This is a genomic window from Rhizobium sp. BK251 (assembly GCF_004345245.1).
GTDB lineage: Bacteria > Pseudomonadota > Alphaproteobacteria > Rhizobiales > Rhizobiaceae > Rhizobium.
The window spans coordinates 228,052-343,394 of sequence record NZ_SLUQ01000003.1 but is presented as its reverse complement, the minus strand read 5'-3'; the positions used below and the strand labels follow the sequence as shown (position 1 = coordinate 343,394).

The 115,343-nt window shown below is 61.5% G+C and carries 99 protein-coding genes, 1 tRNA gene and 3 pseudogenes (1 of these 103 running past the window's edge); 38 read left to right on the top strand and 65 right to left on the bottom strand.

Annotated features, from left to right (window positions below; all coding sequences use genetic code 11):
* Positions 1-197 precede the first annotated feature (197 nt).
* Positions 198-890: a MerR family transcriptional regulator gene (locus EV286_RS08680; RefSeq protein ID WP_132956627.1), complete on the top strand. Its 693-nt coding sequence runs from the start codon at positions 198-200 to the stop codon at positions 888-890.
* An 85-nt stretch (positions 891-975) separates the two neighbouring features.
* Here EV286_RS08680 and EV286_RS08675 read toward each other — a convergent pair whose 3' ends face one another.
* From EV286_RS08675 to EV286_RS08645, 7 genes are all read right to left on the bottom strand, one after another.
* Positions 976-4,095, bottom strand: a complete 3,120-nt coding sequence (locus EV286_RS08675; RefSeq protein WP_132956626.1) for a multidrug efflux RND transporter permease subunit — start codon at positions 4,093-4,095, stop codon at positions 976-978.
* A complete protein-coding gene (locus tag EV286_RS08670) occupies positions 4,096-5,289 on the bottom strand; it encodes an efflux RND transporter periplasmic adaptor subunit (RefSeq protein WP_132956625.1) in 1,194 nt (397 codons plus the stop codon). It abuts the gene before it with no gap.
* 322 nt (positions 5,290-5,611) lie between these two features.
* Positions 5,612-6,739, bottom strand: a complete 1,128-nt coding sequence (locus EV286_RS08665) for an ATP-dependent RecD-like DNA helicase (protein ID WP_132956624.1) — start codon at positions 6,737-6,739, stop codon at positions 5,612-5,614.
* Between the two features lie 67 nt (positions 6,740-6,806).
* Entirely contained in the window at positions 6,807-8,828 is a 2,022-nt protein-coding gene (locus tag EV286_RS08660) for a right-handed parallel beta-helix repeat-containing protein (protein ID WP_132956623.1), read from the bottom strand.
* Between the two features lie 30 nt (positions 8,829-8,858).
* Positions 8,859-9,761 (bottom strand): hypothetical protein, encoded by a 903-nt coding sequence (locus EV286_RS08655; RefSeq protein WP_132956622.1) that lies wholly within the window; start codon positions 9,759-9,761, stop codon positions 8,859-8,861.
* A 34-nt stretch (positions 9,762-9,795) separates the two neighbouring features.
* Positions 9,796-10,926 (bottom strand): glycosyltransferase family 4 protein, encoded by a 1,131-nt coding sequence (locus EV286_RS08650; protein ID WP_132956621.1) that lies wholly within the window; start codon positions 10,924-10,926, stop codon positions 9,796-9,798.
* Between the two features lie 25 nt (positions 10,927-10,951).
* Positions 10,952-12,310, bottom strand: a complete 1,359-nt coding sequence (locus tag EV286_RS08645; RefSeq protein ID WP_132956620.1) for an oligosaccharide flippase family protein — start codon at positions 12,308-12,310, stop codon at positions 10,952-10,954.
* A 439-nt stretch (positions 12,311-12,749) separates the two neighbouring features.
* Between EV286_RS08645 and EV286_RS08640 the strand changes: the two genes are divergently transcribed.
* Genes EV286_RS08640 through EV286_RS08630 form a run of 3 tightly spaced genes read left to right on the top strand, consistent with a single transcriptional unit; the run spans position 12,750 to position 14,453 of the window.
* Positions 12,750-13,130, top strand: a complete 381-nt coding sequence (locus EV286_RS08640) for a hypothetical protein (RefSeq protein WP_132956619.1) — start codon at positions 12,750-12,752, stop codon at positions 13,128-13,130.
* Positions 13,114-13,668: an RNA polymerase sigma factor gene (locus EV286_RS08635; protein ID WP_132956618.1), complete on the top strand. Its 555-nt coding sequence runs from the start codon at positions 13,114-13,116 to the stop codon at positions 13,666-13,668. Before EV286_RS08640 ends, EV286_RS08635 begins: the two co-directional genes overlap by 17 nt.
* Positions 13,665-14,453 (top strand): anti-sigma factor, encoded by a 789-nt coding sequence (locus tag EV286_RS08630; RefSeq protein ID WP_132956617.1) that lies wholly within the window; start codon positions 13,665-13,667, stop codon positions 14,451-14,453. The genes EV286_RS08635 and EV286_RS08630 overlap by 4 nt, the downstream gene beginning before the upstream one ends.
* A gap of 10 nt (positions 14,454-14,463) precedes the next feature.
* Here EV286_RS08630 and EV286_RS08625 read toward each other — a convergent pair whose 3' ends face one another.
* Genes EV286_RS08625 through EV286_RS08610 form a run of 4 tightly spaced genes read right to left on the bottom strand, consistent with a single transcriptional unit; the run spans position 14,464 to position 16,727 of the window.
* The gene (locus tag EV286_RS08625; protein WP_132956616.1) at positions 14,464-14,853 is read right to left on the bottom strand and encodes a nitrile hydratase accessory protein; all 390 of its coding nucleotides are present in this window, start codon (positions 14,851-14,853) and stop codon (positions 14,464-14,466) included.
* Positions 14,822-15,481, bottom strand: a complete 660-nt coding sequence (gene nthB, locus EV286_RS08620; protein WP_132956615.1) for a nitrile hydratase subunit beta — start codon at positions 15,479-15,481, stop codon at positions 14,822-14,824. Before nthB ends, EV286_RS08625 begins: the two co-directional genes overlap by 32 nt.
* On the bottom strand, positions 15,478-16,110 hold the full coding sequence (gene nthA / locus EV286_RS08615; protein ID WP_132956614.1) for a nitrile hydratase subunit alpha: 633 nt from the start codon (positions 16,108-16,110) through the stop codon (positions 15,478-15,480). Before nthA ends, nthB begins: the two co-directional genes overlap by 4 nt.
* A 23-nt stretch (positions 16,111-16,133) precedes the next feature.
* Positions 16,134-16,727 carry a LysE family translocator gene (locus EV286_RS08610; protein ID WP_132956613.1) on the bottom strand — a complete coding sequence of 198 codons (594 nt, stop codon included), beginning with the start codon at positions 16,725-16,727 and terminating at the stop codon, positions 16,134-16,136.
* A 258-nt stretch (positions 16,728-16,985) separates the two neighbouring features.
* On the opposite strand from EV286_RS08610, the gene EV286_RS08605 reads away from it, so the two are divergent.
* On the top strand, positions 16,986-17,831 hold the full coding sequence (locus EV286_RS08605) for an aldo/keto reductase (RefSeq protein WP_132956612.1): 846 nt from the start codon (positions 16,986-16,988) through the stop codon (positions 17,829-17,831).
* A gap of 46 nt (positions 17,832-17,877) precedes the next feature.
* On the opposite strand, the gene ilvN is transcribed toward EV286_RS08605, so the two are convergent.
* Both ilvN and EV286_RS08595 read right to left on the bottom strand, forming a co-directional pair.
* Positions 17,878-18,450 carry an acetolactate synthase small subunit gene (gene ilvN, locus EV286_RS08600; RefSeq protein ID WP_132956611.1) on the bottom strand — a complete coding sequence of 191 codons (573 nt, stop codon included), beginning with the start codon at positions 18,448-18,450 and terminating at the stop codon, positions 17,878-17,880.
* Positions 18,451-18,466: 16 nt separating this feature from the next.
* Positions 18,467-20,245 carry an acetolactate synthase 3 large subunit gene (locus EV286_RS08595; protein ID WP_132956610.1) on the bottom strand — a complete coding sequence of 593 codons (1,779 nt, stop codon included), beginning with the start codon at positions 20,243-20,245 and terminating at the stop codon, positions 18,467-18,469.
* Between the two features lie 350 nt (positions 20,246-20,595).
* Between EV286_RS08595 and EV286_RS08590 the strand changes: the two genes are divergently transcribed.
* Positions 20,596-22,662: an ATP-binding protein gene (locus EV286_RS08590; protein ID WP_132956609.1), complete on the top strand. Its 2,067-nt coding sequence runs from the start codon at positions 20,596-20,598 to the stop codon at positions 22,660-22,662.
* A 106-nt stretch (positions 22,663-22,768) separates the two neighbouring features.
* Here EV286_RS08590 and miaA read toward each other — a convergent pair whose 3' ends face one another.
* The gene (gene miaA / locus EV286_RS08585; protein ID WP_132956608.1) at positions 22,769-23,668 is read right to left on the bottom strand and encodes a tRNA (adenosine(37)-N6)-dimethylallyltransferase MiaA; all 900 of its coding nucleotides are present in this window, start codon (positions 23,666-23,668) and stop codon (positions 22,769-22,771) included.
* Between miaA and serB the strand changes: the two genes are divergently transcribed.
* Positions 23,667-24,560 (top strand): phosphoserine phosphatase SerB, encoded by an 894-nt coding sequence (serB, locus tag EV286_RS08580; protein WP_132956607.1) that lies wholly within the window; start codon positions 23,667-23,669, stop codon positions 24,558-24,560. The two genes, miaA and serB, sit on opposite strands and share 2 nt — an antisense overlap.
* A pseudogene (locus tag EV286_RS08575) lies at positions 24,560-25,095 on the top strand (GNAT family N-acetyltransferase). The gene serB and the pseudogene EV286_RS08575 overlap by 1 nt, the downstream one beginning before the upstream one ends.
* 11 nt (positions 25,096-25,106) lie before the next feature.
* On the opposite strand, the gene EV286_RS08570 reads toward EV286_RS08575, so the two are convergent.
* The 5 genes from EV286_RS08570 to gyrA all read right to left on the bottom strand — a co-directional run bounded on the left by EV286_RS08570 (position 25,107) and on the right by gyrA (position 32,869).
* The gene (locus tag EV286_RS08570) at positions 25,107-26,915 is read right to left on the bottom strand and encodes a DegQ family serine endoprotease (protein WP_132956606.1); all 1,809 of its coding nucleotides are present in this window, start codon (positions 26,913-26,915) and stop codon (positions 25,107-25,109) included.
* 248 nt (positions 26,916-27,163) lie between these two features.
* The gene (locus EV286_RS08565) at positions 27,164-28,126 is read right to left on the bottom strand and encodes a protease modulator HflC (protein ID WP_132956605.1); all 963 of its coding nucleotides are present in this window, start codon (positions 28,124-28,126) and stop codon (positions 27,164-27,166) included.
* A complete protein-coding gene (gene hflK, locus EV286_RS08560) occupies positions 28,123-29,238 on the bottom strand; it encodes an FtsH protease activity modulator HflK (protein WP_132956604.1) in 1,116 nt (371 codons plus the stop codon). Before hflK ends, EV286_RS08565 begins: the two co-directional genes overlap by 4 nt.
* A 129-nt stretch (positions 29,239-29,367) precedes the next feature.
* Positions 29,368-29,907 carry a dihydrofolate reductase gene (locus EV286_RS08555; protein ID WP_132956603.1) on the bottom strand — a complete coding sequence of 180 codons (540 nt, stop codon included), beginning with the start codon at positions 29,905-29,907 and terminating at the stop codon, positions 29,368-29,370.
* Between the two features lie 163 nt (positions 29,908-30,070).
* Positions 30,071-32,869, bottom strand: coding sequence for a DNA gyrase subunit A (gene gyrA / locus EV286_RS08550; protein ID WP_132956602.1), 2,799 nt, complete (start codon positions 32,867-32,869; stop codon positions 30,071-30,073).
* Between the two features lie 226 nt (positions 32,870-33,095).
* Between gyrA and EV286_RS08545 the strand changes: the two genes are divergently transcribed.
* Positions 33,096-33,743, top strand: coding sequence for a MarC family protein (locus EV286_RS08545; protein ID WP_132956601.1), 648 nt, complete (start codon positions 33,096-33,098; stop codon positions 33,741-33,743).
* Between the two features lie 48 nt (positions 33,744-33,791).
* Here the strand turns inward: EV286_RS08545 and EV286_RS08540 are convergent, their stop codons facing one another.
* Complete coding sequence (locus tag EV286_RS08540; protein WP_132956600.1) at positions 33,792-34,319, bottom strand: single-stranded DNA-binding protein; 528 nt, start codon at positions 34,317-34,319, stop codon at positions 33,792-33,794.
* A gap of 247 nt (positions 34,320-34,566) precedes the next feature.
* Here EV286_RS08540 and uvrA point away from each other — a divergent pair, with 247 nt between their 5' ends.
* Positions 34,567-37,488: an excinuclease ABC subunit UvrA gene (gene uvrA, locus EV286_RS08535; protein WP_132956599.1), complete on the top strand. Its 2,922-nt coding sequence runs from the start codon at positions 34,567-34,569 to the stop codon at positions 37,486-37,488.
* Between the two features lie 25 nt (positions 37,489-37,513).
* Complete coding sequence (locus EV286_RS08530) at positions 37,514-38,326, top strand: DUF72 domain-containing protein (protein WP_132956598.1); 813 nt, start codon at positions 37,514-37,516, stop codon at positions 38,324-38,326.
* Here EV286_RS08530 and EV286_RS08525 read toward each other — a convergent pair whose 3' ends face one another.
* Positions 38,327-39,802 (bottom strand): NAD(P)H-hydrate dehydratase, encoded by a 1,476-nt coding sequence (locus EV286_RS08525; RefSeq protein ID WP_132956597.1) that lies wholly within the window; start codon positions 39,800-39,802, stop codon positions 38,327-38,329. It abuts the gene before it with no gap.
* A 343-nt stretch (positions 39,803-40,145) separates the two neighbouring features.
* Between EV286_RS08525 and EV286_RS08520 the strand changes: the two genes are divergently transcribed.
* The 3 genes from EV286_RS08520 to hspQ all read left to right on the top strand — a co-directional run bounded on the left by EV286_RS08520 (position 40,146) and on the right by hspQ (position 42,453).
* Positions 40,146-40,484, top strand: coding sequence for a P-II family nitrogen regulator (locus EV286_RS08520; RefSeq protein ID WP_003539626.1), 339 nt, complete (start codon positions 40,146-40,148; stop codon positions 40,482-40,484).
* Positions 40,485-40,540: 56 nt separating this feature from the next.
* The gene (glnA, locus tag EV286_RS08515) at positions 40,541-41,950 is read left to right on the top strand and encodes a type I glutamate--ammonia ligase (protein ID WP_132956596.1); all 1,410 of its coding nucleotides are present in this window, start codon (positions 40,541-40,543) and stop codon (positions 41,948-41,950) included.
* A 173-nt stretch (positions 41,951-42,123) separates the two neighbouring features.
* Positions 42,124-42,453: a heat shock protein HspQ gene (gene hspQ / locus EV286_RS08510; RefSeq protein ID WP_132956595.1), complete on the top strand. Its 330-nt coding sequence runs from the start codon at positions 42,124-42,126 to the stop codon at positions 42,451-42,453.
* 141 nt (positions 42,454-42,594) lie between these two features.
* Here the strand turns inward: hspQ and EV286_RS08505 are convergent, their stop codons facing one another.
* Positions 42,595-43,260, bottom strand: a complete 666-nt coding sequence (locus tag EV286_RS08505; RefSeq protein WP_132956594.1) for an invasion associated locus B family protein — start codon at positions 43,258-43,260, stop codon at positions 42,595-42,597.
* Between the two features lie 269 nt (positions 43,261-43,529).
* On the opposite strand from EV286_RS08505, the gene EV286_RS08500 reads away from it, so the two are divergent.
* Together EV286_RS08500 and EV286_RS08495 are read left to right on the top strand one after the other, a co-directional pair.
* Complete coding sequence (locus tag EV286_RS08500) at positions 43,530-45,332, top strand: extracellular solute-binding protein (RefSeq protein ID WP_132956593.1); 1,803 nt, start codon at positions 43,530-43,532, stop codon at positions 45,330-45,332.
* Positions 45,333-45,416: 84 nt separating this feature from the next.
* Positions 45,417-46,088, top strand: coding sequence for a DsbA family oxidoreductase (locus EV286_RS08495; RefSeq protein ID WP_132956592.1), 672 nt, complete (start codon positions 45,417-45,419; stop codon positions 46,086-46,088).
* 3 nt (positions 46,089-46,091) lie between these two features.
* Here EV286_RS08495 and EV286_RS08490 read toward each other — a convergent pair whose 3' ends face one another.
* From EV286_RS08490 to EV286_RS08480, 3 genes are read right to left on the bottom strand one after another with little or no spacing between them, the layout of a single operon-like run.
* Positions 46,092-46,559 (bottom strand): OsmC family protein, encoded by a 468-nt coding sequence (locus EV286_RS08490; RefSeq protein ID WP_132956591.1) that lies wholly within the window; start codon positions 46,557-46,559, stop codon positions 46,092-46,094.
* Positions 46,560-46,568: 9 nt separating this feature from the next.
* Positions 46,569-50,072: a transcription-repair coupling factor gene (mfd, locus tag EV286_RS08485; RefSeq protein ID WP_132956590.1), complete on the bottom strand. Its 3,504-nt coding sequence runs from the start codon at positions 50,070-50,072 to the stop codon at positions 46,569-46,571.
* Positions 50,069-50,386: a succinate dehydrogenase assembly factor 2 gene (locus tag EV286_RS08480; protein WP_132956589.1), complete on the bottom strand. Its 318-nt coding sequence runs from the start codon at positions 50,384-50,386 to the stop codon at positions 50,069-50,071. Before EV286_RS08480 ends, mfd begins: the two co-directional genes overlap by 4 nt.
* A gap of 170 nt (positions 50,387-50,556) precedes the next feature.
* Between EV286_RS08480 and recG the strand changes: the two genes are divergently transcribed.
* Complete coding sequence (recG, locus tag EV286_RS08475) at positions 50,557-52,662, top strand: ATP-dependent DNA helicase RecG (protein ID WP_132956885.1); 2,106 nt, start codon at positions 50,557-50,559, stop codon at positions 52,660-52,662.
* A 99-nt stretch (positions 52,663-52,761) separates the two neighbouring features.
* Here the strand turns inward: recG and EV286_RS08470 are convergent, their stop codons facing one another.
* From EV286_RS08470 to pcsA, 10 genes are all read right to left on the bottom strand, one after another.
* The gene (locus EV286_RS08470) at positions 52,762-53,448 is read right to left on the bottom strand and encodes a DUF502 domain-containing protein (protein ID WP_132956588.1); all 687 of its coding nucleotides are present in this window, start codon (positions 53,446-53,448) and stop codon (positions 52,762-52,764) included.
* Between the two features lie 166 nt (positions 53,449-53,614).
* Positions 53,615-55,441 (bottom strand): glutamine--fructose-6-phosphate transaminase (isomerizing), encoded by a 1,827-nt coding sequence (gene glmS / locus EV286_RS08465; RefSeq protein ID WP_132956587.1) that lies wholly within the window; start codon positions 55,439-55,441, stop codon positions 53,615-53,617.
* A 116-nt stretch (positions 55,442-55,557) separates the two neighbouring features.
* Entirely contained in the window at positions 55,558-56,913 is a 1,356-nt protein-coding gene (gene glmU / locus EV286_RS08460) for a bifunctional UDP-N-acetylglucosamine diphosphorylase/glucosamine-1-phosphate N-acetyltransferase GlmU (protein ID WP_132956586.1), read from the bottom strand.
* 96 nt (positions 56,914-57,009) lie between these two features.
* Positions 57,010-57,747, bottom strand: coding sequence for a FadR/GntR family transcriptional regulator (locus EV286_RS08455; protein WP_207909779.1), 738 nt, complete (start codon positions 57,745-57,747; stop codon positions 57,010-57,012).
* A 110-nt stretch (positions 57,748-57,857) separates the two neighbouring features.
* On the bottom strand, positions 57,858-58,931 hold the full coding sequence (locus EV286_RS08450) for a BMP family ABC transporter substrate-binding protein (protein WP_132956584.1): 1,074 nt from the start codon (positions 58,929-58,931) through the stop codon (positions 57,858-57,860).
* A gap of 53 nt (positions 58,932-58,984) precedes the next feature.
* Positions 58,985-59,902: an ABC transporter permease gene (locus EV286_RS08445; protein WP_132956583.1), complete on the bottom strand. Its 918-nt coding sequence runs from the start codon at positions 59,900-59,902 to the stop codon at positions 58,985-58,987.
* Positions 59,899-60,996: an ABC transporter permease gene (locus EV286_RS08440; RefSeq protein WP_132956582.1), complete on the bottom strand. Its 1,098-nt coding sequence runs from the start codon at positions 60,994-60,996 to the stop codon at positions 59,899-59,901. Before EV286_RS08440 ends, EV286_RS08445 begins: the two co-directional genes overlap by 4 nt.
* Positions 60,986-62,560 carry an ABC transporter ATP-binding protein gene (locus EV286_RS08435; protein WP_132956581.1) on the bottom strand — a complete coding sequence of 525 codons (1,575 nt, stop codon included), beginning with the start codon at positions 62,558-62,560 and terminating at the stop codon, positions 60,986-60,988. The genes EV286_RS08440 and EV286_RS08435 overlap by 11 nt, the downstream gene beginning before the upstream one ends.
* Positions 62,561-62,603: 43 nt before the next feature.
* Complete coding sequence (locus EV286_RS08430; protein ID WP_132956580.1) at positions 62,604-63,584, bottom strand: quinone oxidoreductase; 981 nt, start codon at positions 63,582-63,584, stop codon at positions 62,604-62,606.
* Between the two features lie 9 nt (positions 63,585-63,593).
* The gene (gene pcsA, locus EV286_RS08425; RefSeq protein ID WP_132956579.1) at positions 63,594-64,322 is read right to left on the bottom strand and encodes a phosphatidylcholine synthase; all 729 of its coding nucleotides are present in this window, start codon (positions 64,320-64,322) and stop codon (positions 63,594-63,596) included.
* Between the two features lie 200 nt (positions 64,323-64,522).
* Here pcsA and EV286_RS08420 point away from each other — a divergent pair, with 200 nt between their 5' ends.
* On the top strand, positions 64,523-65,725 hold the full coding sequence (locus EV286_RS08420) for a UbiH/UbiF family hydroxylase (RefSeq protein ID WP_132956578.1): 1,203 nt from the start codon (positions 64,523-64,525) through the stop codon (positions 65,723-65,725).
* On the opposite strand, the pseudogene EV286_RS08415 reads toward EV286_RS08420, so the two are convergent.
* Positions 65,714-66,665: pseudogene (locus tag EV286_RS08415) on the bottom strand (AEC family transporter). The gene EV286_RS08420 and the pseudogene EV286_RS08415 overlap by 12 nt on opposite strands.
* A 50-nt stretch (positions 66,666-66,715) precedes the next feature.
* Positions 66,716-67,465: a cytochrome c biogenesis CcdA family protein gene (locus EV286_RS08410; protein WP_132956577.1), complete on the bottom strand. Its 750-nt coding sequence runs from the start codon at positions 67,463-67,465 to the stop codon at positions 66,716-66,718.
* 191 nt (positions 67,466-67,656) lie between these two features.
* Between EV286_RS08410 and EV286_RS08405 the strand changes: the two genes are divergently transcribed.
* The 14 genes and pseudogenes from EV286_RS08405 to EV286_RS08340 all read left to right on the top strand — a co-directional run bounded on the left by EV286_RS08405 (position 67,657) and on the right by EV286_RS08340 (position 80,561).
* Positions 67,657-67,732: transfer RNA gene (locus EV286_RS08405), tRNA-Lys, on the top strand.
* A 332-nt stretch (positions 67,733-68,064) separates the two neighbouring features.
* On the top strand, positions 68,065-68,664 hold the full coding sequence (locus EV286_RS08400) for a hypothetical protein (protein ID WP_132956576.1): 600 nt from the start codon (positions 68,065-68,067) through the stop codon (positions 68,662-68,664).
* Positions 68,665-68,861: 197 nt separating this feature from the next.
* Positions 68,862-69,236 (top strand): helix-turn-helix transcriptional regulator, encoded by a 375-nt coding sequence (locus tag EV286_RS08395; RefSeq protein WP_245500648.1) that lies wholly within the window; start codon positions 68,862-68,864, stop codon positions 69,234-69,236.
* A complete protein-coding gene (locus EV286_RS08390) occupies positions 69,233-69,505 on the top strand; it encodes a hypothetical protein (RefSeq protein WP_207909769.1) in 273 nt (90 codons plus the stop codon). The genes EV286_RS08395 and EV286_RS08390 overlap by 4 nt, the downstream gene beginning before the upstream one ends.
* A 671-nt stretch (positions 69,506-70,176) precedes the next feature.
* Complete coding sequence (locus EV286_RS08385) at positions 70,177-72,126, top strand: PrkA family serine protein kinase (protein WP_132956575.1); 1,950 nt, start codon at positions 70,177-70,179, stop codon at positions 72,124-72,126.
* 26 nt (positions 72,127-72,152) lie between these two features.
* Positions 72,153-73,490, top strand: a complete 1,338-nt coding sequence (locus tag EV286_RS08380; RefSeq protein WP_132956574.1) for a YeaH/YhbH family protein — start codon at positions 72,153-72,155, stop codon at positions 73,488-73,490.
* A gap of 1 nt (position 73,491) precedes the next feature.
* Complete coding sequence (locus EV286_RS08375) at positions 73,492-75,033, top strand: SpoVR family protein (protein ID WP_132956573.1); 1,542 nt, start codon at positions 73,492-73,494, stop codon at positions 75,031-75,033.
* Between the two features lie 95 nt (positions 75,034-75,128).
* Complete coding sequence (locus EV286_RS08370; RefSeq protein ID WP_132956572.1) at positions 75,129-75,380, top strand: GlsB/YeaQ/YmgE family stress response membrane protein; 252 nt, start codon at positions 75,129-75,131, stop codon at positions 75,378-75,380.
* Positions 75,381-75,702: 322 nt separating this feature from the next.
* Entirely contained in the window at positions 75,703-75,909 is a 207-nt protein-coding gene (locus EV286_RS08365; RefSeq protein WP_132956571.1) for a hypothetical protein, read from the top strand.
* Positions 75,910-75,945: 36 nt separating this feature from the next.
* A pseudogene (locus EV286_RS32435) lies at positions 75,946-76,307 on the top strand (GFA family protein).
* A gap of 255 nt (positions 76,308-76,562) precedes the next feature.
* Positions 76,563-77,861 carry an efflux RND transporter periplasmic adaptor subunit gene (locus EV286_RS08355; RefSeq protein WP_132956570.1) on the top strand — a complete coding sequence of 433 codons (1,299 nt, stop codon included), beginning with the start codon at positions 76,563-76,565 and terminating at the stop codon, positions 77,859-77,861.
* 14 nt (positions 77,862-77,875) lie between these two features.
* Positions 77,876-78,589, top strand: coding sequence for an ABC transporter ATP-binding protein (locus EV286_RS08350; protein ID WP_132956569.1), 714 nt, complete (start codon positions 77,876-77,878; stop codon positions 78,587-78,589).
* Positions 78,579-79,784, top strand: a complete 1,206-nt coding sequence (locus EV286_RS08345; RefSeq protein ID WP_132956568.1) for an ABC transporter permease — start codon at positions 78,579-78,581, stop codon at positions 79,782-79,784. The genes EV286_RS08350 and EV286_RS08345 overlap by 11 nt, the downstream gene beginning before the upstream one ends.
* A gap of 162 nt (positions 79,785-79,946) precedes the next feature.
* Positions 79,947-80,561 (top strand): GntR family transcriptional regulator, encoded by a 615-nt coding sequence (locus EV286_RS08340; protein ID WP_132956567.1) that lies wholly within the window; start codon positions 79,947-79,949, stop codon positions 80,559-80,561.
* A 52-nt stretch (positions 80,562-80,613) separates the two neighbouring features.
* Here EV286_RS08340 and EV286_RS08335 read toward each other — a convergent pair whose 3' ends face one another.
* The 5 genes from EV286_RS08335 to cysG form a co-directional block, all read right to left on the bottom strand.
* On the bottom strand, positions 80,614-81,426 hold the full coding sequence (locus EV286_RS08335; protein ID WP_132956566.1) for a ferredoxin--NADP reductase: 813 nt from the start codon (positions 81,424-81,426) through the stop codon (positions 80,614-80,616).
* 211 nt (positions 81,427-81,637) lie between these two features.
* Complete coding sequence (locus EV286_RS08330) at positions 81,638-82,150, bottom strand: DUF934 domain-containing protein (RefSeq protein ID WP_132956565.1); 513 nt, start codon at positions 82,148-82,150, stop codon at positions 81,638-81,640.
* A gap of 10 nt (positions 82,151-82,160) precedes the next feature.
* Positions 82,161-83,831 (bottom strand): nitrite/sulfite reductase, encoded by a 1,671-nt coding sequence (locus tag EV286_RS08325; RefSeq protein ID WP_132956564.1) that lies wholly within the window; start codon positions 83,829-83,831, stop codon positions 82,161-82,163.
* Between the two features lie 8 nt (positions 83,832-83,839).
* The gene (locus EV286_RS08320) at positions 83,840-84,154 is read right to left on the bottom strand and encodes a DUF2849 domain-containing protein (protein WP_132956563.1); all 315 of its coding nucleotides are present in this window, start codon (positions 84,152-84,154) and stop codon (positions 83,840-83,842) included.
* Positions 84,155-84,156: 2 nt separating this feature from the next.
* On the bottom strand, positions 84,157-85,593 hold the full coding sequence (gene cysG, locus EV286_RS08315) for a siroheme synthase CysG (protein ID WP_132956562.1): 1,437 nt from the start codon (positions 85,591-85,593) through the stop codon (positions 84,157-84,159).
* 294 nt (positions 85,594-85,887) lie between these two features.
* Here cysG and EV286_RS08310 point away from each other — a divergent pair, with 294 nt between their 5' ends.
* Entirely contained in the window at positions 85,888-86,475 is a 588-nt protein-coding gene (locus EV286_RS08310; protein WP_132956561.1) for a nucleoside deaminase, read from the top strand.
* Between the two features lie 6 nt (positions 86,476-86,481).
* On the top strand, positions 86,482-87,315 hold the full coding sequence (gene mazG, locus EV286_RS08305) for a nucleoside triphosphate pyrophosphohydrolase (protein WP_132956560.1): 834 nt from the start codon (positions 86,482-86,484) through the stop codon (positions 87,313-87,315).
* 26 nt (positions 87,316-87,341) lie between these two features.
* On the opposite strand, the gene EV286_RS08300 is transcribed toward mazG, so the two are convergent.
* The 9 genes from EV286_RS08300 to dusB all read right to left on the bottom strand — a co-directional run bounded on the left by EV286_RS08300 (position 87,342) and on the right by dusB (position 98,130).
* Positions 87,342-87,926, bottom strand: coding sequence for a hypothetical protein (locus tag EV286_RS08300; protein WP_132956559.1), 585 nt, complete (start codon positions 87,924-87,926; stop codon positions 87,342-87,344).
* Positions 87,914-89,248: a GTPase HflX gene (gene hflX / locus EV286_RS08295; protein ID WP_132956558.1), complete on the bottom strand. Its 1,335-nt coding sequence runs from the start codon at positions 89,246-89,248 to the stop codon at positions 87,914-87,916. Before hflX ends, EV286_RS08300 begins: the two co-directional genes overlap by 13 nt.
* Before the next feature lie 77 nt (positions 89,249-89,325).
* On the bottom strand, positions 89,326-89,568 hold the full coding sequence (gene hfq, locus EV286_RS08290) for an RNA chaperone Hfq (protein WP_003539403.1): 243 nt from the start codon (positions 89,566-89,568) through the stop codon (positions 89,326-89,328).
* A 114-nt stretch (positions 89,569-89,682) separates the two neighbouring features.
* Positions 89,683-90,546 carry a D-amino-acid transaminase gene (locus EV286_RS08285; protein WP_132956557.1) on the bottom strand — a complete coding sequence of 288 codons (864 nt, stop codon included), beginning with the start codon at positions 90,544-90,546 and terminating at the stop codon, positions 89,683-89,685.
* 70 nt (positions 90,547-90,616) lie between these two features.
* Positions 90,617-91,981: a sigma-54 dependent transcriptional regulator gene (locus EV286_RS08280; RefSeq protein WP_132956556.1), complete on the bottom strand. Its 1,365-nt coding sequence runs from the start codon at positions 91,979-91,981 to the stop codon at positions 90,617-90,619.
* A complete protein-coding gene (locus EV286_RS08275) occupies positions 91,971-94,244 on the bottom strand; it encodes a PAS domain-containing sensor histidine kinase (RefSeq protein WP_132956555.1) in 2,274 nt (757 codons plus the stop codon). The genes EV286_RS08280 and EV286_RS08275 overlap by 11 nt, the downstream gene beginning before the upstream one ends.
* A gap of 255 nt (positions 94,245-94,499) precedes the next feature.
* Positions 94,500-95,951: a nitrogen regulation protein NR(I) gene (gene ntrC, locus EV286_RS08270; RefSeq protein ID WP_132956554.1), complete on the bottom strand. Its 1,452-nt coding sequence runs from the start codon at positions 95,949-95,951 to the stop codon at positions 94,500-94,502.
* A complete protein-coding gene (locus tag EV286_RS08265) occupies positions 95,948-97,105 on the bottom strand; it encodes a nitrogen regulation protein NR(II) (protein WP_132956553.1) in 1,158 nt (385 codons plus the stop codon). Before EV286_RS08265 ends, ntrC begins: the two co-directional genes overlap by 4 nt.
* Positions 97,102-98,130: a tRNA dihydrouridine synthase DusB gene (dusB, locus tag EV286_RS08260; RefSeq protein WP_132956552.1), complete on the bottom strand. Its 1,029-nt coding sequence runs from the start codon at positions 98,128-98,130 to the stop codon at positions 97,102-97,104. Before dusB ends, EV286_RS08265 begins: the two co-directional genes overlap by 4 nt.
* Before the next feature lie 148 nt (positions 98,131-98,278).
* Here dusB and EV286_RS08255 point away from each other — a divergent pair, with 148 nt between their 5' ends.
* Together EV286_RS08255 and EV286_RS08250 are read left to right on the top strand one after the other, a co-directional pair.
* Positions 98,279-99,490, top strand: coding sequence for a bifunctional 2-C-methyl-D-erythritol 4-phosphate cytidylyltransferase/2-C-methyl-D-erythritol 2,4-cyclodiphosphate synthase (locus EV286_RS08255; protein WP_132956551.1), 1,212 nt, complete (start codon positions 98,279-98,281; stop codon positions 99,488-99,490).
* On the top strand, positions 99,487-99,990 hold the full coding sequence (locus EV286_RS08250) for a CinA family protein (RefSeq protein ID WP_132956550.1): 504 nt from the start codon (positions 99,487-99,489) through the stop codon (positions 99,988-99,990). The genes EV286_RS08255 and EV286_RS08250 overlap by 4 nt, the downstream gene beginning before the upstream one ends.
* On the opposite strand, the gene EV286_RS08245 is transcribed toward EV286_RS08250, so the two are convergent.
* The 3 genes from EV286_RS08245 to EV286_RS08235 all read right to left on the bottom strand — a co-directional run bounded on the left by EV286_RS08245 (position 99,978) and on the right by EV286_RS08235 (position 102,050).
* Entirely contained in the window at positions 99,978-100,427 is a 450-nt protein-coding gene (locus EV286_RS08245) for a type II toxin-antitoxin system RatA family toxin (protein ID WP_132956549.1), read from the bottom strand. The genes EV286_RS08250 and EV286_RS08245 overlap by 13 nt on opposite strands.
* Positions 100,428-100,436: 9 nt before the next feature.
* Positions 100,437-101,030 carry an AAA family ATPase gene (locus EV286_RS08240; protein ID WP_132956548.1) on the bottom strand — a complete coding sequence of 198 codons (594 nt, stop codon included), beginning with the start codon at positions 101,028-101,030 and terminating at the stop codon, positions 100,437-100,439.
* Between the two features lie 108 nt (positions 101,031-101,138).
* Positions 101,139-102,050: an AraC family transcriptional regulator gene (locus EV286_RS08235; RefSeq protein WP_165932807.1), complete on the bottom strand. Its 912-nt coding sequence runs from the start codon at positions 102,048-102,050 to the stop codon at positions 101,139-101,141.
* Between the two features lie 122 nt (positions 102,051-102,172).
* Between EV286_RS08235 and EV286_RS08230 the strand changes: the two genes are divergently transcribed.
* Complete coding sequence (locus tag EV286_RS08230; RefSeq protein ID WP_132956546.1) at positions 102,173-103,105, top strand: nuclear transport factor 2 family protein; 933 nt, start codon at positions 102,173-102,175, stop codon at positions 103,103-103,105.
* A gap of 114 nt (positions 103,106-103,219) precedes the next feature.
* Here the strand turns inward: EV286_RS08230 and lipA are convergent, their stop codons facing one another.
* The 10 genes from lipA to eno form a co-directional block, all read right to left on the bottom strand.
* Positions 103,220-104,191 carry a lipoyl synthase gene (lipA, locus tag EV286_RS08225; protein ID WP_132956545.1) on the bottom strand — a complete coding sequence of 324 codons (972 nt, stop codon included), beginning with the start codon at positions 104,189-104,191 and terminating at the stop codon, positions 103,220-103,222.
* 35 nt (positions 104,192-104,226) lie between these two features.
* Positions 104,227-104,475: a GlsB/YeaQ/YmgE family stress response membrane protein gene (locus EV286_RS08220; protein WP_132956544.1), complete on the bottom strand. Its 249-nt coding sequence runs from the start codon at positions 104,473-104,475 to the stop codon at positions 104,227-104,229.
* 13 nt (positions 104,476-104,488) lie between these two features.
* A complete protein-coding gene (locus EV286_RS08215; RefSeq protein ID WP_132956543.1) occupies positions 104,489-104,743 on the bottom strand; it encodes a GlsB/YeaQ/YmgE family stress response membrane protein in 255 nt (84 codons plus the stop codon).
* A gap of 55 nt (positions 104,744-104,798) precedes the next feature.
* Positions 104,799-106,244, bottom strand: a complete 1,446-nt coding sequence (gene lpdA / locus EV286_RS08210) for a dihydrolipoyl dehydrogenase (protein ID WP_132956542.1) — start codon at positions 106,242-106,244, stop codon at positions 104,799-104,801.
* Between the two features lie 56 nt (positions 106,245-106,300).
* Positions 106,301-106,942 (bottom strand): SGNH/GDSL hydrolase family protein, encoded by a 642-nt coding sequence (locus EV286_RS08205; RefSeq protein ID WP_132956541.1) that lies wholly within the window; start codon positions 106,940-106,942, stop codon positions 106,301-106,303.
* 19 nt (positions 106,943-106,961) lie between these two features.
* Positions 106,962-108,314, bottom strand: coding sequence for a pyruvate dehydrogenase complex dihydrolipoamide acetyltransferase (locus tag EV286_RS08200; RefSeq protein WP_132956540.1), 1,353 nt, complete (start codon positions 108,312-108,314; stop codon positions 106,962-106,964).
* 14 nt (positions 108,315-108,328) lie between these two features.
* A complete protein-coding gene (locus EV286_RS08195) occupies positions 108,329-109,711 on the bottom strand; it encodes a pyruvate dehydrogenase complex E1 component subunit beta (RefSeq protein WP_132956539.1) in 1,383 nt (460 codons plus the stop codon).
* A gap of 15 nt (positions 109,712-109,726) precedes the next feature.
* The gene (gene pdhA, locus EV286_RS08190) at positions 109,727-110,773 is read right to left on the bottom strand and encodes a pyruvate dehydrogenase (acetyl-transferring) E1 component subunit alpha (protein ID WP_132956538.1); all 1,047 of its coding nucleotides are present in this window, start codon (positions 110,771-110,773) and stop codon (positions 109,727-109,729) included.
* Between the two features lie 147 nt (positions 110,774-110,920).
* Entirely contained in the window at positions 110,921-111,241 is a 321-nt protein-coding gene (locus EV286_RS08185) for a septum formation initiator family protein (protein ID WP_132956537.1), read from the bottom strand.
* 141 nt (positions 111,242-111,382) lie between these two features.
* On the bottom strand, positions 111,383-112,657 hold the full coding sequence (eno, locus tag EV286_RS08180) for a phosphopyruvate hydratase (protein WP_132956536.1): 1,275 nt from the start codon (positions 112,655-112,657) through the stop codon (positions 111,383-111,385).
* A 482-nt stretch (positions 112,658-113,139) separates the two neighbouring features.
* Here eno and EV286_RS08175 point away from each other — a divergent pair, with 482 nt between their 5' ends.
* Entirely contained in the window at positions 113,140-114,987 is a 1,848-nt protein-coding gene (locus EV286_RS08175) for a methyl-accepting chemotaxis protein (RefSeq protein ID WP_132956535.1), read from the top strand.
* Between the two features lie 51 nt (positions 114,988-115,038).
* Here the strand turns inward: EV286_RS08175 and kdsA are convergent, their stop codons facing one another.
* Positions 115,039-115,343, bottom strand: the 3' end of a protein-coding gene (kdsA, locus tag EV286_RS08170) for a 3-deoxy-8-phosphooctulonate synthase (protein WP_132956534.1). 544 nt of this gene lie beyond the right edge of the window; 305 of the gene's 849 nt are visible here — the last part of the coding sequence; its start codon lies off the right edge, out of view; the stop codon is at positions 115,039-115,041.

Sequence of the window (115,343 nt, the reverse complement as noted above, 5' to 3'; positions counted from 1 at the left end):
GGTTATTTTTAGCATCTGCGTTTATACGAGTTCGCGCATAAGGTGAGTACGTTCCCAGTAGCTCCGCCGCGTAGCGTTTCCCATCGACAAGAAAAAGTCGGGTTCGAGGAGAGCCCAACACGCCGACCAGGGTGGCAATTGGCGGGACCTGTACAATATGAGGCGAGGAAGTGCAGATCAGATCATAGGAGGGGTTGATGGCAGATGGTTCCAAGCGCCTGTTTGCTGTGGCGAATACCGGATCCGATGCGCAGTTGAGATATCGTTTCCTGCCAACGACGACGTTGCCACCTGACTTGCCGGATGGACCGGTACCGATTGCAGACATGGCGAATGCCTTTGGGGTTACACACCGGACATTGCACTTCTACGAGGAGAAGCGCCTTCTCTCGGCCGATCGAATCGGCCTGATGCGGGTCTACGGCCAGGAGGACATCCACCGGATGGCCGTCATCAACACCTGCCGCGAAACAGGAATGCCGATCGCCGTCATCCAGGAGTTGATGGAGGAATTGAGCCGGTCCGGCACGCAGGAAGAGTCCGAGCGCACGTTTCGAAATGCCCTGCTGGTCAGAAAGCGCGAGCTCACCGCCGAAATGTCGACTCTCCACCGCCAGATCCAGCAGGTCAATGATCTGCTGGAGGACGAAGAGGAGGCCGATGTCCCACTGTTTGGCGACAGCGAAGAGAAAGCGAGCCTCACCGACGAGGAAAAACAATGCCTCGAACTGATGGCGGAAGGCTATTCGACACAACGGCTGGCCCGAGCTCTCGACCTCAAGCATGAAGAGACCGTCGCTCTCGAGGCCGAGCTCATCCGCAAGTTCAACGCCAACAACCGCTTCCAGGCCGTGGCCAAGGCCGTTCTCCTCGGCATCGTGCAGACCTGACGCGCCGAAAGGCTCTGTAGCAGAACAAGCAGGACCCGCTCTCGCGAGTCCTGCTCTTGCCTGTCTTGAAGGTGTCTTCCACGCACTATTCGGCGGCCGCGGCCGTGTCGGGATCTTCCTTTTTCTCCTTGTCCTTGCGGGTGAAATAGTTCTGGACCCGATCCAGGTAGAGGTAGACGACCGGCGTCGTATAGAGGGTCATCGCCTGGCTGAGGATCAGGCCGCCGACGATCGCGTAACCCAGCGGCTGGCGCAGCTCCGAGCCCGTGCCGTTTCCGAGCATTAGCGGCAGGCCGCTGAGCAGCGCCGCCATCGTCGTCATCATGATCGGACGGAAACGCAGAAGACACGCCTGCCGGATCGATTCCTCCGGCGTGAGCCCCTGCTCTCGCTCGGCAGCGATTGCAAAGTCGACGATCATGATACCGTTCTTCTTCACGATGCCGATAAGCAGGATGATGCCGATAAGCGCGATGAGCGTAAAGTCGAAACCGAACGCGTTCAGCATCACCAGCGCGCCGAGGCCCGCCGACGGTAGCGTCGAAAGGATCGTCAGCGGGTGCACGTAGCTTTCGTAGAGCATGCCGAGAATGATGTAGATTACGACCAGAGCCGCGAGAATCAGGAGAGGCTCGCTGGCAAGGGACTGCTGGAATGCCTGCGCGTTGCCCTGGAACGTGCCAATCAGCGTCGGGGGCGTTCCCAGTTCCTGCTGCACCTGGTGGATCGCAGCGACAGCCTGACTTAGGGCGGCGCCGGGCGCCAGGTTGAAGGACAGCGTAACCGACGGGAATTGGGACTGATGGTTGACCGCAAGAACGCTTGTGGGCTCCGTCGTTTGCTTGACCAGCTGGCTGAGCGGCACCTCCTGGTTGGTGAGCGGCGAGCGGATATAGAGACTGTTCAGCGCCAGCGGCGAATTCTGATCCTCCGGCAGCACCTCGAGAATCACGTGGTAGCTATTGAGGTCGGTGAAATATTGCGTCACCTGTCGCTGACCGAAGGCGTCGTTGAGTGTGTTGTCGATCGTTTCGGGTGTAATGCCGAAACGCGACGCCTGGTCACGATCGATCGTCAGGGTCAGTGTGGCACCATTGTTCTCCTGGTCGCTCGCGACGTCCGTCATCACCGGGATCGTCTTCATCTTCGCGAGCAGCTTCGGCGCCCATTCGTTGAGCTCGTCGGAATTGCCGTCCTGGAGCGTGTATTGGAACTCCGTACGCGAGACACGGCCGCCGACGGTGACGTCCTGGGAAGGCTGCAGAAAGAGTGCCGCACCCTCTACCTTGGCAAGCTTCGGCCGCAGGCGATTGATGACTTGAGTTGCCGAAACGTCGCGCTCGTCGCGCGGCTTCAGGGTGATGAACATTCGCCCGTCGTTCAGAGCCTGACCGCCGATCGAGCCCACGGCCATGCCCACCGTGTCGACGGCGGGATCGCTTGCGACCACCTTGCCGAGCTCGATCTGGTGCTTGGCCATGTCGGCGTAAGACGTGTCCTGCGCACCCTCCGAAACACCGACGATGAGTCCCGTGTCCTGGATCGGGAAAAAGCCCTTGGGGATGATGTAGAACAGGTACCCCGTTACGGCGATCGAGATCAGGAATACGGAAAAAGTGATCCGATGGTGGTGCAGGGCCACGTCGAGTGTCCTGCGGTAGCCGTCCAGCATCATATCGAAGCCATGCTCGAAGAGCAGGTAGAGGCGGCCATGCTTGATCTCACTCTCGTTCTTGAGGAACCGAGCGCACATCATCGGTGTCAGCGTCAACGAGACAAAGGCCGAAACCGCAATCGTCATCGTCACGGTGATTGCGAATTCACGGAAGAGGCGGCCGACGATGCCTCCCATCAGAAGCAGCGGAATGAAGACTGCGACCAGGGAAAGGCTGATGGACAGGATCGTGAAGCCGATCTCGCCCGCACCGTCCATCGCGGCCTGGAGCGGCGTCTTGCCCTGCTCCATGTGCCGGTGGATGTTCTCCAGCATGACGATTGCGTCGTCCACGACGAAGCCGACGGCGATCGCCAATCCCATGAGAGAGAGATTGTCGAGGCTGAAGCCCAGCACGTACATAAGCGCGAAAGTACAGATGATTGCGAGCGGCACGGTGACGCTCGGAATAATCGTCGCCCAAAGGCTCCTCAGAAAGACGAAGATAACCATGACGACCAGGCCGACCGTTATCAGCAGCGTTCTCTCGACATCAGCGACCGAGGCGCGGATGGTGACCGTTCGGTCGCTCAGAATGTCGATGTGAAGTGCCTTGGGCGCCAGGGCGCGCAGCTGTGGCAGAAGCGCCTTGATTTGATCGGCCGTGTCGATGACGTTGGCGCCGGGGAGCTTGAAGATAGGCAGGATGATCGCCGGCTTGCCGTTAGACCAGGCTTGTTCCTGCGTGTTTTCCGGCGCATCGATGGCCCTGCCTATATCGCTGATCCTGACAGGCGCACCGTTATGATAGGCGACGATTGCATCCCCCCACGGCGCAGCCGCCAGGAGCTGATCGTTGTCATAGACCGTATAGGTACGGGTCTCGCCCTGTATGGTGCCCTTTGCATCATCGACCGTATTTGCGGTGATGGCGGTCCGGATATCTTCCAGCGACAGGCCGAGCGATGCGATCTTCGCCGGGTCGATCTGGATGCGCACCGACGGCTTCTGCTCGCCGAAGATCGGCACCTGCCCAACACCGTCCACCTGGCTGATGCGCTGAACGAGAACGTTTTCCGCGAAATCATCGACCTGCGTAAGCGGCAGCGTGTCCGACGTAAGGGAAAGAACAATGATCGGCGGGTCGGCAGGGTTGACCTTGCGGTAGGTCGGCGGCGAGGGAAGATCCGTGGGCAGCTGCCCAGATGCCGCATTGATCGCCGTCTGCACGTCCTCAGCCGCGCCATCGATGTCGCGCGAGAGGTCGAACTGGAGGGTAATCGCACTCGCCCCCTCTGTGCTGACCGAGGTCATCTGCGTCACACCGGGAATTTCACCGAACTGGCGCTCAAGCGGCTGGGTCACCGCTGAGGCGATCGTCTGCGGGCTTGCGCCCGGCAGCTGCGTGCTGACCGAAATCGTCGGGAAGTCGACCTGGGGGAGCGGCGCAACCGGCAGGAAAGGATAAGCCGCGAGACCGACGGCCAGGAAGCCGAACATGAGCAGCGACGTGGCAATCGGCCTTTGGATAAAGTTCGAGGAAATGGACATCTAGCTCACCTTCTTGCTGTCGGTGGCTGGCGTCTGGCTTGAGTTGTCCTCCGGCATGACCTTGATGCCAGGCTCAAGTCGGTATTGCCCCGCCGTGACCACCGTCTCTCCGGCCTTGAGGCCGGTCTCTACGATGGCTACATTGTCCTCGATCTGGCCGACCTTGACTGGACGCGCGTCCACCGTGCTGTCCGGTTTGACGACATAGATGAAGTAGCCGTCGGAACCCCTTTGCACGGCGGCGGACGGAACGGTGACCACTCCCTTCTCGACCCTCTGCTGCACGCGAAGCTGAACGAATTCGCCCGGCCAGAGCGTCTCGTCTTCGTTGGGGAAGGTCGATTTCAGGCGGATCGTACCTGTCGTCTGGTCAATCTCGTTGTCCAGGACGGTGAGTGTCCCGCTGCCAAGGGCGGAGCCGCCGTCCTTTGTCAGGGCGGTCACTGTCACCGCTCCCGCCTTCATGGCTTCCTGTACCGCCGGAAGATCGGTCTCCGGCAAGGTGGATATCACGGAAATCGGCTTGGTTTGGGTGATGACCACCAATCCCGTCGTGTCGGTCGTCGTAATGACGTTGCCCTGGTCGAGCAGGCGGATGCCGGTGCGGCCGTCAAGCGGCGAAATGATCTGGGTGTAGGAAAGCTGGGTCTGCGCATCGGCAATCGCAGCGTTATCCTGGTTCACTTGCGCCTCGAGCTGATGGTAAGTGCTGCGCTGGTTGTCGACCGTCTGTTGTGTAACGCTTTGGTTGTCGAGCTTCAGATCCCGATCCAGTGTGACCTTGGCGTAATCGCGGTCAACTTCATCCTGTTTGAGCTTCGCAACCGCCTCGTCCAGGGTGTCCTGGAACGGCCTTGGGTCGATGACCGCGAGGACATCGCCTTTCTTGACCATCTGCCCTTCCTTGAAGCGGACATCGACGAGCGTGCCGTTGACCTGCGCCGTCACCGTGACGGTATTGAACGCCTGTACCGTCCCGAGGCCCGAAAGGTAGATCGGGACATCACCCTGGACGGACAGCGCGGTGGTCACCGGCACGCCCGGGTCCGGCGGAGTAGCAGCCGAGCTTTCGTCGTCATGACGCAGCCACAGGGTACCGCCGACGCCCACAACCAACACGATGAGAAGGAGGCTGACGCCAGTCCGCCTGACGCCGCGGCGGCGTGGCTTTTCGGAAATTTCTGGCTCGTTCATCGGAGTATCACCTTCACCTTGCACTACGCTACGTTCTGAAATCGAGGTAGGGTGCGCCGAATGCGGGCCGCTGGGTGCCACTGTGTTCCGCTGATCGCTTGAAACGCCTAACATTGCCCGCAAAACGCCAGCCCACAGCCTCAGAACGGCGCACTCTTTACCGTCTACAGGATGCTGCAGATCCGGGGCTTCGTCTTTCTGAAAAGCCGCATGCTTTTTCAATTCATACGGTCATCTTGTCGCGCGCAGGGTTTATCCGAGCGCGCGAGGCCCTAAATGCGACCAGTTGGACATGGGATGAAATTTGCGCGTGGTGCGTCGGCTAGCGAACGATCGTCAGCGTCTCGGCCGCGCGGGTGATCGCAGTATAGAGCCAGCGCTCACGGGTGTCGCGGAACGCCCAGCTCTCATCGAAGAGGACGACATTGTTCCACTGCGAGCCCTGCGCCTTGTGCACCGTCAGCGCATAGCCGTAGTCGAATTCGTCATAACGCTTGCGCGTCGACCACGGGATCTCGCCTTCGACATCCTCGAAGACCTGCTTCAGCAGCTTGATCTTGGCCGCGCCGCGATCCATGTCGTCGTCTTCCGGCCGGACGAGAAGGTTTATGCCGGGCTTCGTCGTCTCTCGCGACGACGTCATCACCTGCCAGAGGGATCCGTTGAGCAGACCCTTGGTGGGATCGTTTCGCAGGCACACGAGCTTGTCGCCCGCCTGCGGATAGTCCTTCGCAAACCCCTTCAATTCGCGCAGGCGCTGGTTGTAGCGCCGGCGGGTCCGGTTGGTCCCGACGAGCACCTGATCTGCCTCCAGCACCAGCGGCTGCGTCACCTCGTTCTTCGAGATCACCTGCGCGGTTCCATAGTCCCCGTGCATGACCTCCTTGCCCTCGCGCACCTGCATGGCGAGCTGGATGATCGGGTTGTCACGCGCCTGTCGGTGGATGTCGGTGAGCAGATAGTCGGGTTCCTCGTTGGTGAAGAACCCACCGCCCGAAACTGGCGGCAGCTGGCCCGGATCGCCGAGCACGAGGATGGGCGTGCCGAAACTCATCAGGTCCTTGCCGAGAGCCTCGTCCACCATGGAGCATTCGTCCACGATGATAAGCGCCGCCTTGGCAACCGGGCTCTGCCGGTTGATCGCAAACATTGGCGCGATCGAAGTCTTTCCAGTCTCCTCGTCCTCCACCGCCTCTTCGCCGCGCGGGCGATAGATGAGGGAATGGATGGTCTTGGCGTTACTGGCGCCACGGGAGCGCAGGACCTGCGCCGCCTTGCCCGTGAAGGCGGCAAACAGCACCTCGCCGTCGACATTTTCGGCGAAGTGGCGCGCAAGCGTCGTCTTCCCCGTTCCGGCATAGCCGAACAGGCGAAACAGGGGCGAGCGCCCTTCCTTCAGCCATCTCGAAACGGCCTTGAGCGCTTCGTCTTGTTGCGGGGCAAATTGCATCGGGCGAATTGGCAGGATTCGTCGCGGATAGGCAAGCTCAATTCCTCGGCCGTCCCGCCCGAAATCGTCAGCATCGAAAGCCTTGATACATCTCGCACCGCCCCGGATATTGTTTCAGGATCTTTGCCGCGTCGACCTGCGCGTCGCCCGAGGCCCATGATACGGGGGACTTTGCCTCTACTTCGACGGAGGTGCCGCTGTCCGGCCAGACGGATGCCTTGAGCGGTTCCTTGATGGACTTGAGCTTGCCGCCGACCACGAGATTGTCCTTCTCGCTGTTGTGAAGAGGCGCGCCGGGGTCGTCGTCGAGAATGTTGCGCAGTGCCGGATATCGCGCCGACCAGAGCTCGTCCTGGTAAGGCATACGCCTCAACCGACCCTCCAGATCGCCTCCGCGCCCCTCGCCGCGGTCGTAGAGCAAGATGCCTACATGGCCGCTGTGGAGGAAGGCATTCCCGCTGAAGACATTGTCCCGCCCGCCATGGACGGCAATCGGCCGGTCGACACGGAAAAACACGTTATCATCGACGCGATATCCGCTTGCCTGATCGTCCAGATAGATCGCGGTCACAAAGTTGCGGCCGACGACTGTCGCCGCGCCGCCGGGGGCTGGACCGCCGATATCGTGGAAGAAATTGCCGTGTATGACGGTGCCGCGCTCGCTCCAGTCGCGCCCCATATAGATGGCACCCGCGTCCTCGCCCTGCTCCACCACCTCGCCGATATCGTTGCCGCGAATGACATGGTCGTTGCCCTGCACGATGATCGCCGCGTGCGGGCCGTGCCGGAATGTGCATCGCTCTATCTTCTGACCGACGCCGGCAAGATGGACCCCGACCCGATAGGTGAATGAGGATTGGCCGAAGTCCGAAATGACGGAGTCGACGATGGAATGCGCGCCTGACGTCAGCGATGGGCGGTCGCCGCCACTTAGATAAACAGCCGTCTCGGCGACACTGTCGATCGTGCAGCGGGAGATGGTGACGCCCTTTCCGCCCTCGACATTGATGCCGCCGGCGCCGCTGTTGCGGACCGTGCAGCGGTCGATCGCCACGTTGTCGGCATCCTTGATGCGGATCGCCGTTCCGCGCGATTCCTCGAAGGAAAGATTCTCTATCCGAATGTTGCGCGCACCCTGGATCTGAAGCAGCGTTCCCGTGACCGACACATCGAACGCCTTCTCGCCGTCGAAGCCGATGGCGAATGCCCGGCGGCGGACTGGATCGAGGACGAACTCACCCGGCCGGGAAAGCGCACTGAAGGCATTGAAGGCAAAGTATGCCACGCCCTCCTGGATCGGTCCCTCCCGCCGTAGCGGCGCCATCCGCACCGCCTTTTCCACCGGCAGCATCTCCTGCACCGGGCTGGTCTCGTAGGCATAGCTCGCCGTCCAATATCCGCCGAGGAAAAGGTTCGGCTCTCCCTTCAGCAACTCAAATGCCTCATTGGGCAGGACAACCGTATCGGCCGCGCCGCTCGGCTTCGCGCGGCGGTCGTAACCATTCTCGGGCCACCGCGCCGGCGCGAAGCGAACCCCCTTCTGGAAGAACTCGAACCCGGATTCGTGAACGCCGACATAGGCGCCGCGCCGGCTGATCTCCGGCTTGCCCGCGCCGGCAATCCTGGCAAGATCGATGACGACGACATTACCCGCCACAGGGCTTCTCGAAACATGGGCCTGATCATCGGCCGTCGGCTCGCCTGCACGCACCTCGACCGACCCAAGGATGCGCGAACTGCCATCTGGCGCGCCCCTCAACACAAGCGGCGCATCCGGATAGGCGGTCGCGCGTTCGTCGAGGATGATCGGGCGCTGAATACGATGAACGCCCGGTGGGATTTCTATGACCACCGCCTCTCCGGGATCTTCCTTGAGACGAGCCTCCGCCTGCCTAAGGAGATCGTTGAACTGCCGGAAGAAAAAGTCGGTCTCGTCTTGCCCGGCGTCCGCAGCGCGCAGGATGATTTCCGCATGCGTCGGCACACCGGAAACGATCAGAGCCAGGAATGCGATGACAAGGCGAACGGTCCGCCGCTGGCATAGACGCATCCAGCGCTTGGTCTCCAAGGCTCGGCTCCCATTCGTCATGGCAAGCTCCTCGTTTGGTCTGCCATCGCACTATTGAACCTGGCCGAGCTTGAGTTTCTCTGCAAGAAACTGCGCAAGCGCCCTGTTCGTCGCAGGAGTCAGGTGAATTCCATCCTTCCGAAGGTCCGTTGGTACTGTGTCGACGGCCGTATCCTTGATACCTTGAGGCGAGAGCGTCAGGGACATCGCCCTCGGCGCCTCGTCTATCAGCCAGCGGCGCACATCGACATATTGGTCGGGATAGCGCTTTTCGATCTCCCCATTCAGGCGGGTGATCGCCTGATAGGCAGCGGTACCCCGCCCCTCGTCGACGCCGTCTATGATCGAGATGATATAGGCGGGCTGCCCTCGCTTCTTCCAAAGATCCATGGTGCGAAAGATGTCGCCGATGATGCCGGCCGTGTCCCTGTAGTTATTGCGTCCCGCCCAGAGCAGGAGCGTGCAGTCCTCGACGTCGGATGCATCGACAACGAAGGCAGACGAAGGACCCGCCGCCATCGCCGCTCCGGGCTTCGAACGCTGGAAGCTGTAGCCCTCTCCGCGCTGCCAGATCATGGTTCCCGATATCCCTGCAATCGCGCCGGAAAGCGTTGCCCGGTTGCCGGCGAAGGCCAGCAGCTCGGGCGCAATCCTGTCCACGGCGACAGTACCGGACGCGGGGATCGCGTTGCCGGCAAGCGTCACGCGGATCGGTCTTGCGCCGGCCCGCGCTGCGATGGATGGCGAAGCCTGACCACCAAGCCCGCCGTCGACGACGCGCCCGGCGCCGACGATCGCGGCAAGCTCCGGCGCATAGGCAGCCGTGAGGCTGTCGCCGAGGGCATAGATGCATGGCAGCTCGGTAGCTGACGCGATGTCATGCCAGCCGAGGAGCGTGAGAAGCACCACGAGTAGCCGGCGAAAGCAGGCGGAGGCGGATTGTGGCAGCAGCATCGCATCTCCCAGCATTGGGGCGTTGAACCGGCGGCTAGACCGCCAGCGCCACTCGCCTTTCGTGAAGGCGCAGGGCCAGCGCCGCATACTGATCCGCTGTCCGCTCGATCGCAAAGCGCGAGAGATCACGATCGAAGCGAGCGTTCAGCCGCAGCAGATCCTCCGCAGCACCGGCAACTCCGGCGACATCGTCACGGCCGACGATGCGGACGCCATCGAACTCGTCTGCAAAGGCGAAGGCCGGAATGTCCGAGGCAAGAACCGGCGCCCCGGCGGCAAGCGCCTCGATGATTGCGATGCTGTGCGCCTCGCGGGTCGAGGGCATCACGTAGAGGTCCGTCGCAGCCAGGAGATTGGGGACGTCGGACCGCGCGCCGAGAAAGTGCACTTTCTCGGCGACACCGAGTTCCAGAGCGATGGCGCGCAGCTGCCGTTCGTATTCCTCGTATTCCGTGAGACCCGCAAGCCAGAGTTCTGCGTCCTGTTCCTTCAAAAGTCTCTCAAGGGCGCGAATCGAGAGATCCTGCTGTTTTGCGGGAGCGAGCCTGCCCACCTGCAGGATCATCTTCCTCTGACCCTCGATCCCGAGCTCCTGCCGAGCGCGCGCCCTGTCGAGCTGTGTGAAGCGCTGGAGATCTATGCCGTTCTTGATGACGTCGACAGACGCACGTGGGCCGAAGCGCTTCGAATAGTTCTGCGCTCCTTCGTCGGAGACCGCCACGACGGAATCAACCAGCCACCTCGTTGCTCCCTCCAGCCGGCGCAGATAGCCGCCGTCAAAATCATCGTTGGATGCAGCGTGGAGAACCGTCACGAAGGCCGGCCGCTCCCGCATCAGTGCAAGCGGCAATCGACCATAGAGCGACGGCAGCACGGAATGGGCGAAGACGACATCGGGCTGGAATGCTCTGTAGACATCGCGGTAGTGGGCGCCACGACCGAACTTGCTGAGCATCGTTGAGGGGAAATACAGCGCGACTCCACTGTCCTGAAGCCGCCGCGCGTCACCTGCGAACTCGTCCAGAGGCGGGCAGAAGGATGCCATAGCGGAGACAATGCCGCTGTCCGTGTGGAGCAGGCACAAATCCCTGATGAGTGATTCCGCGCCCGAATGTCTCGGCGTGTGTGCGAGGTGCAGGATTCGCAGACCAGAATTTCCCTTCATCACATATCCCTCGCCGCTGTAGCGCTCACGTTCCAGCACTCGAAGAACGGAGGATGAAGCGCATGCCGGACCCGAGTTGCTCGGCAAATTTCTGCCAGGGCGGAATGAATGGAAGGCCGAAATGACGGCAGTTCATCAGCCAGGAGAAAAGCGCGCCGCCGCCAAGGCCAATCATGACGACGAGTACCGTGAAGCGCGGACCCAAAAGCGCCGCGAGGCCAAGAGCGATCAATGGGCCGGCAAAACTGGTGATCACATGACCAACGAGGTTCCAGCGCACGAAGCCGTGGCTGACGCCGAGGAGATAGGCGGGAATTGCCGCAAGATTGAGGAACCAGCCGAGGCAGCAGAATGCGGCGAATTCCACAAATGTAAGCTTCACGTCGCCGAGCCAGATCCAGCTGACAAGCGGCGAGACGATCGCAAGAGCCGAGAGCAGTATGCCGCCGGCGAGCACCGCATTCACCACCGCCTTCTGATAAAGGTCGGCAAGCCCGCGGGAATCGACCTCCTCCAGGTGGGCGAAGGCCGGCAGAAGCGTCTGTGTGGGTGCTGCGACGACATTGCGGACCTGCAGCGTCATGCGATAGGTCATCTCGAAAATGCCAAGCGCCTCCAAGCCGGCCGTTCCCGAAATGACGAACTTCATGAACGGCTCGAAGCAGAACGAAAGCAGGTTCGCCGCCTGCAGCTTCAGGCCAAATCCGAAGAGTTCCCGGAACGCTGGCCGCGAAAAGTGACGTGGGACGAGAACGGCGCTCTTCGCCTTGAGAAAGTGCCGGAACAGGACCCGCGCAACGACCGCCGCAAAGATGTACTGGGCAATCTGTCCCCAGGCCATCGCACGAAGACCGAAATGGGGAATGCAGGCGGCGACCACCGCGACCTGGACGAAGACGCTGCCGATCACGACCATGCTCTTCAGGTCGGCTCGCTGCTGGCCGATCAGCGCGGCGAGCATGACAGCATTGAGGTTCAGCAGCACGAATGACAGCATCGCATAGGGAAGGAGACTGCGCGCGTCCTCCAGAGCTTCCGCGGGCACCACCCAGGCAATGCCGTACCAGAGCGGCACGATGAGCACGATGCCAAGCCCGACAAACAGCGCGAGATTGAGAAGGAATGCGGTGTCGACGTAGGCCGACGCCTGCTCCCTGTCGTCACGCGCAAGGGCAATGGCGACAAAGCGGGAAAGAGCCGTTGCGGCCCCGAGATCGCCGAGCCGGGCAAGCGACGTCGTGGCAAGCACGAGTGCCCAGATGCCGAGCCCTTTGGGACCGAGGAAGAGAATGATGTATTTGTAGAGGACAAAAAGTGAAACGCCGGAAACGATGACCTCTGCCGCCGCCCAGAACGAATTTCGCTTCAAGTTCAGGTTTGTCATGACCGATCACACTTTATGCAAGCACGGCGGGCATCGGCTTTGCCTCCACATGTCGAGCCGTGTGACGAAAGCTCGCCCAACAATCACTTCCCGGTCTTTGCAAAGCCAACAGGAACGCTCCAAAATGTAACCCGACAGAAATTCGAATTATCAGTATGATGACAGATCAATATCGAAAGATAAATTCACAGGACAGACTTAGCCGCCCGGAACTTAGATTTGATTGCTTCGCATATCTTCTCGCGTGATGAAGTCTTATCGGCGCGAACTCTGGAGTCAAGAAAAGTTTGTGCATTGCAGCAGACGTGCGCCGGGCGTAAGCGAAGACGAGCTTGCTCGGAAAAAAACAGCCGCGCGCCACGGAATAAAGGGCGCCTTCCTCGTGTCTCATGTTCGGTATCGCAGACTTGCGTGCCAACGACACTCAAGGAGAGATGTTATGAAAACCGTGAAATTCCTGCCCCTCCTCGTCGGGACGGTGCTCGTTTCCACCGCCGCCCTGGCGGCTGAGCCGGTCAAGACCGTGGACACGGCGAAGGGCAAGGTCCTCGCCGGAGAAAACGGCATGACCCTCTACACCTTCAAGAAGGACACCAAGGGCGTATCCAATTGCTATGACAAGTGCGCCGCGAATTGGCCGCCGCTGGTCGTTCCGGCGAGCACCAAGGCCGAGGGCGCATATACGATCGTCGAGCGCAAGGACGGAAGCAAGCAGTTGGCGAAGGACGGCATGCCGCTTTATTTCTGGATCAAGGACAAGAAGATGGGCGATACCACCGGTGACGGCGTAGGCGACGTTTGGGATGTCGCGAAGCCCTGACGGAGGAGAGCGGAGCGCAGGGGCCGCCTCCCCTGCGCCCGGCAGTTTCGAGGCGCAGGTGCTCGCGCTCCTGCCCTCCTTGAGGCGCTATTCCAGAAGCCTGGCGCGTTCGGACGCAGACGGCGAGGACCTCCTTCAGGATTGCGTCGAGAAGGTCCTCAAGAGCCGCTCCCAGTGGCGCGGCCTGAATCTTCGCGGCTGGGTAATGACAATAATGACAAACCTTTATCGCAACGGCCTGCGTCGGCGAGGCCGTCACGCATTGGTCGATCTCGACGAGACCACGGAGATGCCCGCTCCCGAGGCGACTGGGGACCCGCTTGAGCGCACGCGCCTGCAAGGAGCGCTGAACAGCCTGTCGGAGGACAGCCGCGCAGTACTGATGCTCGTCGTCGTCGAAGGCTATAGCTACCAGGAAGTTGCCGTGATGCTGGATGTTCCGATCGGCACGGTCATGTCGCGGCTGTCGCGCGCCAGGCAGCGGCTCAGCGAGCGACTGAACGCGGAAAATGTGATCACGCTTCGGAGGCCGAAATGACAGACCAGAACCAAAGCGTGACCGAGGCGCAGCTCCACGCCTATGTCGATGACCTCCTGGAAATGGAAGAGCGGGCTCGCATCGAGAACTGGCTTGCGGAAAATCCCGAGCAGGCCGCGAAGGTTGCCGAATGGCTGGAACAAAACCGAGGCATCAAGGCCCTCTTTGCCGGATATGACAATCCCCGCGAAGCGGATGTGCTGATGGTCACGCGCCCGCCTCACGGGGCCGGCCGCGTGCAGGCACGCCGTCTGGCGAGCGCCGCCGCCGTTGTCGGCATATTTCTGCTGGGTGCTGCGACAGGTCACTACGGACCGCTCCTCGTCTCCCGGCCCGAGTTGCAGCTTGCCGGTGTCGAGACCTTGCCGCAGGAGGCGAGTACCGCCTTCTTGGTCTATGCGAGCGAGGTTCGTCATCCCGTCGAAGTGGGCGCGGATCAGGAGGCCCATCTAGCCACCTGGCTCGGCAAGCGCCTGAAAGTGCCGGACCTCAAGGTACCCAATCTCCAGTCCCTTGGTTTCCAGCTGGTAGGCGGCAGGCTTCTGCCGGTTGACGGTGCTCCGGGCGCACTCTTCATGTATGAGGACGGTGCCGGAGAGCGGCTGACGGTGATGATAGCGCGCAACCCGCAGAACAAGACGACGAGCTTCCGCTTCGCGACCGCTGGTTCGGTCGATACCTTCTACTGGATAGACGGAGAACTCGGCTATGCAGTCACCGGCGAAATATCGCGCGCGACGCTGCGCCAGGTCGCAGAGGAATGCTACCGGCAGTTCCCTTCCTGAGGCAGTGGCATCATCGTTGCGGGTCGTTCTCAAGCAGTATGGCTTTGCCGTGCGGCGTCGCCTCCGCCGCCCGCTGCCAGCTTTCCTGAAGGCTTGTGATGTCCTCGGCTTCCGCAATGCCGTTGGCAACAAGAAGGTCGCAGAGGGCCGCGACCCAGCAATCGAAGTAATCACTGCCATCGGCCGCCCGGCCCGGCTTATGGATTTCAGCCGAAAGGCTGGTGGCCCATTCGCCCCAGGTAAAGACCCGCTTCTCGTGCAGGTGCACAGTCAGGGCGAAGGCTTCCGCCGCCCAGGGCTCCGGAAAGACCGGAGCACCGTCGTCCGCCCTCGGCAGTTCCGGTGAATCCGTGACCGAACACGGCGTTTCATGCGCGTTCAAGGTAGCTCTCCCATGCATCGATGGAGACCGTCAGGGTGGGATCTGCGCCCTCGCCCCAGATCTCGCTGCCGTCGAAGACGACCGTATACAACCACTGAGGATTTTCGCCCTTGCGATGCGCGTTGTCGTCGGGAAAGACGTAGGAGCCCTGGATTGCTTCCACCCGGCCCGACTTGGCCCGGGCATAACGCGGCAGCCTGGTATGGGTGGTGGGGTTGAAATTCTTCGTCCGCACCCGATCACCCGCCGCAAAGCGCGGTGTGGTCTCAACCGGACGGTCGCAGGGGCCGCCGCCCGCAAGAACGGAAGGCACCATCTCGGCTTTCAGCACGCGTTTCGGCGTCGTACCCTCAACCTGCCTGTGGCCCGTATTTATTTCCTCGTCCGTCACGAAGCCGTGGCGCTTCAACAGCACCTCGAGCGCCCTCGTCCATATCTCGTAATAGCTGGCGGCCAGATAGTCCGCCGGCGGGATGTTTTCGCGGGCGTGGCGGCTCTCATCGATGCTCCAGGCACCGAAGGCGCCGGAAGAAAGCGTCATGCCGAGCACGCGCTTTTCCCATTCCGCATGAAAGCAGGGTTCGTCTTTCTCTGGGGCGACCGGGCCGAAGCCCATCTGCCCGCCAAGGTCATGAGGCCCGTTCATTGCGCTTCCTCCGGACGCTTCGCGATCGAGGTTCCGATCATGGCGTCGCGGCTCACGAGCGCCGCGAGTTCATCCTCGCTCAGGCCTTCGGTGCCATCGGGCCGTTCGGGGATGACGAGATAGCGAAGCTCGGCCGTCGAATCCCATACGCGGATATTCTTGTCCTCCGCCAGCACCACGCCGAACTCGGCGAGCACGCCACGCGGATCGATGACGGCACGCGAGCGATAGGCCGGCGCCTTGTACCAGACCGGCGGCAACCCGAGAACGGACCAAGGATAGCAGGAGCAGAGTGTACAGACGACGAGATTGTGCGTTTCCGGTGTGTTGAAGACCGCGCGCATGTGCTCGCCCTGGCGCCCGGTATAGCCAAGGCTCGCTATTGCCGCCGTCGCATCCCGCTTCAGCCACTCGGCGAATTCAGGCTCGCGCCAGGCCTTCGCGACGACATGGGCCCCGTTGCGCGGACCGATCTTGGTTTCATAGGTCTCCACGATGACATCGATCGCGGCCGGGTCGATGAGCCCCTTCTCCGTCAGCAATGTCTCGAGCGCCCTCACCCGAGCCTGCATGTCGGAATAGTGATTGTCGTGGTGGTGGTCGTCGTCGTGATGATGGTTCGCTGACATTGCTGCTCCTCCACAAGGGAAAGCTATTTTAGCATCGGCCACAGGCTTAAGACCAGCAGCGTGGCCATCGTAATGTTGAACCACTTCAGCCGCGCCGGCACCGACAGCCAGTCCCGGAGCGCCGAGCCGAAACCCGCCCAGGTCGACACGCTCGGCACGTTCACGATCGCGAATGCCAGGCTGACCAGCAGAACGCTCAACAGATACAAATCCGCGTTGGTATAGGTCGCGATCGCTGTGACCGCCATCACCCACGCTTTCGGGTTGACCCACTGGAACGCCGCCGCTCCGAAAAAGGTCATTGGCTCCGCGCCGGCCTTGCCTTCGGAAAGCGACCGCGACGAGGCGATCTTCCAGGCGATCCAGACGAGATAGGCACCGCCGGCAAACTTCAGCGCAATGTAGACGGTCGGCATCGCATGAAGGAGCGCACCGAGGCCGAGGCCGACGCCGAGCAGCAGCGAAAGGAAGCCGACGCCGATGCCGAGCATATGCGGGATGGTTCGGCGGAAGCCGAAGTTCACGCCGGATGCAAAGAGCATCATATTGTTCGGGCCTGGGGTGATCGACGTCGTGAAGGCGAAAAGGATGAGAGCCAGAAAGGTGTCGAACGGCATGCAGCCTCCATTGAACCGCCCCGACGCCGCGGGCCATAGAGCGGCCGGCGCTTCTTTCCGCGGTATAGCGGCGTGCCGCCCGGAAATCCACCAAGGTATTGTCATGGTGACAGGAAGGACGAAGACCGCCGCATTCGCGATGCAACTCATCATTCGGATGAAATGATGGTAGCCTGTCGGCACCGCCGCTCCCGGCGGAACCGGATAGCCTATAATCCTTCGACATTCACTGCAGGCGACCAGGCGCAGGAGCACCAAATGCTGGATTCTATCCCCACCGTTACGCTTCCCGCAGGCAATAGCGTTCCAGCCCTCGGACAGGGTACATGGAACATGGGCGAGATTGCCGCCCGAGCGAAGGACGAGATCGCGAGCCTCCAGGCCGGGATAGACCGTGGTATGACCGTCATCGACACGGCAGAGATGTATGCCGACGGCCGTTCCGAAAAGCTCGTCGGCAAGGCGATCGACGGGCGGCGAGCCGAGGTCTTCGTCGTCAGCAAGGTCTATCCCTGGAACGCCAGCCGCAAGGGCACGATAGAGGCTTGCGAGCGCAGCCTGCAGCGAATGAGGATCGAGCGCATCGATCTCTACCTGTTGCATTGGCGCGGCAACCATCCACTCGCCGAGACCGTGGAGGCGATGGAGAGCCTGCAGCTCTCAGGCATGATCGGCGCCTGGGGTGTGTCCAACTTCGACGTTGACGACATGGAGGAACTGCTGGCGGTCCCCGGCGGCAAGAATGTTGCCGCGAACCAGGTGCTCTACAATCTCGGCCGCCGCGGCATCGAATTCGACCTGCTGCCCTGGTGCCAGGAGCGAAACATCCCGGTGATGGCCTATTCCCCGATCGAGCAAGGGCGGTTGCTGCACCATCCGGAGGTCGTCAGGATCGCCAAGGCTTATCAGGCGACGCCCGCCCAGGTAGCGCTCGCATTCCTGCTCGAACGCACGGGCGTCATCGCAATTCCGAAGAGCGCCAGCGCGCAGAGAGTCGCCGAGAACCGCGATTGCGTCTCGCTGGATATCACCGAGGAGGATTGGAAGGCGCTTGACGCGGCCTTCCCGCCGCCTGACAACAAAAAGCCGCTCGAGATGATCTGATCTCTAGCGGCTTCCGATCTCGAGCGGCCTTGGCCGCAGAACAGCCTTACATCCCCTGGGGTCCGCGGTTCATCGCGGCTATGCCGGTGCGGCAGACCTCGGCGAGCCCAAGCGGCTTCATGATTGCCACGAACTGGTCGATCTTTGACGACTTGCCGGTGATCTCGAAAATGAAGTGCTCGACAGTCGCATCCACCACCTTGGCGTGGAAGGCATCCGCGAGGCGAAGCATCTCGGCTCGTGTCTCTCCGCCCCCGGTAAGCTTCACCAGCGCCACTTCCCGCTCGATCGGCCGCTCCTGGCCGAGTTCGCGGGCGCGCACCGTCAGATCGACGACGCGGTGGACCGGAACGATGCGCTCGAGTTGCGCCTTGATCTGCTCAAGCACCTGAGGCGTGCCGCGCGTCACGATGGTTATGCGCGAAAGATGAGCCTGGTGTTCCGTCTCGGAAACCGTCAGGCTTTCGATGTTATAGCCGCGGCCGGAGAACAGCCCGATGACGCGAGCGAGCACACCCGGCTCGTTGTCGACCAGGATCGAGAGCGTATGGCTCTCGACGGCGGCCGTCTCGGGAGAGATGAAATAGGCCGAACCGGTCGGCTGAAGATGTGCGTTCATTGTCATTCTCTCCTGATCAGACCAGCTGGCGGCCCTTGGCGTCGATGGCATTCGCGACGGCTTCGTCGGTTGCCTCGTCGGGCAGCAGCATTTCGTTGTGTGCCTTGCCCGAAGGAATCATCGGGAAGCAGTTGGCGAGGTTGGCGACGCGGCAGTCGAAGATGACCGGCTTCTTGACGTCGATCATTTCCTGAATGGCGCCATCAAGCTCGTCTGGCTTTTCGCAACGCAGGCCGACCGCACCATAGGCTTCGGCCAGCTTGACGAAGTCCGGCATGGCTTCCGTATAGGAATGGGAGAGTCGGTTGCCATGCAGCAACTGCTGCCATTGGCGAACCATGCCCATGTACTGGTTGTTCATGATGAAGATCTTGATCGGCGCATCGTGCTGGATCGCCGACGACATTTCCTGGATGCACATCTGGATGGAGGCATCGCCGGCGATGTCGATGACGAGGCTCTCCGGGTGCGCGATCTGAACGCCGAGCGCAGCCGGCAGGCCGTAGCCCATCGTGCCGAGGCCGCCCGAAGTCATCCAACGGTTCGGCTGCTCGAAGCCGTAGAACTGCGCAGCCCACATCTGGTGCTGGCCGACTTCCGTCGTGATGTAGGTGTCGCGGTCCTTCGTAAGTTCATAGAGACGCTCAAGCGCATATTGCGGCATGATGACGTCCTTGCTCTTCGTGTAGGCGAAGGAGTTGCGTGCCCGCCAGCGCTCGATGTTCGCCCACCATTCGGCAAGCTGGCCCTTCTCCGGCTTCTTCGGTAACGCGCGCCACAGGCGAACCATGTCTTCCAGAACATTGCCGACGTCGCCTCGGATTCCGATGTCGACATGGACGTTCTTGTTGATCGACGACGGATCGATGTCGATGTGGATCTTCTTGGAGTTGGGCGAAAAGGCGTTCAGGCGCCCGGTGATGCGGTCGTCGAAGCGCGCGCCGATACAGATCATGACGTCACAGTCATGCATCGCCATGTTGGCTTCGTAGGAGCCGTGCATGCCCAGCATCTTCAGCCAGTTCTTGCCCGATGCAGGATAAGCACCGAGGCCCATCAGCGTCGAGGTGATGGGAAAGTTGGTGAGCTCGACGAGCTCGCGCAGCAGATTTGACGCCTCCGGCCCGGAATTGACGACGCCGCCGCCGCTGTAGATGATCGGCCGTTTCGCAGTGGCCATCAGTTCGATCGCTGCATGGATCTGGTTGATGTCGCCCTGGATCTTCGGCTGGTAGCTCTTCTGGACCGCATGGCTTTCCGGCGCCGTGTAGGTGCCCGTCGCGAACTGGACATCCTTCGGAATGTCGACCACGACCGGACCCGGACGGCCGGACTGCGCAATGCGGAAAGCCTCATGGATGACGCGTGCCAGGTCGTTCACGTCCTTGACCAGCCAGTTGTGCTTGGTGCATGGCCGCGTGATGCCGACCGTATCGCATTCCTGGAAAGCGTCGGAGCCGATCAGGCTCGTTGGAACCTGACCCGTGATGCAGACAAGCGGGACGGAATCCATCAGCGCATCCTGCAACGGCGTGACCGCGTTCGTGGCGCCGGGACCGGAGGTTACCAGCATCACGCCGACCTTCCCCGTCGACCGTGCATAACCCTCGGCGGCATGGCCTGCGCCCTGCTCGTGGCGCACGAGAATGTGCTTGATCTCTTCCTGTTGGAAGATCTCGTCGTAGATCGGCAGCACCGCTCCGCCGGGATAGCCGAAGATGTGCTCTACGCCGTTGTCCTTCAGTGCCTGGAGAACGATCTCCGCGCCTGTCATCTTGTTCTCTGTGCCCGTCATGCCTTGGTTCCGTATAGCTCTTGATTTCCGGGAAGTGAGTAAGCCCTATCGGGCATAAAAAAAGGCCCCGTTTGGAGCCTGTTGTCTAGCGCATGGGGTGGCTGTCGCCGGATGGTTACACCATCCTGCCCATGCGCTTTCCCACCACGATAAGAACGATCGAGTTTTTCATGGGCGGAATTGATAGACAGAAAATTTCGTAGCGTCAACGCGTCAAGCAATAAAAAAACGCCACCGCCGACAACTCGCTGAACTCGTGCACGTTTTGTGGGTCATTAGTATGTGTCGTAGCGGAAGGGGTTTATTAATCGATCATTCCTATCCTCACACAAGGAGCAGGGAGTAGCCCTTTGCGAAACAACGACTTGCAGACGTCGAGTAAGGCCGGCGAACAGGATCGTCGTGATAGCCTGGCGCCCGGGAACCGCTTTCTCGGCCGCGTGGTCGCGTGTAGCGGCTCGCAGGCAACGATTGCCGCCACGGCAGAATCGGGCGGTACCGACCTTACCGAGCTCTGGTCGGTGGGGCGCCTTATTTCAATCAGCGTCGGCTCCAACCGCGTCGTCGCCCTAGTCTACTCCATGAATACCGGGAGCCACGCCTGGAGCGAAGGCCAGGACAACTATTTCCGTATCGAGACCGAGCTTCTCGGCGAGGTGCGCGTTCACCCCGATGGCCGCGAGGAGTTCTCGACCGGCATTTCGCGCTATCCTCATCTCGGCGCGATCGCTCACCGCATCCGCTCGTCCGACCTTATGCGCATCTACGATGCCGGCAAGGGCAGCACGTGCGTTATCGGCCGCCTCACCCAGGACGACACCATCGACGCCGCGATCCATATCCCCTCGATGCTTTCGAAGCATTTCGCGGTCGTTGGCTCGACCGGCGTCGGCAAGTCGACAGCCGTCTCGCTTCTCCTGCACAAGGCCATCGAAGCGGATCCGAAGCTCAGGGTTCTCATCCTCGATCCGCACAACGAATTTGCCGCCGCGTTTCCCGATCATGCGGTGGTCATCGATACCGAAACGCTCGACCTGCCTTTCTGGCTGATGCGCCTCGAGGAGTTCGCCGAAGTGATCTTCCGTGGTCGCCCCCCGGTGCCCGACGAACTCGACATGCTTCGCGATCTCCTGCCCGAGGCCAAGCGCGCCTTCCGCGGCACCGACGCGCCGTTGGTGCGCCGGCAGGCGGAAAAGAGCTCGGTAACGGCCGATACCCCGGTGCCTTATCGCATGGCAGATCTTCTGGCGCTGATCGACGAGCGCATCGGACGCCTTGAAGGGCGTGGAGAAAAGCCAGTCCTCCGCTCGCTGAAGATGCGCATCGTCGCAGCGATCAACGACCCGCGCTACCATTTCATGTTCTCCAACAACACGATCAGCGACACGATCATGGAGACAGTCGCGCAGATCTTCCGAATACCTGGCGACGACCGGCCCATCTGTACCTTCCAGCTCGCCGGCATTCCCTCGGAAGTCGTCAACTCAGTCGCATCGGTGCTTTGCCGGATGGCCTTCGAGATCGGCCTGTGGAGCGAAGGCGCCATCCATATGCTTGTCGTTTGCGAGGAAGCCCACCGCTATATCCCGTCCGATACGACCCTCGGCTTCCTGCCGACGCGCCAGGCGATCGCCCGCATCGCCAAGGAAGGGCGCAAATACGGCGTTTCGCTGGGCATCATCACGCAGCGGCCGGGTGAACTCGATCAGACGATCCTGTCGCAGTGCTCGACACTGTTCGCCATGCGTCTCGCCAACGACCGCGACCAGGATATCATCCGCTCGGCGATCCCGAACTCCTCGATTTCCACGACGAGCTTCCTCTCGTCGATCGGCAACGGCGAGGCGATCGCCTTCGGTGAGGCAATCATGGTGCCGATGCGTATGCGCTTCTCTCGTGTCGAGCAGAACCGCCTGCCAAAGGCGAATGGCGTGACGGTGCGTACATCCGAGGAAGATCCCGATACCGTCGACCTGCGCACCATCGTCACGCGCATGCGCTCCGTCAGCGGTCCCGACATCTCGTCGTTCCAGCAGAGCTACCTCAGTGCATCACACAACACCCGCCCGGGCATCCTTGACGAGATCGATGAGGCGCACCCCGCCACAATGCGCGAGGAAGCCCACGTACCCCATCATGCCCCGACCCAGCCTTCGGTAGAGCCTTACCGACCGGAGATGCTGCCCGGCGCTGCGGCCACGCCTGCACCGCTGTCTCACGCGCCTCGGAACAGCACCGACGACCGCTTCGAGTCGGTGCGGCGCGAGCTCTATGGCGATGACCGATCGTTTCACCGCACACCCACGGCCCCGCAGCCGGCCCCTGCGCCGACTCCGCCAACGCGCCGCGAACCGGGCATGTCTCTCAGGGAAAGCATCCTGAAGAAGCCGCTGAGCAGCCTTTATAACAAGGATTGATGCCGCGCATCGGTGCTACGGGCTTCTATAAGCCAGTGGATCGGCAACGAGGCCAAGTGGCTAGAGCGCATGGCGAGGAGGTCAATCCACGCAGGACGGCTACCCCCTAGATTGCCGCGTACCTCTCCCAGCTTTCGTCCATCTGGTTGCGGAACCACGTCATCTGGCGCTTGGCATACTGCCGGGTCGCCGCAGCACCGTTCTCGACCACCTCTTCTCGAGCCATCCGGCCATCGAGCATGGCCGCGATCTGCGAAACGCCGATCGCCTTCATGACGGGCATCTCGGGCGAAAGGCGCAGCTCGAGCAACGCCTTCACCTCTTCCTCCGCGCCGTGGTCCAGCATCTGCTCGAAGCGCCGGTTGATGCGGTCGTGAAGCACGGTACGGTCCGGCAGGACGACGATCTTGCGTGCGCGCTCCGGATCAACGATCACTGGGCCTGCCCTGCCCTGGAAGCTCGCGATGGATTGGCCGGTCGCCTCGATCACCTCGAGGGCGCGCAGGATCCGCTGGCCGTCCTGCGGACGGAGGACGGTCGCCACCGCCGGATCGCGCTCGCCGAGCTCCGCGTGCAACCGCGCCGGTCCTTCCTCCTCCAGCCGCCGGCGAAGCCTTGCCCGGACATCGGCGGGAATCGCGGGCATATCCGAAAGTCCGCCTGTCAGCGCCGTGAAATAAAGCCCTGTTCCCCCGACGAAAACGGGAATCCGCCCTTCGGCTCGCAGCCGCTCCATCAGCGCCGAAACGTCGCGGAGCCACGCTCCGGTCGAGTAAAGCTGGGAGGCCGGCACATGACCGTAGAGATGATGAGGAATGCCGTGCATTTCCTGCTCGGATGGCCGTGCCGTCAACACACGCAGCGTGTCGTAGACCTGCATGCTATCGGCATTGACCACCACGCCGCCGGTCTCCTTCGCCAGCCTCACGGCGAGTGCGGACTTGCCGCTTGCCGTTGGCCCGGTTATCAGGATCGCATCCGTACTTTCTGCAAGGTTCTTCGCCATGGCTCTCGTTGCCACGCTTGTTGCCAATCCGTCAAATCCTGTTCTTGTCCCTGCGATAGCCGAACGGGCGGCGGAGGCTGTCAACGCGTCCGGTCTCTATTGGCTTGCCGATGGCGTCGCCTGCGATATCGCGCTGCGCGACGGCGCGGGCCTGCAGGCTGCTGAGGCCGCGATCCTCGGCGTGATCGGTCCGAGCCCCATCGATCTCGTCGTCCAGGAGCAGGAGACGCGGCGCAAGAGGCTGCTGATCGCCGACATGGACTCCACGATGATCGGTCAGGAATGCATCGATGAGCTCGCGGCGGAAGTCGGTCTCAAGGAGAAGGTCGCCGCAATCACCGCCCGCGCCATGAACGGCGAGATCGCCTTCGAACCCGCACTGCGCGAGCGCGTGGCGCTTCTGAAGGGCTTGCCTGTCTCCGTTGTCGATGAGGTCATCGCGAAGCGTATCACGCTCACGCCGGGCGGACCGGAACTGATCGCGACGATGAAGGCGAAGGGTTTCCATACCGCGCTTGTCTCGGGCGGCTTCACGGTCTTTACCAATCCGATCGGCGCCAAGCTCGGCTTTCACGAAAACCGCGCGAACATTTTGCTGGAAGAAGGTGGACTGTTGAGCGGCTTCGTCGCCGAGCCGATTCTCGGGAAGCAGGCGAAGGTCGATGCTCTCAACGACATTTCCAGACGGCTCGGCATATCGGTGGAAGAGGCCATTGCAGTCGGGGATGGAGCCAACGACCTCGGCATGTTGCACCTGGCGGGATCTGGAGTCGCTCTCCACGCCAAGCCAGCCGTCGCGGCAGAGGCCAAGATGCGCGTGAACCATGGCGACCTTACCGCCCTTCTCTACATTCAGGGATACCGCAAGACCGATTTCGTAACGGAGAGCTGATGGTCATCCTCGAAACGGATCGCCTCGTCGTTCGAAACTGGCGCACGAGCGCGTCATGGAGTTCTTTCCCATGCGCCGCAGCCGCGAGGAAGCGGATGAACTCCTCGACCGCAACCGCGGCATCATCGACGAGACCGGCCTCGGCTTGTATGCGCTCGAATTGAAGACGACTGAAGAGGCGATCGGCTTCTGCGGGCTTACCCGCACCGATCTCGAACCGCATCTGCCGGATGGCACGGTCGAGATAGGCTGGCGGCTCGCCGAGCGCTTCTGGGGACAGGGCCACGTCACCGAGGCGGCGAAAGCTCTCCTCATCCACGCCTTCGACACGCTCGGCCTCGATGAGGTTGTCTCCTTTGCCGTGACCACCAATGTTCGCTCGACCTCCGTCATGCGGCGGATTGGCATGCGGCACGACCCGGTCCGAGATTTCAATCATCCGCGCGTACCGGACAGTCACCTCGCCCTTAAGCGACACGTGCTCTACAGCATTTCGCGTTCCGAATGGCAGGCGCTTGCGTCCCGTAATAGCTGAGGGAGGCCTACCTATTCCATTGGCACCGCGACGATCCGAAGGTCGCCATTCCCCGAGGCAATCATGAGCTGCGCGTTGCGGCGCCCCTGCTGCTTCAGCTTGGCGATCCTGGACTCTACCGCGTCGGGATTCTGCATGAACTCCTGACCAACCTGCACGATAACATCGCCGGCCTTCAGGCCCCTTTCAGCCGCCGTCGAATTGGGCGTCACCTCGGTGATGACGACGCCGTCAACGCTGTCGGCAATACCGAAAGTCTTCCGCGTTTCCGCGCTCAGGAGCGACAGCGAGAGGCCGAGCACATTCTTGGCGGATTTGGCATCGGGTGCCGGCGACTGCTGGGTCTGATCCTGCTGATCCGCGCCCGGGGCCTGGTCCTGTTCGCCGGTATCCGGGGAGTCCATATCGTTGTTCTCACCGTCGTCCGGGACGATGACATCGCCGCCGTCGCCCGAGCCGCCATCAGGCGCGGAGCTGTCGAGTGCTGCCTGGTCGCTGTCCTCGAGACGTCCGAGCGTCGCCTTGACGGTCTGCTCCTTGCCGTCGCGCAGGATCACGACATCCACTTCCTTGCCGACCGGGCTTTCGGCCACGACACGCGGCAGATCGCGCATCTCGTTGACCGGCTTGCCGTCGAACCTCAGAATGACGTCGCCCGCCTTGATGGCACCGTTGTCCACCGGGCCACCCTTGATGACGCCCGCGACGAGCGCGCCGCGCGCCGTATCGAGGCCAAGGCTGTCGGCAACATCGTCGGTCACCGGCTGGATCCGGACACCGAGCCAGCCGCGCCTGGTCTCCCCATATTCCATCAGCTGCTTCACGACGTTTTCAGCAAGCTCGGACGGAACCGAGAAGCCGATGCCGATGGAGCCGCCGCTCGGCGAAATGATCGCCGTGTTGATGCCTATGACCTCGCCCTTCATGTTGAAGAGCGGACCGCCGGAATTGCCCTTGTTGATGGCCGCATCCGTCTGGATGAAATTATCGTAGGGACCGGCATTGATGTTGCGGCCGCGCGCCGAGATGATGCCGACCGTCACGGAGCCGCCGAGGCCGAAGGGATTGCCGATCGCCATCACCCAGTCGCCGATACGCATGTTGCTCGAATCGCCGAACTTCACGGCCTTGAGCGGCTGCTTGGGCTCGACCTTCAGGACCGAAAGGTCCGTCTTCGTGTCCGTCCCGATCAGCTTGGCCTTCAACTTGGTGCCGTTCGGAAAGATGGCCTCGATATCGTCGGCGCCTTCGATGACGTGGTTATTGGTGACGATGTAGCCTGCCGGATCGATGACGAAGCCCGAGCCCAGCGAATTGACGTTGTGATCGGTGCGACCGCCACCCTGCCCCTTGAAGAAGTCATTGAAGAACTCCTGGAACGGCGAACCATCGGGTATGCGCGGCGCCGGTCCCGTGTCGTCGTCCTTCACCTTCTGCGAAGTGGAGATGTTGACGACTGCGTCGAGGAGCCCGCTCGCGAGATCTGCGACAGATGCGGGCCCGCCTGCTTGCGGCACGGCAATTTGGGGAGCAGCTGGCGCCACGCTTTCGCCGATCGACGGAGCTGGACCGCTGGCCGCGGGGGGCATGGCGGCCTGGGGGGCTGCTGGCGGTACACTTCCGTCGGTCGAAGGGGCTGGCGCGCTGACTGCGGGCGGAACCGCGGCGATGCTGCCCTCAGTGCCGCTCACAGCACCATTGTTGCCGGGTTCCTGCGACTGGGCGAAGGCGGGGCCGTTCGCCGAAATGCATGCTAGAAATGCCGCGCCTGCCATCAAGGCGACTGGTCGTCTAAAAGGCGATCGTATGCTGGTGGCCATCAGGCATCCCCGTTCTTCTGAGCTTTTTGAATACAGACGGTGAGCACAAGCATACGGCGGAATGATGGAGGGCGAAATCACCTTTTCGCGAATGGGCCGTCAGTTGCTAGGCGTCCATATTTGTCCGGTGCACGCACGCCGGCTGCGTACTTCGAGCACGATCCCGAAGCCGAAAAGCGTCGGGATCGTGAGAAGGCAAGCGACGTCTAATGCCATGCCGACAATGAGGTCGGCATGGCGTCAGAATGTCAGTTTGACGGTGCAGGTGCGGGTGAAGGCGTTGCCGGGGGCACCGCGGCCGGGACGGCTGGAGCCGCGGCAGTCGGCCCGCTGCCATTCGCATTGTCGAAGTACCGGAAGAACTCCGAATTCGGCGAAAGCACCATTGTCGTGCCAGAGGTGGCCAGCGCCTGGCCGTAGGCGGCCATCGAGCGATAGAACTCGAAGAAGCTCGGGTCACGCGTAAAGGCGTCGGCAAACACGCGGTTGCGTTCCGCATCACCCTGACCACGCAGGATTTCCGATTCGCGCTGCGCGTCGGCAACGATCTCGACGACCTGACGGTCGGCAATTGCCCGCCGCCGCTGGCCTTCCTCGGTACCCTCGGCGCGAAGCAGTTCGGCCTCGGCGAGGCGCTCGGCCCGCATGCGGTTATAAGTCTGCTGCGAAACGTCCTGCGTCAGATCCGTCCGGCGAATGCGAACGTCTTCGATATCGATACCGAGATTTTCGGCGTCGCGATGGAGGTCGTCACGAACCTCCGTCATCATCGACGCGCGCTCGTTGGAAAGAGCGGCATCGAAGCCCCTCAGACCGTAGACGCGACGCAAGGATGAATCGAGACGGGTACGAAGCCGAGACTCGGCCGCCTCGCGGTCGCCGGACACGGTTTCGCGGAAGCGCCGCGCGTCGCTGATCTTGTAGATGACGAAGGCATCCACGTCATAGAACGCACCGCCGGAAACCTGCACTCGGATATTGTCGAGGTCGAAGCGCAGTTCCTGCTTTTCGACATATTGGACGCGGTCGGCATCCATGAAGGCGAAGGGCAGCTTGAAGTATATGCCGGGCTCGGTTTTGACTGACTGAATCTGACCGAAGCGTACGACGACTGCCTGCTCGCGCGCGTTCACCACGAAGACCGACGAATAGACGATCAGCAGTACGACTGCCAGACCGATGAGAATTGCGGGAAGCCTGTTGGTCATCACTTGGCCTCCTGCTGCTGGGTTGCAGGCGTCTGGCTTGACGGCCGCGCGAGCTCGTTGAGCGGTAGGTAGGGAACGACTCCCTGGCCCTGCTTCTCATCGATGATTACCTTGTTGGATCCCTTCAGAACCGACTCCATAGTCTCCAGGAACAGACGCTTACGCGTCACATCCGGCGCCTTCTTGTATTCGTCGTAGACGGAAACGAAGCGCTGTGCCTCACCTTCCGCTTCCTTGACGACGCGGTCCTTATACGCAGCAGCCGCTTCGCGGATCTGCGCGGCATCGCCTCGTGCGCCACCGAGCTTCTGGTTGGCATATTGGTTCGCTTCTTCGACAAGACGCTGCTTGTCCTGGTCAGCGCGCTGTACTTCCTCGAAGGCGTCGGCCACTTCGCGCGGCGGTGCGACATCCTCGATGGTCAGTGCATTAATGGAAATGCCGGCGCCATAACGATCCATGGTGCCCTGGATGATGGCGCGAACCTCGGTGCCGATCTGCGCGCGCGCATCACGGAAAATATCCTGTGCCGGACGACGCCCGACCACTTCGCGCATCGCGCTTTCAGAGACCTGTTGCAGCGTCTCAGCCGGATTTTCGAGATTAAAGAGGAACGCCCTTGGATCGGTGACGGTGTAGAGCACCGAGAACTGCACGTTGACGATGTTCTGGTCACCGGAAAGCATGAGACCCGTGGACGAGTTCGCAGACGCGCGCCCGCCGATGTTCTGCTGTTGCTCCGTAACCTTCACGACTTCGACCGTGTCCATGGGCCAGAAATGGAAATGCAGGCCCGGCAGCGAAACTTCCTCGCGCGGCCTGCCGAAGCGCAGTTCGACACCACGTTCGTCCGGCTGGATCGTGTAGATGCACTGGATGAGCCAGAAGATCAGGACAACGGCGCCGAGAATAAGGAAAACGCCCCCGTTGAAGCCGCCCGGTACGACACTTCGCAACCGATCCTGTCCCCGCCGGATGATTTCTTCCAGATCGGGCGGCCCCCCTTTGCCACCGCTTCCGCGCGGCCTGTTCGGTCCCTGACCCCAGGGACCCTGATTACCACCACCGCCGCCGCCCCAAGGGCCGCCGCCGCCGTTTTGATTGCTCCAAGGCATCAAGACCTCATAAACTGTTGCTATTCCCGATGCCGCACAATTCCATGGGGGCAATGGCCTAGTGCGACTGTCACCGTTATAGGTATCGGCGCTGATGCTTTCAACGCAGCGTCAAGAGCTTCGCTCGATTTATTGAAAAATAGTTGATTTTTGGCCGTCTCGGCGTCTGTAAGTGGAAAAGCGGGTCGCGTAGCTGTCCTTCTCGCCAGCAGGAACGTGCGTTTCCTCGACGGCTTCCCACGTGGCAGGATCGATGGCCGGGAAGAAAGCGTCTCCTTCGACATCCGCCTCGACGTGGGTCACCTGCAACTGATCCACCTCGTCGAGTGCCTGGCGATAGATATCGCCTCCGCCGATGATACAGATCTCATCGCTGCCATTCGCCACCGCGAGCGCCGATGCCATCTCGATGGCCTCCGCGAGCGAGGAAGCGGCGCTTACGCCTTCGGCCGAGAAATCCTTGTTGCGCGTGACGACGACATTCGGCCTTCCAGGCAATGGACGACCAATCGATTCGAAGGTCTTTCGGCCCATCACGACGGGTTTGCCGAGAGTGAGTGCCTTGAACCGCTTCAGGTCCGTCGAAAGCCGCCAGGGCAAGCCTCCCTCGCGGCCGATCACGCCATTGCGGGCAATTGCAACGACAATGGTCTTGATGATCCCCGACATGATTGTCCTTCCTCCCCGCGCCACCGTTGCAGCATTGCGCCTGCCGGCGGCGCATATCTAGTCACACCACAACCAGGGACACACCTGGGACCGCTCGATGGCCGGCATCAAAAAAGGGCAGACATCTTATCGTCCGCCCTATCTTTCAGAACCGGCGCAGCGGCTACTCTCCGGAGCTTTCCGGCGTGTCGCCCGCTCCGGCTTCGCCCTCGGCAACACCTGCCTCGGGAGTTTCTCCCTCGTCCTCATCCTCGCCGTCCGGCTCGCTAATGCGCTCGACGGAAACGACCTTTTCGTCCTTTGCCGTGGAGAAGATCGTCACGCCCTTCGTCGCACGGCTCGCGATGCGAATGCCACCGACGGGCACGCGGATAAGCTGGCCGCCATCCGAGACCAGCATGATCTGGTCGCCATCTTCGACCGGGAAGGCAGCAACCAAGAGGCCGATCTCGGCCGTCTTCGACGTATCCGTCGCACGGATGCCCTTGCCGCCGCGTCCGGAGATACGGAAGTCGTAGGAAGAAGACCGCTTGCCGAAGCCCTTTTCGGAAACCGTCAGAACGAACTGTTCCTGCGTCTTGAGCTCCTCATAGCGCTCGTCCGTCAGCTGTCCCTCCTCGGTGACCTCCTCGCCGACAAGGGCGATATCGTCCTCGTCGATGCCCGTGGCGCGGCGTTCAGCAGCCGACCGCTTGAGATAGGCGGCGCGCTCCCACGGAGCGGCATCCACATGCCCGACGATCGTCATCGAGATGATGCTGTCGCCCTCGCCCAGATTGATGCCGCGCACCCCGATCGAGTTGCGGCCGGCAAAAACACGGACGTCATCGACCGGGAAGCGGATGCACTGGCCGAGTGCAGTCGTCAGAAGCACGTCGTCGTGCTCCGTACAGGTCTCGACCGAGAGGATTTCGTCGCCCTCTTCGTCGAGCTTCATCGCAATCTTGCCGTTACGGTTGACCTGGACGAAGTCCGACAGCTTGTTGCGGCGCACCGTGCCGCGCGTCGTCGAGAACATGACGTCGAGGTTGTCCCAGCTGTCCTCGTCCTCGGGCAGCGGAAGAATGGTGGTGATGCGCTCACCAGACTCCAGCGGAAGCATGTTGATCAGCGCCTTGCCGCGCGAGGTCGGGGTGCCGATCGGCAACCGCCAGACCTTCTCCTTGTAGACGATGCCGCGCGAGGAGAAGAACAGAACCGGCGTATGGGTATTGACTACGAATAGCCGACTAACGAAATCCTCGTCGCGGGTGGTCATGCCGGAGCGGCCCTTGCCGCCGCGGCGCTGCGCGCGGTACGTCGTCAGCGGCACGCGCTTGATGTAGCCGAGATGCGACACTGTGACGACCATGTCCTCGCGCGCGATAAGGTCCTCGTCGTCCATCTCGAGGCCGCCGTCGATGATCTCCGTACGACGCGGCGTCCCGAACTCGTCTCTGACTGCCGTAAGCTCGTCCTTGACGATGGTCTGGATACGAACGCGCGAAGAAAGGATCTCAAGGTAATCCTTAATTTCCTCGCCTATCTTATTGAGTTCGTCGCCTATTTCGTCGCGACCCAGTGCGGTCAGACGCGCCAGGCGCAGTTCGAGGATGGCGCGAGCCTGTTCCTCGGAAAGATTGTAGGTCTCGTCGTCATTAATCCGGTGACGCGGATCGTCGATCAGCCGGATCAGGCTCTCGACGTCCTCCGCCGGCCACCGGCGCGTCATCAATTCCTCGCGCGCCGACTGCGGATCGGGCGCCTGGCGGATGACGCGGATGACCTCGTCGATATTCGCTACAGCAATCGCCAGACCGACGAGGACGTGAGCGCGTTCGCGCGCCTTGCGGAGCAGGAATTTTGTTCGCCGGCTAACAACTTCTTCTCTGAACGAGACAAAGGCGCGCAGCATATCGAGGAGCGTCAGCTGTTCCGGCTTGCCGCCGTTGAGCGCCACCATGTTGCAGCCGAAGGACGTCTGCAGCGGCGTGTAGCGGTAGAGCTGATTCAGGATGACTTCTGCATTGGCGTCGCGCTTCAACTCGACGACGACGCGATAGCCCTGGCGATCGGACTCGTCGCGCAGATCGGAGATGCCCTCGATGCGCTTCTCGCGCACCAGCTCGGCCATCTTTTCGATCATCGTGGCCTTGTTCACCTGGTAGGGGATCTCGGTGATGATGATCTGCTCGCGATCGCCGCGCATCGGCTCGATCGTCGCCACGCCGCGCATCATGACCGAACCGCGGCCAGTCTCGTAGGCTGCCCTGATGCCGGAACGGCCGAGGATCATCGCCCCCGTCGGAAAGTCCGGTCCGGGAATGATCTTCATCAGTTCCGGCAGCTCGATCGCGGGATCATTGATAAGCGCGATGCAGGCGTCGATGACTTCGGAGAGATTGTGCGGCGGAATGTTGGTCGCCATGCCGACCGCGATGCCGCCGGCGCCATTGACCAGGAGGTTCGGGAATTTCGCGGGAACGACGACGGGCTCCGAGAGCGTGCCGTCATAGTTGTCGCGGAAATCGACAGTTTCCTTGTCGAGATCGTCGAGCAGCGAGTGCGCGGCCTTCTGCAGGCGGCACTCCGTGTAACGTTCCGCCGCCGGCGGATCGCCGTCGACCGAGCCGAAGTTGCCCTGCCCGTCGATCAGCGGCAGGCGCAGCGACCAGTCCTGCGCCATGCGCGCCAGTGCATCGTAAATCGCGGCATTGCCGTGCGGATGGAATTTACCCATCACGTCACCGGTCACGCGGGCGCACTTCACGTATTTCTTGTTCCAGTCGATGCCGAGCTCCGACATGCCGTAGAGGATACGCCGGTGCACCGGCTTCAGCCCGTCACGCACGTCAGGGAGGGCGCGGCTCACGATCACGCTCATGGCGTAGTCGAGATACGACCGCTGCATTTCCTCCATGATGGAAATTGGCTCAATGCCTGGCGGATACTTGCCGCCGCCGGTAGGTAGTTGCTCAGTCAAGACGGATCACGATCTCTTCTAGAATCACTGCGGAATTTATAGCCCAAAGGCCCGCGCCACGCCAATTTTGGTGGGTGCTTTTAAACAGACTTTTGCGTTCTAAAGACGGCAAACGAGGCGATTCCGGGGCAGGTCCGACAACAGGCCGACTAGTTGGCCTTTGCTAAACGCGAATCCTCGCATAACAATCATCTACACGGGAATTTTCCCGTCGCCGGGAGCGATCATGGCCACATCCGACGTGTTGATCAATGCCTTCACGACCCTGCTTGTCACCATCGATCCTCCGGGCCTCGCTCCGATATTCCTCGGGCTCACTGTCGGCATGAACCGGCCGGAGCGCAGGCAGGTGGCGATCCGCGGCACGATCATCGCCTTCTTCATTCTGGCCGTCTTTGCCCTTTTCGGAGCGAGCGTGCTCGGCGTGCTCGGGATTTCGATCGGCGCCTTCCGCATCGCGGGCGGCCTGCTTCTGTTCTGGATCGCCTTCGAGATGATTTTCGAGAAGCGGCAGGACAGGAAGGAAAAGACCACCGAGGTGGCCATTACCAAGGATCACATTCAGAATATCGCGGTCTTCCCGCTGGCGCTGCCGCTCATCGCGGGTCCCGGCGCGATCTCGGCAACGATCCTGCTTTCCGGCGCGCTCTCCTCCACCCTCGAGCGGGCGCAGCTCATCGGAGTCATCGCCGTCAACCTGCTGTTGATGCTCTTTGCGCTGCTTGTCGCCGATCGCATCGACCGCTTCCTCGGCGCTACGGGCCGGGCGATCCTGACGCGCCTTCTCGGCGTCATCCTTGCGGCGCTGGCCGCGCAGTTCGTCGTAGACGGCACCAAGTCAGCGCTGAACCTGATCAGCGCGACGCCGCACTAACGCAAAACGGCGCCCGAAGGCGCCGTCTACCACAGTCTCAATAGTCGATCAGAACGGAATATCGTCGTCGAGATCGCGCGAAAAGTTACCGCCGCCGCCACCTGCGGGCGCGCCGCCACCACGGCTCGACGACGGAGCCGATGAGCCGTAGTCGTCGCCGTAACCGCCGCCGCCGAAGTCGTTGTTGCCGCGACCACCGCCGGAGCTCGCACCGCCGCCCTCGCCACGCCCATCGAGCATGGTGAGCGTCGAGTTGAAGCCCTGCAGCACGATTTCCGTCGAATAGCGGTCCTGACCCTGCTGGTCCTGCCACTTGCGGGTCTGCAGCGCGCCTTCGATGTAGAGCTTGGCGCCCTTCTTCACATATTGCTCGACGACCTTGCACAGGCCCTCGTTGAAGACGACCACAGTGTGCCACTCGGTCTTCTCGCGGCGTTCACCGGAATTGCGGTCGCGCCAGGTTTCCGAAGTGGCTATGCGCAGATTTGCGATCGGCCGGCCGTCCTGCGTGCGACGGATTTCCGGGTCCGCGCCCACGTTTCCGATCAGAATTACCTTGTTTACGCTACCAGCCATGCGAATATCCTAACTGCCGCCCTGTCCGGCGGCGCTTGCCATTTCCTGCATCTTAAACGATCGCGGCCGCCATTACCGACCTGCGGCATTTAATCCACAAGGAATTTTGTTCTTTATTTGTTCTAGTTTATCGCTATGATCGTGTCAACAGAATCGAAAACCTTACTTGACCTGAAATTTTCCGCCTCGACTCGCTGGCCCGCATCACTAAATAAGGGCTGACATCACCGGACAGAAGCTAGACAAGATGAGCGAACTGAAGACGATCTCCATTCGTGGCGCGCGTGAACACAATCTCAAGGGCATTGATCTCGACCTGCCGCGCAACAAGCTTATCGTCATGACGGGGCTTTCTGGCTCGGGCAAATCGTCGCTCGCCTTCGATACGATCTATGCCGAGGGACAGCGACGTTATGTCGAGAGCCTGTCGGCCTATGCCCGCCAGTTTCTCGAGATGATGCAGAAGCCCGATGTCGACCAGATCGACGGGCTCTCGCCGGCGATTTCCATCGAGCAGAAGACCACCTCCCGCAACCCTCGCTCGACGGTCGGTACGGTCACGGAAATCTACGACTACATGCGCCTGCTCTTCGCGCGCGTCGGCGTTCCCTATTCGCCGGCGACGGGCCTGCCGATCGAGAGCCAGACGGTGAGCCAGATGGTCGACCGCATCCTCGACTTCGAGGAAGGCACGCGGCTTTATATCCTTGCGCCGCTCGTCCGGGGCCGCAAGGGCGAATACAAGAAGGAACTGGCGGAGCTGATGAAGAAGGGCTTCCAGCGCGTCAAGGTGGACGGCCAATTCTACGAGATCGCCGACGCGCCGGCGCTGGACAAGAAGTACAAGCACGACATCGACGTGGTCGTGGACCGCATCGTCGTGCGATCCGACGTATCGGCGCGTCTGGCCGACAGCCTCGAGACCTCCCTCAAGCTTGCCGATGGGCTGGCCGTCGCGGAATTCGCCGACAAGCCGCTACCGCCGGAGGAGACTGCCGCCGGAGGTTCCGCAAACAAATCGCTCAACGAGACGCATGAGCGCGTGCTCTTCTCGGAAAAATTCGCCTGCCCTGTTTCCGGCTTCACGATCCCGGAAATCGAGCCGCGGCTTTTCTCGTTCAACAATCCCTCCGGCGCCTGCCCTTCTTGCGATGGGCTGGGATCGCTGCAGAAGATCGATGCGGACCTCATCGTGCCGGAGCCGGAGCGCACCTTGCGAGATGGTGCCGTCGCACCCTGGGCGAAGTCGACCTCCCCGTACTATAACCAGACGCTCGAGGCGCTCGGCAAGCACCACGGCTTCAAGCTCGGCAGCCGCTGGAGCGATCTTTCGGAAAAGGCGAAGGACGTCATCCTCAACGGCACAGAGGAAAAGATCGAATTCCACTATGCCGATGGCGCGCGCTCCTACACGACGCACAAGAACTTCGAAGGCATCATTCCAAATCTCGAGCGGCGTTGGAAGGAAACGGATTCTGCCTGGGCGCGCGAGGAAATCGAACGCTTCATGTCGGCAGCACCCTGCCCGGCCTGCAATGGCTTCCGCTTGAAGCCCGAGGCGCTGGCCGTGAAGATCAACAAGCTCCATATCGGCGAAGTCACCAATATGTCGATCCGCGTCGCCCGCGACTGGTTCGAGGTACTGCCGGCCAACCTCAACGCCAAGCAGAACGAAATCGCGGTGCGCATTCTCAAGGAGATCCGTGACCGCCTTCGCTTCCTGAACGACGTTGGCCTCGAGTATCTGAGCCTCTCCCGCAATTCGGGGACGCTCTCCGGCGGCGAAAGCCAGCGCATCCGGCTCGCCTCGCAGATCGGCTCGGGTCTCACCGGTGTCCTCTATGTCTTGGACGAGCCGTCGATCGGCCTGCATCAGCGGGACAATGCCCGCCTGCTTGAAACGCTGAAACATCTTCGGGACATCGGCAACACTGTGATTGTCGTGGAGCATGACGAGGACGCGATCCTGTCGGCGGACGACGTTGTCGATATCGGCCCTGCTGCCGGCGTTCACGGCGGCCAGGTCGTCGCCCACGGCACGCCGCAGGACATCATGGCCAACCCGAAATCGCTGACCGGGAAATATCTTTCGGGCGAGCTCGGTGTTCCCGTGCCCACACAACGCCGCAAGGTAAAGAAGGGCAAGGAGATCCGGGTCGTCGGCGCCCGCGGCAACAATCTCAAGAATGTTACAGCAGCCATCCCGCTCGGGGTTTTCACCGCAGTGACCGGGGTTTCAGGCGGAGGGAAATCCACCTTCCTGATCGAGACCCTCTATAAGTCCGCCGCCCGCCGCGTCATGGGCGCGCGCGAAATACCGGCAGATCACGACCGTATCGACGGCTTCGAACATATCGACAAGGTCATCGACATCGACCAGTCGCCGATCGGCCGCACTCCGCGCTCGAACCCCGCCACCTATACCGGTGCCTTCACGCCGATCCGCGACTGGTTCGCCGGCCTGCCGGAGGCGAAGGCGCGGGGCTATCAGCCTGGCCGCTTCTCGTTCAACGTCAAGGGCGGGCGCTGCGAAGCCTGCCAGGGCGACGGCGTCATCAAGATCGAGATGCACTTCCTGCCTGACGTCTATGTCACTTGCGACGTCTGCCACGGCAAACGCTACAATCGCGAGACGCTGGATGTCACCTTCAAGGGCAAGTCGATTGCCGACGTGCTCGACATGACGGTCGAGGAAGGCGTGGAGTTCTTCACTGCCGTGCCGGCCGTGCGCGACAAGCTGCAGTCGCTCTTCGATGTCGGCCTCGGCTATATCAAGGTCGGCCAGCAGGCCAACACGCTTTCGGGCGGCGAGGCGCAGCGCGTCAAGCTCGCCAAGGAACTGTCGAAGCGCTCGACGGGCCGCACTCTATACATTCTGGACGAGCCGACGACAGGCCTGCATTTTCATGACGTCGCCAAGCTTCTCGAGATGCTTCACGAACTGGTCAATCAGGGCAATTCGGTCGTCGTCATCGAGCACAATCTGGAGGTCATCAAGACGGCCGACTGGGTCCTTGATTTCGGTCCCGAGGGCGGTGACGGTGGCGGCGAGATCGTTGCGACAGGCACGCCGGAAGACGTTGTCCGCGAGCCTCGTTCCTATACCGGCCACTTTCTCAAGGAGTTGCTGGAACGGCGTCCGATGAAGCGAGTGGTGGCGGCAGAATAAGCAGGGAAATAAAACGGGAGGGGAGATGACGAAATCTGGTGAGATTCGGATCGGCGTTGGCGGCTGGACCTTCGAGCCCTGGCGCGGCCATTTCTATCCGGCCGAGCTGAAGCAGAAGGACGAGCTGCATTATGCCAGCCGCAAGCTGAAGGTCATCGAAATCAACGGGACCTACTACAGTTCGCAGAAGCCCGAGACCTTTGCCAAGTGGGGTGCGGACGTGCCGGAAGGCTTCGTCTTCTCCCTCAAGGCCAGCCGCTTCGTCACCAACCGGCGCGTATTGGCTGAAGCAGGCGAATCCATGGAGAGGTTCCTGACACAGGGCCTGACGGAGCTCGGTCCGCACCTCGGACCGATCCTCTGGCAATTCGCGCCGACGAAGAAATTCGATCCCGATGATTTCGAGGCATTCCTGAGGCTCTTGCCGGACAAGCAGGATGGCCTGCCGCTCCGGCATGTCGTCGAGGTGCGCCACGACTCGTTCAAGGTACCGGAATTCGTGGAGCTTCTTGCCAAGTACGGTGTTGCGCCGGTTTGTGCCGAGCACTTCGACTATCCGATGATAGCCGATGTTACGGCCGATTTCGTCTATGCGCGGCTGCAGAAGGGTTCGGACGACATCAAGACCTGCTATCCGCCGGACGACCTCAAATCTTGGGCGAAGCGCCTGCACACTTGGTCCGAGGGCAAGGTTCCGGACGATCTCGAGCTGGTCGATCCAAAGCGCAAGGTCACGGCCGTTCCTCGCGAGGTCTTCGCTTTCATCATCCACGAGGGCAAGGTCAACGCGCCGCACGGCGCAATCGCCCTGCAGGAGAAGGTCGACCTGCCCGGCTGATCAGAGCGCCCTGACCTCGGCCACGAGATCCTCTGCCGTCAGCCCATGCCCTGCCCGCTGCCCGGCTTCGCCATGCAGGAACACGGCCGCCGCCGCGGCTTCGAAGGCCGGCATTCCCTGTGCGAGCAGGCCGCCGGTGATGCCGGCCAGCACGTCGCCTGACCCTGCTGTCGCAAGCCAAGGCGGCGCATTGGTATTGATCAATGCTCTGCCGTCCGGCGCTGCAATAACGGTGTCTGCTCCCTTGTAGATGACGACGGCATTGGATCGGGCGGCCGCGTCCCGTGCCTTTTCCACTTTGCTCGTCCCCTCGTTGGAGGCGATATCGGGGAAGAGCCGTGCAAACTCTCCCTCATGCGGGGTAAGGACAAGCCGGCACGCACCTCCGGCAAAGGCCCCGAAAAGCTCTTCACGTGCCTCCACGAAGGAACTGATGCCATCCGCGTCGAGCACCAGGCGGCGACCGCTCAGCGACCTTACATATTGCCGCGCCGTCTCGCCGATGCCAAAACCCGGCCCGAGCACGAAGGTCTGCAGTCGATCGTCGGCAAGCCATCGCGCCAGGGCCGCCTCGTCGGCGACAGCCCGAAGCATGATCGCGGTCAGGTGGGCGGCATTAGCGGAAAGTGCGGCCTCCGGCGAAGCGATCGTCACGAGCCCAGCCCCCGCCTTCAAACCCGCTCCGGCCGCGAGCCGCGCCGCCCCAGTAGCGGTGGCACCGCCGGAGAAGACGACAAGGTGGCCGCGCTTGTATTTGTGCGTATCCATCTGCGCGGAGGGTGACGCATCACGCCATTGAAGTGGCATGTTTGCAGCTATTCCACTGCGGGCCTCGGCGCGGACAATCCTCTGCGGAATGCCGATATCCACCACCTCGATTGTGCCGCAGAGTTCGCGCCCCGGCATCAGCAGGTGGCCAGGTTTGCGGGTCATGAACGTAACGGTATGAGCTGATCGGAATGCGGCTCCAAGGGGCACGCCCGCCCTGCCGTCGAGGCCCGATGGAAGATCGACCGCCAGTACGGGCACATTCGCACTTGCAACGCGGTGGATCACTTCCGCAAGGACTGGTGGCACGGTGCGGTCGAGCCCCGCGCCGAAGATCGCATCGATAACGACATCGCCTTCGTGCGGCGCGTATTCCTCGATGGGCAGCCCCGCGATCGGGCAAAGCCCATATGCCTTCGCAGCATCGCCCTTGAGCTTTTGGGTCTCGCCGAGCCGGAAGATGGCGACCTCGGCTCCGGCGTCATCCAATGCGCGGGCAGCCACGTATCCGTCGCCGCCGTTGTTGCCGGGTCCGCAAAGTACGACAAAGCGCAACGCCTCGGGAAAGTGGCGCAGGGCCGCGGCTGCGACCGCCCATCCCGCCTTCTGCATCAGGCCGAAGGAATCGATTCCGGACGCGGCGGCGGCCGCATCGACCTTGGCCATCTCGGATGGCAGGAGAAGCAAGTCTGAAAGTGCAATTTCCATGACGCCATTGAATTCAAAAACTGCGCGAAAAACAACCACGCTCTATCCGGCAAAAAGTGCGGTGAACTTATGCAGATGAATAAATAGTAGGCATATTGAGGTGAAATTAGGCGTTCCATTCGAACGGGGAGGCCTTCAGGTCTCCGCCACTTTTTGCGCCCTCTGGCGGTTTTTGGGTCAAATTGCATTCATTTTCATGTCGGAATCCCCACGAATTGGCGCTCTATCAGCAAAATCCGAAAGATTTTCGTGAAAGTTCTGTGTCGATTGGCACGATAACTGCATTGGCTAGGGCGAGCGGGTATATTCCTGCTTTAACGGGAGAAGCGGAGAGCATTTTCTCATGAAAAAGATCGAAGCGATCATAAAGCCTTTCAAGCTTGACGAGGTGAAGGAAGCCCTTCAAGAAGTCGGCCTGCAAGGCATCACAGTTACGGAAGCAAAAGGCTTCGGTCGTCAGAAAGGTCACACGGAGCTCTACCGTGGCGCCGAATACGTCGTCGATTTCCTGCCAAAGGTGAAAGTCGAAGTCGTCCTGGCGGACGAAAATGCGGAAGCCGTCATCGACGCTATCCGCAAGGCCGCACAGACCGGGCGCATTGGCGATGGAAAGATTTTCGTCTCCAATGTGGAAGAGGTCATTCGCATCCGCACCGGTGAAACAGGCATAGACGCCATCTAACCCGCCTCGCCGCTCCGGCGAAATTCGAAATCGTCATCCAAGTCAAGGGAAGCATTATGACGACCGCTAACGAAATTTTGAAGCAAATCAAGGACAACGAGGTCAAGTTCGTCGACCTGCGCTTTACGGACCCCAAGGGCAAGCTGCAGCACGTCACGATGGATGTTGGTTGCGTTGACGAAGACATGTTCGCCGATGGCGTCATGTTCGACGGCTCCTCGATTGTGGGCTGGAAGGCCATCAACGAGTCCGACATGGTGCTGATGCCCGATCCGGACACCGTTCACATGGACCCCTTCTTCGCCCAGTCGACGATGGTCATCCTCTGCGACATTCTTGATCCGGTTTCGGGCGAAGCCTACAACCGCGACCCGCGTGGCACCGCCAAGAAGGCCGAAGCCTACCTGAAGGCCTCAGGCATCGGCGACACCGTTTTCGTCGGCCCGGAAGCCGAATTCTTCGTCTTCGACGACGTGAAGTACAAGGCTGACCCCTATAACACTGGTTTCAAGCTCGATTCGTCCGAACTGCCGTCCAACGACGACACGGACTACGAGACGGGCAACCTCGGCCATCGCCCGCGCGTCAAGGGCGGCTACTTCCCGGTTCCTCCGATCGATTCCGTGCAGGACATGCGTTCGGAAATGCTGACCGTCCTGTCGGAGATGGGCGTCACCGTCGAAAAGCATCACCACGAAGTTGCTGCCGCTCAGCATGAGCTCGGCATCAAGTTCGACACGCTCGTGCGCAACGCCGACAAGATGCAGCTCTACAAGTATGTCGTCCACCAGGTCGCCAATGCTTACGGCAAGACGGCCACCTTCATGCCGAAGCCGATCTTCGGCGACAACGGCTCGGGCATGCACGTACACCAGTCGATCTGGAAGGGTGGCAAGCCGACCTTCGCCGGCGACGAATATGCAGGCCTTTCCGAAAGCTGCCTCTACTATATCGGCGGTATCATCAAGCACGCAAAGGCGATCAACGCCTTCACCAACCCGTCGACGAACTCCTACAAGCGTCTTGTCCCGGGCTATGAAGCACCGGTTCTGCTTGCCTATTCGGCACGTAATCGCTCGGCTTCCTGCCGCATTCCGTTCGGCTCGAACCCGAAGGCAAAGCGCGTCGAAGTCCGCTTCCCTGATCCGACGGCAAACCCGTACCTCGCGTTCGCTGCCATGCTGATGGCCGGCCTCGATGGTATCAAGAACAAGATCCATCCCGGCAAGGCGATGGACAAGGATCTCTACGATCTGCCGCCGAAGGAACTGAAGAAGATCCCGACGGTTTGCGGCTCGCTGCGCGAAGCGCTGGAAAGCCTCGACAAGGATCGCAAGTTCCTCACGGCCGGTGGCGTCTTCGACGACGACCAGATCGATGCCTTCATCGAGATCAAGATGGCGGAAGTCATGCGCTTCGAAATGACCCCGCATCCGGTCGAATTCGACATGTACTACTCGGCATAATGAAAAGAAAAGCCCCGGTTCGCCGGGGCTTTTTCGCAAAAGGGGGGTTCCGGGGTCCGAATCGGAGCCAGTTGGTGGCAAGGCTAATGTGACGGTTTCATGAACAATGGGGCCAGAAAGCCTTGATAAGCCCGGCTCCAATCACCAAATCTGGTGAGAAAGGAAGTCGTACCATGAAACAGCGTAATGCAAAGTTCAGTATTGGCGAGGTCGTCCGACATAGGGTCTTCCCGTTCCGCGGCGTGGTCTTTGACGTGGACCCGGAATTTGCCAATACCGAGGAGTGGTGGAACTCCATCCCTGCCGAGGTCCGCCCGAGCAAGGACCAGCCCTTCTATCACCTGCTCGCTGAAAACGACGAGAGCGAATACGTTGCCTACGTCTCCGAGCAGAACCTCATAACCGATGAAAGTGGTGAGCCGCTGCGCAATCCGCAAGTGGACCAGATTTTCGATCGCGCCCCGTCCGGCCAGTTCAGACCCAAGATGAGCTTCGCCCACTAAGCGCGATCCAACATTGAAGTTTCCAGGGATCCCGCCTCGCGCGGGATCTTTTGTTTAGGCGGGCGCGCAACGAGCAGCCGCACTATCAAACAAAAAGCCCGGCACGAGGGCCGGGCTTCGTCATTGCTAAAGGCGGAGTTTTTACTGAGCCTTGGCGGCCTTCTGGGCGTCCTCAAGCTTCTTGCGTGCTTCCTCGGCCTTCTTCTGCATGCCTTCCTGGAGGCTGCGCTGCGTCTCGGCGAGCTTCGATTCGGAAACCGGAGCGCCATCAAAGGCGCCCGTGAAGCCTTCGAGCGAGACCTTGATCGGGTTCGGAGCGCGGCGGAAGTTGATCGAGGTGAAGATGACTTCGCTGCCCTTCTTCAGGCTCGCGACCATTGCGTCCGTCAGCGGGATTTCAGCCGTGCACTTGTCCGGCAGGCAGATCGCGTAGTCGATCTTCTGGGGCTTGCCGCCATCGATCTGCATGCCGATGCCCGGTGCGATGAGACGCGCCGTGGGTACGGAAACCTGCAGAAGCTTGCGGTTCACCTTGCCCTCGACCGTGATCAGGCCGACGGCGGTAACGAGCTGTCCGCCATTGGCGACAACGAGGTTCTGAACGACGCAGATGTCGCTGTCTTCCTGCTTGCTGCAGGTCTTGTACCAACCCAGACGAGGCGCGGCCGGCGCAGCCGGCTGTGCACTGTCGGTCGGAGCCGCAGCGGCATCCTGTGCAAACGTAACGGCCGGAGCCGACGCAGCGCCGATCACCACGGCCAGTGCGGACAGAGCTGTCCGTATTTTCTTGTCTGACTTGAACATCATAACGAGATCCGTCTCCTGAAAGTCGCCCGGGGCAACGACCTGCTGCCCCTTTTCAAACGGTCGATTGGCCTCCACCTCACGGAAAATTAAGGCAAATGCGTGACCCGATGTCTTCCGACCACCTGTTACATCGCGTTGCAAACGATATCCAGCACTTCTTTGGCTTTTTCGCGGTCATCGCCAAGAAATCATGAGCAATTGTTGGATTCGACGGTCCCCATGATAAGCTTTTTGCGAATCAAGCCCTTTTGCCGGAAAGGATTTCCGTCGTGCTCCGGATCGCTCTTCCCTTTGTCTTCGCGCTTGTCGCCAGCGCCGCGATCGCCCAGCCGCTTCACGGCATTGCCATGCACGGGGACCCCGCGCTGCCGCCGGACTACACGCATTTCAGCTATGTCAATCCGGACGTGAAAAAAGGCGGAAAGATCACCTATGGAGTGGTCGGCACCTTCGACAACCTCAATCCCTTCATCCTCAAGAGCATGCGCACGACCGCGCGCGGCATGTGGGACCCGGAGTTCGGCAATCTCGTCTACGAATCCCTGATGCAGCGCTCGAGGGACGAGCCCTTCACCATGTACGGCCTGCTCGCCGAGAGCGTGGAGTGGGACGACGATCGCACCTTCATCCAGTTCAACATCAATCCGAAGGCGAAATGGCAGGACGGCCAGCCCGTTACGCCCGAAGACGTGATGTTCAGCTTCGAACTCCTGCGCGACAAGGGGCGCGTTCCCTTCGCCAGCCGCCTCAGCGTGGTGTCGAAGATGGAAAAGATCGGCGAGCACGGCGTACGATTCACCTTCAACGACAAGGCTGACAGGGAGACGCCGCTGATCTTTGCGCTCGCGCCGGTCCTGCCGAAACATGCCATTGATCCGGAAACCTTCGACCGCACCTCGCTCACGCCGCCAATGGGCTCCGGCCCCTACAAGGTAAAGTCGGTCAAGCCGGGAGAGAGCATCACTTACGAGCGGGACCCAAACTACTGGGGCAAGGACATTCCCGCCAAGGTGGGCTTCGACAACTACGACCAGCTTACCGTCCAGTATTTCCTGCAGGATACGACACTCTTCGAGGCCTTCAAGAAGGGCGATGTCGATGTATATCCGGACGGCAGCCCAGGGCATTGGGCGACGGCCTATAATTTTCCGGCGATCGCATCCGGCACGATCGTGAAGGACACGTTCAAGCCGAAGCTGCCGAGCGGGATGCTGGGCTTCGTCTTCAATACGCGCCGGCCGATGTTCGAGGACGCTAAGCTTCGCGAAGGGCTCTCCCTGGTTTTCGACTTCGAGTGGGCGAACAAGAATCTGTTCTCCAATGCCTACAAGCGCACGGAAAGCTTCTGGCAGAATTCCGATCTTTCCAGTTTCGGGGTCCCCGCGGACGAGCGGGAGTTGACGCTCCTCGGCCCGATCAAGCAGCGCATCCAGCCCGACATCCTGAACGGGACCTACAAGCTTCCGGTCACGGACGGCTCCGGCCGAGACCGCAACGTGCTGCGCCAGGCGGTTCAGCTGCTGAAGGAAGCCGGCTATTCGATCCAAGGCGGGAAAATGGTCGATGCCACTGGCAAGCACCTCGCATTCGAGATCATGACCCAGAACACGGATCAGGAAAAGCTCGCGGTGGTCTACCAGCGCTCGCTGCAGACGCTCGGAATATCCGCCTCGATACGCACTGTCGACGATTCGCAATATCAAAGCCGTACCAATAGCTTCGACTACGACGTTATCATCAAGTCTTACCCGTCTTCGTTGTCTCCGGGCAGCGAGCAGCTCTCGTTCTGGTCGTCCGCATCGCGCGACCGCGAAGGGAGTTCGAACTTCGCCGGCGTCGCCGATCCGGACGTCGATACGCTGATCGATCATATACTGGCGGCGCGCTCGGCAGAGGATTTCACCGCGGCGGTACGGTCGCATGACCGGATGCTTCTTTCCGGCCATTATGTCCTGCCGCTCTATCATACCGACCAGCAATGGATTGCCCGCAACAAGCGGATCGGCCATCCTGATAGCGTGCCCCTCTACGGATATCAGCTGCCAACCTGGTGGGATGCCAGCGCTCAATAAGGTGGTTCCCTTTTTCTGCCTGGTTGCACTCCCGCCGGCAACGGCCTAGATGGCAGCCATTGCCGCAACCTTGAAGGAGAGCCCATGGAACGCATAACGATCGACGTCGTCTCGGATGTGGTCTGCCCCTGGTGCTACCTTGGCAAGGCGCGGCTCGAACTAGCCATCGCCGCCGTGCAGGACGAAATCGGCGTCGACATCAACTGGCGGCCCTATAGGCTCAATCCCGACTATCCGCCGGAAGGCGTCGATCAGAAGAAGGCGTTGGAGCAGAAGCTGGGCGGCGCTGAACGTGTTGCCCAGGGGCACAAGATGCTTAGCGATCTCGGCCGCGAAGTCGGCATCAACTTTGATTTCGAGGCGATCAAGATCGGTCCGAATACGATGGATGCGCACCGCCTTATCCATTGGGCGATGACCGAGAGCCGTGAGAAGCAGGACCGCGTCGTCGCCGCGCTGTTCAGGGCCAATTTCGAGGAAGGGCGCAATGTCGGCGACCACGCCGTCCTCCTCGACATTGCCGAGGCCGCCGGCCTCGATCGTGCCGTTACTACGTCGCTGCTCGCATCCGATGCCGATCGCGAGCTGATAGTCACGGAAATAGATGCCGCGCAGCAGATGGGCGTCAACGGCGTGCCCTTTTTCATCTTCGACCAGCAGTATGCCGTGAGCGGCGCGCAAACGCCTGAGGTGCTGGCCAACGCTCTGCGCGAGATCGCGGCGCTGAAGGCCGAAGCACGCGCCTCGCTGAACTAGGGTTCAGGCGAAGACCGGTTCACAGCGCACGTCGGTGGTAACCGAATTGGCGATGAAGCACGCGTCATGCGCTTCATGGTGCATGGCGCCGATCTCGGTCTTGGTTGGCAACTTGTCGCCACTGAAAACCACGCTGGGACGCAGCGTCACGACCGTCATCGCGAGCTTGCCTTCGGCATTCCTGGCGAGGATTCCCTCAGCAACGTCTTCATAGCTGTCGATGCAATGACCACGCTTGGCGGCAATCGACAGGAACCAGAGCATGTGGCAGCTCGAAAGCGAGGCGACGAACGCCTCCTCCGGATCAACAGCGTCCTCCACCGAATAGGGCAGCGGTACGACATGCGGTGAAGAAGAGGCGCGCAGCTCGATTCCACCGTCGAAGCGCCAGGTATGGGCGCGGCTGTAGCGATTGTCGGAAAAGCCCTCGTCCTTCTGCTCCCACGCGATCGTTGCCTTGTAGCTCGCCATTTTCCCCTCCTATTTCGCGAGTTCCGCGAGCTGCGTCATGACGACCGCTGCCCCCTGCAGCCGCTTTTCCGGCGTTGGCAGATCGCGTGTCAGGAACACGCTGTGATCAGGGCGAATCTTCGCCGTTGTCCCCTGCTTGGCGATATAGCCGACGAGTGCAGCTGGGTTCGGGAACTCCTTGTTGCGAAACTGTACCACGACGCCCTTGGGTCCGGCATCGAGCTTCTCGACATTAGCGATGCGGCAGAGGAGCTTGATGTAGACGATCTTCAGCAGATGCTGCACCTCGATCGGCAGCGGACCAAAGCGGTCGATCATCTCGGCACCGAACGAGTCAATCTCCTTGATATCGGCGAGTTCGCCGAGCCGGCGGTAGAGCGCCATGCGCAGGTGCAGGTCCGGCACGTAGTTGTCGGGAATCATGACCGGCGTCCCGACCGAGATCTGCGGCGACCAGCCGGTATCATGGATCTCGTCTTCGCCCTTCACCTCGGCCACCGCCTCTTCCAGCATCTGCTGGTAAAGCTCGAAGCCGACCTCCTTGATGTGGCCGGACTGCTCCTCGCCAAGCAGGTTGCCGGCGCCGCGAATGTCGAGATCGTGGCTTGCGAGCTGGAAGCCGGCGCCAAGCGTATCGAGGGACTGAAGCACCTTGAGCCGCCGCTCGGCAGTCGCGGTCAGCATCTTGTTCACCGGCAGGGTGAAAAGCGCGAAGGCCCGGACCTTCGAGCGGCCGACACGCCCGCGCAGCTGGTAGAGCTGCGCAAGCCCGAACATGTCGGCGCGATGAACGATCAACGTGTTGGCAGTCGGTACGTCGAGACCGGATTCCACGATCGTGGTCGACAGGAGCACATCATAGCGGCCCTCGTAGAAGGCGTTCATGATGTCCTCGAGCTCGCCCGCAGGCATCTGACCGTGCGCGACCGCGACCTTCAGTTCCGGCACGTCCGACTGCAGGAAGGCGTGGATATCGGCGAGGTCGGAAAGGCGCGGGCAGACGTAGAAGCTTTGGCCGCCGCGGTAGTGCTCGCGCATCAGCGTCTCGCGGATGACGAGTGAATCGAAAGGCGAGATGAAGGTCCGCACCGCCATGCGGTCGACCGGTGGCGTGGTGATCAGCGAGAGCTCCCGCACGCCGGTCATGGCGAGCTGTAGGGTCCGCGGGATCGGCGTCGCCGAAAGCGTCAACACGTGCACGTCGCTCTTCAGCTCCTTCAGCCGCTCCTTGTGCTTCACCCCGAAGTGCTGCTCCTCGTCGATAACAAGCAGGCCGAGATTCGCGAACTTGATGCCCGCGCCGAGCAGCGCATGCGTGCCGACGACGATGTCGGTCTTCCCGTCCGCGACCTCCTTCTTCGTCAGTGCGAGGTCCTTGGAGCCGACAAGCCGCGAGGCCTGCTGGATGCGGATCGGAAGTCCGCGGAAACGCTCCGAGAAGGTCTTGAAATGCTGGCGGGAGAGCAGGGTCGTTGGCACGACGACAGCGACCTGAACGCCATTCATCGCCGCGACGAACGCGGCCCGCAACGCCACCTCCGTCTTGCCGAAGCCGACATCGCCGCAGACCAGGCGATCCATCGGCCGCCCGGCCCCGAGATCCTCCCGAACGGCCTCGATGGCGGTCATCTGGTCCTCGGTTTCGTCATAGGGAAAGCGCGCGGAAAACTCGTCATAGAGCCCGTCCGGCGCGGTGAGGACTGGCGCATGCCGCGTCAGGCGCGCAGCCGCGATGCGGATGAGCCCGTCGGCCATGTCGAGCAGCCGCTTCTTGAGCTTGGCCTTGCGGGCCTGCCAGGCGCCGCCACCGAGCCGGTCAAGCTGTGCATCGCTCGCCTCCGAGCCGTAGCGCGACAGCAGCTCGATATTCTCCACTGGCAGGAAGAGCTTGGCCTCGTCGGCATATTGCAGTTCCAGGCAGGCATGGGGCGCGCCTGCCGCCTCGATGGTCCGAAGTCCGATAAAGCGGCCGATGCCATGTTCGGCGTGGACCACGATCGAGCCTTCGTCGAGGCCACCAACTTCGGATATGAAATCAGCCGCACGCTTGCGCCTCTTGGAGCGGCGCACCATGCGGTCGCCAAGGATGTCCTGCTCGCCGATGACGACGAAGTCGCCGCTTTCGAAACCCGCTTCGAGGCTGAGCACGGCCGCAGCCGCCTCGCCCCTTGCAAGGGAATCGATGTCCTTCAGCGCCTCGATCGGCTTGACGCGCTCCAGACCGTGTTCGTTGAGGACCTGCAGCAGCCGGTCCAGCGAACCCTCGGTCCAGGCCGTGATGAGGACCTTTCCGCCGCTCGCCCTGCGATCCGCCACGTATTTGACCGCGAGATCGAAGACATTGACGCGTTGTTCCGCCTCGATGCCTTCGCCGGCCGGCCGCGCCCAGCGCGGTCCCGGCCTTGCATCGAGATTGATGACACGGCGCGCTTCGCCTTCATGCTCGTTGAACGGCGAGATGCGGATGGTGTTCAATGCGTCGAGGATCTTCCCGAAGCCGCTGCCGTCGAGGTAGAGCTGGCCGGGCGAGACGGGTTTGTAGGGTGTGCCCTGGGCCATCTGCCCCTTCCGTTGCTCGCCGGAGCTGCGCCGTGCCTCATAGTAGTCGAGGACGAGCTTCGAACGCTCCTCCGCCGCCTCGCGCACTGTGTGGTCGGTAACGATGCGAAAGCCGCTCAGATAGTCGAATACGGTATCCAGCTTTTCGTAGAAGAGAGGCAGCCAATGCTCCATGCCTGCATAGCGGCGCCCTTCCGAAACCGCGACGTAGAGCGCGTCGTCGCGTGTCGCCGCGCCGAAGAGCGAGAGATAGTTCTTCCTGAACCGGCTGATCGTGTCGGGCGTCAGCGTCACTTCGCTCATGGGGTTGAGATCGAGCGAGCGCACCTGCCCGATCGTCCGCTGGCTTGCCGGATCGAAGCTGCGGATGCTTTCCAGCGTGTCGCCGAAGAAGTCGAGCCGCACCGGCTCCTCCGTGCCGGGCACGAAGACATCGAGAATGCCGCCACGTACGGCATATTCACCGACCTCGCGGACCGTTGCGACGCGATCGAATCCGTTTCGTTCTAGCCGGCCCACTAGATCGTCCATCCGCAGCTGGTTGCCGGGCCGGGCCGAGAAAGCGAGGCTCTCGATCACCTCCTGCGGGGCGACCTTCTGCAGCATCGCATTGACCGTTACCAGCGCGATCGCGGGATGCGGCTTCTTGTGATGCGCGATCAGCCCGCCCAGCGCCGCAAGACGGCGAGCCGAGGTATCGGCGCTCGGCGAGACGCGGTCGTAAGGCAGACAGTCCCAGGCAGGCAGCGTCAGAACGGGAATATCCGGCGCAACGAAACCGATCATCTGTTCGAGGTCGGCCATCCGCTGACCGTCGGAAAGGACATAGGCCACGGGCTGCCCGTTGCGGGCGAGTTCAGCGAGCAGGATGGCCTCGATGCCGGAGGGCGCGTTGCCAATCGTCAGCGGCTCCGCCGTGGCGGCGAGCCTCTTCGCATCAAAGCCCGAGATCATTCCGGCGTCCCGAAATATTCGCTGAACTTGCGGTCGAAATCAGGCTTGTAGGCCACGATCCTTTCAAACATCGGCGTGCGGAAGCGATCCGGCAGCGGCCAGGTCCCCATGACCCAGCGCAGCAGGTCATTGTCTTCTTCGGCCATGATGGCCTCCAGCTCGTCGAGCTCGACCTCCGAAAGGGTCGCAAGCTCGGCTTCGGCGAACTGCCCCAGGACCAGGTCCATTTCGCGAATGCCGCGATGCCAACAGCGAAACAAGATCCGCCTGCGGCGCGGATCGAGGTCGGCACTGCTGAGGGTTATGCCTGTCATCGAAGATACCTTCCTGTTGATGCGCCTCTATAAAACATTGGCGGAACAAGTGGGAACCGGTTTTTGCGAAAAAAGCGGCGAAGGCGGTCAAATACTCCGCTCAGGAAATCCTTGGATTTCACTGGTCGCGAGTCTTGCCAACGGACCGCCTCTCGTCGCATTTTGCCCGTATGCGCCCCGCCATCCTCGATCCGCTTTTCTCCTCCGTCGCGACGCTTCCAGGTGTCGGCCCGAAGGTCGCGGAATTTCTGGTCAAGCTGCTCGGGCGAGAAGGTCCGGAAGACTGCCGCGTCATCGACCTCCTGTTTCACGCGCCCCATTCTCTCATCGACCGGAGCCAGCAGCCTGGCATAGCACGCGCGCCACAGGGCGCGATCGTCACCATTACGGCGCGTGTCGACCGCCACCAGCCGCCACCGCGCGGCCGCAGCAACGTGCCCTACCGTGTGTTCCTCCATGACGACACCGGCGAACTGACGCTGGTCTTCTTCCGTGGGCAGGCGCAATGGCTGGAGAAGCAACTCCCCATCGACGAGACGGTAACCATCAGCGGCAAGATCGACTGGTTCAACGGTCGCGCCTCCATGGTTCACCCGGACTATATCGTCCGTCTTGAGGAAGGCGAGAACCTGCCTCTGATCGAACCGGTCTATCCGATGACCGCCGGCCTCTCGCCGAAATCGCTTCGCAAGATCATCGAGGCCGCACTCGCCCGCCTGCCGCAGCTTCCGGAATGGCTGGAGCCCTCGCTGCTGCAGCGGCATGGCTTTTCCTCGATCACGGAGAGCTTTCGCGCACTCCACGAGCCGCAAGAAGCGAGCGACATAGACCCGAATGCACCGGCCCGCAGACGCATCGCCTATGACGAATTCCTCGCCGGCCAGCTCTCATTGTCTCTGGTTCGCCAACGCCTGCGCAAGGTGCCGGGCCAGCCCGTCCACCCGACCGGCGCGGTGAGCCGCAGGATTCTCGAGGCGCTGCCGTTCTCGCCTACCGGAAGCCAAAACGAAGCGGTCGCCGATATCCTCCGGGACATGGCGGGTACGGAGCGGATGCTGCGCCTCCTGCAGGGCGATGTCGGCTCCGGCAAGACACTCGTCGCACTGATGGCCATTGCCGCCGTCATCGAAAGCGGCGGACAGGCGGTGCTGATGGCACCAACCGAAATCCTCGCCCGACAGCATTACGCAACGATATCGAAATATGCTGCGGATGCAGGTATTTCCGTGGAAGTGCTCACAGGCCGCGCGAAGGGCCGCGAGCGCGAGACGATTCTCGAGAGGATCGCATCCGGCGAAGCCCAGCTGGTCATCGGCACCCATGCACTATTCCAGGAGAGCGTCAGCTACGCCAACTTGATGCTCGCGGTCGTAGATGAGCAGCATCGCTTCGGCGTCCACCAGCGGCTGCGGCTGACAGCCAAGGGCATCTCGCCGCATATGCTCGTGATGACCGCGACACCGATCCCCCGCACCCTGGTCCTCGCCGCCTTCGGGGACATGGATGTCTCCAAGCTCACCGAGAAGCCCGCGGGCCGCAAGCCGATCCAGACGATCACCGTTCCCCAGGAGCGGACCGACGAGATCGTGACGCGGCTGAAGGGCGCGCTTGCCGAGGGCCGGAAGGCCTACTGGATCTGCCCGCTTGTCGAGGAGTCCGAGGAATCCGACCTGATGTCGGCGGAAGAACGCCACGCAACGCTCACACAGGCCCTCGGTCCTGGCGTCGGCCTCGTGCATGGCCGCATGGCCGGCCCCGAGAAGGACGCTGTCATGATGGCGTTCAAGAACGGAGAGCTGCGCCTTCTCGTCGCGACGACCGTCGTAGAGGTGGGCGTCGATGTACCGGATGCCACCATCATGGTCATCGAACATGCCGAGCGTTTCGGGCTCGCGCAGCTGCACCAGCTGCGCGGTCGCGTCGGGCGGGGCGACGAGGCTTCGAGCTGCATCCTGCTTTATCGCGGGCCATTGAGCGAGACTGGACATGCGCGCCTCTCGATCATGCGCGAGACCGAGGATGGGTTCCGCATCGCCGAGGAGGACCTGAGACTGCGCGGCGAAGGCGAATTGCTCGGTACACGGCAGTCCGGCACGCCGGGTTTCCGCATCGCGAGTCTCGAGGCCCATGCCGACCTGCTGGAGATCGCCCGCAAGGACGCGGCCTATGTCATTGACAGGGATCCGGAACTGACCGGGGAGCGCGGGGTGGCCCTGCGCACCCTCCTCTACCTCTTTCGCCGGGACGAAGCGATCCGCTTTCTCAGGGCAGGCTAGATCAATTCCAGCAAAAGTGCGAAGCGGTTTTGCGTACGGAATTGCGTAAAAACAAAGAGATAGAGCATTTCTGTGATTCGGAGAAAAAACGAAAATGCTCTAGTCGACGTTCGAGCCGACAAGCGTCTTCCTGATGATTTTTTCCTTGTGGTCGGGCACCACGAGGCCGCCGGAAATCAGCAGTTTTGCTGCGTCTTCCGGGGTCATGTCGAGCATGACGATCTTGTCGCGGGGAACGAAGATCAGGAATCCGGCCGTCGGTACGGGTGTTGGCGGCAGGAAGACGGTCACCATCTCCTTGCCCATGGCGTTGAACTTGGACGCCACCTCGCCTTTCGCATCCGTGGAAATGAAGACGAGGGACCATAGGCCAGCGCTCGGATACTCGATCAGTCCGACCTTCTTGAAGGAATTGGATTGCTCCTTCAGGACCGACTCGAAGATCTGCTTCAGGCTCTTGTAGATTGTCCGAACGAGCGGCATCCGGTGTACGATCGATTCCCCGAAGCGCACGATGCTCTGGCCGATGAGGTTCTTGCCGAGGAAGCCGACGAGCGTGATGAACACAACCGCAATCAGCAGGCCAAATCCGGGGATCGCGAAGTTCAGATACTGCTCGGGATTGTAGCGCGCAGGGATGTAGGGTCTGACCCAGCTGTCAGCCCAGTGAACGAACGTCCAGGTCAGCCATATGGTGATTGCCAGCGGGGCGCAGATGATGAGACCCGTTAGGAAATTGTTCCTGATCCGCGTCGCAAAGGACATTCGGTTCGGATTGTCCGTCATCGCTATTCGTCAACTCCACTGAGCCCTTCGGCCGGCCGATCTTGCGGCCTCCCCGAGCCAGCAGAGTTGACGTTGCCAGAAAACAAGGGCCCAGACAACCCGGACCTTTCGCAAGGTCAGGCTAGGCCAACGCACTGCCAATCAGGCGGTGGCAAACCAACGACAATCACTCGACCGTTACGGACTTTGCCAGGTTCCGCGGCTGGTCGACGTCGGTGCCCATGAAGACGGCGGTGTGGTAGGCAAGCAGCTGTATCGGCAGCGAGAAAATCATCGGCGCGATGATTTCATCGACATGCGGCAGGGCGATCGTCGCCATCGTCGGCAGCTTCGAGGCCGCGGCTCCCTTCTCGTCGGTGATGAAGATGATGCGACCGCCGCGCGCAGCGACTTCCTGCATGTTCGAGATCGTCTTCTCGAAAAACCGGTCATGCGGCGCGATGACGATGACCGGCATCTCTTCGTCGATCAGCGCGATCGGCCCATGCTTCAATTCTCCGGCCGCATAGCCTTCGGCGTGGATATAGGAAATCTCCTTAAGCTTGAGCGCGCCTTCCATCGCCAGCGGGAAACTCGTACCGCGCCCGAGGTAGAGCACGTCCTTGCACTTGGAGAGCTCGCGGGAAAGACTTTCCATCTGCGGCTGGACCGCGTTCAGTACCTGGCTCATCACCCGCGGCATCTCGGCGAGGTGGCGCACCAGCGCCTTCTCCTCCTCGACGCTCACCATGTCGCGGGCACGCCCTGCCCCGATCGCGAGTGCGGCAAGCACTGCGAGCTGGCAGGTAAAGGCCTTGGTGGATGCGACCCCGATTTCGGGACCGGCCATGATCGGATACACGGCGTCCGACTCGCGGGCTATCGTCGATTCCCTGACATTCACGACGGCGCCAATCTTCAGTCCCTGTTCGCGGCAGTAGCGCAGCGAGGCGAGCGTATCGGCAGTCTCGCCTGACTGCGAGATGAAAAGCGCTGCCTGCGATGGCGAGAGCGGCATTTCGCGGTAGCGGAATTCGGAAGCCACGTCGATCTCGACAGGGAGCCGCGCATAGCGCTCGAACCAGTATTTGCCGATCAGCCCCGCAAGATAGGCGGTGCCGCAGGCGGAGATCGCAAGGCTGGAGACCGATGCGAAGTCGATCTGCGACGCCATGCCGTTGACCCGATCGGTGGCAAAATCGACATACTGGCTAAGCGCGTGGGAGATGACCTCCGGCTGCTCATAGATTTCCTTCTCCATGAAGTGCCTGTGATTGCCCTTGTCGACCATGAAGGCCGTCGCCTGCGAGAGCTGCCGGGGCCGATCCACCCGGTTGCCCGAGAAATCGACGATCGTAGCGCCCTCCCGCGTGATCAGCGCGCAGTCGCCGTCGACGAGGTAGGTGATTTCATTCGTAAACGGCGCCAGCGCGATCGCATCGGAGCCGAGGAAGGTCTCGCCCTTGCCGAACCCGACGGCAAGCGGCGGGCCGGACCGCGCGGCGATGATGGTGCCGGGGTCGTCACGGAACATGACTGCCATCGCATAGGCGCCGGTCACGCGGTTCAGCATCTTGAGCATGGCTTCGGCGGGATCGAGGCCTTCGCGCAGATGGCGCGCCACGAGATGCGCGATGACCTCGGTGTCGGTCTGCGAATTGAAGACCGCGCCGTCGGCAACAAGCTCGTCACGCAACTCGGAGAAGTTTTCAATGATGCCGTTATGGACGACGGCGACGCCATCGACGAAATGCGGATGGGCATTGGCCTCGTTGGGCACGCCATGCGTCGCCCAGCGTGTGTGCGCGATACCGGTCGCTCCGGAAAGAGGCTCGGCGTCGAGCCGCTTCTCGAGGTTGAAGAGCTTCCCCTCGGCACGCCGCCGTTCCAGCCGCCCGTCATAGATCGTCGCTACGCCAGCCGAATCATAGCCGCGATACTCAAGACGCTTGAGCGCGTCGACCAGCCGGCCTGCAACGGGCTTGTTTCCGACAATACCTACGATACCGCACATGAACACCCCTCCGTCGGCCCCGAATTCGGGTCAGTCCTAGAGATTCTATCAGCTTTCGCAATTGCAGCGACGGTCACTTTCGGTTTCCTGCGGTAATGCAACCTCAACCTTTAGGCTTAGGACTTCTTCGCCGCCTTAATCGCAAGGCTACGTTCGCGAATGAGCTTTGCGCGTCCGGGCTTCACCTCCTGGCGCGCGCGGCCGAGAGCCAGCGCATCGTCGGGAACGTCTGATGTGATTACGCTGCCCGACGCGATGAAGGCATCATTTCCGATGCTGACAGGCGCCACGAGCACGGTGTTCGAACCGATGAAGGCCCGCTCGCCAATGTGGGTTTCGTGTTTGTTGACGCCGTCATAGTTGCCGGTGATCGTGCCTGCGCCGATATTGCTGCGCGCGCCGACGAAGGCGTCACCGATATAGGTCAGGTGGTTGACCTTGGCGCCCTCGCCGATCTCCGCCTTCTTGACCTCGCAGAAGTTGCCGACCTTCGACTTCGAACCAAGATTTGCGCCGGGCCGCAGGCGGGCAAACGGCCCGACTTCGGCGTGCGGTCCGATGCGGGCGCCCTCGAAATGCGAGAAGGAGTGGATGGTGGCGCCGCTCTCGATCGTCACACCCGGGCCGATGACGACATTAGGCTCGATCACCACATCCTGATCAATCACGGTATCGTAGGAAAGGAACACTGTCTCGGGCGCGATCATCGTGACGCCGGAGAGCATCAGTTCGTTGCGCCGCCGCTCCTGCCACATGCGTTCGATGACGGCGAGTTCTGCGCGGTTGTTGCAGCCGGTCAGTTCCGCCTCCGGCGCGTCGACCGCCGTGACCCTGCCGCCAAGCGACCGGGCGATCTCGACGACATCGGTCAGATAATACTCACCCTTGGCATTGCCATTCCCGATCCGCCGAAGGAAATCCAACGCCTTGCGGCCGTTGATTGCCATGAGCCCGCTGTTGCACCAGGTGACGGCCTTCTCTGCGTCGGAGGCATCCTTCTCCTCGCGGATCGCGACAAGCTCGCCGTTCTTGACGAGGAGGCGGCCATAGCCGGTCGGCCGGTCGGTATGGAAGCCGATGACCACGACGTCGCTGCCCTCGGCCAGTCCCTGCCGCGCTGCCCGCAAAGGCGCCTCGGTGATGAGGGGTACGTCGCCATAGGCCACAAGGACGTCGTCATAACCGCGCGCTATCGCCTCCTGCGCGGCAAGCACCGCGTGGCCGGTGCCGAGGCGCTCCTTCTGGATGAAGGCTTCGACCTCGATGCCGGGGACGCGCGCGGCTGCAGCAACCTCTTCCGCGTCCCGGCCGACGACCAGCGCTGCAGCAGAAACGCCGGCGCTTGCGACGGCCTGCATTACATGCGCGATCATGGGACGGTTTGCAACGCGATGAAGCACCTTCGAGACGTTGGACTTCATGCGGGTGCTGTCACCAGCCGCGAGAACGACAGCAAGGCAGGTGCGTTCCATTGTGTGCTCCGAGATAAGAATTGTTGCGTGGCCCTAGCCGCTTGCAGCCTCAATAACAGCAAGACGATATCGGAACCAAGTCCAAAATAAGGTGAGCTATCCGGCGTCGGCCATCGCCAAAAAGGCCCGGTGGACATGCCTGCGGCCATCCAGGATCACGAATTCCATCGCCCGGCGGGCGGCATCGGCATCACCGGCGCCCATCGCGTCGACGATACGCATATGGGTCTCGGAAATATCCCCGAACTCGCTTTTGGCTGTCGGCGTGCTCATCCGGAACATGCCGACAAGGGCAGCCTCTATCAAGCTGCTTAGCGTGCGCATGAAGGGATTGTGCGACACCTCTGCCACTGCAAGGTGGAAACGCAGATCGGCGCGGGCGAGACTTTCGACGCTGTGGTCCGGATCGCCCATCTCGCTGGCGAGCCGCCGCAGCAGCTCGATGTCGCGTGATGCGGCGCGCTCTGCGACAAGCGCAGCTGCGAAGGGCTCGAACGCCAGGCGGATGTCGTAGAGATGAAGGAGAAACTCTTCAGTAGGCCCGCATTCGAAATGCCACGTGATGATCTCCCGGTCGAACATGTTCCAGAGATCCTTGTCGGTCACCCGGGTGCCCACACGCGCCCTCGGGACGATCAGCCCCTTGGCGGCGAGCGTCTTCATCGCCTCGCGCAGGACTGTCCGCGAAACCTTGAAGCGCTGCGCGAGTTCGGCATCTCCCGGAAGGATGCTGCCGACCGGAAAAGCGCCCGCGACAATGGCCTTGCCGAGTTCGTGCACGACCTGGGCATGGCTCGTCCGCAGTTTTCCGGCGCCCACGGGCGCGTCCAGCATTCCACTAGGCAATCCGAATCTCCTCCTTGCCTGGATCGCAGGCGGCATCTTCCGATGCAGCAAGAAGGGCGCCGCAGGGGGCGCCCTCCCATATTCTAATACGGTTCAGCTCACTTCGGCAGCGTGTCGTCAACGCCTTCGATGTAGAAGTTCATGCCGAGAAGCGTCGCGTCGTCAGCCTTTTCGCCGGCCTTGAGCCAGGGCGTGCCGTCCTGCTTGTTGATCGGACCGGTGAACGGGTGCACCTCACCCGACTTGATCTTGGCCTCGGTGTCTTCGGCCATCTTCTTCACGTCGTCTGGCATGTTCGTATAGGGCGCCATGGTCAGGATACCATCCTTCAGGCCATCCCAGCTCTGCTCCGACTTCCAGGTACCGTCAAGCAAAGCCTTGACGCGCTTGACGTAGTAGTTGCCCCAGGTGTCGACGATCGCCGTCAGCTGCGTGTTCGGGCCGGCCTTGATCATGTCCGATGCCTGGCCGAAAGCCTTGATTCCGCGTTCTGCCGCAACCTGCATCGGCGCCGTCGTGTCGGTGTGCTGCGTCAGAATGTCGACGCCCTGGTCGATCATCGCCTTGGCGGCATCAGCTTCCTTGCCTGGGTCGAACCAGGTGTTGACCCAGATGACCTTGAGCTTGAAGTCAGGGTTGACCGAGCGCGCGCCCTGTTCGAAGGCGTTGATGCCCATGACCACTTCCGGGATCGGGAAGGAGGCGAGATAGCCTGCCGTACCCGTCTTCGACATCTTCGCCGCGATCTGGCCGGAGATATAGCGACCTTCATAGAAGCGCGAATTGTAGGTCGCGACGTTCGGGGCGGCCTTGAAACCGGTCGCATGCTCGAACTTCACGTTCGGGAACTTCTGCGCGACCTTCATCGTGGCATCCATGAAACCGAATGACGTCGTGAAGATCAGCGAGCAGCCCGAACGAGCCATGCGCTCGATCGCGCGCTCCGCATCAGGGCCTTCCGGAACGTTTTCGAGGAACGGCGCCTCGATCTTGTCGCCGAATTCCTTTTCGATTTGCTGGCGTCCGTTTTCGTGAGCCTGGGTCCAGCCGCCGTCCGTGCGCGATCCGACGTAGATGAAGCAGACCTTTGTCTTGTCCTGAGCCTCAGCTGCCGAACCGACGCTCAGGATCATGGCGGCGGTGGCGGCAAGTGCGAGTGCAAGTTTTTTCATTTTAGCCCCTGTTGGTTGGAAAGTCTTCGTGAACCCGTCGTTTTGTTATTGTGTCACCGGTCCGGCACGAAAGCCTTGCCGAGCGACGCCGGCGTATTGATCAACGTCGTGCGCCGATTATGAGAAATGATGATGAGAACGACAATAGTCGCCGCATAGGGAAGCATCGAGAGGAACTGCGAGGGAATGCCGATGCCAAAGGCCTGGGCGTGCAACTGCCCGATGGTGACCGCTCCGAAAAGATAGCCGCCGGCGAGCACCCGCCATGGCCGCCATGAAGCAAAGACGACGAGCGCAAGCGCAATCCAGCCGCGGCCCGCCGACATGTTCTCCACCCATTGCGGCGTGTAGACGAGCGACAGCTGCGCTCCCGCAAGACCGGCGCAGGCACCACCGAACATGACGGCGAGATAGCGCGTGCGAATAACCTCGACGCCGAGCGCGTGCGCGGAATCATGGCTGTCGCCGATCGCGCGTAACTTCAGGCCGGAGCGGCTGCGGAAAAGAAACCAGTTCACGCCAACGATGAGCGCGATCGACAGGTAGAAGACGAGGTCCTGGCGGAAAAGAACCGGTCCCAGGAAAGGAATCTCCGAGAGAAACGGAAAGACGATCGCCGGAAGCTTGATGCCCGGCGCGCCGACATGGCTCTCGCCCAGCATCCCCGATGCGCCGAGACCGAGAATGGTGAGCGCAAGACCGGTGGCCACCTGGTTGGCGACGAGCGTCAACGTCAGGAAGCCGAACAGAAGCGAGAACAGCGCGCCGACGAAGATTCCGGCAAGCAGCCCGATATAAGGAGATCCTGTCGCCTGTGCGGCGGCGAAGGCCCCCACGGCGCCCATGATCATCATACCCTCGACGCCAAGGTTCAGGACGCCCGAGCGCTCCGTCACCAGCTCGCCGACCGCGGCTATGACGAGTGGCGTCGCAGCAGTAATGATCGTCAGCAGAATGGCCTCGAAGATCATTGCGCCGCCCTTTCCACCAGATGCTTGGCGCGCGTCCAAACCACGCGGATGCGGTAGTAGATCAGCGTATCGCAGGAAAGCACGAAGAACAGCAGCAGCCCCTGGAAGACCCTTGTCACCTTGTCGGAAACGCCGATCGAAAGCTGCGCCGCCTCGCCTCCGAGATAGGTGAGTGCCAGCACGAAACCCGAGGCGATGATGCCGAGCGGATTGAGCCGTCCGAGGAATGCGACGATGATGGCCGTGAACCCGTAACCGGGAGAAATGGCCGGCTGCAGGTGTCCGATCGAGCCCGACACTTCGGAAATACCGGCAAGCCCGGCAAGGGCGCCGGAGAAGAGGAACGCAAACCACACCATCTTGCGCGACGAGAAGCCGCCGAAGCGCCCTGCCCGCTCAGACTGGCCGAGAACGACGATCTCGAACCCCCGCAGCGTGTAGCGCATCATGAACCAGACCAGGACTGCAGCAACGATGGCGAAGATGATGGCCCAGTGCGCCCGACCGGAGGCCTCCGCGATGGCCGGCAGCACCGCCTCAGGCGCGAAACTGCGGGTCTCCGGAAAATTGAAACCCTCTGGGTTGCGCCACGAGCCGCGCACCAGCCAGTCGAGGAAGAGCTGTGCGATGTAGACGAGCATCAGGCTGGTCAGGATCTCGTTGGTGTTGAAATGGGCCTTGAGCAGCGCCGGTATGGCAGCAAACAGAGCACCGCCGATTGCTCCCATGATCAGCATCAGCGGCAATACGAGCGGCGAATGCCATTCGTAGAACACGACCGGCAGGATCGAACCGGCGATCGCTCCCATGGTGAACTGGCCCTCGGCGCCGATATTCCAGTTGTTGGAGCGATAGCAGACGGAAAGTCCGACGGCGATGAGGATGAGCGGTGCGGCCTTGATCGCCAGCTCGTGCAGCGACCAGACCTCCAGGAGCGGCTCGATGAAGAAGCTGTAGAGTGCCGACGACGGGTCCTTGCCCAGAAGCGTAAACATCACGCCGCCAAGAACAAGGGTGAGCACCAGGGCGAGAAGCGGTGACACGAAGGCGAAGAGCCGAGAGACCTGCGGCCGCCTTTCGAGTTCAATGCGCATAAGCTGCTCCTGCCTGGGCCTTCGTCTCGTGCAGACCGCCCATCAGCAGACCGATCTTCTCGCGTGTCAGCTCGCCAGCCGGAAATGCGGAAGACAGGCGTCCCTCGGAGATCACTGCTATGTCGGTTGCGACTTCAAAGATCTCGTCGAGATCCTGGCTGATGACGAGAACTGCCGAACCGCTTCGTGCAAGATCGACAAGCGCCTGGCGGATGCGGCTTGCGGCCCCTGCATCGACGCCCCAGGTCGGCTGGTTGACGACGAGAATCTCCGGCTGGCGATCGAGCTCGCGCCCGACGATGAACTTCTGGAGGTTACCGCCCGAGAGCGATCCAGCCGCAGGATCGTCTCCGCTCTTGCGCACGTCCATTGCCTCGCAGATGCGCCTCGCAGCCTGCATCACCGCGCCCTTGCGGATGACATTGAAGAAACCGCCGCCGAGAAACGCCTTCCGGTCCGATTGGCTGCGCGCCAGAACGAGGTTGTCGGAGAGCTTCATCGCGCTCACGGCCGCATGGCCATGGCGTTCTTCCGGGACGAACCCGGCGCCCAGCAGCCGGCGCGCGGAGATGCCCTTGCGCCCCACGGAACGCCCGCGGATCTTGATCGTTTCATCGGCCGCGACCGGATATTCGCCCGACACCGCATCGAAGAGTTCGCTCTGGCCGTTGCCGGCGACACCAGCGATCGCCAGCACCTGTCCGGCACGGACCGTCAGCGAAACATTCTTGAGCGACATGGCAAAGGGCGTGCGCGGCGGGACCGACAGATCCGACACCTCGAATTGTACGCCTCCCGGCTCGCCGCGACCGATATGCGTGACGGTCGCTACGTCGCTTCCGACCATCATGCGCGCCAGCGAGGCGGCCGTCTCGCGGCGCGGATCGCACGAACCCGTCACCTTGCCGTGGCGCAGCACCGTCGCACGCTGACAGATGCGCTGCACCTCTTCGAGGCGGTGGCTGATATAGAGGACAGATCGCCCCTCGCTGCGGAGCTTGAACAGCGTCTCGAACAGGCGGTCGGCTTCCTGCGGCGTCAGGACGGAAGTCGGCTCGTCGAGGATGATGAGCTTCGGATTCTGGAGGAGTGCGCGCACGATCTCGATGCGCTGGCGCTCGCCGACGGAAAGGTCGGCCACGTGCGCGTTCGGATCAAGCGGCAGGCCATAGGCACGCGACAGGGACGCTGCCTCCTCCGCAATCCTGCCGATTGGAATGCTGTCGTCGAGGGAAAGCGCGATGTTTTCGGCGACCGTCAATGCCTCGAACAGCGAAAAATGCTGGAAGACCATGCCGATGCCGAGCTTGCGGGCCTCTCCCGGCGAGCCGATCGAGACCGGATTGCCCTGCCATAGGATATCGCCGTCGGAAGGTTCGAGGACGCCGAACAGCATTTTGACCAGAGTGGATTTTCCGGCGCCGTTTTCGCCCAGCAGGGCGTGTATCTCTCCCGGCTTCACGTCGAGATCGATGTCCCGGCAAGCAGCAAAGCTGCCGAAGAGCTTCGTCAGCTTTCGGACCGACAATAACGCGCCGGTTTCCGGCACATCCGATGACGACACGTTCCCCTCGTTTCTGCCCGCCGTCCTGTCCGTTCCGGATCTGTTACGGGATCAGCAGTGTAGTTCCTGTTGTTTTTCTTGTCTCCAGATCCGTGTGCGCGCGGCCTGCCTCACGCAACGGATAGGTCTGGTTGATATTGATACGCACTTTGTTGCTTCGTACAACATCAAATAGCGCATTTGCACAAGCGCGCAGTTCCGGCGGCGTGGCGATATAGGTGAAAAGCGACGGTCTCGTTGCGAAGAGTGAACCGCGCTGGGCAAGCATTCCCAGGCTGAAATTCTCGATTGCCCCGGACGATTGTCCAAATGCAACGAACATGCCGCGCGGCTTCAGACAGTCGAGCGACTGCGGAAAGGTGTCGCGCCCGATGGAGTCATAGACGACGTCGACACCGCGCCCGCCAGTGATCTCGCGCACACCCTCCAGGAAATTCTCGGTGCTGTAGTTGATAACGTGGTCGTAGCCGTGCTGCAGGGCGAGCCTAACCTTCTCGTCGGACCCGGCGGTCCCGATCACGGTTGCGCCCAGCGCCTTGGCCCATTGCCCCGCGATCAGCCCGACGCCACCTGCCGCCGCATGAAATAACAGAACGGTTTGCGGCCCGACCTTGAAAGTCTGGTTGAGGAGATATTGCGCAGTCATTCCCTTCAGCATCATGGCAGCGGCCGTCTCGAGCGATATCTCGTCAGGAACCTTTACCAGCACGCTCGGATCGATGTTCCGCTCGGCGCTGTAAGCGCCATCCGAGTTCGCATAGGCCACTCGGTCGCCGATCGCAAAATCCGTCACGGCCGAACCGACCGCAGTCACCGTTCCTGCTGCCTCCCTGCCGGTAATGAAGGGCAGATGCGGTGCCTTGTAGGCACCTGTGCGATAGTAGACGTCGAGAAAATTGAGGCCGACGGCGGCATGCCGGATCTGGACTTCGCCAGGGCCAGGCGGCGCAAGTTCCACGTCTTCGAACTTCAAGACCTCCGGTCCACCGATTTCGTGAAAGACCATCGCCTTTGTCGTCGTCATGATCGTCTCCTATTCCTTCCGTCCGAGCGCCGGGAAAAGCTGAAGCACGGCGCCGATGCAATATAGATAGAGACCGCAGACCGCGAAGACGATCTGTGCCCAGTGCGGCGTGCTGAAATGCATCAGAAGTGCGTACATTCCGAGTGCCGACCAAGCCAGGAACACGAGAAGATTGAGGCTTCTCAATCGCTTGACACGCACCGGATGGAGGAAGTTGATCGGCAGGAAGGTCAACACGACTGAGACGCCCACCACGATCATGGCGGTGGTCGCGCTCGCATCGATCACGAAGAGCGTGAAGACAATCATGTTCCAGACGACCGGGAATCCGGAGAAGAAATATTCCTCCGTCTTCATGCCCATGTCTGCGTAGTAGATGGCGCTCGACACGACGATCATGCCGGCCGCGGCGAAGGACCAGGGCTCGCCGATCATCCCGCTTTGATAAAGCGCAAAGGCAGGCAGCAGGACGTATGTTACGTAGTCGATGATATTGTCCAAGGTGTCGCCGGACCAGTTCGGCAGCACTTCCTTGACCTGCACCTGGCGGGCGATAGGCCCGTCTATGCCATCGACGAGGAGTGCCAGCCCCAGCCACCAGAACATATCGACAAAGCGATGCTCGGCGGCGGCGACGACACCGAGGAAGGCGAGGAAGGATCCGGATGCGGTCAGTATATGCACCGAGAACGCGCGCATTTCCGCGTACGGAACCCGTTTGTAATTGAAGATCTTCATGCTCCCCGCACCCGTGCTCGGACTGGTCCCGATGACGCCAATATGCATCCTTTGCAAGCGGTTGCCAGCATGAATGCACCCCGTGAACCCGGCAGACTAGCCATGGTCATTGTCATTTTCATCCTAGAGAGTGATTGATGCCATGGATTTCAACAGGCGAAGTGGCTAGATTCGACAAATCGAATAGCGAGACAGCAGAAATGAAGAAGTTCGACGTCGCAGTTGTGGGTGGAGGCCTTGCGGGCATGGTGGCGGCACTGGCGCTGGCGCGCGGTGGTCGGTCCGTAGCGCTTGTTTCTCCCGCCGCGGCGAATGCGGACAACAGGACGACCGCATTGATGGACCAGTCGATTCGTTTCCTGGAGCGCCTCGCGCTTTGGGAAAAGATCGCCCCGTCCGCAGCGCCCCTCGCCGTCATGCAGATCATCGACGGGACTAACCGGTTGCTCAGGGCCCCGCCCGTCACCTTCCGCTCTGCCGATGTCGGCCTGGATGCGTTCGGTTACAACATTCCAAATGCGGAACTCATCCGCGTCCTTCTCGCCGCAGTAGAGGCCGAAGGTAACATCACGGTCCTTGCCGCCGCCGCCAACAACATCGAAACCGACACGGACGGCGCAACGGTGTCGTTAGGCGATGGCAACGACGTCACTGCCTCCTTCGTGGTGGGTGCTGACGGCCGCAAATCCCGGATACGCGAAAGCGCCGGCATAGGCGCCAAGACCTGGTCCTACCCGCAGTCGGCCATGGTCCTGAACTTTACCCATTCCCTGCCTCATCGCGGCACGTCGACGGAATTCCACACCGGGAGTGGCCCTTTCACGCAGGTTCCCCTGCCCGGCAATCGCTCCAGCCTCGTCTGGGTGCAGAAGCCGACGGAAGCAGCCGCGAATGCCGAAAGGTCGCTTGCCGATCTCAGCCGCCTCGTAGAGGAACGCATGCAGTCGATGCTCGGCAAGGTCGCCGTCGAGGAGGGCGTGCAGGTCTGGCCACTGTCCGGCATGATGGCACACCGCTTCGGCAAGGGGCGTCTCGCTCTCATCGGCGAGGCAGCGCACGTCTTTCCGCCCATCGGCGCGCAAGGCCTGAACCTCGGTCTTCGCGACATCATGGCCCTCACGGATGTCCTCTGCGCGCGTCCTGATAGTCCGATCGGCGCCGATGCCGGCGATGCATACGACCGCAAGCGCCGTGCCGACATCTATACCCGCACGGCGAGCGTCGACCTGCTCAACCGCTCGCTGCTTTCCGATTTCCTGCCCGTCCAGATGCTGCGAGCCGTCGGCCTGCACCTGCTTTCCGCCATTCCGCCGCTGCGGAACGTCGCGATGCGCGAGGGCATAGAGCCCGGTCGCGGCTTCCGGGCGATGCCGTCCGTCCTCAAGGAAGCGCTACGACGCTAGATAGCCGGCGCGGATCAGCACGAGAACGACTGAAACGCTGAGAATAGAGAAAAGCGTCGTGATCAGGATAGTGGCCGAAGCCCGCTCCTGCCACACGTGATATTGCTGCGCGATGACGAAGACGTTCGTCGCCGTCGGCAGCGCCGCAAGCAGGACTGCGGCCTCGATCCAGATCGGATCGAAGCTCCCAAAGGTCGTCAGCGCGACAAAGACGACGAGTGGGTGCAGGATCAATTTTACGGGCACGATGTAGCCGATCTCGGCCGGAATGCGCTTGAGCGGCCTGAGCGCCAGGGTCACGCCCATGGCAAATAGCGCGCAGGGTGCCGCGGCCTGCGCCAGATAATCGATGAAGCGCTGGAACGCAACCGGCTGGTCGATCTGCATCGCCGCCACGGCAAACCCAAGCGCCGTCGATATGATGAAGGGATGGAACACCACCCTCCGGATGATGTCACCCGCGAGACGGCCGACACTACGCTTTTCATCGCCGGCGACCGCCATCAATGCTGGCGCCACGATGAAATGCAGCGCGTTCTCGAAGCAGACGATCAACGCAACCGGAGCAGCAGCCCTCTCCCCGAGCGCAAGCAGCGCAAGGCCGGGACCCATGTAGCCGATATTGCCATAGGCGCCTGCGAAGGACTGAATGGTGCAGTCGGCAAGCGAATTGCGGCGCAACAGCCAGCCGACGGCGAAAAGCAGGATAAAGATCGAATAGGTCGCGGCGACATCGATTGCGATGAAGTCGATCCGCGTCAGCTGCTCGATTGGCGTCTGCGAGACCAGCTTGAAGAAGAGAGCCGGAAGCGCCGCATAGATGATGAAGATGTTGAGCCAGCCGAGCGCCCCGACCGGCTGCCTGCCTTACCCGGCCCGCCGTATCGCCGATGAGGATGAGGCCGAAGAACGGCAGCAGCAGACCAATGATGTCGGACATGGCGCTTGTCCAGTTGGGCGGAGACGGCGGATCGGGCGAGACGTTCCGCCTTAGCCGATTTGCATCAGGATTGGAAAGGTCTGCTGGAACCAGATCGCCGTGTCGCTGATGAAGCCCATCATGAAAGCAAGACCTGTCAGGACAAGCAGCGCGCCCATCACCTTCTCGACCAGGCCGAGATGCCGACGGAAGCGCGCGACGAAATTCATGAATGCGCCGGAAAATCCGGCTGCGATCCAGAAGGGCACGGCAAGCCCGAGCGAATAGACCGCAAGCAGACCTGCCCCAGAGCCCACGGTCTCCCTCGAGGCAGCGACGCCGAGGATGGCGCCGAGCACGGGCCCGATGCAGGGTGTCCAGCCGAAAGCGAAGGCAAGGCCCATGATATACGCGCCGGTCACGGTGGCGGGCCTGCCGCCGCCCTGGAAGCGCGCCTCGCGGAACAGCAGGCCAAAGCGCAGGATCCCGAGAAAATTCAGGCCCATGACGATGATGATGAGGCCGCCGACCTTGGCAAGGACATCAAGATGCTGGCGCAGAAGCATGCCGACGCTCGAGGCGCCCGCACCAAGCGCAACGAAGATCGTCGCGAAACCGAGGGTGAAGAAGAGCGCCGAAAGCAGCACGCCCTTGCGGACGTCGGGTGCGACCGCAACCGCGGTCTCCCCACGAAACTGCTCGACGGAAATTCCGGCCATGTAACAGAGATAGGGAGGCACGAGCGGCAGTACGCAGGGCGACAGGAACGACAACGCCCCCGCGAGCAACGCGCTCCACAGCGAGATATCGGCAATCGACACAAGGCTCTCCGGTTATATGTTCTCGAAGCCGTCCTACTGGCATCAAGGTCTCCATGCCAATCACCTTTTCGCGTCCGATCAAGAAAAGTTGTAAGTGAATGGAATTCGGTTATTTTGTGGGTTGACCGCCCCGGGTCGCCTGCATATGTTCCGCGCACTTCCAGCCGGGGTGCGCATCACCCGCGGACGGGGAGAGCGTAGCTCAGCCGGTAGAGCAACTGACTTTTAATCAGTAGGTCTCGGGTTCGAACCCCGACGCTCTCACCATAAAATCGATTATTCGCGATAAACCCGGCCGCAACGTCTTGTCTTGGCATGGCTAGCGATGGATACCACTTACGTCAGGCGCATATAGTTGGCCCATGCCGCACAGTTGCCATAGCTGAAGCCGCTGACCAGCGGGCAGTAATACGAAAGCGACAGGGAGCGGCAATGCCGCTCTAAGCGTCGGTAGGATTATCTGTCGCCAGTAGTCGAAACGCCATGTGCGGCGTGCAACGCGCAGCTTGTCGATCACGATATAGAGACTCTGAATTCTGAGCAATATTCATCGTTGCAAAGAACTGCACGACTGCCACCTTTGATGGCGGCAACAGTCTGTGGAATATCAGGGTAATGCGACTTCGGGATCGCGGACACTGCCCACGGCTGCGGGGCCTCGAAAGCTGCCGCTCAACCCGAAGGGAGCGACCGCCGATCGCCCGATGCGGCGGCGGAGACGCGCAAAGGGCAATTTGAAATGGTTGAACACATCAATCGCACAGGTTGCATTTTATAAAGCTGCTTTACACTTGCTTATCGGCGATCGTTTATTTTGCGATCGCGTCGGCAGGAGCGAGGGTAAAGTGGCGAGACTTGCATTCATTTCTTTTCTGGTCGCCTATCTCGCGGATATTGCGATGAATGTCGTGCTGGCGGCGAACAACCTGCCCACAGTCATGACCGCTGCGAACGGATCGCTTATAGCTTTACTCGCCTGTTCTCTCGGGGAGGCGTTCATTCTTTGGGTTCATGGATTCATCGTTGGGGTCATATTTTTCTGGTTACGACGAAAATCAAAGAGCCAGTTCAGGGGTCTTGTCGCGTCGACGGTCTCGATTGCTCTTGTCGCGGCCGCTGCTACGGGTGGAGCCTTCCTTCAATCCGATCACAAATCTAACCCGCCGCCAGCACCCGTTCTCCGCAGTTCAATAGGTTGAAGCGCCCTTACTGCCAGGCAATGCAGTGGCGTGAGCGGCACGCCTTTCGATACGCCATGCGTTGATCCTTCAGGCGCCGCCGAGGCCACGATATGTGGTGCTGGCTGCAATGAAGGAAACCGCCCCAAAGCTTTGCAACTGGATCCTGGCCTTGTAGCTTCGAAGGTATCGATGTGATACGAATGGATCACATGCGTATGGGCGAATCTGTTGAGATCAGGAATATGCCTTCAGATCAATCCGTTACCGGACATCAGATCGCTGCGGCTCGCGCGCTGGCAGATCTCACTCAAAGGGACCTGGCGGAGAGGGCGAATATCTCGGTTCCCACAGTCAAGCGCATGGAAGGAACAAAAACAGCGGCAGCCGGTTCGACGAACAACGTGCGGGCCGTAGTTGCGGCCCTTGAATCTGCCGGGATTATTTTCCTGGACGGTGACTATTCCGGATCAGGCGGTCCTGGCGTTCGATTGACACGTCCTTCCGGATCGTCGATCGACGTCAACGAAGATGAGGTTATCCAGTACAAGGACGTCTACGAAAATGACGCGCCTGGGGGAGCGGGTGGATGATGGTCAAGAGCACAAAGAAGCCAAAGCTTGAGCACTCGGAATTTTCGGGCGAATTCGAGAACGACGGCGTGACGGTTCTCGTCGATATTTTCAGACCTGCGGGCAGCCAGGACGACTGGCAGATGGAGGTCATCAGCCAGGCCGAGATTGTGACATCCTGGGAAGAGCCTTTCGCCACGGACAAGGACGCTTGGGAAGAATTTTTGGCAACCATCGAACGCGACGGCATTCATTCCTTCCTCGACGACGAAAAGCCGGCAGTACATTGACCGAGGTCTCCGTGACGCTGTGCCGCGGCATGGCAGGGCTATGGCCACTTTTCGAGATTGACTAGCGCCGCCGGCATTTGGCCGCGCTGACCCGGCTCTGCCCGCCCTTCAACTCGCGTTCCCTCGGAAACTATTCTCGATCTTCCAGGTTCGGCGCCCTCGCCCGCCGCTTTCGTTCCCGCAGCCGATTAGCCGGTCGGCGATCCCGCTATCCGGCTAAGGCATTGCCCAACTTCCCCGTTCGGCAACCGACGTCCACCAAAAGGCGCAGAGCCCGGCGAAGCTCCACCAATCCGCGCATGAATTAGCTGGGACAAAATCAATCTATTGACATTACGTAACGTGACTTCTGCCGTAGTTTTGGCAGAATAGGCTGTTGGTGTCGAAATCGATCACAAAGATAGGAGCGAGGATTTACTCTTCATCGAAACCCATACCCAATGCGGCGTTAGTACCTATATTATAAAGAGAAGGGAAGTCGGCAATGATAAGGTGTGCTACGATGAGTCCAGCGACGCTTGAGGGCCTTGATTCGCCAGAAAGCGCTTCCGTCCCGGCAGTCAGGTCCGGAAGTGTCGACACGATCAGGCTCCGATCGTTTCGCGTACGGTTGCCGGTGAGCGTGCCAGAGAGCCGGTATCCGTCCGAATATCGCACCACGGGAGAACGCTATGCAGCCGCGTGAGTCCGACGTATTCAATCTGTTCGCAGAAATCTATACGAACGAAAAGCAGGAGGAGATGAGCCTCCAGCAATACCTGTTAGCATGCAGAGATAACCGTTTCATGTACGCCACGGCGGCCGAGCGCATGATGGATGCCATCGGCGAGCCGACACTGATCGATACCAGCAAGGACGAGCGGCTCGGCCGGATCTTTGCGAACAGGACCGTGAAGATCTATCCCGCTTTTGCCGATTTCTACGGGATGGAAGACACGATCGAACGGATCGTCAGCTATTTCCGCCACGCCGCGCAGGGGCTCGAGGAGCGCAAGCAGATCCTCTACCTTCTAGGCCCGGTCGGTGGCGGTAAGTCGTCGCTTGCCGAGCGGCTGAAGAAGCTGATGGAGCAGCGACCTATCTACACGCTGAAGGTCGGCGGCCAGGTCAGCCCCATATTCGAATCCCCTCTCGGTCTCTTCCATCCGGAGCGAATGGCCAATCTCCTCGAAGAGAAATACGGCATCGCACGCCGGCGGCTGACCGGCCTCATCTCACCGTGGGCGGCCAAGCGGCTCGACGAGTTGGGCGGCGACATCTCCAAGTTCAGCGTTGTCAAGCTGATGCCGTCGCGGTTGCGCCAGATCGGCATCGCCAAGACTGAGCCGGGCGACGAAAACAATCAGGACGTCTCGTCGCTGGTCGGCAAGGTGGATATCCGCCAGCTGGAGAATTTCAACCAGGCCGATCCTGACGCCTACTCCTACAGCGGCGGCCTGAACCGCACGACCCAGGGCCTTCTCGAATTCGTCGAGATGTTCAAGGCGCCGATCAAGGTGCTGCATCCGTTGCTGACGGCAACGCAGGAAGGCAACTACAACGGTACCGAGAACTTCGGCGCTTTCCCCTATCAGGGCATCGTGCTTGCGCACTCCAATGAGTCCGAGTGGCTGCAGTTCAAGAACAACCGCAACAATGAGGCCTTCCTCGACCGCATGCTGGTCGTGAAAGTTCCCTACTGCGTGCGCGTGACCGAGGAAAAGCGGATCTACGACAAGCTCCTGCGCGAAAGCGAGCTTTCGGAGAACCCATGCGCGCCGGAAGTGCTCGAGATCCTCAGCCGCTTTACGGTTTCCACGCGACTTGCCGAGCATGAGAACTCGCCTCTCTATACGAAGATGCGCGTCTATGACGGCGAGAACCTGAAGGACGTGGATCCCAAGGCCAAGTCCGTGCAGGAATATCGCGATGCGGCCGGCGTCGATGAAGGCATGAACGGGGTCAGCACGCGTTTCGCCTTCAAAGTGCTCTCGGAGACCTTCAACTACGATACCAACGAGATCGCCGCCGATCCCGTGCATCTCATGTATATCCTCGAGCAGGCGATCCGCCGCCAGCAGTTCCTGCCGGAGCTCGAAGCCAGCTATCTCGATTTCATCAAGTCCGAGCTTGCCCCGCGCTATGCGGAGTTCATCGGCCATGAAATCCAGAAGGCCTATCTCGAATCCTATAGCGAGTACGGCCAGAACCTCTTCGATCGCTACATCGCCTATGCCGATGCCTGGATCGAGGACCAGGACTACAAGGATCCGGATACCGGGCAGATCTTCAACCGCAGCATCCTCGATGCGGAACTCTCGCAGGTCGAAAAGCCCGCCGGTATCGCCAACCCGAAGGACTTTCGCAACGAAGTCGTCAAGTTTACGCTTCGGGCAAGGGCGAAGAACGACGGGCGCAATCCGTCGTGGACGAGCTATGAAAAACTGCGTAGGGTTATCGAAAAGCGCATGTTTGGCCAGGTGGAAGACCTCCTGCCGGTGATCAGCTTCGGATCAAAGAAGGACAGCGCGACGGAAAAGCAGCACAGCGAGTTTGTCCAGCGGATGGTCGAACGTGGCTATACCGAACGGCAGGTGCGCCGGCTTGTAGACTGGTACATGCGTGTCAACAAGGCTGGATAAAAAGCCTTGCTAGGAGAGGAAGCCGCATGCCGAACTTCATCGATCGGCGTCTCAATCCCAAGGACAAGAGCCTCGGGAATCGTCAGCGATTTCTAAAAAGAGTACGAGAAGAGCTTAAGCGCACCATCAATGAACAGATAATGAGCGGCAAGATCAGCGATGCTGATGGTGATCGGGCCGTTCCCATCCCCGCAAAGGGTACCAGCGAACCCAGTTTCCGGCACGCGCACGCAAGCGGTCGCCGGGAACAGGTTCTGCCTGGCAATAAGGAGTTCCGGTCGGGAGACAGGATCGCCAAGCCCCCGAGCGGTGGTGAGGGATCCGGCAAAGGCGCCTCAACGGGCGGCGGCGACGATTCCCAGGACGATTTCCGTTTCGTGCTCACGCGTGAAGAGGTTCTCGATCTCTTCTTCGAGGATCTCCAGCTGCCGGATCTGGTGAAACTCAATCTCAAGGAAGTGATTTCGTTCAAGTCCCGCAGGGCCGGCTACGCAATCACCGGCTCGCCGACAAATATCAATGTCGGGCAGACGATGCGCAACAGTTTCGGTCGCCGCATTGCGCTGCGTCGACCAAAACAGGGGCAGATCGATGCGATCCAGGAGGAGATATCCGCGCTGGAAGGAGCCGCGGAAATGACTGCCGCGAAACGCCGGCACCTGGAGGATCTGCGCGCGCAGCTCGATCTTCTGGAGCGGCGGCGCAAGCGCGTGCCCTATGTCGATCCCGTCGATATCCGCTTCAACCGGTTCGAGCCGCAGCCGCTGCCAAGCACCAACGCCGTGATGTTCTGCCTGATGGACGTCTCCGGCTCCATGGGCGAACGGGAAAAGGATCTCGCCAAGCGCTTTTTCGTGCTTCTCCACCTCTTCCTGAAGCGGCGCTACGAGCGGACCGAGATCGTCTTCATCCGTCACACGCACGAGGCACAGGAGGTCGACGAGGAGACCTTCTTCTATAGCACGCAGAGCGGCGGGACCGTCGTCTCCACCGCGCTCGAGGAAATGCGCCGCGTCATTCAGGAACGCTACCCGAGCCACGAGTGGAACATCTATGCGGCCCAGGCCTCCGACGGTGACAACGGTGCGGACGATTCGCAGAACTGCGTCCACTTGCTCGACAGGGAGGTAATGAAGCTCTGCCAGTACTATGCCTACGTCGAGATCATCGACGAGCGCGAGCGCGACATCTTCCGCACGACGGACAATGGAACGTCGCTGTGGAAGGCCTATCGCGAGGTCAGTGACAGATGGGCGAACTTCCAGATGACCCGCATTGCGCGCCCGGCCGACATCTATCCAGTGTTCCACAAGCTCTTCGCAAAGCAGCCGGAATTGGCGAAGAACAGCTCAGCAGCAGGCTAAGATGGATAATCGCACCGTTACTTCGGGCCTCCTGTTCGAGAGCTCCGACTGGAACTTCGACACCCTGTCGCGCACCTACGATGCGATCGAAGAGGTTGCGCTCAACGATCTCGGTCTCGACGTCTATCCGAACCAGATGGAGATAATCTCGTCCGAGCAGATGCTGGATGCCTATTCGTCGATCGGCATGCCGCTGATGTATCGCCACTGGTCCTTCGGCAAGCACTTCGTCCATGAGGAACAAGCCTACCGTACGGGCCGCCGCGGTCTCGCCTATGAGTTGGTCATCAACTCCAATCCCTGCATCAGCTATCTGATGGAAGAGAACACCATGGCGATGCAGGCCTTGGTGACTGCCCATGCCGCCTTTGGCCACAACCACTTCTTCAAGAACAATTACCTCTTCCAGCAATGGACGGATGCCGCCGCGATCCTGAACTACATGGAATTCGCCAAGGGCTACATCACCCGCTGCGAGGAGATGCATGGCTTGACCGCGGTAGAGGCCATTCTCGATTCCGCCCATGCGATCATGGACCAGAGCGTTTTCCGCTACAGGCGCCCTCCCCGCCTTTCGCTTGCCCGGGAGCGCGAACGCATCCGCGAGCGGCTCGAATATGAAGAGCGCACCTTCAATGACCTGTGGCGTACGCTTCCGCAGCGCAACGAGGCGAATTCCAGCGAGGTCGACCGCGAGCTTCTGGAGCGCAAGAAATCGCTTAATCTGCCCGAAGAGAACCTGCTCTACTTCCTCGAGAAGAACAGCCTGATCCTCGAACCATGGCAACGGGAGATCCTGCGCATCGTGCGCATCGTAGCTCAGTATTTCTACCCGCAGCGCCAGACGAAGGTGATGAACGAGGGATGCGCGACCTTCGTCCACTACACGATCATGAACACGCTCTTCGATCGCGGCCAGCTCAGTGAAGGCGCCATGCTGGAGATGCTGGCGAGCCATTCGAACGTCGTCTTCCAGCCGTCCTTCGACGATCCGCGTTTCTCGTCGATCAATCCTTATGCGCTCGGCTTTGCGATGATGCAGGATATCCAGCGCATCTGCACAGAGCCAACGTCCGAAGATCGCGACTGGTTTCCTGATATGGCGGGTAACGGCGATTGGCGCGGCACGCTGAAGGAAGCCTGGGCCAACCACCGCGACGAATCCTTTATCCTGCAGTATCTAAGCCCCGCTCTGATGCGCAAGATGCGCATGTTCGTGCTAGACGACGAGTCGAGCTCGAAGCACTATCAAGTCTCGGCGATCCACGATGAACGCGGTTATGAGAATGTTCGCGCCGTGCTTGCGGCAAACCTGGATGTCGGCGCCAACCAGCCGGACATTCAGGTCGCAGACGTCGACCTGCTCGGCGACCGGCATCTGCGGCTGCAGCACACCATTCACGATGGCGTCGTTCTATCCGAGGGCAGCCGCGATGCGACCATGCGCCATATCCGCCGGCTCTGGGGCTACGACGTCAGTCTCGCCGGCGTCGACGGCAGAAGCGGCCGGGTCGTCTACGAAGCGTCTATAGGTGAGCTGTAGGGTTGCGGGAACTCCTGCAGGTCGCCGTCTAACGCCGAACAGCCGGCCCTATCCGCCGTTTGTTCTCATGCATTCTGTGGGGTGGAGGGTTAATCATGGAAAATGGGGAAGTTGGCTGGATTGCCGCGATCATTATCGGCGGTCTGGCGGGATGGCTCGCTGAAAAGTTCATGAACAGCAATATGGGCGTGCTCATGAACATCCTTCTCGGGATCGTCGGGGCGGTTGTTGCGAACGCCATATTGTCGGTGTTGGGAGTGGCACTTGGCGGATGGCTTGGCTACCTGATTGCCGGTTTCGTGGGCGCCTGCCTTCTTATTGCGGTAGGCCGGGTGATACGGCGGTAGCTCCGGTTACTCCGGTCAAAAAGAGCAAGCGCCGCATGGGCGCTTGGTAAGTACGGGGGATGAGGAAGCGAGCCGGACGGGTCGAAAGCTCGGCTGCCATTTCGTTGCCCACCGGAAAGAAACGGCAAAATTCCCGCGTCCTTCCTTCCGCCGCGTCGGCTTTCCACGGCGCGCAACCGCGTTGCGCGAACGCGCCTTCGGCCCATTAGTTCCAATGATTTTTCGTGTTTTTTTCTCGCCTGTGGATTGGCGCGCCCGGACACGGGCCCTTCCCAAATGCCTGGTCCGCCCTAGCTTCCTGATCAGAAGCAGGAGGATAAAAATGACTGAGATCTCAACTCGGGGCCCCGCTCGGAAAATCATTCGCGGCCGGCCGTACAGCATTGCCGAATTTGCGCGAAAGTACCGTCTTGACGACCAGGAGGCCAAGCGCCTCTTTGAGAAATTCGGTCCCTCGGCCACAGAACTCGACCTGCTCATGGCGGCCAAGCGCCGGCCACCCACCATGCCGACAGGCATCGGCTATTGAGACGCCGGTGGGGTAGCCCCGACGAATGTTGAGGCTATCCGCGCGGGCGGTTGTCTCTGCGGGACGGTCGGATACGCAGTAGCGGGTAAGCCTCTTCGTGTCGGTCTCTGCCATTGTGCGGACGGCCGCAAGTCCAGCGGCTCCGCAGTTGTCTAGTTTGTGACCTGGTCGCGTGACACCTTCTCATCGGACGGCCAGACCGCGAATTTCGCGGGCAGTGGCTTCTGCCCCACTGCGGCTCGCAGCCTTTCTGCCTTCGGGAGAGTGAGGCCGAGGTCAGGCTCGGTACTGATGAGCCAGCAGGACTTGGCCCCAACCATGAAATATGGGTAAAGCGACGCGCGTATTGTCTCGCTCCACTTCTCGAAATCCCGCAGTTTCCGGAGGACGACTTCTGAAGGCGCAGGCAGGTGCGCGCGGAAGTCTTTTTGAGCGCGGCCGGGGTATCTGCGGCGATTGGCGCCCGCAATTGTAACAAAGATTTGCATTACCAATCTTTCATTACACAGGACGGCGCAAATCTGTCACCTCATGCTGACGGTCATCGCTGGTTCAGCTTCCGCGTGATTTTCTGAGCGGAGATTTCGCATCGCCTCCGCCGCGAATGGGACGGGCTGGCGGCGGCGCTACGCAAGGGAATACCGAGGAGATCGATGAACATTCTGAGTGATCCGCGCAAGACAGCACCGGCGACGGACGAATCCGCACAACTCGCTTCCATCCTGGCTGCCGCCGGGGTGCAGAAGAAGAGCCGCCATCGACGCAGCTGGGCGGTTGCCACTCTTGTCATCCTCGCCGTCGCCGGCGCGGGATCGTACTACTATCTTGGCAGAAGCGGAGCGGGATACGACTACACGACCCAGACCATCAAGCATGGCGACCTCACGGTGCTCGTGACAGCCACCGGCACGGTGCAGCCGACGGAACAGGTCGATATTTCGAGCGAGCTTTCCGGCACTGTGCGCGACGTCAACGTCGACTACAACAGCATCGTCAAGACGGGTGACGTCCTCGCAGTTCTCGATACCGACAAGCTGGAAGCCGACGTGAAGAGTTCGCGGGCAAAGGTGAATTCCGCGAAGGCAAATGTTGCAAAGGCAACGGCCGAGCTCGCTTCAGCCGAATCCTCGCTGACGCGACTGCGCAGCCTGGTCAAGAGCAACGTCTCCACGCTGCAGAGCCTGGAGGATTCGCAATACAAGTATGACTCCGCTCTTGCAGCCAAGGAGATAAACGAGGCGGAGGTGCTCGCCGCCGAAGCTGATCAGCGCCTTGCGGAAGTCAATCTCGACAAGGCTCGGATTATCTCCCCGATCGAAGGCGTCATCCTAACGCGCGCGGTCAATCCCGGCGCGACAGTCGCCGCTTCGCTTTCGGCTCCTGTTCTCTTTACCATCGCCGGCGATCTGAAGAAGATGGAGCTTCAGGTCGATGTCGACGAGGCTGACGTCGGCGGGATCGCCGTAGGGCAGAAGGCGACCTTCACCGTCGACGCCTATCCGGAGCGGACATTCCCGGCCGAGATCGAGCAGATCCGCTTCGCCCCGGAGACGACGAACAACGTCGTCACATACAAGGCCGTGCTTTCCGTCGACAACGCCGATCTTCTGCTGCGCCCCGGCATGACCGCGACTTCGGACATCGTCGTCAAGTCGATTGCTGATACGATCCTCGTTCCGAACGCAGCCTTGCGCTATACGCCGCAGGCGGCCGAGTCGCGTGGCAGCCGCAACATCTTCAGCCTCTTCCGCCCGCCGCGCATGGGCCCGCGCAATACGACCGCCCCGGCGCCGACTGGCCCGAACCGGACCATCTGGATTCTGAAGAGCGGCACCCCCTCCCCGGTTAACGTCCAGATCGGCTCGTCGGACGGACGTTTCACGCAGGTCCTCTCCGGTGAGTTAGAGGGCGGCGACGAAGTGATTACGGATGCGACGGCACGGGCACGCTAGCGATGGCCGATGTCATGACGAATCGACTGATCGAGTTCCGCAAAGTCTCCAGGGTCTACGGCTCCGGTGAAGCGGCCATCCTCGCGCTCGATTCCGTCGATCTTGCCATTCAACGGCATGAGTTCGTTGCGATCATGGGCCCCTCCGGTTCTGGCAAATCGACGGCGATGAACATCCTCGGCTGCCTCGACGTGCCGACATCAGGCGAATACCTGTTCCAGGGCGTGCCGACGAGCGGCCTCGACCGCTCCCACCACACGCTCCTGCGCCGCCACATGCTTGGTTTCGTCTTCCAGGGCTTCAACCTCCTGCCGAGGACGTCGGCGGTTGAGAATGTCGAACTGCCCCTCATCTACCGCGGCATGGCCAGCGTAGAGCGGCGTGAGCGCGCGATCGAAGCGCTCGCCCTCGTCGGCCTTTCCGGCCGCGAACACCACACGGCCCAGGAACTCTCCGGCGGGCAGCAGCAGCGCGTGGCGATAGCGAGGGCAATCGTTACCCATCCGGCCGTTCTGCTCGCCGACGAGCCGACCGGCAATCTCGATACCAAGACCAGCAACGAGATCATGGATCTGGTGACGCGCCTCAACCGCGAGCAGGGCATCACCGTCATCATGGTGACGCATGAAAACGACATCGCAGCCTATGCCGGGCGCGTATTGAGATTTGTCGACGGGAAGCTCGAGTCCGACGCCAAACGCGACATGGAGGCGGTCCATGCTCTATGAAACCGCAAAACTCGCCCTGCGGGCGATCAGCCGCAACATGCTGCGCTCCTTCCTCACCGTCCTCGGTGTCGTCATCGGGGTTGCCGCCGTCATCGCCCTCGTCACGATCGGCAACGGCACCACCGCGCAGGTCTCCTCGGAACTCTCGCGGCTCGGCACCAACATGCTCTTTGCCCGGCCCGGCCAGTTCGGCCCCGGGCGGCCAAGTTCGGAGGCCAAGCGCTTCAGCCTGAAGGACGTGGACGCCGTGCGCGATCAGATCAACGGCCTTCGCGCCGTCGCGCCGCTCAATCAGTCGACGGCGACCGTCATCTTCGGCGGCTTCAACCACTCGACCACGCTCTACGGCACGACGAACGACTACCTCGTCGCTCAGGACTGGCCGCTGGCCTTCGGCCGCAATTTTCTGCCCGCGGAAGAACGCGGCGGTCAGGCAAAATGCATCATCGGCGAGACGGTGCGCTCCGAGCTCTTTGGCACTGCCGACCCGACCGGCCAGCAGATCCGCGCCGGCAAGGTTGCCTGCGGCGTCATCGGCGTGCTCGCCAAGCGGGGTCAATCGGGAATGGGCAACGACCAGGATGACGTAGTCATCCTGCCGGTCAAGGTGTTCCAGCGCCGCATCGGCGGCAATGCCAACGTCTCGATGATCGTCATCTCCGCCCGCGACGGCGTGTCCACCACGAAGGTCCAGTCGGATGTGGCGAGCCTGCTGAGAGAGCGCCGGAAGATCGCGATCGGCCGGGAGGACGACTTCAATGTCAACGACATGACACAGATCGCCCAGGCCATGACGGGAACCACGACCCTGCTCACCGGCCTCCTGGGCGCCGTCGCCGCAGTGAGCCTGCTCGTCGGCGGTATCGGCATCATGAACATCATGCTCGTCTCGGTGACCGAGAGGACTCGCGAGATCGGCACGCGGCTTGCCATCGGCGCGTTGGAAAGTCAGGTGCTCATGCAATTCCTGGTCGAGGCCGTGGCGCTCTCCCTCTTCGGCGGCATAGCCGGAATCCTCCTCGGGCTCGGCCTCGCCTTCGGCACCGTCCAATTCCTCGGCGTGCCATTCGTTACCAGCCCATCCATGATCGTGATCGCCTTTCTATTTTCCGCCGCGATCGGAATGGTCTTCGGTTATTTTCCCGCGCGCCGGGCGGCCCAGCTCAATCCGATCGATGCGCTGCGCCATGAGTAGGTAGCCAGAACGGTTCGGGCCCAAAGGTACGCCTGCGCCGCCTCCAATAGCACGCCACAACACTCCCATATTTTTCTTCCCGCGCTAAGCATTGATATATCACGTATCCTTGCCATCTCCCGAACGGCGTGCGAATGATATATCAGGGGGAGATCACTCGGGATGCAGACGTCGCAAAGCCATCTGGCTTATCTCGCGCTGGAACATCTGATCGTCACACTGGCGCTCAAGCCGGGGACGCTCATCACCGAGAAGCAGCTCATAGAGCTCGCCGGCAGCGGCCGTACGCCCGTCCGCGAAGCAATCCAGAAGCTCTCATGGCAGGGCCTGATCAATGTAAGGCCGCGTGTCGGCTTACAGATCGCGCAGATCGGCGCCAATGACCACGCCAATGTCATGCAGGTTCGGCGTGAGCTCGAGCCAATAGCCGCCTCCCTAGCCGCCCTCCACGCCTCAGATTTGCAGCGCTCGCGCCTCAGCGAATGCGCCCGCCTGATGGCGGCCTGCGCCGTCAGCGGAGATCTTGCCGGCTTCTTTGCCGCCGACAAGGCCTTCGACGAGATACTGGAGGATTCCTGCCCGAACAGCTTCATCACTGTGGCGCTCGGACCGGTTCAGACCCACTCCCGCCGCCTCTGGTATTCGACGGCAACGCCGGAGCGCATGGACCGCTCGATTGCGCTGCATGTCGCCGTCATCCGCGCAATCCAGCAGGGCAATGCCGAGGAGGCGCGCGCGACAATGATATCCCTGATCGACTACCTCAGCAGCCAATGAAAAACGGCCCCGTTTCCGGAGCCGTTCCAATTCATCCAAGCTTTGAAGGCGCTCAGCCGACGAAGGCGCGTTCGATCACGAACTCTGCGGGCTTGCTGTTGGCGCCCTCTTCGAGGCCTGCCTTCTCCAGCAGTTCCTTCGTATCCTTCAGCATGGCCGAGGAACCGCAGATCATGCCGCGGTCGATGGCGGGATCGATGGGCGGCAGTCCGAGGTCGCTGAAGAGCTTGCCCGAGGAGATGAGGTCTGTGATGCGCCCCTGGTACTCGAAGTCCTCGCGAGTTACGGTCGCGTAGTGTCGCAGCTTTTCGCCGACGACCTCGCTCAGGATCTCGTCGTTACGGATCTCGTCGACCAGATCGAAGCCGTATTTCAGCTCTGCGACCTCGCGCGTCGTGTGGGTGAGGATCACTTCCTCGTACTTCTCGTAGGTCTCCGGATCGCGGATCAGGCTGGCGAAAGGCGCAATCCCTGTACCTGTCGAGAACATGTACAGCCGCTTGCCAGGCGTCAGCGCGTCGAGCACCAGCGTACCCGTCGGCTTCTTGCGCATCAGCACCTGGTCGCCCGGCTTGATGAGCTGCAGGTGGGAGGTCAGCGGACCATCCGGAACCTTGATCGAGAAGAACTCGAGCTCATCGGCCCAGGCCGGGCTGGCGATCGAATAGGCCCGGAAAACCGGCTTTCCCTCGACCATCAGGCCGATCATCGCAAATTCGCCCGAACGGAACCGGAAGCCCTGCGGCCGGGTCATCGTGAAGCGGAACAGGTGGTCGGTATAGTGCGTCACGCTCAACACGGTCTCGGCGAAAACACCGGCCGGTATGGAAGCGGCGAAATCCTCTGTCTTTGCTGGGGCGTTCATGCGGTATTCGATCCCGTCGTGCGTCTCTACTCGGTTCTGTCGCAGAGGCTGATATTACAAAACAGCCTCGATTTAAAGGCATTCCGTTCCATGCGACGCCGAGGCAGGGAAATATGCATGCCTTACTCAACATTCGACATCATCTGCCTGCATAGCGCCGGAAGCAAGGCAGAGCTTTCTGCCCCGCTCAACTTGTCGCGACCGGCTCCGCTCAAGCCGCCGGCTTCGACTGCCGACGCCAGCTATAACCCTTGCCACCCTCGGCGGCCCGAGCCGCCGGCTGATAGTGATGCGGGATAGAAGGAAGACGCCTCTCGGAAAGGCGCTTCAATGCCGTCTCGTTGGTGACGGCGAAACTGTCGATTCCGACGCGCTGCATCAGCGGAATCTGGTCGATCAGCACGTCGCCTACCGCGCGCAACTCATTGGTATAGCCGAGCCGCTGGCGCAGCAGCGAAGCATGGCTGAAGGCGCGACCGTCATTGAAGGCCGGGAAAGCCACCGCGACGATTTCCAGTCGATAGAGATAGGGCTCGAGCTTGCGTACGTCGTCGGCCGGCTTGATGAGCACGCCAAGGCCGACGTCGTTGCTCTCCTCGGCCTTGACGATCAGCTCGTCGAGGCTGAGCAGCGGCTTCTGCTCCTCCGTCGCCTTCACCTCGTCGGTCTCGATCACCCAGGGATCGCTGTCGACAAAACCGGTCTCTCTCCAAATCTGCGTCATCGTCCCCTCCTTATGCCGCTTCCGCTGCCGAGCCGTAGAGCGCATCCTTGAAGGGTTGCGGTCCGACGCGGCGATAGGCGGCCAGGAACGTTTCCGAGTGATCGAGCCGAAGGCCGAGATAGGTGTCGACAATCATCTCCACCGCATCCGTCACCTTATCAGGTTCGAAGCCGCGGCCAATGATTTCACCGATCGAGGTATGCTCGTCACCGGAACCTCCGAGCGTGATCTGATAGAGTTCCGCACCCTTCTTTTCCACGCCCAGAAGGCCGATATGGCCGACATGGTGATGGCCGCAAGCATTGATGCAGCCGGAAATCTTGATCTTGAGTTCGCCGATCTCGGCCTGGCGTGTCGGATCGCCAAAGCGCCTCGAGATCTCCTGCGCCAGCGGAATCGAGCGCGCATTGGCAAGCGCGCAGTAGTCCAGGCCGGGACAGGCAATGATGTCGGTGATGAGGCCGGCATTGGCTTCCGCCAGGTTGATGGCGACGAGGCCGCGATAGACGGCTTCGAGATCGGCAAGCGCCACATGCGGCAAGATCAGGTTCTGCTCATGGCTGACGCGGATCTCGTCGAAGGCATATTCCTCGGCGATGTCGGCGATTGCATCCATCTGGCTATCCGACGCATCGCCCGGAATGCCGCCGATTGGCTTCAGGGAGATCGTCACCATGCCATAGTCGGGATTCTTGTGGGGCTGGACATTCTGCTGCACCCAGCGGGCAAAGGCCGGATCAGCCTTCTTCCAGCGGGCGAGATTTTCCCAGCCTTCGGCACGCTCTGGCAGCGCGGGCGGCGCGAAATAGGCGGTGATCGCCTGCACGTCCTGCTCCGGCAGCTTCAGCTCGGTATCCTTGAGCTGGGCGAACTCGACCTCGACCTGGCGGGCGAGTTCTTCGGCACCCGTCTCATGGACGAGGATCTTGATGCGGGCCTTGTACTTGTTGTCGCGGCGGCCGTGCAGGTTGTACACGCGCATGATCGCGGTCGTGTAGGAGAGCAAGTCCTGTTCCGGCAGGAAGTCGCGGATCAACTTGGCGATCATCGGCGTGCGGCCCTGGCCACCGCCGACATAGACGGCAAAGCCGATCTCGCCCTTCTCGTTCTTCTTCAGGTGCAGGCCGATATCGTGGACCTGGATCGCGGCGCGGTCGCGCTCGGCGCCCGTCACGGCAATCTTGAACTTGCGCGGCAGGAACGAGAACTCCGGGTGGACGGAGGACCACTGACGCAGGATTTCCGCGTAGGGGCGCGGATCGGCGACTTCATCCGCGGCAGCGCCGGCGAAGTGGTCGGCCGTCACGTTGCGGATACAGTTACCCGACGTCTGCATGGCATGCATTTCGACGGTCGCGAGCTCAGCCAGCACATCCGGCATGTCGGAGAGCTTCGGCCAGTTGAACTGCAGGTTCTGGCGCGTCGTGAAGTGACCATAGCCGCGGTCGTAGGTGCGCGCGATGTGGGCAAGCTTGCGCAACTGCCGCGAGGAAAGCGTGCCGTAGGGGATCGCGATACGCAGCATGTATGCGTGAAGCTGGAGATAGACGCCGTTCATCAGGCGCAACGGCTTGAACGCATCCTCAGCCAACTCGCCGGAGAGGCGGCGCTGTACTTGGTCGCGGAACTGCTCGACGCGCTCGGCGACAAAGGCGTGGTCAAATTCGTCGTAACGGTACATCGTCTTCCTCAGACTGCAATGAATTCGGGATCGGCCGGCTTGTAGCCAGGCGCATATTCCATGGTCGGGCCCTGGGCGCGAATACGCTCACGCAGGCGCAGCGGCCAGAGCTGGCCGTTCGTTTCCTGCACATCGATAACCGTGACGTCCACGACCTCGTTGTTGGCGTAGGATCTCTTGCCGATCTCCTCGAGGGCAGTCACGGCCTCAGCATGTCGGGCGACAAGCGCATCCTGCAGCGAGGTCACCCACTGGCCATTGGCATCGAGCCAGACGGCGATGCCATCGGCCAGCCGGTTGGCGGTCAAAACCTTGTCGACCATGTTCAACTCCTTGCAAATTCCGGCGCGGTCGCCTCGCGGCGCACCAGCGGCTCGGATAGTTCAAAATTCGCGCCCGCGACAGCATCGCCGATAATGACCATCACCGGTCCCGTCAACTCGTCGCGATGCTGCAGATCCGGAAGATCGCGCAAGATGCCATGCAGGAGCCGTCGATCGGCGCGGCTCGCATTCTCGATCACGGCAACCGTGGTCTCGGGCGGCAGCCCTGCCTGCATCAGCCGCTCGGCGACGGACGCAGCCACCGTGCGGCCCATATAGACGGCGATGGTCGCACCCGAGACCGCAAGGCTCGCCCAGTCGGGCAGCACGTCGCCGGTCAGGTCATGGCCGGTCGTGAAGACCAGCGACGAGGCGACGCCGCGCAGCGTCAGCGGCAGCTCGAAATCGGCGGCCGCCGCGAAAGCGGAGGTGATGCCGGGCACGATCTCATAGGAAATACCGGCGGCACGCAAAGCTGCCATCTCTTCTCCCGCACGGCCATAGACCAGCGGATCGCCGCTCTTCAGCCGAACGACGCGCTTACCCTGGCGGCCAAGCTCGACCAGCAGATCGTTGATCTCTTCCTGCGATTTCGAATGGCAGCCCTTGCGCTTGCCGACCGAAAGCCGCTCCGCATCGCGGCGGCCCATATCGACGATCGCCTGGGGTACCAGGGCGTCATAGACGACAACATCGGCTTCCATCATAACGCGCTGCGCGCGCAGCGTAAGAAGGTCTTCCGCGCCCGGGCCTGCGCCGACAAGCCAGACACGACCCTCGACGCGATCCATCGAGCGCAGCAGGCCGTTGGCAGCGCGACGCGCCTGCGGCAGGTTGCCGTTGGCGACCGCATCCGAAACCGGACCGGAGAAGAAACGGCGCCAGAAGATTCGGCGTGCGACACCGCGTGACACCAGATGCTCGACGGCCTTGCGATAGCTCGTTGCAAGCTCGGCAAGACGGCCAAGCGATGGCGAAAGCAGTTGATCGATCTGCGCCCGGATCATCTGAGCGAGCACCGGTCCAGCGCCTTCCGTTCCGATTGCAACGGCAACCGGGGCGCGGTTCACGAGCGCAGGCGTGAAGAAATCGCAATAGTCGGGCTGGTCGACGGCATTGGCCGGGATCTTCGCGGCACGGGCGGCATCGACGATGCGACGGTCCTGCTCTGTGTCACCCGTCGCGGCGAAGACGAGCGTGGCGCCTTCCACTTGCTGCGGCACGAACACATTGCGGACAGTCTCGATACGATTGGCGATGAGAAAGGCGTGGTAATCCGCTTCCGGGCGATCGGCATAGGCGACCACGCGGGCTCGCGTGTTCAAAAGCAGCCGCACCTTCGCAAAGGCCTCGTCGCCATTGCCGAAGACGGCTGCGATCCGACCTTCCACGCGAAAGAAGGCTGGAAATACCGTAAGCTGTTCAGTCCTGGGAGGCATTCTCAATCCACTTCGAAGTAGCCGGAATATGCCCTTTTCCGCCAGCAGATTGAAGAAACAGGAATCCGAAAGCCCTCAGGCAAGCGTATTCTTTTGCTCGACACTTCCGTCATTTGAGCAAAACTCTCCGGTCACCGCCGTGTGATCTAAGTAGTAGAAATCTATAAATATTATCGACTTTTTTAGTCGAGACGCCGGATTCTTGGCTGTGGCAAACAGGCTAACCGCCGCATTTGCCCATTCTGCAGCCACGCAATTCCGGATAGAGTGGGCGCGAATTCCAGGAGCCTCCTCATGCCTTCCCAATCCATCGCCGCCCGCCTTCTCGACGTCATGGAAAAGGACATCCTTCCCCTGACGGAGCGCGGCGTTACCGCCGGCAACAAGGTTTTCGGCGCGGCAATCCTGCGCAAGTCAGACCACTCGCTCGTCATTGCCGAGACCAACAACGAGCTGGAAAATCCGCTCTGGCATGGCGAAGTGCATACACTTAAGCGCTTCTATGAGATGGGCGACAGGCCGGCGACCAGGGATCTCATCTTCCTTTCCACGCACGAACCCTGCACCATGTGCATGTCCGCCATCACCTGGGCGGGCTTTGACAATTTCTACTATTTCTTCAGCCACGAGGACTCCCGCGACAGCTTTGCCATTCCGCATGACCTGAAAATCCTCAAGGAAGTCTTCGATCTGGAACCCGGCGGTTACAGGCGGCAGAATGCCTTCTGGAACAGCTTTGCGATTGCAGATCTGGTGGCGACGGAGGACGATCCGCTGAGAGCCCAACTCAAGGCGCAGACCGCGCGCATCAAGTCGCGCTACGACACGCTATCCGAGACCTACCAGACCTCAAAGAGCGCCAACGACATCCCGCTGAACTGAGTGACCATGGAAGCCTCCAAAGACATTTCGCGCCTGATCGAGATCATGGCCGCACTGCGCAATCCCGAAACCGGCTGCCCCTGGGACATCGAGCAGGACTTCGAGACGATCAAGCCCTACACGATCGAGGAGGCCTATGAGGTCGCCGACGCGATCGAGCGCAAGGACATGGACGATCTTTGCGACGAACTGGGAGACCTGCTCCTCCAGGTCGTCTTCCACGCGCGGATGGCGGAGGAAGCCGGCGAGTTCTCCTTCGGCGATGTCGTCGAGGCCATTACTCGCAAGATGATCCGTCGGCATCCGCATGTCTTTGCCCGGTCCGATGCCGACACGCCGGAACGCGTCAAGAAACAGTGGGACGAGATCAAGCAGGCCGAAAAGCGCGAGCGCGCCGAGCGCCGCGCCAGGCATGGGAACAGCGAGGATTTCAAGGCCGGTTTCCTGGGTTCCGTACAGCGCAGCTTCCCTGCGCTGACCGAAGCGCTGAAGCTTCAGGAGCGCGGCGCCAAGGTCGGCTTCGACTGGTCGGCACCGGAGCCGATCCTCGACAAGATCGAGGAAGAAATCGGCGAGCTGCGCGTGGCGCTTGAGGAAGGCCAGCACGCGAAGGTCGTCGATGAACTTGGCGACCTGATCTTCGCCGTCGTCAATATCGGACGGCACGTGAAGGCCGATCCGGAGCAGGCCCTACGCGGGACGAACACAAAGTTCCGCCGCCGTTTCAATCACATCGAGCAGGTTCTTGAAGCTGAAGGCGAGACGCTGCAAGACGCGACGCTGGAGCGGATGGAGGAAATCTGGCAGGCCGCAAAGGCCATAGAACGCCAACTGGGCTAAGGAAATCAACGCCCGGCCGATCTCCGTCATCCGTCCTCAAGCCCAGTCCATGATGCAGAAGTAAATATCGCGGCGCCGTCCTCGGCTTCCGCCGTCACCGGTATCCCGAACCGGGCGCGATAATCATGAACCAGTTCCAACAGACTGGTGCTGCTGACCCGACGGCCGCTCACTTCCTCGCGCAGGCCCCATGTGGTGATCCGTAGATACCCGCCATTGTACGCACCGGATTGAATTTTCTCGAGAGAGGCTCGTGCTTGACCATTCAAGTCATCCCGGAAAGTTATCAGAACCTCTTGGCTGTATTTTCCGCCGATAAACGAGCGCTCGATCCAGGTCCATGGAACGGGCGCCGACGCATGGCTCGAGCAGATTATACCTTTCGGCGAAATAATGAGTTCGGTCGGCGAAGCAGCGGCGTGCCGGGCCAGCCAAAGCGTTGGCGCCAGGCATGCGATCAGCGCAAGCCCGCCCGCTACCCATCCCATACTTTGCGCCGCGGATATGGCAATGACAGTCGAGGCTAAAAACGCGGCAGCGAGATACGCCAGTCTCCCGTCGGCATAACGAAGCCGAATTTCGTCATCAGGCAGCGGAACTACCGTTCCCATCCTTCACGCTGCGGCTTGGGGCCATTGCCCATGCGCCGCTCCAGCTCGACGGCCTCGGTTTCCGTCAGGCGCACGTCGAGCGTGACTGACCCGTCTTCATTGTCCTCGCGGCTGTCGACGATTGCGTGGTCGTAAAGCCATGGCAGAAGCGCGAGTTTGTCGACCGCAAGCGTGATGGTGGTCTCGGTCAGCACGCCCGAGAGCCTGCGGTTGATCTCGCCCATCAGCCGGTCGACGCCCTCGCCGCTGATCGCGGAGACGGCAATGATGTTCTCGGCACCGGCAGTCTTCTGCAGCATCGCATCATGCGCCTCCGGCTCCAGCCGGTCGATCTTGTTCCAGACCTCGATGATGCGCTTGGCGCCCTCGGCCTCGTCGATGCCGAGATCGTTCAGGATGCGCATCACATCGGCGCTCTGCGCCTGGTTGTCAGGATCGGCCATGTCGCGGACATGCAGGATGAGGTCCGCCTCAAGCACCTCTTCCAGCGTCGCCCGGAAGGCGGCGACGAGATGCGTCGGCAGGTCTGAAATGAAGCCGACCGTATCGGAAAGGATGACCGTGCGCCCGTGCGGCAGTTTCATGCGCCGCAGCGTCGGATCCAGCGTCGCGAAAAGCATGTCCTCGGCAAGCACGCCCGCGCCGGTAAGGCGATTGAAGAGCGTGGACTTTCCGGCGTTCGTATAGCCGACCAGGGCGACGATCGGGTGCGGCACCTTGCGGCGCTTGGCCCGGTGCAGCTGGCGTGTGCGCACGACCTGCTCCAGCTCGCGCTCGAGCTTCACAATACGGTCCTGCAGCAGGCGCCGGTCCGCTTCGATCTGGGTTTCGCCCGGGCCACCCATGAAGCCGCCACCGCCGCGCTGGCGCTCAAGGTGGGTCCAGCTCCGTACCAGACGGCCTTTCTGGTAGTTCAGGTGCGCCAGATCGACCTGCAGCGTGCCCTCCTTCGTGGAGGCACGGCGGCCGAAGATCTCGAGGATCAGGCCCGTGCGGTCGATGACCTTGGCGTTCCACTCCTTCTCAAGATTTCGCTGCTGCACCGGGGTCAACGGATGGTCAACGATCACGAGGCCAGCGTCGAACTCGTCAAGCAGCGCCCGGATCTCCTGGATCTTGCCGGTGCCGAGCAGGGTGGCGGGCCGTGGATCGTTGATCGTAACGATCTGCCCGCTGACCACCTCCAGGTCGATTGCACGCGCAAGACCGATCGCCTCGTCGAGACGGCTTTCGGGCGAGCGGGAGGATGTCGTGCCTGCCTCTGGCTGGGCGCCGCGTCCGCGGGCCTGCTTGAGGACGGGAACGACCACGACGGCGCGCATATCATCCCGAAGCTTGTGCGTGTCCGGGATGATGGAGTCGCTCTTGGTATCGCGTGTTGTGATAGTCTCTGGCCTTGTTAGGACGCGGCTTCTTCGCTCTCGAACATCTGCATGGGCTGGCCCGGCATGATCGTCGAGATTGCGTGCTTATACACAAGTTGCGAATGGCCGTCACGGCGCAAGAGGACGCAGAAGTTATCGAAGGACGTGACGACGCCCGTCAGCTTCACGCCATTGATAAGGAAGATTGTGAGTGAGATCTTTTGCTTGCGAACAGTATTGAGAAACAGGTCCTGCAGGTTCTGAGAACGTTCCGCCATCGCGCCGATTCTTTCTTTATTGCCGGCCCTGAGAAAGCCGGTGGAAATATTGATCTAGCCTTTCGGCTTCCCAGGAGAGACCCCTCATCTCCCCCGCCTCCGCTGAACTTGGTATCAAATCGCAGTCTTTTCCGCAACGTCGAAAAAAGCTTCGCGAATATTCTGGGAGACGGTTCCCGGGTGGCCGTTGGCGATCGTCCGCCCATCGATGGAAACCACGGGAAAACAAATACTTGTGGCCGCGGTGATAAACACCTCGCGCGCGTTCATCATCTCCTCGACGGAGAAAAATCGCTCCGTCACAGGCAGCCCCAGCGTGCCGGCTACGTCGATTAGCGTAGTACGTGTAATGCCCCTCAGAATGCCGTGCTCGGACGGCCGTGTTACCAGCGTCCCCTGGGTGTCGACGATCCAGACGTTGGTGGCAGCTCCCTCTTTCACCATGCCGTCCGTATCGATGAAGATCGCCTCCTGGGCGCCCTCCTCCTTCGCCTTCTGGCGCGCAAGCGCATTCGGGAGCAGACCGACCGTCTTGATGTCGACGCGGTCCCAGCGATTGTCCGGAACCGTGATCGCCTTGATGCCCTTGGCGTTCTTGGCGGCAATGACCGATGGATCGGTGCTCTTGGCCGTCACGACGATCGACGGGCGCGTCCCTGCCGCCGGAAAGACGTGGTCGCGCCTTGCCACGCCGCGGGTCACCTGCAGATAGAAGAGGCCGTTGTGGACGTGGTTGCGGCGCAAGGTCTCTCGAATCACGTTCGTCAGCGCGCCTCTGCTCATCGGCCAGGCAATCTGCAGCTCCCCTAGCGACCGGCCAAGCCGGTCGAGATGGCGCGTCAAGTCGACGATGAAGCCATGGCGAACCTCGCAGACCTCGTAGACACCATCCGCGAACTGAAAGCCGCGATCCTCCACATGGACCATGGCATCGGAATGCTTCACGTAGCGACCATTCACATAGGCTATTCTTGGCATGGAAAACCTGATTTCGGGGAAATGAACAAAGGAAGGGAAGCCAGCGCGGCCCATGCCGCGCCGGGCAAATTCAGACGCCCAGCGACTTCAGCTTGCGGTGTAGCGCAGAGCGCTCCATGCCGACGAATTCGGCCGTGCGCGAGATATTGCCGCCGAAACGGTTGATCTGCGCAATCAGATAGTCTCGCTCGAACATCTCGCGAGCTTCGCGCAGCGGCAAGGTCATGATGTGGTAGTCGTTCTTGGCCGAAACCTTCGGCAGCATGTCGCCAAGGTCCGTTGGCAGCATGTCGGCCGTGATCGGTGCATCCGGACCGTCCGAGCGAGCAAGGATCATCAGCCGCTCGATATTGTTGCGCAGCTGGCGGATATTGCCCGGCCAGTCATGCGCCTGCAGGACAGCCATGGCGTCGTCGCCGATCTTGCGGGTGCGGATGCCGGCCTGCTCCGAGATTTGCCGCATCAGCTGGTCAACGAGAAAAGGAATGTCTTCGCGTCGCTCGGACAGTGCCGGCACCTTCACAGGGACAACGGCCAGGCGATGATAGAGGTCCTCGCGGAACCAGCCTTCGGCGATGCGATTTTCGAGATTGTAGGCCGTCGAGGAGATGATACGGACATCGACCTTGACCCGCTTCGAGCCGCCGACGCGCTCGAACTGCTGGTCGACCAGCACACGCAGGATCTTGTTTTGCGTCTCGCGGGGCATCTCGCCGACCTCATCGAGGTAGAGAATGCCGCGATGCGCCTCCTCCAGCGCCCCGATCTTCCTTGCCTGGCCGGGAGAGCCCTCGGTGCCGAAAAGCGCGATCTCCATCCGATCGGGCGTAATGTTTGCCGCGTTGAGGGCCACGAAGGGGCCGCCCGCCCGCGCCGACTTCTTGTGCATCATGCGCGCGACAAGTTCCTTGCCGGCGCCGGAGGGGCCAAGGATCATGACACGGCTGTTCGTCGGCGCCACCTTCTCGATCGTCTGACGCAACTGCGAAACAGCAACGGACGTGCCGATCAGTTCGACGGCGTCGCCTGCGCGCTTCTTCAGCTCGGATACTTCCCGCCTCAGCTTGAGGTTCTCAAGCGCCCGCTCGGCAATGAGAATAAGGCGATCGGCCTTGAAAGGCTTCTCGATGAAGTCGAATGCACCGCGCTTGATGGCAGAAACTGCAGTCTCGATGTTACCGTGGCCCGAAATCATCACGATCGGCAGTTCCGGGTGCCGCGTCTTGATCTCGTCGAGGAGCGACAGGCCGTCCAGCTTACTGCCCTGCATCCAGATGTCGAGAAAGATGAGCTTCGGCACGCGATCAGAAATGGCAGCCAGCGCGCTGTCGCTGTCGTGCGCGGTGCGCGTTTCATGCCCTTCGTCGGACAGGATGCCGGAAACGATTTCGCGGATGTCGTGCTCGTCATCCACCACCAGAATATCAGAGGCCATAGGCACTTTCCTTGTCGCTTCCTGCATGGGAGGGCGTGGCCGATTCACGGCGTGGCAGATGCACGCGGATCATTGCTCCCCTGCCCTGGTCAAAATCGGCGGGCGCGTCGTGCAGCTCGATCTGTCCGCCATGTTCCTCGATGATCTTCTTGACGATGGCGAGCCCGAGGCCCGTGCCCTTCTCGCGCATGGTCATGTAGGGCTCCAGTACGCTGTGACGGTTCTCGACCGGCAGCCCGCGCCCGTTGTCGATGACGTCGACCGTGAACCGGTCGCGGTCCGCTTCGAGATGCGCGCGTACCAAAATCCGTCGGTCGTCGCGCTTCTGGTCATTCGGCACCGCCTCGATAGCCTCGACGGCGTTCTTGATCAGGTTGCCGAAAGCCTGGCCGAGCATGCGGCTGTCGAACAGCCCCTGGAGCGGCTCGTCGCCGAACTCCTGGAGGAACTGCACATGGGTATTGCCCATCTCGCGCAGGAACATCGCGTCGCGCAGGATGGTGCGCAGGTCCGTCGGTTCCATGGTCGGCTTCGGCATGCGCGCGAAGGCGGAAAACTCGTCCACCATGCGGCCGATATCGCCGACCTGCCGCACGATCGTATCGGTGCACTGGTCGAAGATCGCGCGGTCCGACTCGTCGATCTGCTTGCCGTAGCGCCGCCGGATGCGCTCGGCGGAAAGCTGGATGGGCGTCAACGGGTTCTTGATCTCGTGCGCGATGCGCCGGGCGACGTCCGCCCAGGCAGTGGAGCGCTGCGCAATGACCAGATCTGTAATGTCATCGAGCGTGATGACGTAGGATTCCTTCGGGTCGCGTGCCTCCTCCCGCGTCACCTGCACGCTGAGCGTCCGTACCGTCCCGCCCCGAACAAGGCTGATCTGCTTGCGGAAATCGTTTCTGTACCGCGCAGTCGCCTCCGTGAGCACATGGTCCACTTCGGGCGCAATCTCGGTCAGCCGCTTGCCGATCAGCTGCTCGGCCGGAAGGCCGAGCAAGGTCTCGGCGGAGGTGTTGACGATGGTGATCCTCTGGTCGTGCTCGACGCCGATGACGGCCGCCGTCACGCCCGAAAGGACAGCCTCGATGAAGCGGCGGCGGTCGTCCACCTCGTCCTTCGCCTCCAGGATTTCGTCGCGCTGCGTCCGGATCTCGGAGATCATCTTGTTGAAGGTTCGCGACAGACTGCCGACGTCACCGTCCACGGCACGCACCGGAACGACGACGTCCATATTCCCCGATGCGACGTTGTCCGCTGCCGTGATCAGCAGCCGGATCGGGCGAACGATCCGATCGGCAACCGCAATTGCCGTCCAGATCGCGGCGAGCAGCACGATCAGGGCAAAGCCGATGTAGAGCACCGCAAAGGCGATCTGCAGCGATATCCGGCCGGCTTCCATCGCCTTGTACTCGGCCGTGTTTTCGTCCATGAGGCGCATCGCCGTCATGACCTTCGGATCGACGGCCCTCACCGTATAGAGGAAGGCGCTCGGAAGTGCGTCCAGCTTGATGATGGCGCCGACAAGGTTGGTGACGCCCGGCGGAATGAGCGTCGGCTGTCCGGCCGCTGAGCTTTCAAGCGCGTCCTTGGGGATCGCGGGCAGCGGCCTCTCGGTCTTGATGTCGGCCTGCACGATGACGGAGCCGTCGCTGCGCACCAGAAAAGCCCCAAGCAGCCCGCGACCGCGAGCCTGGCGCGTCATGAGGTTGCCAAAACCGGTCCTGTCGAGATTGAAGAGCGCGCGGTTGCGCTCCAGGTCGTTCGCCATGGAGACGGTCTGACCCTGAAGGTAGCTCGCGTTTTCCAGCATGTAGGCCTGCGCGACATTCCGCGAGGAACTGACGATCGATTGCGTCCTGATCGAGAACCAGCGGTCGAGGCCGACGTTGAGCGTGATGCTGGCGAATATCGCGACAAGGATCGCCGGCGTTATCGCCACGATCGAGAAGAGCACGACGATGCGTATATGCAGGCGCGCGGCGGCGCGTCCGCGGCTGCGCGCCTTCAGGAGTCGCGCAACCTCCCGCCCGATGAGGGCGATAAGGCCGAGCACGAAGAACGAATTGATGACGACGGACGTGATGACGACATGCGACGTCGGCTCAATCGGCGTGAGGCCGAGCAGGATGAACAACGTCAGCGTGGCGCACAGGAGCGCGCCGCCGGCGAGTATGAGTCCCGGAAACGCAAATGAGGCACGCCGGTCGGTTATGGTCGTCGCAGCCCCGTCGTTCGCCGTTGGCGACACCGCATCCTGCTTCATCCGGACTTGTCTCCCGCGACGGAAAGGCAAAGCCGCCCCGTCGAACTTCAAATCACGCCGCCATTGGACGAAACCGGTCTGCCGGATGAGGCGCCAAGAGCGCGGGTACATGCCCGCGAAGCGACCTCGTATTTGACCTGATCATGTCCTCACAGCGGGCCAATACCCTCGCTATGAACGGCTCGCATGCGAACCGCCCTGCGTGACCTTTAAGCAACGCATTGTGGCGAAAATGCAACGCGGCGCGTCACATTGTCAAGCGCTACGGGAGCTGCGGTAAACCGACACACCGAGTTCGCGGATCTTCTTGCGGAGCGTGTTGCGGTTGAGGCCGAGAAGGTCCGCAGCCTTGATCTGGTTGCCGCGTGTCGCTGTCAGGGCGGCCAGTATGAGAGGATACTCCATTTCCGTCAAAACGCGGTCGTAGAGACCCGGCGGCGGCAGATTTTCGCCGAAACTCGAGAAATAGCTGCGCATGTTCTCTTCCACAGCCTGCGCAATCGTCATGTTGCCGCTGCGCACCGGGCCCTTTTCGATCGGGCTATCCGGCACGTCGGAACGGAGCTCCGCGTCGATGATCTCTCGGGTGATGACGTCCTGTGGATAAAGTGCCATCAGGCGCCGGATGAGGTTCTCCAGCTCCCGTACATTGCCCGGCCAGGGATAGGCTTTCATCAGCTCCAGCGCTTCCTGGTCGAATCGCTTGGAGCCGAGGCCCTCTTTTTCCGCTTGCTGAATGAAATGGCGAACGAGGTCCGGAATGTCTTCCGCCCGATCGCGCAGCGGCGGCAGACGCAGCGGAACGACGTTGAGACGGTAGTAGAGATCCTCGCGGAAAAGGCCCTGATTGATTGCCTGCTTCAGGTCCTTGTTTGTCGCCGCGACGATGCGGACATCGGTGCGGATCGGGGTGCGTCCGCCGACGGTCGTGTATTCGCCCTGCTGGAGCACGCGCAACAGCCGTGTCTGCGCATCCATCGGCATGTCGCCGATTTCGTCGAGAAACAGCGTGCCTCCCTCTGCCTGCTCGAAGCGGCCGGTGGAGCGGGTCTGCGCGCCGGTAAAAGCACCCTTCTCATGGCCGAAAAGCTCGGACTCGATCAGGTCGCGCGGGATTGCGGCCATGTTGATGGCGACGAACGGCCCGTTGCGGCGCTTGCCGTAGTCGTGCAGAGCGCGGGCGACCAGTTCCTTGCCCGTGCCCGATTCGCCGGTGATCATCAGCGTCAGATCCGTCTGCATCAGACGCGCGAGCACGCGGTAGATTTCCTGCATGGCCGCCGAACGGCCGACCAGCGGCATCCCGTCCTGCATGTCCTCGTCCAGCTTGGCAGGCTTGCGCTTCGGCTCCGAGAGCGCCCGCCCGATGATCGCGATCAGCTCGGTCAGGTCGAAGGGCTTCGGCAGATAGTCATATGCCCCCTTCTCCGAGGCCTTGATTGCGGTCATGAACGTGTTCTGGGCGCTCATGACAAGGACGGGCAGTTCGGGCCGCGCCTTCTTGATCCGCGGCAGCAGGTCGAACGCATTCTCGTCGGGCATGACTACATCGGTCACGACCAGATCGCCCTCTCCGGCCGAAATCCACCGCCAGAGGGTGGCGGCGTTGGAGGTGATCCGGACGTCGTAGCCTGCGCGGCTCAGGGCCTGATTGAGTACGGTACGAATGGCCGCATCATCATCGGCGACGAGAATCGTGGCTGTCATCGAGAGGTTCCTGTGGTGTTCGGAGAAGCACTATCGTCGAGCGTGACGCCCTTGGACGCGGGCATCAGCACACGGAAAGTCGTACGATTGTTCTGGCTGTCGCATTCGACGATACCGCCGTGATCGCCGATAATCTTTGCGACGAGGGCAAGGCCGAGGCCCGTGCCGTTGGTCTTCGTCGTGATGAAGGGATCGAAAAGATGCGGCAACAGGTCCGTCGGGACGCCGGGTCCGTTGTCATGGACGCAGAACTCCAGCGGCAGGGAAATCTTCTCCCTGGTACCGGCGACCGAAAGACGGATACCGGGCCGATAGGCGGTCGTCAGGACGATTTCGCCATCCGGCCTGTCTGCGACCGCCTCGGCCGCGTTCTTCACGAGATTGAGGAACACCTGCACCAGCTGGTCGCGGTTCGCATAGACGGCCGGCAGCGACGGATCGTAATTCTCGGTAATGCGGATGTTCCGGGCAAAACCGGCCCTCGCCACGGCCTTCACATGGTCGAGCACCGAATGGATGTTGATCGGCATGCGATCCACCGGCCGCTCATCCGAAAAGACCTCCATCCGGTCGACAAGCGATACGATGCGGTCGGTCTCGTCGCAGATGAGACGCGTCAGCGCCCTGTCATCATCGATTACTGATTGTTCGAGAAGCTGTGCGGCGCCGCGTATGCCGGAAAGCGGATTCTTGATCTCGTGGGCCAGCATCGATGCCAGGCCCGTGACCGAGCGCGCGGCGGCGCGATGGGTCAGCTGGCGGTCGATCTTGTCGGCCATCGAGCGTTCCTGGAAGACCACCACCACCGAGCCTGGCTCGCTGATAACAGGCGCGACGTAGATGTCGACAAGCTTGTCCTGCCCGAGGCGAGGAGAACTCAGGTCCACGCGATATTCGTTGACGGGAGCCCTGCGCTCGCGCACCTGCTCGATCAGCGCCAGCAGCGGGCTCCCGAAGGGTATGAAGGTCGAAAGCCGATAGCGCGCGAGGTGCGAGGCGCTTGCTCCGAAGAATGCTTCCGCCTCCCAGTTCGCAAAGGCGATCAAGCCCGCATCGTTGACCATCACCACCGGGTTCTGGATGGCGTTCAGCACCGACATTGCCACCGTGCTTCCGGTGTGGTCGGCGGGGATCGACGTGATTTCGGAACTCATGCTGCCTCCTGCACGCGCGGCAGTGCCGAAGCATTTTCGCCAAGCGCCCCATGAAAGAGCGCAGCGACCTGCCGAGGATCCTTTGACGTCATGATCGTTGCCTTCTCCGCCCCTTCAATCGACGGGGCATAGCGCTCGAGATACCAGTTGAGGTGCTTGCGCGCGTGCCGGATGCCGGCAGCTTCGCCATAGAATTCCAGCATCATCTCGTAGTGCTCCAGGGCGATGTCGGCGATCTCGCCCGGCTTCGGGCCTGGATGCCCTGCCAGGACGCCGGCATGCCAGGGACGCCCTTGGCAGCCCCTGCCAACCATCACGGCATCGGCGCAGGAGCGGGCGAGAATCTCTTGCGCATCCTCCGGAGTGTCGACGTCGCCGTTGGCGACGAGCGGTACCTTGACGAGGTCGCGGACCGCCCGGATGGCGTCCCAATCAGCCCTGCCCTCGTAGAACTGCATGCGGGTGCGGCCATGGATGGTCACCAGCTGGATGCCCGCCTCCTCGGCACGCCGCGCGATGTCGGGCGCATTGATGGAATTTTCGTCCCAGCCGAGCCTCATTTTGAGCGTGACGGGAATGTCGACCGCCTTGACCGTTGCCTCGATCAGTTCGAGCGCATGATCAGGCTCACGCATGAGAGCCGAGCCGGAATAGCCGCCCGTCACCTTCTTTGCCGGACACCCCATGTTGATGTCGATGATATCGGCACCGTTCGCGGCCGCGATCTTCGCCGCCTCCGCCATCCAGTGGGCCTCTCGGCCGGCAAGCTGCACCATGTGCGGCCCGAGCCCCGCGCTCTTCAGCCGAGCCCAGGATTCCGCCCGGTCCAAAACCAATTCGCGGCTGGCAACCATCTCGGTCACGACAAGGCCCGCGCCGTACCGCCATGCAAGCTGCCTGAACGGCAGGTCGGTCACCCCCGACATCGGCGCCAGCACAACGCGGTTTCGCACCGAGACAGGCCCGATGTGAAATGGCGTCGCAAGGTCTTTCGGAATCAAATGATTATCTTTCGGGCAAGGCATGAAACTGCACGATTTTTAGCCAGTCTTTCGCCGCTTGCCAAGGGGGCTCAAGAGCCGCCTGATATTTTTTGGGCAAATGCTGGAAAATGATCTTCTGAGGCGATAGACGAGACTACCGAATTCGTTTCCCCCGGGATTTAGGTAACAAATGCATCCAGTGCAACCGATATCGGCCGGAATTGTCATCGTCGCGGCCGGCCGCGGCGAACGCGCAGGATCGCCGGAAGAAGGGCCGAAACAGTATCGGCCGATTGGCGGGAAGCCCGTCATAGCCCACACCATCGAGAAATTCACCGGATGGGAGCCCACAAAGCGGATCGTTGTCGTCATCCATCGCGACGACGGTGATCTCTTCACAGCCGCGCTGCATCATGTGAGCGACAGCAGCGCGGTCACCACTGTCGAAGGTGGTCCTACCCGCCAGCAATCGGTCCTTGCGGGCCTGCGGGCGCTCGAGGGTGCCGGCATCACGCATGTACTTATCCACGATGCCGTCCGTCCCTTCTTTGACCACGCCCTCCTCGATCGCATCGCAGGTAGGCTTGCGGAAGGCGCCGCGGCCGTGCTTCCGGCCACTCCGGTCGCCGACACGCTGAAGCGAGCCGATACCGCCGGCAGGGTTGCCGAAACCGTTCCGCGCGCCCATCTCCATGCAGCACAGACCCCGCAGGCTTTCGACTTTGCCGCAATTCTCGCCGCGCATGAAAAGGCCGCAGGCGAAGAGCGGACGGATTTCACGGACGATGCGGCTATCGCCGAGTGGGCCGGCATTCCGGTCATGCTCGTCGAGGGGCTGGTGGACAACGTAAAACTGACGGTGAAGCGGGATATCGCAATGGCCGATGAACGACTTTCTGCAATGCATCTGCCTGACGTGCGGACCGGCAACGGCTATGACGTCCACCAGCTCGAACCCGGCGACGGCGTAACGCTCTGCGGTGTCTTCATTCCCCATGACCAGAAGCTCAAGGGGCACTCCGATGCCGATGTCGCGTTGCATGCCCTGACGGACGCACTGCTTGCCACCTGTGGCGAGGGAGATATCGGCGATCATTTTCCGCCGTCCGACCCGCAATGGAAGGGCGCGCCGTCCAGGATATTCATCGAGCACGCGGCCAAGATCGTCCGCGAACGTGGCGGCACGATCATGAATGCGGACGTCTCGCTGATCGCCGAGGCGCCGAAGGTCGGCCCGCACCGCGAGGCCATGCGCAGGAACCTCTCCGAATTCCTCGGCATTGCCACGGAGCGCTGCTCGGTCAAGGCGACGACAAACGAGAGGATCGGCTTCGTCGGTCGACGCGAAGGGATCGCGGCAATCGCGACGGCAACGGTCGTCTACGGCGGAAGGAAGCCATGAGCAATTTTCCGGACGATATCCTCGCCCTCGCGCAGGCGATCATCACTGACTTCACCTCGCGGAAGCAGATGGTAGCGACCGCCGAATCCTGCACCGGCGGGCTGATTGCCGGAGCGTTGACCGAGATTTCCGGCTCGTCCGCAGTCGTCGACCGCGGCTTCGTGACCTACACGAACACCGCCAAGATCGAGATGCTCGGCGTGCAGGAAGGGACGCTCGATCTCGTCGGCGCCGTCTCGAAGGAGACCGCGCTGCAGATGGTGCATGGCGCCCTCTTCCGCTCGAGAGCGGACGTCGCGGTGGCCGTCACCGGCATCGCGGGCCCCTCAGGCGGTTCGCCCGACAAGCCGGTTGGCCTCGTGCATCTTGCCGCGAAGTCACGCTTGGGAGAGCTCATTCACCGCGAAATGCGCTATGGCGATATCGGCCGCGACAAGGTGCGGCTTGCCACGGTGAAGACGGCACTGGAAATGCTGCTGGACGTGGCTCACACGGCGTAGATCTTGTCGGCCCGCGTTTCGAAGGCCGATGTGAACATGCGGAACGCCCTGTCGAACATCGAGCCCATGACCGCGCCGAGGATGCGGCTCTTGAATTCGTAGTCGATGAAGAAATGGATAGCGCAGCCGCCATCCGCCGCTTCCTCGAAACTCCAGCGATTGGCCAGATACTTGAACGGTCCGTCGATATATTTGACGTCGATTATCCGCTCTGCCTTGTTGAGGAGCACCTGCGTCGTGAAGGTCTCGCGGATCGCCTTGTAGCCCACCGTCATGTCGGCAACGAGCAGAACCTTGCCATCGCGCTCCTTCCTGGTGCGCACGGTAAGTGCCTCGCAGAGCGGCAGGAATTCCGGATAGCGTTCGACATCGGCGACGAGGTCGAACATCTGTTCGGGTGTGTGATGGACGGAACGCTGCGTTTCGAATTGTGGCATGCAGCGCAGTTAAGCGGGAGCGCCGAGAAGATCAAGAAGAGCGCGCATGGAGCTGCGTGTTTTTATTTCGGCGACGGGAACATCGGGAGCGTATTCTGCAATCCGGTTCAGGATAAGAGCCGGAACCCGGCTCTCGAAGGTCCAGACATAATGCAGGAACTCCCAGTCGAGCTTTTCCGGGCAACCAGGTGCCATCTCGGGCCTCGGCCGTCCGCGCCACTTGAGCCACCGGCTGGTGATGCCCCACATGCAAGCGAGCCGCCGCATCCGGACCCAGATCACGAGTTCCGTTCTCGGCAGCCTTATGTCGAAGCTGGAAGTATTCGTCCCGTCCATGATCCAGCCCTCCTCGGCAACGAGACGCCCGATAATTGCCCGCTGCTCGCTCTTCGGCCGCTGCACCCAACCCGGCAGCCAGAAGACCTCGCGGTCCATCGAGATGTGGCGAAGCCCGAACCGGTCCGAAAGCGCATGGGAAAGCGTCGACTTGCCACCACCGGAGCAGCCGATGACCAGGATGCGCCTTGCGCTCTTCAGGACGGCTGTCGCCTCCTCGATCGTCACGGCATTGAACGGCGCAGTCGGTCTTACGATCTGTTCCACGGTCAACCTCGTTTTCGGATGCTCCTGGCAGGGAGGAATGCTTTTGGCGAAGGCGAGTTGCCTAATGGCTTTGCGTGATCTTCTGATGACAGGAATAGCCGGAGCCTCTCAGGCGGCCTGTACGGGCTCCGCGGGGCTCGAATCCTCGTCCATCTTGCTGCGATTGCGATAGCGTGTCGGCGGCATGCCATGATGCCTGCTGAAGGCGCGGCTGAAGGCGAACTCGGAGACATAGCCCACCTTTTCGCAGATCTGCCGGATATCCATGGCCTGATCCAGCATCTGCGCCGCGATGTTCATCCTCCAGCGTGTCAGATAGCCGAGCGGCGTGTCGCCAAGGCTGTTCTTGAAACGCCGCGCGAAAGCGGCGCGCGACAGCCCTGCGATCGATGCAAGCTGCTCGAGGTTCCAATGCCGGCCGGGCTGGTGGTGCATGCGATCGATTGCGCGCGCGAGGTAGGGATCGCCGAACGCCTTGATGAGGCAGGAGGTCTCAGGGAAGCGGCGATACCAATAGCGAATGATGTAGAGGAACAGTGCTTCGAAGAGATGGTTCGAGAGCAGTTCCCTGCCGCAGGTCTCGTTGCGGATCTCGCTGTCGAGCAGGGCCAGCGTGGCACTGATCTGCGGTTCCGCGCTGGCCTCAGACGCAGTGATGTGCAGGGTTGCGGGAAGAGCCCGGACGGTCGCGTGCAATGCCGTCGCACTGGTACTGAACGCCGCGCAAAGCATGGCGGCCGATGGCGATCCGGCTATGATGACCGGATCGTCGTCCGCACTGCAATTCCGATCGCCCTCGCCCGCACGCCCCTGCCGCTGAACAAAGTAAATGTCGCCCGGACCGAGAAACGTGCTACCGCGGTCGTCTGTCACCTCATAGGCGCCTTCGAGCACGCAATTGACGACGATGCTACCGCCGCAGGCAAATTCCAGTTGCTCGCCCGCTACCTGCCGCAACCTCGCTATGCCGGCGAGACTGGCCTCCGGCACGACGACCCAGTTCGATACTACCTCCGCCATCTCTCTCCCCTCGCTATGCGACGATCGGATATGCATTCAATCCGGCCTGTCATGGTGCGCGCCCTGCGCGCTGTCGTAGCCTTCTGCCGATCGAAAGGCTTCACCATGCACGAGAGGTTCCCATGAAAACCATGATCGCGGCACTTGCCGCCGCTACCCTGTTGGCATTCTCGCCGGCAGTCGCCGCCGACGAAACGCTCTTTCCGCGCATAGCCGACACATCCAAGGCAGCACCGGAAACCGCAAAATTCTTCGACGCATTCTTCACCGCGAAAAGCCGTCACGACGTCGATGCCACGATGTCGTTCTTCTCGCCTGATCTCGTAACCTATACCGACGCAATCCTCGGATGGCCACTCGACAACTACGAAACCCTCAAGGGCGTCTTCGCGTCCTATATGCCGAACTGGGGGAACGGCAGGTCCTACCCGTTCCGCATCATCGGCGGCCCCGACAGCGCAGTCGTGGCGTTCATCGACACGCCGGAACTCTTCGGTGGAGAAATCCGTCTCCTCGGCGCCATCGATTTCAAGGATGGCAAGATCGTGCGCTGGGTGGACTATTGGGACAGCACCGGCTTTCCGGCTGATGTCTACAACAAGGTCCGGACTCCAGCCGACAAATTTCCGACCGGCTTCAAGGAAAGTGCCATCCGCGACAACGCAGCCCCGGCGATCGTCAAGGTGGCAACGGACGTTCAAAAGGCGCTCGCAAACGGCGATGCCGAAGCCGTCGGCACGCACCTTTCCTACGATGTCGTCTACGAAGACCTCACCCTGCGCACGCAGATCCTCGGCGAGGCGGCGACACGACGCTATCTGAACAGGATCCTGCCGGCCGTGCCTTTCGGCAGGGGCGCCGAACTCATGCATGTCGTCGGTGGCGAAAAGGGCGGCGGTTTCGAATGGCGGAGCGCCGACGGGAAAATTCGTGGCGTCACGGCAATCGAACTCGATGGAAATGGCCTGGTCTCCCGCATCACGACGACCTATGACGGCCGTCTAGTGCCTGCCGATGCGCGCAAACAACTCGTTGCACTCTCCTCCGAGCCCTGAGCGCAGGATCATCGACTGGCCGCAGAAGACGCGGCCGAGCCCCTGCCTGGCCCACATTGCAAAATCGGCCGGATTTCTCCGGCCGATTTTGTTTGGAAAAGTATCTGGATCTAGCTATTCCGCTGCGATCAGCAGCTTCTTCTCGCGCGCTGCCCTCAGGCGGGCGAAGTCGTCGCCGGCATGGTGCGAAGAGCGTGTCAGTGGGCTCGACGCCACCATCAGGAAGCCCTTGGTATAGGCGACTGTCTCGTAGGACTTGAATTCCTCCGGCGTGACGAAGCTCATCACCTGGTGGTGCTTGCGGGTCGGCTGCAGGTACTGGCCGATCGTCAGGAAGTCGACGTCTGCGGTGCGCAGGTCGTCCATCAACTGCAGCACTTCGTTGCGCTCCTCGCCGAGGCCGACCATGATGCCGGACTTCGTGAACATGGTCGGGTCCAGTTCCTTCACCCGCTGGAGGAGGCGGATGGAGTGGAAGTAGCGGGCGCCGGGGCGAACCGTCAGGTAGTTGCCGGCCACGGTTTCCATGTTGTGGTTGAAGACGTCGGGCTTGGCCGCCACCACGCGCTCCAGCGCACCCGGCTTCTTCAGGAAGTCCGGTGTCAGGATCTCGATGGTCGTCATCGGCGATGCGGCGCGGATCGCCCAGATCACCTTCTCGAAGTGCTCGGCGCCGCCATCAGCCAGATCGTCGCGGTCGACGGAGGTGATGACGACGTGGCTGAGGCCCATTTCCTTGACGGCCTTGGCGACATTCTCGGGCTCCGCCATGTCGAGTGCGTTCGGCTTGCCTGTGGAGACATTGCAGAAGGCGCAGGCGCGGGTACAGATCTCGCCCATGATCATGAAGGTGGCGTGCTTCTTGTCCCAGCACTCGCCGATGTTCGGGCAGCCAGCCTCTTCGCAGACCGTGACGAGCTTGTGCTCCTTCACAATCGAGCGCGTCTCGGCGTAACCCTTGGATGTCGGCGCCTTGACCCGGATCCAGTCCGGCTTGCGCAAGACTTCCGTGTCCGGCTTATGCGCCTTCTCCGGGTGCCGCACCCGCTTTGCGTCGGGATTGATCGTGTCGAGTATAGTGACCATCAGTCTTAACCTTCCACCGCCCCGCGGGCGGCAACTCAGCGGCGTACGAGCCGCGCGAGGAATATCAGCAGGCAGGCGCCAAGGAAACCCGTGATGAAGTAGCCGAGCCGTCCGCCCGCCACCTCCAGGTGGAACTGAGCGAGGACAGCGGTCGCGACCACCGATCCGACGATGCCGAGAACGATGTTCAGCAGGAGGCCGTAGCGTGCCTCCATCAGCTTGCCTGCAAGCCAGCCCGCAAATCCGCCGATGATGATTGCCGCAATCCAGCCAACGCCTTCCATATTTGCCCTCGCCCTACGCTATTGCCCTTGCAACCAGCACCACGATGATGGCGCCGACCGTCGCATGTATGATCTGAACCACAAGCGCGTTCTCGATTCCCAGCGAAATCCCCAGCGCGCTGAACAGATACCCGCCAACGAATGCGCCGATGATGCCGCTCAGCAGGCACCGTATCAATCCGCCACCACCGACCACGAGGCTCGCGAGGAAACCCGCCACGAGCCCGATCAGCAGAAACACGACCCATGCCTGCGTGCTTAAAGACATGATGATTTCCTTTCGCTTTTTCCACCCCCGAGATAGAGGGCGAGCGGGGGAATTATCAAGCGTTCAAGACCCGGCCGTAGGCGTCCAGCACGGCTTCCTTCATCGTCTCCGAAACGGTCGGATGCGGGAAGATCGTATGCATCAGTTCTTCCTCGGTCGTCTCCAGGTTCATCGCCACGACGAAGCCCTGGATGAGTTCCGTGACCTCGGCGCCGACCATGTGTGCCCCGAGCAATTCGCCCGTCTTCTTGTCGAAGATCACCTTGCAGAGACCCTGGTCTTCGCCGAGAGCGATCGCCTTGCCGTTGGCAGAGAACGGGAAACGCCCGACGCGGATGTCGCGGCCCAGTTCCTTCGCCTTGGCTTCCGTGAGGCCCACCGAGGCGACCTGCGGCTGGCAATAGGTGCAGCCGGGAACCTTGCTCTTGTCGGTCGGATGCACGTTCGGCAGGCCTGCGATCTTCTCGATGCAGACGACACCTTCATGCTCGGCCTTGTGCGCGAGCATCGGCGGGCCAGCGACGTCGCCGATCGCATAGATGCCCGCAACGTTCGTCTTGCCATAGCCGTCGATGACGACGCAGCCGCGATCGGTCTTCACGCCGACCGCCTCGAGGCCGAGGTTCTCGATATTGCCCTGCACGCCGACGGCCGAGATCATGCGGTCTGCCGTGATCTGCTGCACCTTGCCGTCTGCTGTCTCGACATGCGCGGTAATGCTGTCGGCAGCCTTCTCGACCTTGGTCACCTTGGCGCTGGTGAAGATCTTCAGACCACGCTTCTCAAGCTGCTTGCGGGCGATCGCCGTCACTTCGGCGTCCTCGACCGGCATGATCGTCGGCATGACCTCGACGACGGTCACGTCGACGCCCATGGAGCGGTAGAAGCTGGCGAATTCGATGCCGATCGCGCCGGACCCCATTACGATCAGGGACTTCGGCAACGCTTCGGGCTTCAGCGCCTCGAAATAGGTCCAGATAAGCTTACCGTCCGGCTCGATCCCCGGCAGCGCGCGCGGGCGGGCGCCCGTCGCGATGATGATGTGCTTGGCCGCATAGGTGCCCTCGCCCTTGACGTTCTTCGGCACGGGATGCTGCGGCTCGACGACCGGCTTCGTGGACTTGCCGACGACGATCTCGCCGGGTTTGGTGATCTTTGCCTCGCCCCAGATGACGTCGACCTTGTTCTTCTTCATCAGGAAGCCGACGCCGGCATTGAGGCGTGCCGAAACGGCGCGCGAGCGGCCGACGACCGCCTTCGTATCCGCTGTCACCTTGCCCTCGAGCACCAGGCCGTAGTCCTTCAGGTGGTTGGAATGGTCGAGCACTTCGGCCGATCGCAGCAGTGCCTTGGTCGGAATGCAGCCCCAGTTGAGGCAGATGCCGCCGAGATGCTCGCGCTCAACGATCGCCGTCTTCAGGCCAAGCTGCCCGGCGCGCACAGCCGCAACATAGCCGCCGGGACCCGAACCGATGATGATGACGTCGTAATTCTCAGCCATGTGTTTCCTGCCCTTTCATTGGTGGCCGGGTGAAGCAGAATGCCGGCCTTTTTCCTTTAGACCCCGAGCATCATGCGCACGATCGGCTCGAGGCCGCGACCGAGCGCCCGGGTGTTTTCCGCATCGAGATGCACGCCGTCGAGAGGCGTTGTCCTGGCAACCGAATTGCCATCGAAGAAGCCGCAGCCGAGCTCGTCGGCAAGGTCGCGGTAAAGCGTCGGCAGCTTTGCCGATTCGGCAACGCCGCCAGCGAAGGAGGCTGCAAACGGTGCGTTCGCCGTCTCGGAGAGCGCCGGCGGAGCAACGATCAAAATGTCCGGCTCGTCGAGTTCGAACGGCCAGGCATGATTGCGGATCAGTCGGACAAGCCGACCGATCCCCTGGCAGGCAGCGAAGGCCGAGCCTGCGACCACCGGCTTCATGTCGTTCGTGCCGAGCAGAAGAATGACGAGGTCCAGCGGCGCATGCGTCTGCAGTATGGTCGGCAGCACGCGGGCGCCATTGCGATCGCAATCGGCGAGATGATCGTCGAAGGCGGTCGTGCGACCATTCAACCCTTCGGCGATCACCAGAGCCTCGCTGCCGAGCCCGTTTTGAAGGACGGTCGACCACCGGTCTTCATAGGCATGACGACCGATCGTCTCGGCGTCATAGCCCCAGGTCAGCGAGTCGCCGTAGCAAAGAACGGTCTTCGTCATTTCCGCCCCCGCCTCAAGTTCAAACAAGCATGCCCATCGGGTTCTCGATATAGCCCTTGAAGGCAGCGAGCAGTTCTGCGCCGAGCGCCCCGTCCACGCAGCGATGGTCGGTCGAAAGCGTGACGCTCATCACGGTCGCGACAGCCAGTGCCCCGTTCTTGACGACCGGGCGCTGCTCACCGGCGCCGACCGCAAGGATCGTCGCATGCGGCGGATTGATGACCGCGGAGAACGACTTGACGCCCATCATGCCCATGTTCGAGACCGAGCTGGTACCGCCCTGGTATTCCTCGGGCTTCAGCTTGCGCTCCTTGGCACGCTTGCCGAGGTCGCGCATTTCGTTAGAGATGACGGAGAGCGTCTTTTCCTCGGCCTTGCGGATGATCGGGGTGATCAGTCCGCCGGGGATCGAGACAGCAACGCCAACATCGGCATGCTTGTGCTTGACGGTGGCGCTCTCGGTCCAGGAGACATTCGCGTCCGGCACGTCACGCAGTGCAAGCGCCATGGCCTTGATGACCATGTCGTTGACCGAGAGCTTGTAGGCCGGTGCGCCGTCCTTGCGCCGAGCCGCATCGTTCAGCTGCGTGCGAAGGGCAAGCAGCGCATCGAGCTCGCAATCGACCGTCACATAGAAGTGGGGGATCGTCTGCTTGGATTCAACGAGGCGCTTTGCGATCGTCTTGCGCATGCCGTCATGCGGCACGAGTTCGTAGGAGCCGGGCTCGAAGAGCTTGAGAACGGCGTCATCCGATGCGCCCTTCGCGGCAACCGCCGGAGCAGGTGCAGCAGCCTGCGGTGCTGGAGCAGCGGCCGCAGCAGGAGCGGCCTTGGCGCCGCCTCCGGCCACAGCTGCCTCGATGTCGCTCTTGACGACGCGTCCATGCGGACCAGAACCGACGAGACCGGAGAGATTGATGCCGGCTTCCTTCGCCAGACGCCGCGCGAGCGGCGACGAGAAGACACGATCACCGCCCGAGGAAACGGCTGCCGGAGCGGCCGGCACGGGTGCAGCCGCAGGCGCCGATTGGGCAGGCTGTGCAGCAGGTGCGGCCTCGGCCTTTGGCGCCGGCGCCGCAGCAGGTGCAGCCGCGCCGTTCCCGGAGGAAGCGGCCGCCTTTACGTCCTCGCCATCGGCGGCAAGGATCGCGATCAGCGCGTTAACCTTGACCCCTTCGGTGCCGGCCGGCACGACGAGCTTGGCAACCGTGCCTTCATCGACGGCTTCGACTTCCATCGTCGCCTTGTCGGTCTCGATCTCGGCGATGACGTCACCGGACTTTACAGTATCGCCTTCCTTGACCAGCCATTTGGAGAGGTTGCCCTCCTCCATCGTCGGGGAAAGGGCGGGCATCGTGATATTGATCGGCATCGAAAGGCCCTCCCTTACTTATAGCAAACGGCTTTCACCGCATCGACCACTTCGGCGACGTTCGGCAGTGCGAGCTTCTCCAGGTTGGCCGCATAGGGCATGGGCACGTCCTTGCCTGCGATCGTCAGAACCGGGGCATCGAGATAATCAAAGGCCTGCTGCATAACGCGTGTGGCAATTTCCGCACCGACCGAGTTCTGAGGATAGCCCTCCTCGACGGTGACCAGACGACCGGTCTTCTTCACCGATTCGATAACGGTCGGAAGGTCCATCGGGCGGAGCGTGCGCAGATCGATCAGTTCGACGTCGATGCCGAGCTTTTCGAGTTCGGCAACTGCCTTCGTCGCATAGGTCATGCCGATGCCGAAGGAGACGACGGTAGCGTCCTTGCCTGTGCGATGAATGCGCGCCTTGCCGATCGGCAGCACGAAGTTGTCGAGCTTCGGCACATCGAAATGCTGGCCGTAGAGGATTTCGTTCTCGAGGAAGACAACCGGGTTCGGATCGCGGATGGCAGCCTTGAGCAGACCCTTGGCGTCGGCCGCCGTGTAGGGCATGACGACCTTGAGGCCCGGGATCTGGCTGTACCAGGACGCGTAGTCCTGGCTGTGCTGGGCGCCAACGCGCGCAGCCGCGCCGTTCGGGCCGCGGAAGACGATCGGAGCACCCATCTGTCCGCCGGACATATAGAGCGTCTTGGCAGCGGAGTTGATGATCTGGTCGATCGCCTGCATGGCGAAGTTGAAGGTCATGAACTCGACGATCGGCTTCAGGCCGGCCATCGCGGCACCAACGCCGACGCCGGCGAAGCCGTGCTCGGTGATCGGGGTATCGATGACGCGGCGCGCACCGAATTCCTGCAGCAGACCCTGGGTCACCTTGTACGCGCCCTGATACTCGGCAACTTCTTCGCCCATGACGAAAACGCTGTCGTCGGCGCGCATTTCTTCGGCCATGGCGTCACGCAGGGCTTCGCGAACGGTCATCGACACCATTTCGGTGCCCGCCGGAATTTCCGGATCGCTCGGAGCTGCCGCCTTTGGCGCGGCCGGAACCGGAGCTGCTGCCGGCTTCTCTTCCGCAACGACCTGCGGTGCCGCAGCCGGCGCCGGCTGGGCTGCCGGGGCAGACGTCGAAATGGCATCCGCGGATTCGCCGTCCTGCAGCAGGATTGCGATCTTGGCGTTGACCTTGACGCCTTCGGTTCCGGCATCGACCAGCAGCTTGCCGATCGTGCCTTCGTCGACGGCTTCGACTTCCATCGTCGCCTTGTCCGTTTCGATCTCTGCGATCACGTCGCCGGAGGTGACCTTGTCACCTTCCTTCTTGAGCCACTTGGAAAGCGTGCCTTCTTCCATCGTCGGAGAAAGGGCGGGCATGAGGATATCGATAGGCATGGGTTCCCTCCCCGATTAGAGCAGAATATCGGTATAGAGCTCGGATGCATCCGGCTCGGGATCGGCCTGGGCGAAGTCGGCGCTGTCGGCGACGATGTCGCGGACGTCCTTGTCGATCGCCTTGAGGTCGTCTTCCGAAGCCCAGCCCTTCTCGATCAGGCGATTGCGAACCTGCTCGATCGGGTCGGACTCGGAGCGCATCTTCTGCACTTCGTCCTTGGAGCGATACTTCGCCGGGTCGGACATGGAATGGCCGCGGTAGCGGTAAGTCAGCATCTCGAGGATGATCGGGCCCTTGCCGGAGCGGCAATATTCGAGCGCCTCATCGGCCGCAGCCTTGACGGCGCGCACGTCCATGCCGTCGACCTGGATGCCGGGAATGCCGAAACCGGAGCCGCGCAGCGAATAGTTCGACTGAGCCGTCGCGCGCGCCGTGGAGGTACCCATGGCGTAACGGTTGTTTTCGACGATATAGATGATCGGCAGCTTCCAGAGAGCAGCCATGTTGAAGCTCTCGTATACCTGGCCCTGGTTGGCAGCGCCGTCACCGAAATAGGCGACGCTTACCGAGTCATTGCCACGGTACTTGTTGGCGAATGCCAGGCCGGTGCCGAGCGAAACCTGGGCGCCGACGATGCCGTGACCACCATAGAAATGCTTCTCCTTGGAGAACATGTGCATGGAGCCGCCCTTCCCGTGGGAATAGCCATTGCGGCGTCCGGTCAGTTCGGCCATGACGCCACGCGCTTCCATGCCGGTGGCGAGCATGTGTCCGTGATCGCGATAGGCGGTGATGACCTGATCACCTTCCTTCTGCGCCATCTGCATGCCGACGACGACGGCCTCCTGGCCGATATAAAGGTGACAGAAACCGCCGATGAAGCCCATGCCGTAGAGCTGGCCGGCCTTCTCCTCGAAACGGCGGATAAGCAGCATCTCGCGATAGGCCTTCACCTCCTCATCGCGGGTGAAATCGGCCACCGGGCCGCCGTTCGATGCTTTCCCTGCAGTTTTTGCGCTGGTTTTGCGGCTGGAAACGGTCGCGGTTTTTCGCGGCGCCATTCAACCCTCCCTATGGGTTTGTCGGTTTGGTGGTTGGCGCGTACCATAGGGAAGAAATTTAGCCACAGCAATGCCATAAATGCATGGCACGTATTCTGGCCTAACTATATGATATTGCTAGATTAAATAGGATTAACCTGTTTCCGGTTAATTGAAGTAGGAATTGAAGATCACAACTTCATCGGCCCGCGATTCATTGAGTTGATAGCGAGCTCTTTCATCCAGCATGTCTTTTTCCATGGAGCCGTCGCTCATCAAGGCGACCTGCCGCTCCAGATGCTCACGCTTTGCTGTCAGGACAGCCAACTCCCTCTCGCGCTCCACGCGCTGGCGCTCGAAGACGTCCGTCGCCTTCAAGCCGTAATCTCCGTGGATGCAATGATAACCGAAATAGGAAAGGAAGGCGACGGTCATCGCCGGCAGTACGAAACGGCCCAGCTTTCTCTTCTTGTGATACTTTGTCCACATGCTCACACGCTCACGACGCTACACCCTGTGAAGGCGAGACTAGGATCGAGATGTTAACCGACCGTTGACTATGATCGTGTGCGAACAAAAAAGGCCCGCGCCTGAAAAGACGCGGGCCTCAATTCTTCTGAAATCAGCCTCTTAGGCGCGAAGGACCGAGCGGCCGGCGTACTGCGCCTGCGGGCCGAGACCTTCTTCGATGCGGATCAGCTGGTTGTACTTGGCCAGGCGGTCCGAGCGCGACAGCGAGCCGGTCTTGATCTGACCGCAGTTCGTCGCGACTGCCAGATCGGCAATCGTCGAATCTTCGGTTTCGCCCGAACGGTGCGACATGACCGCGGTGTAGGCCGCCTTGTGCGCGGTGTTGACGGCGTCCAGCGTCTCCGTCAGCGAGCCGATCTGGTTGACCTTGACGAGGATGGAGTTGGCAACACCCATACGGATGCCATCGCGCAGGCGGGCGGAGTTGGTGACGAACAGGTCGTCGCCGACGAGCTGCGTCTTGGCGCCGATCAGGTCGGTGAGCGCCTTCCAGCCGTCCCAGTCATCTTCCGCCATACCGTCCTCGATCGAGATGATCGGATACTTGCCGGCGAGCTCGGCGAGATATTCCGCCATTGCGCCCGGCTCCAGCGTGCGGCCTTCGCCTTCGAGCACGTACTTGCCGTTCTTGAAGAACTCCGTCGAAGCGCAGTCGAGACCGAGATACATGTCCTCGCCAGGCTTGTAGCCTGCCTTCTCGATCGACTTCATGATGAAATCGAGCGCTTCCGGCGCGCTCTTCAGGCCCGGCGCGAAGCCACCTTCGTCGCCGACATTGGTGTTGTGACCCTGTGCCGCCAATTCCTTCTTCAGGACGTGGAAGACTTCCGAACCCATGCGCACCGCATCGCGCAGCGTGTCGGCGCCAACAGGCATGATCATGAATTCCTGGAAGTCGATCGGGTTGTCCGCATGCGCGCCGCCGTTGATGATGTTCATCATCGGCACCGGCAGCAGGTGCGCGCTGGCGCCGCCGACATAGCGATAGAGCGGCAGGCCGGAAGCCTGCGCAGCAGCCTTCGCCACAGCAAGCGAAACGCCGAGGATGGCGTTGGCGCCGAGCCGCGACTTGTTGGGCGTGCCGTCAAGCTCGATCATGATCCTGTCGATCTGGATCTGGTTCTCCGCATCGAGACCGCCGATTGCGTCGAAGATCTCGGTGTTGGCCGCCTCGACCGCCTTCTCGACACCCTTGCCGAGATAGCGTGCACCGCCATCGCGCAGCTCGACCGCCTCATGGGCGCCAGTGGACGCGCCCGACGGTACCGCTGCGCGGCCCATGCTGCCATCTTCGAGATAGACATCGACTTCGACGGTGGGATTGCCACGGCTGTCGAGGATTTCACGGGCGATAATGTCGGTAATTGCAGTCATGATTGTTTCCTGCTCGCTGGGTGTAGAAACCTTTGATGGCCTGTCATAGTCGAAGGTGCGGAAATTACAATGCCGACACCGAATCCGCCCCAAGGCCCGTCCGCTGGCCTATAACAGAAAGGTGTCAGACTTTTGAAGCCGTCTCTGCGAGGGAGCAAATGACTACCTTCTCTTGGTAGGTCGCACCGTGCGCCGCAGGATGGTAGGCGGCGTCGCAAAGACCGCGGGCTTTACCCAATTTTGGTCCACGAGCGCGGACCGTGATTCACCACCCGGTAACCAGTTTCTTCTAATTTAATCAACTGAAACAAGGAGGCGCCGCGTAGGCAGCGAGGCATGATGCCGACCTCCTCTGCGGTTCAAGCCCGCCTGAGGAAGACCGGGCGCCGTCGAATGACCGCCCCATTCAGCGTCAAAGAGTGAACGCACAATTTTCGCAGCCGCCGGCGAAGGCATGCAGCTGGAATTCTGATGAGGGTCAGATGAAACTCAATATCGCACGTAGCCTGGCATTGTTCGGGGCGGTCGTCATTCTCGGCCTGGTCACTTCGATCGGCATTCAGAACTACGCATTCAACAAGCTCCGCGTGAACGGGCTCATGTACAAGCAGATCATCTACGGCAAGGATCTTGTCGCAGACATCCTGCCTCCGCCGCTCTATGTCATAGAGCCCTACATGCTGGCGCTCGAAGCAGTGCGGAACCCGGCGGTCGCGGAAGCCAACATGGAGCGGATCGCCACTGTTCTGAAGCCAGCCTACGAAGATCGGCGCAAATACTGGCATGAGACGGCACTCAGCGGAGACCTCAAGCAGAAGCTGCTGGAAGATGTCCTCGTCAAAGGCGACGAATTCTGGGACGTGATGAACGGTGAAGTCGCACCGGCCCTCCTTGCCGGCAACAGCGCCGCCATCCCTCCGGCCTTTGACAAGCTTGCCCGCGCCTTCCACAGCCACGAGAAAGCGGTGAACGAGCTGGTCCAGATGGCAAACAAATTCCAGGCAACTGCCGAGGGCAATGCTGCCGCGGAAACGGAATTCCTTTCGACGATCACGCTTTCCTCGGCCGCAGTCTCCTTCGTCCTCCTGGTGGGCGGTCTCTATATGTTGCGCCGGCGGGCTATCGTGCCGCTTTCGGCCATGCGGGATTACATGGCCGTCCTCGCCAGCGGCGATTATTCGCGAGAAGTCCCCTATGTGCGCCGATCGGACGAAATCGGCGAAATGGCGCAGGCGGTCACCGTATTCCGCGAATCGGCCGAGGAGCGAAACGAGATCCGGCGCAGGCAGGACAACACCCGCGAGGCGCAGGTTCGCGACGATGCGGCACGCGCCGCCGCCAAGGCCGAAGAAGACGAAGAACGCCAAAATGTCATCGCAAGTCTCGGCAAGGGACTGGAACGCCTGTCCGCCGGCGATCTCACCGTTCGTCTCGACGAACCTTTCACCGCTGCATACGAGATGCTGCGCGAGGAATTCAACACGAGCGTCGACATGCTCGCCGAAGCGATGACGGAAATCTCGGCTGCGACCGACACGGTTCGCACCGGCTCGAAGGAGATCGCGTCAGGTACCGACGACCTCGCCCAGAGAACCGAGCAGCAAGCCGCCTCGCTCGAGCAGGCGGCATCCGCCCTCGACGAGATCACCGTTACCGTCAAGACCTCCTCGGAACGCGCCCGCGAGGCGAGTGCGATGATGGCGCAGACCAAGGACAGCGCCGGCCGCTCCGCCGCCGTCGTCCGGGATGCAGTGATCGCGATGGAAAAAATCGAGGAATCCTCGACGCAGATCCGCAGCATCACCAACGTCATCGACGAGATCGCCTTCCAGACGAACCTGCTGGCCCTCAACGCAGGCGTCGAAGCTGCGCGCGCCGGCGAGGCTGGCAAGGGCTTCGCCGTCGTCGCCCAGGAAGTGCGGGATCTTGCCGGCCGTTCGGCGAACCTCGCCAAGGAGATCAACCACCTGATCGAGACGTCGTCGACCCAGGTCGCAGCCGGCGTGTCCCTCGTCAATCGCACGGGCGAGGCCCTCAACGAAATCGACGAGCAGGTGCGCAAGGTGACCGGGCTGGTCGAGGCGATCGTCAGGACATCCTCAGAACAGTCGACAGCGCTCAGCGAAGTCAACGCCGCCGTCAACCGCATGGATCAGGTAACGCAGCGCAACGCCGCGATGGTGCAGGAGACAAATGGCGCCTGCCGCGAACTGGGCGACGAGGCACTGTTGCTGAACAGGTTGCTTGCCCGCTTCCGCCTCGCAGAGGATGCTGCGAGGCGCTCGCTGCCGGCCGTCGCGGCACAGCGGAAAGCAGTTCGAGCCGCCTGATAGCCCATTCTCCGGAAGTCCCCAATCGGTGACTTCCGGATCTGGCAGCAATCAGTTCGCCTTGGCGATCGCGTCGAAGGCGAGCAGCTTTTCCAGCAGGCGCGGCATATCCTTCAGGTGAACCATGTTCGGCCCATCGGACGGCGCATGATCGGGATCCTCATGGGTCTCGATGAACACGCCGGCAACGCCGACTGCCACGGCTGCGCGCGCAAGGGTTTCGACGAACTCCCGCTGGCCGCCGGTCGATCCGCCCTGCCCGCCAGGCTGCTGGACCGAATGCGTGGCGTCGAAGATCACCGGTGCTCCCATGGCCGCCATGATCGGCAGCGAGCGCATGTCGGAGACGAGCGTGT

What these genes read in the sequence shown, in the direction of transcription:
- EV286_RS08340 (WP_132956567.1), top strand. Translation starts at nt 79,947, where the DNA reads ATGCAGACGTCGCAAAGCCATCTGGCTTATCTCGCGCTGGAACATCTG.
- EV286_RS08610 (WP_132956613.1), bottom strand. Translation starts at nt 16,727, where the DNA reads ATGCCGTTCGACACCTTTCTGGCTCTCATCCTTTTCGCCTTCACGACG.
- EV286_RS08665 (WP_132956624.1), bottom strand. Translation starts at nt 6,739, where the DNA reads ATGCAATTTGCCCCGCAACAAGACGAAGCGCTCAAGGCCGTTTCGAGA.
- EV286_RS08350 (WP_132956569.1), top strand. Translation starts at nt 77,876, where the DNA reads ATGACGAATCGACTGATCGAGTTCCGCAAAGTCTCCAGGGTCTACGGC.
- EV286_RS08385 (WP_132956575.1), top strand. Translation starts at nt 70,177, where the DNA reads ATGCAGCCGCGTGAGTCCGACGTATTCAATCTGTTCGCAGAAATCTAT.
- EV286_RS08470 (WP_132956588.1), bottom strand. Translation starts at nt 53,448, where the DNA reads ATGACGGACAATCCGAACCGAATGTCCTTTGCGACGCGGATCAGGAAC.
- hflK (WP_132956604.1), bottom strand. Translation starts at nt 29,238, where the DNA reads ATGCCTTGGAGCAATCAAAACGGCGGCGGCGGCCCTTGGGGCGGCGGC.
- serB (WP_132956607.1), top strand. Translation starts at nt 23,667, where the DNA reads ATGGCTCTCGTTGCCACGCTTGTTGCCAATCCGTCAAATCCTGTTCTT.
- EV286_RS08175 (WP_132956535.1), top strand. Translation starts at nt 113,140, where the DNA reads ATGAAACTCAATATCGCACGTAGCCTGGCATTGTTCGGGGCGGTCGTC.
- EV286_RS08675 (WP_132956626.1), bottom strand. Translation starts at nt 4,095, where the DNA reads ATGTCCATTTCCTCGAACTTTATCCAAAGGCCGATTGCCACGTCGCTG.
- glmS (WP_132956587.1), bottom strand. Translation starts at nt 55,441, where the DNA reads ATGTGCGGTATCGTAGGTATTGTCGGAAACAAGCCCGTTGCAGGCCGG.
- EV286_RS08545 (WP_132956601.1), top strand. Translation starts at nt 33,096, where the DNA reads ATGGCCACATCCGACGTGTTGATCAATGCCTTCACGACCCTGCTTGTC.
- EV286_RS08630 (WP_132956617.1), top strand. Translation starts at nt 13,665, where the DNA reads ATGACAGACCAGAACCAAAGCGTGACCGAGGCGCAGCTCCACGCCTAT.
- glnA (WP_132956596.1), top strand. Translation starts at nt 40,541, where the DNA reads ATGACGACCGCTAACGAAATTTTGAAGCAAATCAAGGACAACGAGGTC.
- hspQ (WP_132956595.1), top strand. Translation starts at nt 42,124, where the DNA reads ATGAAACAGCGTAATGCAAAGTTCAGTATTGGCGAGGTCGTCCGACAT.
- EV286_RS08445 (WP_132956583.1), bottom strand. Translation starts at nt 59,902, where the DNA reads ATGATCTTCGAGGCCATTCTGCTGACGATCATTACTGCTGCGACGCCA.
- EV286_RS08280 (WP_132956556.1), bottom strand. Translation starts at nt 91,981, where the DNA reads ATGGCCTCTGATATTCTGGTGGTGGATGACGAGCACGACATCCGCGAA.
- EV286_RS08380 (WP_132956574.1), top strand. Translation starts at nt 72,153, where the DNA reads ATGCCGAACTTCATCGATCGGCGTCTCAATCCCAAGGACAAGAGCCTC.
- EV286_RS08555 (WP_132956603.1), bottom strand. Translation starts at nt 29,907, where the DNA reads ATGTCGGGGATCATCAAGACCATTGTCGTTGCAATTGCCCGCAATGGC.
- EV286_RS08645 (WP_132956620.1), bottom strand. Translation starts at nt 12,310, where the DNA reads ATGACAAACCTGAACTTGAAGCGAAATTCGTTCTGGGCGGCGGCAGAG.
- nthA (WP_132956614.1), bottom strand. Translation starts at nt 16,110, where the DNA reads ATGTCAGCGAACCATCATCACGACGACGACCACCACCACGACAATCAC.
- EV286_RS08525 (WP_132956597.1), bottom strand. Translation starts at nt 39,802, where the DNA reads ATGGAAATTGCACTTTCAGACTTGCTTCTCCTGCCATCCGAGATGGCC.
- EV286_RS08285 (WP_132956557.1), bottom strand. Translation starts at nt 90,546, where the DNA reads ATGCCAAGAATAGCCTATGTGAATGGTCGCTACGTGAAGCATTCCGAT.
- ntrC (WP_132956554.1), bottom strand. Translation starts at nt 95,951, where the DNA reads ATGACAGCCACGATTCTCGTCGCCGATGATGATGCGGCCATTCGTACC.
- pdhA (WP_132956538.1), bottom strand. Translation starts at nt 110,773, where the DNA reads ATGGCGCCGCGAAAAACCGCGACCGTTTCCAGCCGCAAAACCAGCGCA.
- lpdA (WP_132956542.1), bottom strand. Translation starts at nt 106,244, where the DNA reads ATGGCTGAGAATTACGACGTCATCATCATCGGTTCGGGTCCCGGCGGC.
- EV286_RS08320 (WP_132956563.1), bottom strand. Translation starts at nt 84,154, where the DNA reads ATGGTCGACAAGGTTTTGACCGCCAACCGGCTGGCCGATGGCATCGCC.
- EV286_RS08195 (WP_132956539.1), bottom strand. Translation starts at nt 109,711, where the DNA reads ATGCCTATCGATATCCTCATGCCCGCCCTTTCTCCGACGATGGAAGAA.
- EV286_RS08230 (WP_132956546.1), top strand. Translation starts at nt 102,173, where the DNA reads ATGAAAACCATGATCGCGGCACTTGCCGCCGCTACCCTGTTGGCATTC.
- mfd (WP_132956590.1), bottom strand. Translation starts at nt 50,072, where the DNA reads ATGATCTCGGGCTTTGATGCGAAGAGGCTCGCCGCCACGGCGGAGCCG.
- EV286_RS08310 (WP_132956561.1), top strand. Translation starts at nt 85,888, where the DNA reads ATGCCTTCCCAATCCATCGCCGCCCGCCTTCTCGACGTCATGGAAAAG.
- EV286_RS08205 (WP_132956541.1), bottom strand. Translation starts at nt 106,942, where the DNA reads ATGACGAAGACCGTTCTTTGCTACGGCGACTCGCTGACCTGGGGCTAT.
- EV286_RS08655 (WP_132956622.1), bottom strand. Translation starts at nt 9,761, where the DNA reads ATGCTGCTGCCACAATCCGCCTCCGCCTGCTTTCGCCGGCTACTCGTG.
- EV286_RS08450 (WP_132956584.1), bottom strand. Translation starts at nt 58,931, where the DNA reads ATGAAAAAACTTGCACTCGCACTTGCCGCCACCGCCGCCATGATCCTG.
- EV286_RS08520 (WP_003539626.1), top strand. Translation starts at nt 40,146, where the DNA reads ATGAAAAAGATCGAAGCGATCATAAAGCCTTTCAAGCTTGACGAGGTG.
- miaA (WP_132956608.1), bottom strand. Translation starts at nt 23,668, where the DNA reads ATGGCGAAGAACCTTGCAGAAAGTACGGATGCGATCCTGATAACCGGG.
- eno (WP_132956536.1), bottom strand. Translation starts at nt 112,657, where the DNA reads ATGACTGCAATTACCGACATTATCGCCCGTGAAATCCTCGACAGCCGT.
- EV286_RS08670 (WP_132956625.1), bottom strand. Translation starts at nt 5,289, where the DNA reads ATGAACGAGCCAGAAATTTCCGAAAAGCCACGCCGCCGCGGCGTCAGG.
- EV286_RS08300 (WP_132956559.1), bottom strand. Translation starts at nt 87,926, where the DNA reads ATGGGAACGGTAGTTCCGCTGCCTGATGACGAAATTCGGCTTCGTTAT.
- cysG (WP_132956562.1), bottom strand. Translation starts at nt 85,593, where the DNA reads ATGCCTCCCAGGACTGAACAGCTTACGGTATTTCCAGCCTTCTTTCGC.
- EV286_RS08530 (WP_132956598.1), top strand. Translation starts at nt 37,514, where the DNA reads ATGACGAAATCTGGTGAGATTCGGATCGGCGTTGGCGGCTGGACCTTC.
- EV286_RS08490 (WP_132956591.1), bottom strand. Translation starts at nt 46,559, where the DNA reads ATGGCGAGCTACAAGGCAACGATCGCGTGGGAGCAGAAGGACGAGGGC.
- EV286_RS08430 (WP_132956580.1), bottom strand. Translation starts at nt 63,584, where the DNA reads ATGACGACGACAAAGGCGATGGTCTTTCACGAAATCGGTGGACCGGAG.
- EV286_RS08390 (WP_207909769.1), top strand. Translation starts at nt 69,233, where the DNA reads ATGATGGTCAAGAGCACAAAGAAGCCAAAGCTTGAGCACTCGGAATTT.
- glmU (WP_132956586.1), bottom strand. Translation starts at nt 56,913, where the DNA reads ATGGAACGCACCTGCCTTGCTGTCGTTCTCGCGGCTGGTGACAGCACC.
- EV286_RS08625 (WP_132956616.1), bottom strand. Translation starts at nt 14,853, where the DNA reads ATGCATGGGAGAGCTACCTTGAACGCGCATGAAACGCCGTGTTCGGTC.
- EV286_RS08200 (WP_132956540.1), bottom strand. Translation starts at nt 108,314, where the DNA reads ATGCCGATCAATATCACGATGCCCGCCCTTTCCCCGACGATGGAGGAG.
- EV286_RS08265 (WP_132956553.1), bottom strand. Translation starts at nt 97,105, where the DNA reads ATGAGTTCCGAAATCACGTCGATCCCCGCCGACCACACCGGAAGCACG.
- EV286_RS08375 (WP_132956573.1), top strand. Translation starts at nt 73,492, where the DNA reads ATGGATAATCGCACCGTTACTTCGGGCCTCCTGTTCGAGAGCTCCGAC.
- EV286_RS08255 (WP_132956551.1), top strand. Translation starts at nt 98,279, where the DNA reads ATGCATCCAGTGCAACCGATATCGGCCGGAATTGTCATCGTCGCGGCC.
- EV286_RS08680 (WP_132956627.1), top strand. Translation starts at nt 198, where the DNA reads ATGGCAGATGGTTCCAAGCGCCTGTTTGCTGTGGCGAATACCGGATCC.
- mazG (WP_132956560.1), top strand. Translation starts at nt 86,482, where the DNA reads ATGGAAGCCTCCAAAGACATTTCGCGCCTGATCGAGATCATGGCCGCA.
- EV286_RS08330 (WP_132956565.1), bottom strand. Translation starts at nt 82,150, where the DNA reads ATGACGCAGATTTGGAGAGAGACCGGTTTTGTCGACAGCGATCCCTGG.
- EV286_RS08335 (WP_132956566.1), bottom strand. Translation starts at nt 81,426, where the DNA reads ATGAACGCCCCAGCAAAGACAGAGGATTTCGCCGCTTCCATACCGGCC.
- hfq (WP_003539403.1), bottom strand. Translation starts at nt 89,568, where the DNA reads ATGGCGGAACGTTCTCAGAACCTGCAGGACCTGTTTCTCAATACTGTT.
- hflX (WP_132956558.1), bottom strand. Translation starts at nt 89,248, where the DNA reads ATGCGCGCCGTCGTGGTCGTTCCCGTCCTCAAGCAGGCCCGCGGACGC.
- EV286_RS08540 (WP_132956600.1), bottom strand. Translation starts at nt 34,319, where the DNA reads ATGGCTGGTAGCGTAAACAAGGTAATTCTGATCGGAAACGTGGGCGCG.
- EV286_RS08395 (WP_245500648.1), top strand. Translation starts at nt 68,862, where the DNA reads ATGGGCGAATCTGTTGAGATCAGGAATATGCCTTCAGATCAATCCGTT.
- EV286_RS08235 (WP_165932807.1), bottom strand. Translation starts at nt 102,050, where the DNA reads ATGGCGGAGGTAGTATCGAACTGGGTCGTCGTGCCGGAGGCCAGTCTC.
- EV286_RS08480 (WP_132956589.1), bottom strand. Translation starts at nt 50,386, where the DNA reads ATGACAGGCATAACCCTCAGCAGTGCCGACCTCGATCCGCGCCGCAGG.
- EV286_RS08245 (WP_132956549.1), bottom strand. Translation starts at nt 100,427, where the DNA reads ATGCCACAATTCGAAACGCAGCGTTCCGTCCATCACACACCCGAACAG.
- EV286_RS08650 (WP_132956621.1), bottom strand. Translation starts at nt 10,926, where the DNA reads ATGAAGGGAAATTCTGGTCTGCGAATCCTGCACCTCGCACACACGCCG.
- EV286_RS08420 (WP_132956578.1), top strand. Translation starts at nt 64,523, where the DNA reads ATGAAGAAGTTCGACGTCGCAGTTGTGGGTGGAGGCCTTGCGGGCATG.
- EV286_RS08365 (WP_132956571.1), top strand. Translation starts at nt 75,703, where the DNA reads ATGACTGAGATCTCAACTCGGGGCCCCGCTCGGAAAATCATTCGCGGC.
- EV286_RS08220 (WP_132956544.1), bottom strand. Translation starts at nt 104,475, where the DNA reads ATGGAAGGCGTTGGCTGGATTGCGGCAATCATCATCGGCGGATTTGCG.
- uvrA (WP_132956599.1), top strand. Translation starts at nt 34,567, where the DNA reads ATGAGCGAACTGAAGACGATCTCCATTCGTGGCGCGCGTGAACACAAT.
- recG (WP_132956885.1), top strand. Translation starts at nt 50,557, where the DNA reads ATGCGCCCCGCCATCCTCGATCCGCTTTTCTCCTCCGTCGCGACGCTT.
- dusB (WP_132956552.1), bottom strand. Translation starts at nt 98,130, where the DNA reads ATGCCTTGCCCGAAAGATAATCATTTGATTCCGAAAGACCTTGCGACG.
- pcsA (WP_132956579.1), bottom strand. Translation starts at nt 64,322, where the DNA reads ATGAAGATCTTCAATTACAAACGGGTTCCGTACGCGGAAATGCGCGCG.
- EV286_RS08185 (WP_132956537.1), bottom strand. Translation starts at nt 111,241, where the DNA reads ATGTGGACAAAGTATCACAAGAAGAGAAAGCTGGGCCGTTTCGTACTG.
- ilvN (WP_132956611.1), bottom strand. Translation starts at nt 18,450, where the DNA reads ATGAACGCACATCTTCAGCCGACCGGTTCGGCCTATTTCATCTCTCCC.
- lipA (WP_132956545.1), bottom strand. Translation starts at nt 104,191, where the DNA reads ATGGTCACTATACTCGACACGATCAATCCCGACGCAAAGCGGGTGCGG.
- EV286_RS08660 (WP_132956623.1), bottom strand. Translation starts at nt 8,828, where the DNA reads ATGACGAATGGGAGCCGAGCCTTGGAGACCAAGCGCTGGATGCGTCTA.
- EV286_RS08595 (WP_132956610.1), bottom strand. Translation starts at nt 20,245, where the DNA reads ATGACGGGCACAGAGAACAAGATGACAGGCGCGGAGATCGTTCTCCAG.
- EV286_RS08605 (WP_132956612.1), top strand. Translation starts at nt 16,986, where the DNA reads ATGCTGGATTCTATCCCCACCGTTACGCTTCCCGCAGGCAATAGCGTT.
- nthB (WP_132956615.1), bottom strand. Translation starts at nt 15,481, where the DNA reads ATGAACGGGCCTCATGACCTTGGCGGGCAGATGGGCTTCGGCCCGGTC.
- EV286_RS08345 (WP_132956568.1), top strand. Translation starts at nt 78,579, where the DNA reads ATGCTCTATGAAACCGCAAAACTCGCCCTGCGGGCGATCAGCCGCAAC.
- EV286_RS08325 (WP_132956564.1), bottom strand. Translation starts at nt 83,831, where the DNA reads ATGTACCGTTACGACGAATTTGACCACGCCTTTGTCGCCGAGCGCGTC.
- EV286_RS08635 (WP_132956618.1), top strand. Translation starts at nt 13,114, where the DNA reads ATGTCGCGAAGCCCTGACGGAGGAGAGCGGAGCGCAGGGGCCGCCTCC.
- EV286_RS08370 (WP_132956572.1), top strand. Translation starts at nt 75,129, where the DNA reads ATGGAAAATGGGGAAGTTGGCTGGATTGCCGCGATCATTATCGGCGGT.
- EV286_RS08570 (WP_132956606.1), bottom strand. Translation starts at nt 26,915, where the DNA reads ATGGCCACCAGCATACGATCGCCTTTTAGACGACCAGTCGCCTTGATG.
- EV286_RS08640 (WP_132956619.1), top strand. Translation starts at nt 12,750, where the DNA reads ATGAAAACCGTGAAATTCCTGCCCCTCCTCGTCGGGACGGTGCTCGTT.
- EV286_RS08215 (WP_132956543.1), bottom strand. Translation starts at nt 104,743, where the DNA reads ATGTCTTTAAGCACGCAGGCATGGGTCGTGTTTCTGCTGATCGGGCTC.
- EV286_RS08495 (WP_132956592.1), top strand. Translation starts at nt 45,417, where the DNA reads ATGGAACGCATAACGATCGACGTCGTCTCGGATGTGGTCTGCCCCTGG.
- EV286_RS08455 (WP_207909779.1), bottom strand. Translation starts at nt 57,747, where the DNA reads ATGCTGGACGCGCCCGTGGGCGCCGGAAAACTGCGGACGAGCCATGCC.
- EV286_RS08355 (WP_132956570.1), top strand. Translation starts at nt 76,563, where the DNA reads ATGAACATTCTGAGTGATCCGCGCAAGACAGCACCGGCGACGGACGAA.
- EV286_RS08275 (WP_132956555.1), bottom strand. Translation starts at nt 94,244, where the DNA reads ATGAAGCAGGATGCGGTGTCGCCAACGGCGAACGACGGGGCTGCGACG.
- EV286_RS08250 (WP_132956550.1), top strand. Translation starts at nt 99,487, where the DNA reads ATGAGCAATTTTCCGGACGATATCCTCGCCCTCGCGCAGGCGATCATC.
- EV286_RS08505 (WP_132956594.1), bottom strand. Translation starts at nt 43,260, where the DNA reads ATGATGTTCAAGTCAGACAAGAAAATACGGACAGCTCTGTCCGCACTG.
- EV286_RS08440 (WP_132956582.1), bottom strand. Translation starts at nt 60,996, where the DNA reads ATGCGCATTGAACTCGAAAGGCGGCCGCAGGTCTCTCGGCTCTTCGCC.